Origin of the sequence: Agromyces sp. C10 (assembly GCF_023217995.1) — a bacterium.
GTDB lineage: Bacteria > Actinomycetota > Actinomycetes > Actinomycetales > Microbacteriaceae > Agromyces > Agromyces indicus.
Map to the genome: position 1 here is coordinate 112,591 of NZ_JALPSX010000006.1, position 111,999 is coordinate 224,589.

Sequence of the window (111,999 nt, forward strand, 5' to 3'; positions counted from 1 at the left end):
GAACGACCCCACGAGCACGCCCGCGACCGCGCCCGCGGTGCCGACCACGAGCCCCTCGCGGGCGATCGCGGCACGCTGCGACCGGGCCGAGGCCCCGACGAGCCGCAGCAGCGCGATGAGGCGGGTGCGCCCCGCGACCACGGTCGCCACCGTGTTCGACGTCACGACAGCGCCCACGTACACGGCGATGACGATGAACACCCAGGCGGTGATCGCGAGCATGAGCATGGCGGTACCGGATGACGCGGCCGTGTCGTCCGCGCGGATCGCGGCGCCGAGCAGCCCGGTGACCTGCAGCAGCATCGCCCCGAACGCCGACGCGAGGGTCGCGACGGTGAACGTGGGCCACTGGTCGGCGAGGTTCAGGCGGTTCACGCGGCCGCCTCCATGGCGAGCATGTACGTCGCGATCTCCTCGGGCGTCGAACGGGTCGCATCGCGCACGATGCGGCCGTCGGCGAGGTAGAGGATGCGGTCGGCGTGGCTGGCGGCCACCGGGTCGTGCGTGACCATCGCGATCGACTGGCCCGAGTCCCGGCTCGCCTCGGCGAGGATGGCGAGCACCTCGCGACCGGTCCGCGAGTCGAGGTTGCCGGTCGGCTCGTCGGCGAACACCAAGTCGGGCCGCGTCGCGAGGGCCCGCGCGATCGCGACGCGCTGCTGCTGCCCGCCCGAGAGCTCATGCGGCCGGTGGCGGAGCCGGGAGGCGAGCCCGAGCCGGTCGAGGAGCCCGTCGATCACGGCGCGCTCGTCACGTGACGGCGCCCGTCCGTCCAGTTCGAAGGGCAGCAGCACGTTGCCCTCCACGTCGAGCGTCGGCACCAGGTTGAAGGACTGGAAGACGAAGCCCACGCGGCGACGGCGGAGGACCGTGAGCGCGGCATCCGGAAGCTCGGTGATGTCGGTGTCGCCGAGCCAGGCGCGACCCGACGTCGGCGAGTCGAGGCCGGCCATGATGTGCATCAGGGTGGACTTGCCGGAGCCCGACGGGCCCATGACGGCGGTGAACTCGCCGCGGCGGAGGCCGAGCGACACGTCGTCGAGCGCGGTGACGGCGCCCGAACCGGAGCCGTATCGCTTGCCGAGTCCGGCGACGCGGGCGACGAGTCCGAGGTCTGAGGGTTGGATCTGCATGCCTCCGACGCTATGGACGGGACCGGGGCGCACGCGTCCGCCGATCGGCTCGCCCGCGTCATCCGCTCGGGTGACCTTCGGGGCCGGGACGTCAGTCGACCGGCAGGTCGTGCTCGTACGCGAACACGACGAGCTGCACGCGGTCGCGGAGGCCGAGCTTGCCGAGCACTCGGCTCAGGTGCGTCTTCACGGTCGTCTCGCCGAGGTACTCGGATGCCGCGATCTCAGCGTTCGAGAGCCCCTTGGCCGCGAGGCGGAAGATGTCGCGCTCGCGCGCCGTCAGCTCCGACCACGCCGCCGGTGCGGGCCGTCGCCCGCTCCCCCGCGACGCGCTCGCGATGAGCTCCCGGGTCGCGTTCGCGGCGATCACCGCGTTGCCGCGGTGCACCGTTCGGATAGACGCGAGCAGGAACTCCGGCTCGGCGTCCTTCAGCACGAATCCGCTCGCCCCGGCACGAATGGCGCGCGCCGCGTTCTCGTCGAGGTCGAACGTCGTGAGCACGAGGATGCGAGGCGGCACGCGGCCGTCGCGCTCAGCCTCGGCGAGGATGCGCTCGGTGGCCGCGATCCCGTCGAGCTGCGGCATCCGCACGTCCATGAGCATGACGTCGGGACGGCTGCGCTCCGCGAGGGCGATCGCCGCCCGGCCGTCGGCGGCGTCGCCCGCGAAGACCAGGTCGGGCTGCGACTCGACGAGCATGCGGATGCCGGCGCGGAACAGCGCCTGGTCGTCGACGAGGGCGACGCGGATGGCGCTCACGACGCGGCCTGCGCGGGGATGCGGGCCGTGATGCGGAACCGACCGTCCTCGAGGGACTCGGCGGCGAACGTGCCGCCCGCGAGCTCCGCCCGCTCGCGCATGCCCGGGATGCCGTGCCTCGGGCCCGGACCGGGCTCGTCACCGGTGCCGGGGTGCGCGGCATCCGTCACCGCGTTCTCGACCTGCACGGCCACGCCCTCCGGGCTCCAGTCGAGGGCGAGGTCGACCGGCTGCGCGGTGTCGCCGTGCCGGAGCGCGTTCGTGAGCCCCTCCTGCACGATGCGGTACACCGCGATCTGGTGCCCCGCGCCGAGCGGCACGCGCTCGCCGCGTTCGGTGCGACGCACGTCGAGCCCCGCCCCGCGCACCTGCTCGAGGAGGTCGTCGAGGTCGTCGAGCGCCGGCTGCGGCGACTCGCCCTCGCGATGCCGGAGCTCGCCGAGCAGCAGCCGCACATCGCCCAGCGCGCCCCGCGCGACCCCCGAGATCGTCTCCAGCGCATCCACCGCGGCCTCGGGACGGGTGCGGGCCGCGAACCGCGCGCCGTCGGCCTGCGCGATCACCACCGCGAGCGAATGCGCCACGACGTCGTGCATGTCGCGGGCGATGCGCGTGCGCTCCTGCTCGACCACGTAGCGGTACTCGGCGTGCTCCCGCTCGCGCCGGTCGAGCTCTGCCCGGCGGCGCTGCTCGCGGGAGTCGCGGACCGTGCGCGCGAGGAGGCCGATCGTCCAGGCCAGGACCAGCCCCGTGATCGCGGCACCGAAGAGCAGCGCGGACCACGTGATGCGGCCGATCGCGTCGGTGGTCGGCGCGATGCCCACCCCGTTGACCAGCGGCATCACCACCGAGAGGTACGCCGACGCGATGACCGCCCCCGCGCCGGCCGAGCCGAGACCCCACCAACGCACCGCCTTCGAGCCGTGCGCCGCGGTCGAGTAGACCACGACGAACACCGCGGCATCCGCCGGCTGAAGCTCGCGCAGCATGAGCATCTGCGCGCACGCCGCGACCCACGCCACCACGAGCGATGCGCCCGGCGCCGCCCGCCGGATCGCGAGCGCCGCCGAGAACAGGACGACGACCACCACGTCGGGCCACCCGCCAACGAACGCGTAGAGCACGCACACCGCGAAGAACAGGGCGGCGAGGATGCCGTCGACGATGAGCGTGGCGTGGTTCGTCGAGTTGCTCACCGATCCACGGTACGCCCTGGCCGGGCGCCGCCCGGCGCGCGAGCCGCGGAATCATCCCTCCGGCGGACCCCTGCCCCGACAATGGAGACGGAGGCACGATGCACGCACGACGGATCACGATCGGGATGCTCGCGGCATCCGCCCTGCTCGTCTCGCTCGCGGGCTGCGCCACGAGCGGCGGCGGCGCCTCGCCCGGCACCGAGGACCCGTGGCTGCCGACCGCGCTTCCGGAGATGGTCACCGAGGTGCACGCCGTCGGCACGGTGCTCCAGGTCGACGAGGACGCGCCCCAGTTGTGCCTCGGCGCGATCGCCGAGTCGTACCCGCCGCAGTGCGGCGGTCCCGAGGTCGTCGGGTGGGACTGGGACATCGTCGAGGGCGAGGAGACCGCCTCGGGCGTGACCTGGGGCGCCTACGCGGTCTGGGGCGACTGGGACGGCGAGACGTTCACGGTCACGCGCGAGCCGATCCTCGCCGCGCTGTACGACCCGCCCGCCGATCGGGATGCGCCGGATCCGTGGGATCCCGCCCTCCCGGCGGGCCCGCTGCCGGAGGACGAGGCGCTCGCGCTGCAGTCCGAGCTCGAGGGCGAGGTGCCCGGCCTCCTCGCGTCGGTCCCGCTCAACGGACGCCTCGTGGTCGAGGTTCGATTCGACGACGGCACGCTCCAACGCGCGTTCGACGATCGGTACGGCGAGGACGCCGTCGCGGTCGTCGCGCAATTGCGCCCGGCCGACTGAGCGAGACCGGGTGGCCGCCCTCCCGCAGGGCCGCCCCGCCGGTCAGCGTCAGGACTGGAATGCGGGCACGAATTCGAGGATGCCCGGGTAGCTGACGTAGTACAGGATGCCGTCGCGCCAGACGAAGCCGCGAGCCGGGTAGCTCTCATCCGGGGAATCGGGACCGTCGACGAAGCCCTCGATCCCGAACGAGTCGTCCTGACGGTAGCCGGTCGCCTCGAGGTCGGCGCGGGTGGCGTCCCAGGTGGCCTCGTCCATGGCGAGCTGCCCGACGACGACGAACACGTCGCCGCCGCCGGCCCACTGGCAGACCACGCCGTCGGCAACGAAGTCGGCCAGCAACGGGTAGTCCCAGCTCTGGTACTGGTACTCGAACGGCTTCAGGTTGTCCTCGGCGAGGTCCGCGTTCCCGGCCTCGTCGAGCACCGTGCCGCAATCGGCGAGGCGGGTCGAGGGCTCGGCGCTCGGGTCCGGCGTCGGAGTCGCCTCCGTCGTCGTCTCCGTCGTCGTCGGCGCGGCAGCCGACTCCATGGTGACGGGCTCGGATGTGGCGGTGCAGCCGGTCAGCGCGAGAAGCAGGACGACGGTGCCGATGCCGGTGGAGACCGACCGGTGTAGGGAAGCCATGGGGCGAGCCTAGTGAGCGCGCACCCCCCGGGGGTCAGGGACGCCCCGGATGCGCGGAAGCGCATCGGCGGTCGTCGCCGACGCGTCGGGACGGGTCCGGTCAGAACCCGAGCCGGCCGAGCTGCTTGGGGTCGCGCTGCCAGTCCTTGGCGACCTTCACGTGCAGCGCCAAATACACCTTGCGTCCGAGCAACGCCTCGATCTGCGCGCGAGCGCGTTCGCCGACCTCGCGGAGGCGCGACCCGCCCTTGCCGATGATGATGCCCTTCTGGCTGTCGCGCTCGACGTAGAGGTTCGCGTAGATCTCGAGGAGATCCTTGTCGTCGCGTTCGATCATGTCGTCGACCACCACGGCGATCGAGTGCGGCAGCTCGTCGGACACGCCCTCGAGCGCGGCCTCGCGGACGAACTCGGCGATCCGCTCGCCGGTCTCCTCATCGGTGGTCGTCTCCGCCGGGTAGAGCGGATGCTCCGACTCGGGCATGAGGTGCAGCAGCTCGTCGACCAGGACGTCGAGCTGCTCGCCCTTCGGCGCCGAGACCGGGATGATCGCGTCCCACTCGCGAAGCTTCGACACCGCGAGCAGCTGTTCGGCGACCTTGGCCTTGCCCGCGGCATCCGTCTTGGTGACGATCGCGACCTTCTTCGCGCGCGGGTACTGGTCGAGCTGTTCGTTGATGTACCGGTCGCCGGGCCCGATCGCCTCGTTCGCCGGCACGCAGAACCCGATGACGTCGACGTCGCCGAGGGTCGTCTGCACGAGCGCGTTGAGGCGCTCGCCGAGGAGCGTGCGCGGGCGGTGCAGGCCCGGCGTGTCGACGACGATGAGCTGGCCGTGGTCGCGGTGCACGATGCCGCGGATGGCGCGACGCGTGGTCTGCGGCTTGGAGCTCGTGATGGCGACCTTCTCGCCGACGAGCGCGTTGGTGAGCGTCGACTTGCCGACGTTGGGCCGCCCCACGAACGACACGAATCCGGCGCGGTAGTCGGTCATGGGCGGTCTCCCTCGGTCGGTGCGACGTCGTCGCCGAAGGCGGCGCGGACGTCGATCAGTGCCTGGTCGGCCTCGACCAGGATCGTGGCGATGCGCTTGCGGCGCCCCTCGGTGCGCTCGGCCTCGAGCACCAGGCCGCTCACCGAGGCGCGGTCGCCGGGCTGCGGCAACCGGCCGAGCTCCTTCGCCAGGAGCCCGCCGGCCGTGTCGACGTCCTCATCCTCGAGGTCGAGCCCGAACAGGTCGCCGAGCTCGTCGACCGGCAGGCGCGCGGTGACCCGGAACCGGCCGTCCATGAGCTCCTCGACCTGCGCGTTGTCGCGGTCGTACTCGTCGGAGATCTCGCCCACGAGCTCCTCGATGAGGTCCTCCATGGTGACGAGCCCGGCGATGCCGCCGTACTCGTCGACCACGATCGCCAGGTGGTTGGACTCGAGCTGCATCTGCCGGAGGAGGGCGTCGGCGCGCATCGAGTCGGGGACGAAGTTCGCCGGCCGGGTCAGATCGTCGACGGTCAACGTCTCGGCGTCGATCGGGCGTTCGAACCCGAGCCGGGCGAGGTCACGCAGGTACAGCACGCCCACCACGTCGTCGGCCTCGCGGTCGACGACGGGGATGCGCGAGTAGCCGGCCTTCAGGAACAGGGCCATGGCCTGGGGCAGGTGCGCCGAGCGGTCGATCGTCACCATGTCCGTGCGCGGAACCATCACCTCGCGCACGAGCGAGTCGCCGAACGCGAAGATCGAGTGGATGAGCTCGCGATCGCCCTGCTCGAGCACCTCGAGCTCCGTCGCCTCGTCGACCATGCTGAGCAGCTGCTCCTCGCTCGCGACGCCCGCGAACCGCACCCGGCCGGGCGTGACCCGGTTGCCGAGGGCGACGAGCGCGTCGGCCAGCGGCCCGAGCAGCACCCGGACGAACCGGATGAGCGGCGCCGACAGGCGCAGCACGGCGGACGCGTGCGCCCGCCCGACGCTGCGCGGGCTGGCGCCGACGAGCACGAACGACACGGCGGTCATGATGAGCGCCGAGACCAGCAGGACGAGCCAGACGTCGTCGAGGAACGACGCGAAGGCGAGCGTCACGAGCACCGCCGCCGTCGTCTCGGCGAGGATGCGCATGAAGTTCACGGCGTTGACGTGCGCGCCAGCGTCGTCCGCGATCGCCCGGAGGGACCGCTCGGCGCGCGCGCCGACCGACATCTCCACGAGGTCGGCGCGCGAGCTCACGCTGATCGCCGAATCGACCGCGGCCATGAGTCCGCCGAAGGCGACGAGCACGAGCGCCGCGGCGAGGAAGAGCCAGGGCAGCATCATGGTCAGCGGCGGCGCTCCTGCATGGCGAAGCCGACGAGCAGGTCGCGCTGCAACCCGAACATCTCCCGCTCCTCGGCGGGTTCGGCGTGGTCGAAGCCGAGCAGGTGGAGGATGCCGTGCGCGGTGAGCAACTGCAGCTCGTCGAGGAGCGAGTGCCCCGCGGCGCGAGCCTGGGCCTCGGCCACCTGCGGGCAGAGCACCACGTCGCCGAGCAGGCCGGGCGGCGCCGGCTGGTCCTCGGTGCCGGGTCGCAGCTCGTCCATGGGGAAGCTCAGGACGTCGGTCGGCCCCGGCTCGTCCATCCACTGCACGTGCAGCTGCTCCATCGCGCCCTCGTCGACGAGGACGATCGCGAGCTCGGCGTCGGGGTGGACGTGCAGGGCATCGAGCGCATACACCGCGAGGCGCTGCAGCGCCGCCTCGTCGACCTCGACGGCCGACTCGTTGTTGACCTCGATGCTCACGTGCTCCTCTTCCTCGGCAGGTGGTCGCGCGGACCGGCGGCACCGCGGCGCTCCGCACCGCGACGCTCGGCCCGGTTGGCGAACTCGCGCGCCTGCTCGCGCTCGAACCGCTGCGCCTGCGCGCGCTGGTCGAACTCGGTGTAGGCGTCGATGATGCGGCCGACCAGCGTGTGGCGGACGACGTCGTCGCTCGTCAGCCGCGCGAAGTGGATGTCGTCGACGCCGTCGAGGATGCGGGTGACCAGCCGGAGACCGGACGAGCCGCCCGGCAGGTCGACCTGCGTGATGTCGCCGGTGACGACCATGCGCGAGCCGAACCCGAGTCGCGTGAGGAACATCTTCATCTGCTCGGGCGTCGTGTTCTGCGCCTCGTCGAGGACGACGAACGAGTCGTTCAGCGTGCGGCCGCGCATGTACGCGAGCGGTGCGACCTCGACGGTGCCCGAGGCGAGCAGCTTCGGCACCATCTCGGGATCCATCATCTCGTTCAGCGCGTCGTACAGCGGCCGGAGGTAGGGATCGATCTTGTCGGTCAGCGTGCCCGGCAGGAAGCCGAGCCGCTCCCCCGCCTCCACCGCGGGACGCGTCAGGATGATGCGGTTCACCTCCTTGCGCTGGAGGGCCTGCACGGCCTTCGCCATCGCGAGGTAGGTCTTGCCGGTACCGGCGGGTCCGATGCCGAAGACGATCGTGTTCTCGTCGATCGCGTCGACGTACGCGCGCTGGCCCTCGGTCTTCGGGCGGATCGAGCGGCCACGAGCCGACACGATCACCTGGCCGAGCGCCTCGGAGGGCCGGGAGTTCGGGTCGGCGTCGAGCATTCGGGCGGAGCTCCTCACTTCGATGGGCGTCGGGTCCTCGCCGCCACGGACGAGTTCGAGGAGTTCCTCGATGAGACGGCGCACGCGCCGCCGCTGGTCGTCGTCGCCACGGATGGCGATCTCGTTGCCGCGAACGTGGACGTCGACGCCGGGGTACTCGCGTTCGATGCTCGTGAGCAGCCGGTCCTGCGGTCCGAGCAGGCGCACCATCGCGATGCCGTCGACGTGGATGCGGTCCTCGTCGGATGCCGCCGCCGGGGCGGCGGGCCGGATCTCGCCCTGGTCGTCAGCGCCCGCCAAGCGATCCCTCCTCGAGCCCGCCGCCGAGGACGTGGGCGTGGACGTGGAACACCGTCTGGCCCGCAGCCGGGCCGGTGTTGAAGACCAGTCGGAACTGGCCGTCGGCCAACTCGTCGGCGATGCCGCGAGCGACCGAGACGAGCTCGGCGAGCAGTTCGGGGTCGGCGGCCGCGAGTTCGACGACGTCGCGGTACTCGGCCGTGCGCGGCGTCACGACGACGTGCACCGGCGCCTGCGGCGAGATGTCGTGGAACGCGATGATGCGCTCGGTCTCGGCGACCATGCGCGCCGGGATCTCGCCGGCGGCGATGCGCTCGAACACCGTGGGCTCAGCCGTTCCGCTCATCCCCCCATCGTAGCGACGGATGGCTCACCACCGCCCGAGCGCGACCGACAGCACCGCGATCGCCGCGGGCCCGGCCGTCGAGGTGCGCAGGACCGAGTCGCCGAGCCGCACCGGTTCCGCGCCGGCGTCGACGAGCCGCGCGATCTCGGCGGGGTCCATGCCGCCCTCCGGTCCGACCACGAGCGCCAGGTCGCGACCGTCGTGACGGATGCCGGACAGCGGGGTCTCGGCGCCGGGCACGAGCAGCAGCATCCGCTCGCCCTGCAGCCGAGCCGGGAGCTCGCGCGTGGCGGCGACCGGCTCCACCACGGGGATGCGCGAGCGGATCGACTGCTTCACCGCCTCACGCACGATGGCGGCCCAGCGTGCGCGGCCCTTCTCGGCCTTCGGCCCCTCCCAGCGCGACACCGACCTCGTCGCCGTCCACGGCACGACCCGGTCGAGGCCGAGCTCGGTCGCCGCCTGCACCGCGAGCTCGTCGCGGTCGCCCTTCGCGAGCGCCTGCACGAGCGTCAGCCGCGGCGACGGCTCGGGGTCCTCGCGCACCTCGTCGACGACGAGCTCGAGCCGGCGCGACTCCGTCGCGGCGACCTCGCCCGTCACGATGCGTCCTCGACCGTCGCCGATCGAGACGCGCTCGCCCACCCGGACCCGCGCCACCGTCACCGCGTGGCGCGCCTCGTCGCCGTCGAGGACGACCGACGCACCCGGCGCGACCCCGGTCAGGTCGAGCGTCTCGTCGAGGTAGAGGCTGCTCATCGCGGCATCCGCCCCGCCGTCAGCCGAGGAACCGGTCGCGCAGCCGCGCGAACAGCCCCTGCTGGAAGTGACCGAGCTGCGGCGGCTGCGCCTTGCGGTGCTTGGCCAGCTGCTGCACGAGCTCGCGCTCCTTGTGGCTCAGCTTCGTCGGCGTCACGACGTGGACGGCGACCTTGAGGTCGCCGCGGCCGCCGCCGCGCAGGTGCGTGATGCCCCGGTCGCGCACCGTCAGGATCTCGCCCGACTGCACGCCCGCCTTCAGCTCGAGGTCGACGTCGCCGTCGAGCGCCTCCACCTTCGCGGTCGTTCCGAGGATGGCATCGGTCATCTGCACCTCGAGCGTGCACAGCAGGTCGTCGCCGTTGCGGCTGAACACCTCGTGGTTGCGCACCTTGATCTCGAGGTAGAGATCGCCGTTCGGCCCGCCGGCGGGGCCCGCCTCGCCCGAGCCGGGCATCTGCAGGCGCACGCCCGTGTCGACACCGGCCGGCACGTCGACGGGAACGGTGCGGCGAGCCCGGACGCGACCCTGACCCTGGCAGGTGGGGCACGGCGTGGCGATGATCGTGCCGTAGCCGCGGCACGAACCGCACGGGCTCGAGGTCATCACGTTGCCGAGGAGCGAACGCACCGCGCGCTGGATGTGCCCGGTGCCGCCGCAGATGTCGCAGGTGACCGGAGCCGTGCCGGGCTGGCAGCACGAGCCGTGGCACGTCTCGCAGGTGACCGCGGTGTCGACGTCGATCTCGCGGTGGGTGCCGAAGATCACGTCGTCGAGGCCCACCTCGAGCCGGATGAGCGCATCCTGGCCGCGCTCGCGGCGCGAGCGCGGGCCGCGCGTGGACTGCCCCGCCCCGAAGAACGTCTCGAAGATGTCGCCGAACCCGCCGAAGCCGGCCCCGTTGAAGCCGCCCTGGCCGCCGCCCAGGTCGTACTGCTGCCGCTGCCTCGGGTCGGAGAGCACGTCGTAGGCGTGCGTGACCTGCTTGAAGCGCTCGGATGCCTCGGTGCCCGGGTTGACGTCGGGGTGCAGCTCGCGGGCGAGCCGCCGGTAGGCCTTCTTGATCTCGTCGGGGGTGGCGTCGCGCGAGACGCCGAGGACCTCGTAATGGTCGGCCACGGAGGGCGTGTCCTTTCGGTTGCCGGTGACGGATGCCGCGCGGGGGCGGTCCGAACGGGGATCAGCTCTCGCCGAGGGTCCGGGAGAGGTAGCGAGCCACGGCGCGCACGGCGGCCATGCTCTGGGAGTAGTCCATGCGGGTGGGACCCACCACGCCGAGCCGCGACACGTCGCGCCCCGGCACGGCGAACGAGCTCGTGACCACCGAGGTCTCGCCGAGTCCGTACGGGGCGTTCTCGCGGCCGATGCGCACGGCGATGCCGTCGTCGGAGTGCATCTCGCCGAACAGCCGCAGGATCACGACCTGCTCCTCGATCGCCTCGATGACGCCGAGGATGTTGCCGGCGAAGTCCTGCTCGGTGCGCACGAGGTTCGCCGCGCCGGCGACGACCAGTCGGTCGCTGCGCGTCACGTTCGCCTGGTCGGCGAGCGTCGCGGCGAGCGTGCGGAGCACCTCGGCGTGGGCGCGGTCGGCCTGCTCGGTCTCGGCCGAGAGCGCGATCGCCGCCTCGGTCATGGTGAGCCCGGCGGCGACCTCGTTGAGCCGGTCGCGCAGTCGGTGCAGCGTCTCCTCGTCGACCGGGTGGTCGAGTTCGGCCAGCCGCTGCTCGACCTGGCCGGAGTCGGAGATGAGGATGCACAGCACCCGCGTCGGCGCCAGCGAGACGAGCTCGACGTGACGCACGCGCGCCCGTGCGAAGCTCGGGTACTGCACCACGGCGAGCTGCCGCGTGAGCTGCGCGACGAGCCGGACCGTGCGGGAGAGCAGCTCGTCGAGGTCGTTCGACTCGCCGAGGAACGTCTCGATCGCCTGCCGTTGCGCGGTCGAGAGCGGGCGGATGTCGGCGAGCTGGTCGACGAACACCCGGTAGCCCTTGTCGGTCGGGATGCGACCGGACGACGTGTGCGGCGCCGCGATCAGCTCCTCCTCCTCGAGGAGGGCCATGTCGTTGCGGATGGTCGCGGCCGAGACGCCGAAGTGATGGCGCTCGACGATCGTCTTCGAGCCGACCGGCTCGCGCGAGGCCACGTAGTCCTGGACGATGGCACGGAGGACGGCGAGACTGCGCTCGGAGACCATGGACCCTCGCTTCCCTCGACCGGTCGGGCGCATCGTGCGCTTAGCACTCGGTTCAGCTGACTGCTAATCATATCGCGTCATCCGGGGATGGCGCCGTTGCCGGCCCGCGTGCTGCCGCAGTAGCGTGTGCATCGCCGTCACCGGCGCGCGCCCGCTCGGCGCGGCCGGCGGGCATCCCCCGTCAAACCCGAAAGGCACCCCGCATGACCGATCCCAACACCCCGCAGCCGGCCGCCGCCGCGCCGCTCTCGCACGAGCAGGACGTCCAGTGGGCGTCGTTCGCCCACCTCGGCGGCATCCTCGGCATCCTGCCGTCGCTCATCATCTGGCTGGTCTTCAAGGACCGCGGCTCGTTCACGAACACCGAGGCGAAGGAGGCGCTGAACTTCCAGATCACGCTCACGATCGCCACGGTCGCCCTGTGGATCGTCGTGACCGTGCTCACGATCGTCACCTTCGGCATCGGGGCCGTCCTCGGCTTCCTCACCTACGTGCCGTGGATCCTCGGCGTCGTCTTCTCGATCATCGCCTTCCTGCAGGTGAAGGACGGTCGGCACTACCGTTACCCGTTCGCCCTGCGCCTCATCAAGTAGGCCCCGCACCGCCCCTCACGACGCGCCGGTCCGAGACCTCTCGACCGGCGCGTCGCCGTGTGCCAGCATGAAGAAACGCCTCGCGACACGGCGTGCGACCGACCAAGGAGCCAGCATCATGTCCGACGCACCACCTCCCACCCCGCCCACTCCGCCCAGCACGCCGCCGCCCGGCGGCAGCACGCCCCCGCCTCCTCCCGGAGGCAGCACGCCTCCCCCGCCGCCCGGCGGTCCGACCCCGCCGCCCGCGGGCGGCCCGGGCTACGGCGCCGCGACACAGGAGATGAGCCCGCCCGACCAGCGTCTCTGGGCCACGCTGATCCACATCGGCGGCATCCTCTTCGGGTTCCTGCCGCCGCTCATCGGCTACCTGGTGCTGAAGGACCGCGGCGCATTCATCCGCGCGCACTCGGCCACCGCGCTGAACTTCCAGATCACGCTGCTCATCGCGTACGTCGTCGGCTGGGTCCTCGCGTTCGTGCTGATCGGCTTCCTGATCCTGTTCGCCGCGTGGGTCGCCGCGATCGTGTTCGGCATCATCGCCGCCATGAAGGCGAACCAGGGCCAGCCCTACGTCTACCCGATCGCGATCAAGTTCGTGAGCTAGGTCTCGAGACGCGCTTCGCGCACCTCGATCACCGGAGACAGCAGGCGCCGCACGACGGCGTCGGCCAGCAGACGCCCTCGCCGGGTGAGCGTGAGCCGCCCGGCGAGGGCGTCCTTCGCGTCCACGAGTCCGTCGGCGATGAGCGCGGCGACCTCGCGGCGACCGCCGGCACCCAGCGATGCGAGCTCGAGCCCGTCGCGGATCCGGGTGCCGAGCAGCACGCGCTCGGTCTCACGCGCCGCCGCGTCGAGCGTCTCGCGCCCCACCGCCGGCGACACGCCCGCCGCCAGGCGCTCGGCGTACGCCGCCGGATGCTTCGCATTCCACCACCGGACGCCGCCGACGTGGCTGTGGGCGCCGGGGCCGACGCCCCACCAGTCGTCGCCGCGCCAGTACCCGAGGTTGTGGCGGGAGCGGTGCGCGGCATCCGTCGCCCAGTTCGACACCTCGTACCACTCGTACCCGGCCGCGGCGAACCGCTCGTCGGCCAGCTCGTACATGTCGGCGGTGAGGTCGTCATCGATCGCCGGCAGCTCGCCGCGACGCAGCTGCCGGGCGAGCTTCGTGCCGTCCTCGACGATGAGCGCGTAGGCGCTGACGTGGTCGGGTCGCTCGGCGAGCACCGACTCGACGCTCGTGCGCCAGTCGTCGAGCGACTCCCCCGGCGTGCCGTAGATGAGGTCGAGGCTCACGTCGAGCCCGGCGTCGCGCGCCCAGCCGACGACGAGCGGTACGCGAGCGGGGTCGTGCGTGCGGTCGAGCGCGGCGAGCACGTGCGGCACGGCGGACTGCATGCCGAATGAGACGCGGGTGAACCCGCCCTCGGCGAGGCGCTGCAGGTCCTGCGGTCCCACCGAGTCCGGATTGGCCTCGGTGGTCACCTCGGCGCCGCTCGCGAGGCCGAACTCGTCGCGGATGCCGCGCAACATGCGCACCAGATCGGTCGCAGGCAGCATCGTGGGCGTGCCGCCGCCGAAGAACACCGTCTGGGCGGGTCGGTCCGGTGCACCGGATGCCGCGAGCACGCGACCCGCGAGCCGGATCTCGTCGACGGCCTGGTCGGCGTACTGCGCCTGGCTGACGCCGCGCAGCTCCCCCGCCGTGTACGTGTTGAAGTCGCAGTAGCCGCAGCGCACCCGGCAGAACGGCACGTGGACGTACACGCCGAACGCGCGCGTCGCGGCATCCGTCACCGCCGTCGCGGGTAGCAGGCCGTCAGCGGGAGCGGGATCGGCGATCGGGAGCGGACCGGCCACGTCAGGTGTACGCGGGGTGCAGTGCGCGGAGCTCGGCGCGGGTGAGCTCACGCCGGCGACGACGCACGAGGGGCGCGAGCAGGCAGTGGATGCCGCCCCTGGGCTCGAGCGCCGAGCGGATGGTGAGCCACACGCTGTCGTCGTCGCGGTGCTCGAGGACGAACGCCTCCTCGCCGTGCTCGGGCGACTCTCCGGTGGTGCCGTAGGCGAAGCCGATGCGGCCCGGCTCGTCGACCACGTAGACCACGAGCACCGGCACCACGCGGGTGCGGAACCGCTCCCGGCGACGGAGCACCGCGGTCATGCCCGCCGACACGAACGGCGTGCCGTCGGCGGCGAAGCGCTGCTCGGCCCGCGCGGTCGGCTGCTCCGCCAGGGGCGAGCCGTCGGCGTCGTACGCGATGCCCGTGTACTGCGCGCCCGTGCCCGGGGCGACCTCGGCCACCTCGAACCCGGCGCCCTTCTGGACGCCCCAGGTCATGAGCTCCTCGGCGGCGCGGTCGAAGCGCTCGCGGCCGGAACCGAGCTTCACCGAGTCCTCGGCCGGGCGGAACCCGGCGGGCGGGTACCGCAGCAGGTCGGGATCGAGCGTGGCGCCGATCGCGCCGTAGGTCACCGACTGGTCGGTGAACGTGCTGCGTCGAGTCATCCGTCGATTCTACGAAACCGCGCCTGAGCGCTACTTCTTCGCGTCCTTCTTCTCGGTCTCGCCCGAGAGCGCGGCGATGAACGCCTCCTGGGGAACCTCGACGCGGCCGACCATCTTCATGCGCTTCTTGCCCTCCTTCTGCTTCTCGAGGAGCTTGCGCTTGCGGGTGATGTCACCGCCGTAGCACTTGGCGAGCACGTCCTTGCGGATGGCGCGGATCGACTCGCGCGCGATGATGCGGGCGCCGATCGCCGCCTGGATCGGCACCTCGAACTGCTGCCGCGGGATCAGCTCGCGCAGGCGACCGGTCATGAGCACGCCGTACGCGTACGCCTTGTCGCGGTGCACGATCGCGCTGAACGCGTCGACCTGCTCGCCCTGGAGCAGGATGTCGACCTTCACGAGGTCGGCCGCCTGGTCGCCTGCGGGCTCGTAGTCGAGCGACGCGTAGCCGGCGGTCTTCGACTTGAGGTTGTCGAAGAAGTCGAAGACGATCTCGCCGAGCGGCATGTTGTAGCGGATCTCGACCCGGTCCTCGCCGAGGTACTCCATGCCGAGCAGCGTGCCGCGACGCGACTGGCAGAGCTCCATGATCGTGCCGACGTAGTCCTTCGGCGCGAGGATCGCAGCCTTCACGATGGGCTCCCGCACCTCGGCGATCTTGCCGCCCGTCGGGAACTCGCTCGGGTTGGTGACCGTGACGGTCTTCTTGTCCTCGGTCGTGACCTCGTAGACCACGGACGGCGCGGTCGCGATGATGTCGAGGTCGAACTCGCGACGCAGCCGCTCGGTGACGATCTCGAGGTGCAGCAGCCCGAGGAACCCGCAGCGGAAGCCGAAGCCGAGCGCCACCGACGTCTCGGGCTCGTAGACGAGCGCGGCATCCGACAGCTTGAGCTTGTCGAGCGCCTCGCGGAGCTCGGGGTAGTCGCTGCCGTCGATCGGGTACAGGCCCGAGAAGACCATGGGCAGCGGCTCGGTGTAGCCCGCGAGCGGTTCGGCGGCCGGCTTCGACGCGGTCGTGACGGTGTCGCCGACCTTCGACTGCCGCACGTCCTTCACGCCCGTGATGAGGTAGCCCACCTCGCCGACGCCGAGGCCCTTGGTGGGCGTCGGCTCGGGCGCGCTCACGCCGATCTCGAGGATCTCGTGCGTCGCCCTGGTCGACATCATCTGGATGCGCTCGCGCGGGTTCAGCTTGCCGTCGACCATGCGGACGTAGGTGACGACGCCGCGGTAGCTGTCGTAGACGGAGTCGAAGATCATCGCCCGCGCCGGGGCATCCGCGTCGCCCACCGGGGCGGGGATGCGCTCGACGACGCGGTCGAGCAGGTCCTCGACGCCCATGCCGGTCTTGCCGGACACGCGGAGCACGTCGTCGGGCGAGCCGCCGATGAGGTCGGCGAGCTCGCGCGCGTACTTCTCGGGCTCGGCGGCCGGGAGGTCGATCTTGTTCAGGACCGGGATGATCTCGAGGTCGTTCTCGAGCGCGAGGTACAGGTTCGCGAGCGTCTGCGCCTCGATGCCCTGCGCCGCGTCGACGAGCAGGATCGCGCCCTCGCACGCCGCGAGCGAACGCGAGACCTCGTAGCTGAAGTCGACGTGCCCGGGCGTGTCGATCATGTTCAGCGCGTACGCGGTGCCCGACAGCTCCCATGGCATGCGCACGGCCTGGCTCTTGATGGTGATGCCGCGCTCGCGCTCGATGTCCATGCGGTCGAGGTACTGCGCACGCATGTCGCGGTCGGCGACCACGCCCGTGATCTGCAGCATGCGGTCGGCCAGCGTCGACTTGCCGTGGTCGATGTGCGCGATGATGCAGAAGTTGCGGATCAGCGCGGGATCGGTGGCGGCGGGCACCGGGGGGTCAGCGGCTCTCGGAGACATCCCGACGATTCTCCCATGCGGGCGATCCCACTTTCGACGGATGCCGCTCCGGGGCCCCGGGACTACGCTGAATCGCACCATGACCGTGCTCGATGCCCCACTCGTCGGACGGGTGCAGCCGTCGGCGCTCCGTCCCGTGTTCACGTCGCTCCGCGTGGGCCTGCACGTCCTCGTGGTCGGCCTCACGCTCTTCGTCGTCGCCCGTGCAGTGATCACCGGCGGCGAGCAGCGGGTGGCGATCGCCATCCTCTCGATCGCCTTCATCGGCACCTACGCCGTCGGCGTCGTCACCGCCCACCAGGTCGTCACGCCGTGGATGCGCGCGGCCTGGCTCGTCATGCTGCTGGGGCTGTGGCTCGGGCTGGGTGCGCTCACCCCGGACGCCGCGTTCCTGGCGTTCCCGCTCTTCTTCCTCGAACTCCACGTGCTGCCCGCGCGCTACGCGGTGCCGCTCGTCGCCGTGACCTTCCTGCTCAGCGTGTGGAGCACGACCTCCCACCTCGGATTCGAGGTGGGCAGCATCCTCGGGCCGTTCATCTCCGCGGGCGTCGCCGTGATCATCGGACTCGGGTACCGGGCCATGGCGGTGGAGTCGCGCGAGCGCCAGTCGCTCATCCTCGACCTGCTCGCCACGCGCGAGGAGCTCGCCGCGGCCAGCCGCGAGGCGGGCACGCTCGCCGAACGCGAGCGGATCGCGCGCGAGATCCACGACACGGTGGCCCAGGGCCTCTCCTCGATCCAGATGCTGCTGCACGCCGCCGAGCGCGACGTGCACGACAGCGCCGTGCGCGACAAGCTCCGGCTCGCCCGCGAGACCGCCGCCGACAACCTGCAGGAGACGCGGCGCTTCATCCGGGAGCTCACGCCGCCCGCCCTCGACGAGCAGACGCTGCCGGCAGCGCTCCGCCGGCTCGCCGAGGCCACCAACGAGCAGGCAGCCCAGTCGGGGTCGCGCACCCGGGTCTCGTTCTCGCTGAGCGGCCACCCGGTGGCCCTCCCCATGTCGATCGAGGCGACCCTGCTGCGCATCGCCCAGGGCTCGCTCTCCAACGTCGTCAAGCACGCGGATGCCGCCAGGGCCGAGCTCACGCTCAGCTACCTCGGCGACGAGGTCGCGCTCGACGTCGTCGACAACGGCATCGGCTTCGACCCGGCCGGACTGGAACCCGAGGGCTCCGCCGGCGCCTCGTTCGGGCTGCGCGCCATCCGGCAGCGGGCCGAGGCGCTCGGCGGCTCGGCCGACGTCGAGTCCTCTCCCGGCGGCGGCACGGCGCTGTCGGTGCGCATCCCGGCGGTGACGGCATGATCCGGCTCGTCCTGAGCGACGACCATCCCGTCGTCCGAGCGGGCATGCGCGCGCTGCTCGAGGCCGAACCCGACCTGCACGTCGTCGCCGAGGCGTCCACGGCCGAGGAGGCGGTCTCGCTCGCGACGACGCCGGGCGTCGACCTCGTGCTCATGGACCTGCAGTTCCCCGGGCGGCTGCAGGGCGTCGACGCCACCCGGCGGATCCGCGCCACTCCCGGCGCACCCCGTGTGCTCGTGCTCACGAACTACGACACCGACGCCGACATCCTCGGCGCGATCGAAGCCGGCGCGAGCGGCTACCTGCTGAAGGACGCCCCGCCCGGCGAGCTCGTCGCCGCCATCCGTGCCGCCGCCGCCGGCGAGTCGGCGCTCGCGCCGGCGGTGGCCTCGCGGCTCGACGCGTCGCAGCGCAGCGCCGACCAGCGGCTCACCGTACGGGAGGCGGAGGTGCTCGCGCTGGTCGCGGCGGGCAGCACGAACCGCGAGATCGGCCAGGCGCTCTTCCTCAGCGAGGCGACCGTGAAGTCGCACCTCGTGCACATCTTCACCAAGCTCGGCGTGGGTTCGCGCACCGCCGCCGTCGCGAAGGCGCGCGAACTCGGCGCGATCCGGGCGGGCTGACGGATGCCGCGCGCCCGCGTCGTCCTTGTCCACGGCATCCGCACGTCGGCGACGATGTGGCGCGGGCAGGTCGCGCGCCTCGCGCGCCACGACATCGAGGTGGTCCCCGTCGACCTGCCGGGCCACGGCGCGCGGCTCGACCAGGCGTTCACGCTGGACGACGCGATGCGCGCGATCGACGAGGCGCTCGCCGACGCCGACCCGCGGTCGCCGCGCCTGCTCGTGGGGCTGAGCCTCGGCGGCTATCTCGCGATCGAGTACGCGGCGCGGCATCCGCACCGGCTCGACGGGCTCGTGGCCGCGTCCTGCGGCACCCGGCCCCGCGGTGCCGGGTTGCGGGGGTACCTGGCGCTGGCCGCCGTGATCCGGCGGCTGCCCGACCGCGGCCGATGGCTGAACGACACCATGGCGCGGCTGTTCCTGCCGCCGGCCGCGGTCGAGGACGTCGTCGCGGGCGGTGTGGCCCTCGACGTCATGCAGCCGGCGATCGGGGCGGTCGCCGAGCTCGACATCGAGGCGTCGATCGCTGCCGTCGAGGTGCCGATCTGGTTCGTGAACGGGAGGTACGACCACTTCCGGATCGAGGAGCGACGCTTGCTTCGCGCCGCCCGCGATGGACGCCTGATCCACGTCGAGGGGGCGACGCACCTCGTGAGCCTCGTGCGACCGGCGGAGTTCACCGCGACGATCCTCGGCATCGTGGCGGAGCTCGAGCTGCGCGCCGCTCGGCGGGACACATCGCACGCGACCTCCTGACGGCCGCGCGCTTTGGCGTCGTGCCGGGCGAACTGGTATCGTTGCCTGTTGGCTTGCGTGTGGGTCCCACCCCGCACGATGCGCCGCGACGGCCCCTCTACCGATTGCGGCAACTCCGGTACCCGCAGAACACACGAAAGACGAACCACGTGGCAAACATCAAGTCGCAGATCAAGCGCATCCGCACCAACCTGAAGGCGCAGGAGCGCAACAAGGCTGTGAAGAGCGAGCTCAAGACCGTCATCACCGCGACCCGCAAGGCCATCGCCGAGGGCGACAAGGAGAAGGCCACCGCGGCCCTCCGCGTCGCGACCCGCAAGCTCGACAAGGCCGTGAGCAAGGGCGTCATCCACAAGAACCAGGCCGCGAACCGCAAGTCGGCCATCGCGAAGCAGGTCGCCGCGCTCTGAGCGACCGCCGCACTCGACCGAAGGGCCCCCACCGGAGACGGTGCGGGGCCCTTCGGCGTTCCAGGGCGCGACGGGCCTCACCAGGGCGTGTGCGTGTACCCGTGACGGGCGTCGTCAGGCGAGAGCGCGCCCGCGGGCGCTGATCACGCCGACGAGACGCTCCAGCGCGAACACCGGGTCGCGCTCGGCACCCTTCACGGCGGCATCCGCAGCGGCGAGGGCCTCGATGGCCGCGCCCAGGCCCTCGTCATCCCAGCCCTGGAGGTCGCGGCGCGCCCGGTCGATCTGCCACGGCGCGAGCCCCAGCGAGGAGGCCGCCGCGCCGCGCGCGCCGGCGACCTTGGCCATCGTGCGGATCTTCATGGCGAACGCGGCGACGATCGGGACCGGGTCGGCGCCCGAGTCGAGCGCGTGCCGCAGGGCGATGATCGCGTCGCCGTGACGCCCCGCGATGGCCGAGTCCGCGACCGTGAACGCGGTGGTCTCGACGCGGCCGCCGTAGTACTTGGCGACCGTGGCCTCGTCGACGTCGCCGGGCACATCGGCGATGAGCTGCCGGCAGGCCGCGGCGAGCTCCCCGAGGTCGTCGCTGAACGCCGCGACGAGCGCGCGCAAGGCGGCCGGTGCGATCCTGCGGCCCGCGAGCTTGAACTCGGCCGCCGCGAAGTCCTGCTTGTCGGCGTCGCGCTTGAGCTCGGCGCAGACGATCTCGATGCCGCCGCCGGTGCCGGCTCGGATGGCGTCGAGGAGCTTCTTGCCCCGGGTGCCGCTGCGGTGCCGCAGCACGACGACGGTGCCCTCGGCGGGCGCCTCGAGGTACTCGAGCGCGTCGACGAGGAAGTCGTCGGTCGAGCGCTCGACTGCGGCCACGCGGATCAGCCGGGGCTCGCCGAAGAGCGAGGGGCTGGCGAGCGTGAGCAGTTCGCCGCGTCGATAGCCGTCGGCTTCGAGGTCGCTGACCTCGAGCGCCGGGTCCTCGTCGCGGAGGGCGTCGCGCAGCATCGCCACGGCCCGTTCGGCGAGTACATCCTCTCCGCCCGAGACCAGGACCACCGGCGACGGTCGAACGGCGCTCCAGGCGAGTTGCGGAATCGCCGCCTTGGACCTCGCCGTGCCTCCGCGTGCCGCCACGTGCGCTCCCTCCGATGTGCCGCACCAGTCTACGGATCACCACCGACCTGATCCGCACGCTCGGTCCACACGGCGAACCTGCCCTCGATCGCCACGAGCGCCGCGGTGCCCGACCGATCGCTTCGGATCACGTGGGTCCCGGCCTCGTCGAGCAGGTCCAGGAGCGAATCGGTCGGGTGCCCGTACCCGTTGTCGGCGCCGACGCCGACGAGGCCGACCGGGGCCCGCAGTTGGCGGTAGAGCTCGCTGCTCTGGTCGGCGCTGCCGTGGTGGGCGACCTTCACGAGGTCGGCCGAGCCGATCGGATGGTCGCGGCGCAGCCGCTCCTGCGCCGTCTCTCCGAGGTCGCCGAGGAAGACGGCCCGGTACCGCGCTGTGCGCAGGTCGATCACCACGCTCGCATCGTTGCCGGGCTCGGTGCGCGGCGGAGGCCACAGCACCCGCCAGTGGGCCCGCCCGAGTGCACCGGAGGCGCCCGCGCCGACCTCGACCGCCTCCGCCCCGCCGCGGACGAGCGGCTCGAGCGCCCGGCTCGACCTGGCCCCGTCGAGCGGGCCGTGCAGGACGACGTCGACCCGACCGGCGATCGCCTCGACGCCGCCCGCGTGATCCGCATCCCAGTGCGTGATGACCGCCAGGTCGAGGCGGTCGATGCCGGTCAGGTCGAGGCAGCGGGCGAGCGCCGCCGGTTCCGCACCGGCATCGACCAGCATGACCGCATCGCGATCGCGGACGAGCACGGCATCGCCCTGGCCGACGTCGCACTGCACCAGTTCCCAGTCAGCGGGGAGCACCGCTCGCGCGACCGCGGGCCGACCGCCCGCCGCTCCGAGCGGGAGCGCGACCGACACGATCAGGATCACTGCGGCCACCGTCCGCACCCGGGTACCGGCACGGATGGCCACGACCACCCCGGCCGCCACCCCGACCGCGCACAGCGCTGCGCCCGGCGCATCGGGCAACCACGGCAGGGAGGTGACCGGGAGCCGATCGACGCCATGCGCGAGCAGCGCGATCCACGTCGCAGGCAGCCACGCGACCTGCAGCGCCGCGAAGCCGACGGAGGGCAGGACGGGGAGGATGAGGCATCCGACGAGCCCGGCGACCGTCGCGACGGGAGCTGCGGGCGCGGCGAGGAGGTTCGCGGGCACGCCGTAGACCGGCATGGACGGTTCGAGCAGGATCAGCACCGGCTGGCACGCCAGCTGCGCGGCGAGCGGAATCGCGATCATCACGGCGACCGGCCGCGGCATCCAGCGCGACAGTCGCGCACCGAGCGGTCCGGAGAGCAGGATGAGTCCTCCGGTGGCGCACACGGACAGAGCGAAGCCGAAGTCGCGGGCGTACCAGGGGTCGATCGCCAAGAGGACCACCGCGGCCACGGCGAGGGCCGACGCTCCTCCGCCGGACCGGCCCACGCCCAGCGCGACCAGCACGACGACCGCCATGACCGCGGCGCGCACGACGCTGGACTCGGGCGTCACGAGCAGGACGAACCCCGCGAGCGCGGCCAACGCGATCCCGATCCGCAGCGGACGCGGCGCGCCCGCCCGCCCGGCCGCCCAGAACACCGCCGCGGTGACGATCGCGCAGTTCGCTCCCGAGACGGCCGTGAGGTGGGTCAGCGAGGCGACGGTCATGGCCTCCCGGAGCTCGTCGGAGACGGCCGACGTGTCGCCGATGGCGAGCCCCGGCACGAGGGCACCGCCGTCGCCGCCCAGTCGATCGGCGGCGTCCGCGAGGCCCGCCCGGAGCGGATGGGTCCACCCGACGAGGAACGGCGCCCCGCCCGACTCGAGGAGCTCGCCGCGCAACCGGAAGGCCTCGCGGTCCGCGGCGGGCAGGGCGGTCGCCCGGACCCGGACGAGGTGCGTCGTGCCGAAGCCCGGCACGGACGGGGACCCCGACACCACCGCTTCGACGCGAACGGGCCGGTGCGACCGCCCGTCCACCGCGGTCACCGTCGCGGGTGCCCGCCAACTGCTCGAGCCCTCCTCCCATGGCGCCGGAACGGACGGGCGAGCCGCCGACTCCAGGCGCATCTCGACCTCGACCCAGGTGCGCGACGCCGCAGCCTCGGCCAGCGTGCCCGTCTCGCGCCCAGCCAGCGCGATGCCGGCGGAGGTCGCGGCGACCCCCGCGCACGCGGCCGCGAGGGCGATATGGGTCGACCATCGATGCGCGAGACGGCGCACCCGCGCGCGCTGCCCCGGCCACTCCCCCGACCGACCCGATGTCTCCGGCCGCCAGAACCGGCGTCGTCGCTCGGCGATGATCGCCTCGGCGAGCACGAGCCCGGCGAGGAGCCAGCACAGGACCGGCAGGCACCACGCCGGGATCCCTTCGTCCGGCACCCCCGTCGCCAGCCAAGCGGCCGCCCACGCGGCGATCGCGGCGGGCAGGAGGCGCAGGTCGTGGCGGCGCACTCAGAGCGTCACGAGGTCGGCGAGACCGGAGTAGACCGCATCGCCGATGCCGGCGACGTCGAGGAGTTGCGAGACATCCGTGAACGGGCCGTTCGCCTCGCGCCAGTCGATGATGCGCTGGGCGAGCGCGGGACCGATGCGGGGAAGCGTGTCGAGAGCGGCGACGTCGGCCTGGTTGAGGCTCACCCGCCCATCCCCGGCCGCCGCGCCACCGGATGCCGCGGCGGCGGGTTCGGCCCCGAGGACCGGTACCACGAGCTGCTCGCCGTCGACGAGCGCGCGGGCGAGGTTGACCCCGCCCGGGTCGGCGTCCGGCGCCAGTCCGCCCGCTGCCCCCACGGCGTCGACGACGCGCGCACCCGGCGCGAGCTCGACGATGCCCGGCCGGGCGACCGCGCCGAGGACGTGCACGAGGAGCGTGGGCGTCGCGGCCGCCGGGTTCGCCGTGCCCGAGGCGGCGGGATCCACCGCGCCGACGCCGTCGATCGTCACGCCCGGCGCGCCGACCTCGCCCTGCATGCCGCCGCCGCCGGAGGCGAACGCGGCGAACGCCGAGACGGCGACGGAGGCGACGAAGACCACGACCGCCGCGCCGACCGCGATGCGTCGCCGGGGCCCGACGCGTGCTGCGTCGAGCGCGGTCAGCGGGTCGACGTCGGCGCTCGACTCGACCGGGTCGGATTCGATGGGCTCACGCACGGGCATGCGGGCACGCTAGCCGCGCCGCCACGACCGTCGGCAGCGAACCCGCGTCACGTACGACGAACCGGAGCCGGCCCCGCCTGTGGAGGCCGGGTCGGGCTAACGGCGCGTGGCGATGTTCACGAGCTTCGGCGCGCGCACGATCACGTTCGCGATCTCGCGCCCGGCCACCGATCGGGTCACCGCGTCCGACGCGCGGGCGAGGGACTCGAGCTCGTCGGCGCCGATCTTCGGCGACACCTCGATGCGGTCGCGCACCTTCCCGTCGACCTGCACGATCGCCGTCACGGACTCCTCGACGAGCAGGGCCGGGTCGGCCTTCCGCCACACCACGTTCGCCACGGTCGGCTCGTAGCCCAGGCGCTGCCACATGTCCTCGGCCGTGTACGGGGCGAACAGGTCGAGGATCATCGCGGTCACCTCGGCGGCCTCGCGCACCGCGGCATCCGCCGGGCCGGCCCCCGAATCGATCGCCTTGCGCGTGGCGTTCACGAGCTCCATGAGTCGCGCGACGATCACGTTGAACTTGAACGACTCGGCCAGGCCGGGCGCGTCCGCCAGCAGGCGATGCGTGATGCGGCGCAGCGCCGGGTCGCCCGTCTTCCACTCGACATCCGGGCTCGAGGCGACCTCGCCCGAGATGCGCCAGGCGCGCGCGAGGAACTTCGCGGCACCGACCGGCGACACGTCCGCCCAGTCGATGTCATCCTCGGGCGGGCCCGCGAACGCCATGGTCACGCGCAGCGCATCGGCGCCGTGGGCGGACAGCTCGGAGGCGAACTCGACCAGGTTGCCCTTCGACTTCGACATCTTGTGGCCGTCCATGATCACCATGCCCTGGTTGAGCAGCGACGTGAACGGCTCGGTGAACCCGAGGTAGCCGAGGTCGAACAGCACCTTGGTGAAGAACCGTGCGTAGAGCAGGTGCAGGATCGCGTGCTCGACACCGCCGACGTACTGGTCGACCGGCATCCACTTCTCGGCCTCGGCGGGGTCGAAGGCGCGGTCGTCGTCGTTCGGGTTCAGGTACCGCAGGAAGTACCACGAGCTGTCGACGAAGGTGTCCATCGTGTCGGAGTCGCGCCGGGCCTCGCCGCCGCAGTTCGGGCAGGTGACGCTCGCCCACTCCTCGGCCGCGCCGAGCGGGCTCGAGCCCTTCGGCCGCAGGTCGAGCCCCGCGGCATCCGGCAGCCGGACCGGCAGGTCGGACTCGGGCACGGGCACCTCGCCGCACTGCTCGCAGTGGATGATCGGGATGGGCGTGCCCCAGTACCGCTGCCGGGAGATCAGCCAGTCGCGCAGGCGGTAGTTCTTCGCCGCGCGCCCGAGGCCGCGCTCCTCGAGGATCTCGATGGCACGTCGGATCGCGTTGGACTTGCTGAGCCCGTTCAGCGGGCCCGAGTTCATCAGGCGGCCCTCACCCGTGAGCGCGACGCCCGTCGAGGCGGGGTCGAGCTCGGGCAGGTCCTCGAGGGGCAGCGGCACGCCCTGGTCGTCGACGGGGATGACGGGGATCACGCCGGTCACGGGCGCGTTGGTGTCGACGACCACCCGCACGGGCAGCTCGAAGGCGCGCGCGAAGTCGAGGTCGCGCTGGTCGTGCGCGGGCACCGCCATGATCGCGCCGTGGCCGTAGTCGGCCAGCACGTAGTCGGCCGCCCAGATCGGCAGGCGCTCGCCCGTCAGCGGGTTGGTCGCGTACCGGTCGAGGAACACGCCCGTCTTCGGGCGGTCGGTGGCGAGCCGGTCGATGTCGCTCTCGGCGCGCACCGACTCGAGGTACTGCTCGAACCGCGCGCGCACGTCGTCGGAGGCGCCCTCGACGAGCTCGGCCGCGAGTGCCGAGTCGGGCGCGACGACCATGAAGGTGGCGCCGTAGAGGGTGTCGGGGCGCGTCGTGAACACCGTCACCGGCTCGTCGCGGCCCTCGATGGGGAAGTCGACGTCGGCACCCGACGACCGGCCGATCCAGTTGCGCTGCATCGTGATGACCTTGCCGGGCCACTTGCCCTCGAGCTGGTTCAGGTCGTCGAGCAGGCGGTCGGCGTAGTCGGTGACGCGGAAGTACCACTGCGTGAGCGCCTTCTTCGTCACCACGCTGCCGCAGCGCTCGCAGTGGCCGTCGACGACCTGCTCGTTCGCGAGCACCGTCTGGTCGTTCGGGCACCAGTTGACCTGGCCCGCCTTGCGATAGGCGATGCCCTTCTCGTACAGCTTGAGGAACAGCCACTGGTTCCACTTGTAGTACTCGGGGTCGCTCGTGTGGAGCTCGCGCGACCAGTCGAATGACGGCGCGTACTGCTTGAACGAGCGCTTCTGCTGCTCGATGTTCGCGTAGGTCCACGCCTTGGGGTCGGCGCCGCGCTTGATCGCCGCGTTCTCGGCGGGCAGGCCGAACGAGTCCCATCCGATCGGGTGCAGCACGTCGAAGCCCTGGTGGCGCCAGTAGCGTGCCGCGGCGTCGCCGAACCCGAAGGCCTCGGCGTGGCCCATGTGCAGGTCGCCCGAGGGGTACGGGAACATGTCGAGGATGTACTTGCGCGGGCGGGTGTCGCCCGGCTGCGCGGCACGGAACGGCTGGAGTTCCTCCCACACCGGGCTCCACTTCGCCTGGATGGCGGCGAAGTCGTACGTGCCGGCGTCGGCGGTCTCGGGGGTGTCCTGCTCGTGTGCCACGTGACTCTCAATCGTGCTGCGCGGGGAGGGTGCGGGCGCTCGGCCCGGGACGGGCGCGCGAGCGCGGCGCCCGAGGGACAAGCCTACTCAATGGGCGGACCGGGGCGCCTGCGAGCGGGCGGGGTCCTCGCCGCCGAGGACGGCGATGAGCGCGCGCGCCTTGAGTCGCGTCTCCTCGACCTCCTCCTCCGGGTCCGACAGCGCCGTGATGCCGCCGCCAGTGCCGATCGACGCGCCCCGGGCAGTCAGCACGATCGACCGGATGACCATCGCCAGGTCGGCGGTGCCGTCGACCCCGAGGCATCCGAAGGCCCCCGAGTAGATGCCGCGCGGCCCGCCTTCGAGCTCGTGCAGGATCCGCATCGCGCTCTCCTTCGGCGCCCCGGTCATCGATCCGGCGGGGAACGCCGAGCGCACGGCGTCAAGTGCGGTGAGCGGATGCCGCAGGCGCGCCGTCACGGTCGAGACCAGCTGGTGCACGTGCGGGTACTCCTCGACCTCGAGCAGGCTCGGCACCGCGACCGTGCCGAGTTCGGCGATGCGACCGAGGTCGTTGCGCATGAGATCGACGATCATGAGGTTCTCGGCGCGCTCCTTCTCGCTCGCGCTGAGCTCGGCGCGCAGGGCCCGATCGGTCGCCGCGTCGGCCGACCGCGGGCGTGTGCCCTTCATGGGCTTGGTGGCGACGGTGCCGTCGCGTTCCACGAGGAGGAACTGCTCGGGCGAGGCGCTGAGCAACGCGACGTCGCCGAACCGGAGGAAGCCCCCGTGGTGGCTCGGGCTGCCGCGTCGCAGGCGCAGGTACGCGTCGACCGGATCGGGCCGCACGTCGAGCTCGACCCGGTTGGTGAGGCACAGCTGGTACGCGTCGCCGCGCACGATGGCCTCGCGGCACGCGTCGATCATCCGACGGTACTCCTCGGCGCCGTGCCGCCATCGGGTCGGTGCGGATGGCGCGGGCGTGGTCGCCGCCTGCGTCCGGTCCGGCGCGCCCGCCGGGAGGGCGGCGAGCGTCGCCCGCGTCGCCTCGACCCACCCCTCGACGGACGCCGCGTCCTCACCCTCGAGCCATTCGAGCCGCACGCGCCGGTCCGCGTGCTCGAACACGATCACCCGATCGGCGAGGAAGAACGCCGCGGCCGGCACCTCGGTCGCGGACGCGGGAACCCCGAGGGTGCGAGCGCCGAACTCGTAGCCGAACCATCCGTGCCAGCCCACCGCGGCACGTGCCGACGCGCCGAGGTCGTCGATCGGGTCGACGTCGCCGATGCCGGCCGCGAGCGCGGCGTAGACGTCATCGGGCCGGTCGGCGTCGCCGGCGATCACGACCGGGGTGTCGCGGTCGGCGATCGCGATCACGCTGCGACCGTCGCGGGCACCGTCCCCGCCGTCGAGCCAGGCCGCGATCGGCGCCGTCGCCGCGAGTGCGACGAAGACGGCCTCGGGGTCGCGCCACTCGGGCAGCGTCAGGCTCCGGATGCGTCGTGGCACCCTCCGAGCGTACTGCCGGTGCCGCAGCGGTCCGCGCGCTGGCGGGGTGCGCTCGCCGGGTGCGAGCAGGACGGCGCGTCAGCCCGCACCGAGCCGCACCGTACGGTCGACGAGCCCGTCGGGTGCTCCGGTGTGGGAGATGAGGATCACCGAGCGGCCATCCGCGGCGGCCCCGAGCAGGTCCGCCAGGAGGGCGTCCGCGCGATCCGCGTCGACGCTGGCGGTCGGCTCGTCGAGGATCAGCACCGGGAAGTCGGCGAGCATGGCCCGGGCGAGCGCGATCCGCTGCGCCTGGCCTCCCGAGACCAGCGCGCCCCGCTCCCCAACGCGGGCATCGAGTCCGCCGCGCTCGGCGACCCACGACCCGAGCCCGACCCGATCCAGTGCCTCGAGCAGCTCGGCATCGGTGGCGGTGTCCCGGGCGAAGATGAGGTTCTGGCGGAGGTCCTCGTCGAACAGCCACGGCCGCTGCTCGACGAGGCCCACGACGCGGCGGACGTCCCGCGGATCGAGGTCGCGAGCCTCCACGTCGTCGAGGCGGTACGACCCCTCGTACTCGAGGAACCGGACGAGCACGTGGGCCAGCGTGGTCTTGCCGGAGCCCGACGGCCCCTCCACGAGCACCCGGTCGCCCGGGGCGACGTCGAGGTCGAGCGGCGCCAGGTCGCGTGAGCCGGCATGCCCGGCGCCGCTCGCCCGCGGCCAGCTCGCACTGGCGCCCCTGAGCCGAAGGCCGGGTGTCCGGCGCCGATGCGACGATTTCGGCTCGGGTGCCGGGCCGGACCGCGGCTGCGGCAGCTCCGCCGGGACACCCGCCGGGACGGCGCCGGCCACCCGTTCCGCACTCGCCCGCACGGTGCGGACGGCGCCGATCGCCACGGGGATCGCCGCCGCGACCTCGGCGATCGCGAGCGGGACCAGGCACAGCACGGCGAACGTGGGACCACTGATCCGGCCGTCGGCGAGCAGCGGGGCGGCGGCTCCGAGGCTCGCCGCCGCTGCGACCCCGCCGACCGCGCTCATCGCGGCCGCAGCCAGGCCCTGCGCGGCCGCGCGCGTCCGGGTCGCCCGCTGCAGCTCGGCGCCGATCCGCCGGATGCGTGCCCGGCTCGGCGCCGCCGCGTCGAAGGCCACGAGGACGTCGAGGGCCTGGACGTGTTCGACGATCGCGGCCTGCAGCCGTCCGCGGAGCGGGGCGAGCCGCGCGTCCGCGCGCGCGGCGAGCACCTGCTGGGCCGTCACCGCGACGGCGATGCCGACGCCGAGGCAGGACAGGACGGCGAACGCCGAGCCGGGGGCGAGCCAGGCCAGTCCGGCGATGGCCGCGGCCAGGACGATGGCGGCGCTGACGAGCGGCTGCACGATCCGCAACGAGACGTTCTGGAGTTCGTCGACGTCGCCGACGAATCGCGCGAGGAGGTCGCCGCGGCGGCTCGTAGCGAGCCCGTCGGGTGCGACGGGAAGCATGCGCTCGAACACCCCCGTCCGGATCTCCGCGAGCTGGCGGAAGGCGGCGTCGTGACCGGCGAGGCGTTCGAGGTAGCGGAACACCGCGCGGCCGAGCGCGAAGGCGCGGACGCCCACGACGCCGAGCGACAGGTAGAGGATGGGCGGCTGCTCGGCGGCGCGCGCGATCAACCAGGCGCTCGAGGCGAGCAGCGCGACGCTCGAAAGGCCCGCGAGCACCCCGAGGAGGATCGACGGCACGAGCCGCCCGGCCGGCGGGACGGCACGGCGGAGCACGTCTCGGGTCGATTCACGCATGCGCGACCTCCCGGATGGCGACGACGCGGTCGGCGTGGGCCGCGAGCGTCTCGCGGTGGGTCACGACGAGGACGGTCCGTCCCTCGGCGGTGAGTTCGCGGAGCCCTGCGGCGAGCGCCGCCTCGCGATCGGCGTCGAGCGCCGACGACGGCTCGTCGAGGACGAGCAGGGAGGCGTCGGTCGCGAGCAGGCGGTGGATGGCGCGTGCGACGGCGACGCGCTGTGCCTGTCCGCCGGAGAGGCCGGTGCCGCCGGGTCCGAGCACGGTGCCGGCGGGCACCTCGGCTGCGGCGAGGGCGAGTGCCCGGTCGGCGACGGCGGCGGGGGCGTGCTCGGCGCCGAGGCGTACGTTCTCGGCCACCGTGCCCTCGAGCAGGTGTGCGCTCTGCGCGGCCCACGCGAGTCGCGCCCGCGTGCCCGGACCGAGCGCGACGCCGTCGAGGGTGGCCGTGCCCTCGTAGGGGGCGAAGCCGAGCAGCGCGGCGACGAGCGACGACTTCCCCGACCCGCTCGCCCCCATGACGGCGACGATCTCGCCGGGGGCGGCGTCGAGGTCGATCCCGTCGACCGCGGTGCGCCCGCCGCGGGTGACGCGCACGCCGCGCAGGTGCAGGCCCGCGGCATCCGTCGTCGCTTCGCGGTGGGGCGCGGGCTGGTCGGGGCGACGCTCCGCCGGGTCCGTCTCGAGGAGGTCGAGGGCGCTGCGAGAGGCTTCGAGGCCGGCGGTGGAGGCGTGGAACGCCGCGCCGACGTTGCGGATGGGCAGGAAGACCTCGGGCGCGAGCACGAGCACGAACAGCCCGGGCGCGAAGGACATGTCGCCTGCGACGAGTCGCAGTCCGATGGAGACGGCGACGAGCGCGACGGACAGGCTCGCCGCGAGTTCGAGCGTGAACCCGGAGAGGAACGTGACCCGCAGCACCTTCATGGTGCTCGAGCGGTACTGGTCGGTGACGGTGCGGATGCGCTCCACCTGGCGCTCGGCGCGGCCGTACAGCATCAGCGTCGCGAGTCCCCCGACGACTTCGAGGAACCCCTTGGAGAGCGACTGGAGGCGCTGCCACTGCCGGCGCTGCACGACCTCGGTCGCCATGCCGATGAGCGCCATGAAGACGGGGATGAGCGGCAGGACGATCACGAGGATGAGCCCGGACACCCAGTCCGCCGACCATGCCGCGGCGACGAGGATCGGGGTGGCGACCGCGGTGAGCACCAGTTGCGGCAGGTAGCGCCCGAAGTACTCGTCGAGGGCGTCGAGGCCGGGGCCGAGCAGCGTGGCCGCGTCCGCCGTGGACGTGGGCCGCGCGTCGCCGGGCCGGGCCTCGAGGGCGGCGAGCAGGTCGTCGCGCAGCTCGGCCTTGACCCGCATCGCCCCGGCCGAGCCGAGCCACTCCCAGAGCCAGCCGGCGAGCGCGCGAACGGATGCCGCGGCGACGAGCACCACGATCACCGGTTCGATCCCCCACGGCACGTCGCCCTCGATGAGGCCCACGACGAGCGACGCGAGTGCCCAGGCGAACGCGATCGTCGAGCCGGCCTGGAGCAGCGCGAGCGCGCCGCCGCCGATGAGGAAGCCGCGCGCCGCGCGGGAGCGCCGGATGAGTCGTGGGTCGAGGGGGCGCACGTCAGTGGGCGGCGGCGTCGATCGTCTGCCGGGTCACGCGCTTGCGGAAGACCCAGTAGGTCCAGCCCTGGTACGCGAGGATCAGCGGCAGGAAGATCACGGCGGTCCAGCTCATGACGGTGAGCGTGTACGGCGTGCTGGAGGCGTTGGCGATGGTGAGGCTGTTGGCCGGGTCGTTCGATGCGGGCATCACCTCGGGGAAGAGCGCCGCGAACAGTCCGAAGACCGCCGCGCCGATCGTGACGGCCATCAGGGTGAACGCGGTGCGCTCGGCGCCGCGTCCGTTGGCGAGCCAGGCGCCGACGAGGGCGACCGCGGCGACCGCGGCCAGCGCCCAGAACCAGGCGCTGCCGTTCGCGAGGCCGGTCCAGACGAGGAAGGTGGCGGCCACCGCGATGGTGATGGCGCCGGCCTTCGCCGCGAGGCGGCGGGCGCGCTCGCGGATCTCGCCGTCGGTCTTCAGCGCCGCGAACACGACGCCGTGGGTGAAGAAGAGCAGGAGCGTGGTGAGCCCGCCGAGCAGGGCGTAGGGGTTGAGCAGGTCGAACAGCGTGCCCGTGTAGTTGTGGTTCGCATCGAGCGGGACGCCCTGGACGATGTTGGCGAAGGCGACGCCCCAGAGCAGCGCCGGGACCGCCGAGCCGATGATGATCATCGAGTCGAATCGGCGCTTCCAGGCGAGCTCGGGTCGCTGGTGCCGGTACTCGAAGGACACGCCGCGCGCGATGAGCGCGAGCAGGATGAGCAGCAGCGCGAGGTAGAACCCCGAGAACAGCGTGGCGTACCACTCGGGGAACGCGGCGAAGAGCGCGGCGCCGGCCACGATCACCCAGGTCTCGTTGAGGTCCCACACCGGGCCGATGGTGTTGATGAGCACGCGGCGGTCGGTGTCGTCCTTCGCGAGGAACGGCAGCGACATGCCGACGCCGAAGTCGAATCCGTCGAGCACGAAGTAGCCGACGAAGAGGAAGGCGACGATCCAGAACCAGAGCGTTGCGAGATCCATGTCCGTCTCCTCCTAGTAGACCGTGGCGGCGTGTTCGACCTCGCCCGTCTCCGGGTCCGGCGCGGCGATCTCGGGCGGTCCCGTGCGGATCGCCTTGAGGATCAGCTTCACCTCGACGACCGCGAGGGCGCCGTAGATGAGCGTGAAGGCCACGAGCGAGATCAGGACTTCGAGGCCGGTGACGTTCGGCGACACCGCCGATTCGGTGGGCAGGAGGCTGAACACGATCCAGGGCTGGCGGCCCATCTCGGTGAAGACCCAGCCGACGATCATCGCCATGAGCGAGAGCGGGAAGCTCCAGATCGCGACGGTCCAGACCCAGCGCTGGCGCGGCATCCGACCCTTGCGGGTGAGCCAGAGGCCGGCGACCGCGACGAGGATGTGGAGCATGCCGAGGCCGATCATCCACCGGAACGACCAGTACGTCACCCAGATGATGGGCGCGTAGTCGCCGGGACCGTAGAGGTCGGTGTACAGGGCCTGCAGGTCGTTGATGCCTTCCACGCAGCCGTCGAGGGTGTGCGTCGAGAGCAGGGCGAGCAGGTAGGGCACGCGGATGGAGAACAGCTCGGTGGAGCCGTCGGGCGTGCCGAGGGTGAAGAGCGAGAACGAGGCGTCCGCACCGCAGACGGTGTCGTACGTGGCCTCGGCCGCGGCCATCTTCATGGGCTGCGTGGCGACCATCGCGAGGCTCAGCTGGTCGCCGAAGAACGTGGTGAGCGCGCCGGCTCCGACCATGGTCCAGAGGCCGAACTTCAGGGCGGGGCGCATGGTGTCGAGGTGCTGGTTGCGCGCGAGGTGCCAGGCGGCGGCGCTGATCACGAGGCCGGCCGAGACCATGAAGGATGCCGCGATCGTGTGCGGGAACGCGGCGACGGCCACCGGGTTCGTCAGCAGCGCCCAGATGTCGACGAGTTCGGCGCGCCCGCGCTCGGCGTTCATCTGGTAGCCGACGGGGTTCTGCATGAAGGCGTTGGCCGCGATGATGAAGTAGGCCGACAGGATGGTGCCGATCGCGACGACCCAGATGGTCGCGAGGTGCAGCTTCTGCGGGAGCCGGTTCCAGCCGAAGATCCAGAGGCCGATGAAGGTGGCCTCGAGGAAGAACGCGAGCAGGCCCTCGAGGGCGAGCGGGGCGCCGAAGACGTCGCCGACGAACCGGGAGTACTCCGACCAGTTCATCCCGAACTGGAACTCCTGCACGATGCCGGTCACGACGCCCATCGCGAAGTTGATGAGGAAGATCGTGCCGAAGAACCGCGTGATCCGCAGGTACTCGATCCTGCCCGTGCGCACCCACGCGGTCTGGAAGACGGCTGCGGTGGTCGCGAGTCCGATGGTGAGGGGGACGAAGAGGAAGTGGTAGACCGTCGTGAGTCCGAACTGCCACCTGGCGAGCAGGAGCGGATCGAGGAGCTCGTTCACTGCGGGGGCCCCTTTCGTGGGAGTGACGGCGCGTTCTTCTACACAGCGTAGAGCACTTTTCTACGATGTGTAGAACCTTTGGGCCCTTGCGCGGTATCCTCGATGTATGGCAGGACTCGGCGACCTCGAGCGCTCGGTGATGGAGCAGCTCTGGAAGAGCGACGGACCGCTCACGGCGAACGAGGTGCGCGAGCACCTCGCCGACCCGTCCGACCCGTCGCGCACCCCGGCCACGACCACCGTCCTCACCGTGCTCTCCCGCCTCGAGCGCAAGGGCTTCGTCACCCGCGCCCGCGAGACGCGCCCGCACCGCTACCGCGCGCTGCTCTCCCGGGCCGAGCACACCGCCGAACTCATGCACGAGGTGCTCTCGTCCTCCTCCGACCGCGACGCGGCGCTGGCCCGCTTCGTCGGCACGGTCAGCGACGGCGAGGCGCGCACGCTGCGCCGCCTCCTCGACGAGCTCGTGCGTCGCTGACGTGGTCGCCGCCGCCGTCCTGCTCGGCGTCGTCGCGCTCGCGCTCGCCTGGCCGGTCCCCGTCGCCCTCGCCCGGGCATCCTGGCCGGCGCGCTCCCCCGCCACGGCACTGGCGCTCTGGCAGGGCATCGCACTCGGAGGCGGCCTCGCCATGATCGGCTCGCTGCTCGTCTTCGGCGCGTCGCCGGGCGGATCGATCGTCGGCGCGGCCCGCGATTTGCTGCCCGCCTTCACCGCCGGCCCGATCCCCGACGGCTACGGCGTGATCCACCTCGCGGCGCTCACCCTCGCCGTCGGGCTCACCGTCCACCTCGCCCTGAACCTCCTCTCGACCGCCATCCGCGCCGAACGGGCCCGTCGGCGGCAGCACCGGCTCGTCGACCTCCTCGCCGAGCCCGCCGCCGACCCGGCCGGTCCGCGCGTGCTCTCCCATCCCGTGCCCGTCGCCTACTGCGTCCCCGGCATCCGCACCGCCACCGTCATCACCCAGGGGCTCGTCGAGCTGCTCGACGCCGACGAGCTGCGCGCCGTCGTCTCGCATGAACGCGCGCACCTCGACCAGTTCCACCACCTCGTCCTGCTCGCGTTCCGGGCCTGGCACGGCGCGCTCCCCTGGTTCCCCATCGCCAACCGCGCCGAACGGGCCGTCGCACTGCTCACCGAACTGCTCGCCGACGACCGCGCCCGTCGCGAGACCGGCCCCGAGCCGCTCCGGCGGGCGCTCGTCCTCGTCGGAAGTGCCGGCGAGCCCGGGGCGTACGCCGACGCCGGCGGCGTGAATCCGGACGCCGGCATGCTCGAGCAGCGCCTCGAGCGGCTCGAACCGGGGCGGCATCCGCTCGGCCCCGTCGCCCGCACGGCCAGCGGGATCGCCGCGGCCCTCATCGTCGCGACGCCCGTCGTGGTGCTCGCCGCCGTGACGCTCTGACGGCTCACAGCCGCCACGGCGACCCACGCCCTAGGCTCGGAGCGTGAACGAGCTGCTCGACGGCATCCTCGGCACCGTCGAAGGTGTCGATCCCGTGCTGCGGACCGTCCTGGCCGGCATCGGCATCATGCTCGAGACCTCCGTGCTGATCGGCCTGGTCGTCCCGGGCGACAGCATCGTCATCGTCGCCTCCACCGCGGTCGACGGTCCCGTCGAGTACCTCGCGCTCGCCCTCACGGTCATCATCGGCGCGCTGGTCGGCGAGAGCATCGGCTTCGCGCTCGGGCGATGGTTCGGACCGCGCATCGAACGATCGCGCGTCGGTCGCCGGATCGGCGAGCACAACTGGCACCGCGCGCGTCGCTACCTCGCGCGTCGCGGCGGGCCGGCCGTCTTCATCTCTCGGTTCCTGCCCGTGCTGCACTCCCTCGTGCCGCTGACCGTCGGCATGAGCGACATGTCCTACCGGCGCTTCATCGCCTGGACCACCCCGGCGTGCATCATCTGGTCGTTCGCGTACGTGAGCGTCGGCAGCGCCGCCGCGGGCGGCTACCGCAGCCTCAGCGACGACCTCCACTGGGCCGGCTACCTGTTCGTCGGGGCGATCGTCCTGTTCCTGGTGCTCGTGTGGGCGGCGAAGAAGGTCCTGATGCGGCTCGAGGCGCGGCACATGGCGGATGACGCGGTGCACGACGCCGGCGCCGCGGTGGCCCCGCACGGCATCGCGCCCGAGGTCGAGCCCGCCGGGGAACCGGCCGTCGCACGCGACGAAGGGCCGGCCGCCGAGGCGACCGACCCTTCCGAGCGACGTCGAGAGCCCTAGAAGAGGGCCTTCTCGGCGAGCCAGTCGCTCGCGATCTGGTCGGCCGACTGCTGCTCGTTCACGCTGAGCGCGTTCAGCGCCACGAGGTCCTCGGGAGTGAGGGCCGCGCTGACCGTGTCGATGACCTCGGCCATCTCGTCGGTCACCTTCTCGCTCACGACGGGGACGACGTTCGACGACAGGAACAGCCCTTCCGGGTCCTCGAGCGTCACGAGGTCGTTCGCGGCGATGTTCGGGTCGGCGCTGTAGATGTTCACCATCTGCACCTGGTCGTCGACGAGCGCCTTCAGGGTCAGCGGGCCGCCGCTGTCCTCGATGGGCGTGAACGCCACGTCGACGCCGTAGACGGACTTCAGGCCCTCCGGCCCGTACGGGCGCGTCTCGAGCTCGGAGTTGCCGCCGAGCGTGATCGGGGTCGAGACGTCCTTCAGGTCGGCGAGGCTGGTGACCCCGTTCTCCTCGGAGAACGTGCGGGTGACGTTGTAGGAGTCCTGGTCGGTCGCCGGCGACTGCTCGAGCACGCGCAGCCCCTCGGGAAGCGAACCCTCGAGCTCGGCGTAGACGTCGTCGCTCGTGGTGGCCGTCGTGTCGGGCACGTAGTACTGGAGGAGGTTGCCGGTGTACTCGGGGAAGACGTCGATCGCGCCGTCCTCGATCTCGGGGATGTAGACCTCGCGCTGGCCGATCCGGAACTGCCGGTCGACCGTGAAGCCGTTCTCCTCGAGCGCCTGGGCGTACAGCTCGGCGATGATCTCGTTCGAGTAGTAGTCCTGCGAGCCGACGACGATCGTCTCCGAGCCGCCGTCGCCCCCCTCGCCGCCCGATCCGCTGTCGAGCGGATCGCCGGATGCACACCCTGCCAGGGCCACTGTCGCCCCGACCGCGACCGCCGCCAGGGCGACGAGCCGGCCTTTTCCTGCTGTGGTCATTGCTGGTTCCCTTCGGTGATGGGTTGCCCCACGGCCGCTCGGGACCGGGCTGGTCCCGAACGGAGCTCTCTGGCGCGGGTGGCGCGCACGCCGGCGGGCACCACGAGCCGCTGCGCGAGTGCGAACAGCCCGTCGACGACCAGCGCCAGCAGGATCACGAGGATGGATCCGCCGAGCATCTCGGCGTAGTCGCGGGTCTTCAGCCCGCTGAAGATGAAGCGGCCGAGCCCCTCGTCGGCGATGTACGCCGCGAGCGTGGCCGTCGCGATGATCTGCAGGGTGGCCGAGCGGATGCCGCCGACGACGATCGGCAGCCCCAGGGGCAGCTCCACCTTGCCGACGATCTGCAGCTCCCGCATGCCCATGGCCCGGGCCGCGTCGATCGTGCGCCGGTCGACCGACTCGAAGCCGGCGTACGCGCCGGCCAGCAGCGGCGGGATCGCGAGGATCACGAGCGCGATGACGGGCGCCTGCAGGCCGATCCCGAGCCAGGTGCCGAACAGCGTCAGCACGCCGAGCGTCGGCAGCGCGCGGAGCCCGCCGGAGAGCATGACGGCCGGTTCGCGGCCGCGACCGGTGTGTCCGACCCACGCGCCCACGGGCAGGGCGATGATCGCGGCGATGACGAGCACGACCGCGGACACCCCTAGGTGCTCGCCGAGGCGCTGCGGGATGCTGCCGGCGCCACTCCAGTTGGCGGGGTCGGCGAGCCAGGCGAAGGCGTCGGCGAAGAGGTTCACGAGCCCTCCGCTCCGACGGCGACCTCGACCGGCGCCGCACGGCGGAGCCGCGACGTGCGCGTCCACGGCATGAGCAGGCGGCCGAGGAGGACGGCGATCCAGTCGAGCAGCAGGGCGAGCAGGATCGTCGCGACGATGCCGGTGATGATCTCGACCTGGATGCCGCGCTGGAACCCGTCGGTGAAGAGGCTGCCGAGGCTCTGCACGCCGATCACCGCGCCGACCGTGGCGAGGCTCACGGTGCTCACGATCACCACGCGGAGCCCGGAGAGCAGCACGGGCCCGGCGAGCGGGAGCTCGACGCCCCAGAACCGCCCCGCCGCCGAATAGCCGATGGCGGTGGCCGACTGGCGGATGTCGCGCTCGACCGCGTCGAACGCGTCGGTCGCGGTGCGCACGAGCACGGCGATGCCGTACAGCGTGAGGGCGATCACGAGGTTCACGGGCGAGCGGAGGCTCAGCCCGGTGGCGGCGGGCAGCGCGATGAACAGCGCGAGCGAGGGGATGGCGTACAGCAGCCCGACGATCGAGAGCAGGATGCCGCGCGACCACCGGTGCCGGTGGGCGATCCATCCGAGCGGGACCGACAGCACGAAGCTCAGTATGATCGCCGGCACCGACAATGCCAGGTGCACCACGACGAGTTCGCCGACGCGGTCGAGGTTGGACCAGAGCCAGTTCACGAGGTGAGGACCCCGGCCGGGCGTCCGTCGGCGTCGACGACGATCCTCCGCCCGTCGACCTCGCGCACGTGGAGGGCCCGCTTGCCGCGATCGGCGCCCACGAAGTCCGCCACGAACGAGTCGGCGGGGTTCGCCAGGATCTCGGCCGGTGAGGCGGCCTGGGAGATGCGCCCGCCCTGCTGCATGATCACGACCTGGTCGCCGAGGAGGAACGCCTCGTCGATGTCGTGGGTGACGAATACGACCGTCTTGCCGAGCTCGCCCTGCAGTCGCAGCAGCTCCTGTTGCAGCTCGGCGCGCACGATCGGGTCGACCGCACCGAAGGGCTCGTCCATCAACAGGATGTTCGGGTCGACGGCCAGCCCGCGGGCGACGCCCACGCGCTGCTGCTGTCCGCCCGAGAGCTGCGACGGGTACTTGTCGGCGAGGGACCGGTCGAGGCCGACCGTGTCGAGCAGTTCGAGGGCGCGCGCGTGCGCGGCGCGCTTCGACTCGCCGCGCAGCAGCGGCACGGTCGCGACGTTGTCGATCACCTTGCGGTGCGGCAGCAGGCCGGAGTTCTGCATCACGTATCCGATGCCCCGCCGGAGCTTCACCGGATCGACCGTCGCGACATCCGTGCCGTCGATGAGGACCTGGCCGCCGGTCGGGTCGACCATGCGGTTGATCATCCGGAGCAGGGTCGTCTTGCCCGAGCCGGACGAGCCGACGAGCACCGTCGTCTCATGCGGCGGGATGACGATGTCGACGTCGCTGACGGCCACGGTGCCGTCTGGGAACTGCTTCGTGACACCGCGGAACTCGATCATGCTGCCTCCCCCGTGCGGGGCGCCGGTCGGCGCATCCTCAAGCCAAACACCTCGCGGCGGTCGGTGGCAACGGCGGCAGGCCGGTTCGGGCGGCTCTCGGGAGGTTCTCAGGCCGCGGTCGTCGCCGCGATCCGGTCGGCGAGGTGCTCGTCGAGGTACACGCGCACCACGCGCCGCGCCTCGTCGAGGTACCGGACGTCGCCGGCCGCGTCGCGCGCGAAGGCGCGGTGGATGAGCGCCTCGCCGATCTCGACGGCGATGCCGAGGCGGAACCGGGTCTCGGCGTCGTTGCGGATGCCGAAGTCGTGCTCGAGGAGGAGCGCGAGGCGGTGGGCGATCTCCGCCTCGCCGTCGCGCTCGGACAGCTCACGAGGCGCCGCGTGGATGACCGTGAACCCGGGCTCGTCGCGGTACAGCTCGGCGCACACCGCGAGGGCGGCGTCGATGACGTTCCACCAGTCGGCGAGCTCGGCCTGCTCGAGTGCCTCGGCGAGGCGCTCGCGGTACCGGCGCACGCTGCGCTCCCGGAGCGCGTGCAGGACGGCGACGCGGTCGGGGAAGTACCGGTAGACCGTGCCGATCGACGCGCCGGCCCGCTCGGCGACCATCTGGGTCGTCAGGCGTTCGAAGCCGAGCTCGTCCACGATCTCGGCCGCGGCGTCGAGCAGCGCGTCGAGCCGCTGGGTGCTGCGGCGCTGCGTCGGCTCGGTGCGGACCGAGCGCCTCCGGCCGTGATCGGTCCCGAGGATCAGGTCGATGTTGGGCACGGGACCTCCTCACTTGCCGGACCACTCTACCCGCGACGCGCGACCTCGCGGACGCGGGCGGCGTCGCGCCGGGTTTGACCCATGGTCGGGACCGCATGAAAGACTGAGTGGATGCCGGTGAGTTCCCCTGTCCCGGCCGGTTCCCGGCAACGACCGGTCCGGCACGGTGCCGCGCGCCTCGAAGACTGGATCCACGACGTCCGCGAGCGCTGGGCGCGGCGCCGGGGCCACGTCCCGACCGTGGTTCCGTACACGGGCTACGGCTCGACGCAGTGGGTGCGGGTGTTCTGCCGCGTGCTCCTCGCGAAGCCGGCGTCGGCCGAGGGCACGTCCAAGCGCCGCCGGCGCCGCCGCGAGCAGGGCATCCGCGGCTGGCGCAGCTTCACGAGCGTCCCCGTGGGCGACGTGCGCGTGACGATCGAGGTCGGGGGCGAGCGCATCGAGGTGCTCGCCGACCGCGGCGGCGTGGTCGACACGCGAATTCCGGCCAACCTCGAACCGGGCTGGAACCGCGCCGTGCTGCAGGTCGAGGGATCCGAGCCGGTCGAGGCGCCGATCTGGGTGGTCGCACCCGACGTCCACTTCGGCATCGTGTCCGACATCGACGACACCGTCATGGTCACGGCGCTCCCCCGCCCGTTCGTGGCGTTCTGGAACACCTTCGTGCTCGACGAGCACGCCCGCAGCCCCACTCCGGGCATGGCCGTGCTGTACGAGCGGCTCGTGCGCCAGCATCCGGGTTCCCCGGTCGTCTACCTCTCGACCGGCGCCTGGAACGTCGCCCCGACGCTCACCCGGTTCCTCTCGCGCAACCTCTACCCCGCCGGCCCCATCCTGCTGACCGATTGGGGACCGACGCACGACCGCTGGTTCCGCAGCGGCCGCGAGCACAAGTCCGACAACCTGCGGCGGCTCGCCGAGGAGTTCCCCGACATCCGGTGGCTGCTCATCGGCGACGACGGCCAGCACGACGAGGAGCTCTACGCGTCCTTCGCGGCCGAGCACCCCGAGCGGGTCGCCGCCGTCGCGATCCGCGAGCTCTCGGTCGGCGAGGCGGTGCTCGCGGGCGGTCGCAGCAAGGCCGAGCAGCACGGCGCCGACGTCCCCTGGGTGTCCGCCAGCGACGGTGCGACCCTGGCCGACCGGCTCGCCGACATCGGCATGCTCTGAGCGGCATGCACCGCGCAGCGGCGGCTCGTCGCGATGGCGCCGGCGTCGACCTCGGCGGTCAGGCGACGGATGCCGCGACGCTCCGCTCGCGCCGCAGGCGTTCGAGTCCCCGGTTGACCTGGCGCGCCCAGAGCGGGCCGCGGTAGACGAAGCCCGTGTAGCCCTGGACGAGCGTGGCTCCGGCGTCCAGTCGTTCCTGCACGTCCTCGGCGGTCTCCACGCCACCCACCGACACCACGCAGAGCGACGCCGGCACGTGCTCCCGGATGAGGCGCAGCACCGCGAGCGACCGGGTCGCGAGCGGCGCGCCGGAGAGCCCGCCCGCGCCGATCGCCTCGACCTCCGCGGGCGGCGTCAGGAGCCCGGCCCGGGAGATGGTCGTGTTGGTCGCGATGATCCCGTCCAGTCCCAGCCGGACGACGAGCTCGCAGATGCGCACCACTTCGGCGTCGTCGAGGTCGGGCGCGATCTTCACGAGCAACGGCGTGCGCCCGGCGGCCTCGCGGACCGCCTCGAGCAGCGGCGCGAGAGCGTCGAGTTCCTGCAGGCCCCGCAGTCCCGGCGTGTTCGGCGAGCTGACGTTGACGACGAGGTAGTCGGCGTGCGGGGCCAGCACCTTCGTGCTCCGCACGTAGTCCTCGGTCGCCCGCTCGACGGGCGTGACCCGGCTCTTGCCGATGTTGACGCCGAGCACCGGTCGATGGGGGCGACGGGACAGCCGCGAGATGCGGCCCGCCGCGGCATCCGCACCGCCGTTGTTGAAGCCCATGCGGTTCACCAGCGCGCGGTCGGCGACGAGCCGGAACAGGCGCGGGCGCTCGTTGCCCGGCTGCGCGATCGCGGTGAGGGTGCCGACCTCGACGTGGCCGAAGCCCAGGTGACCGAGGCCGACGACCGCGAGCGCATCCTTGTCGAAGCCCGCGGCGACGCCGAACGGCGACGGGAACCGCAGCCCCAGCGCCTCGACCGCGAGCTCGGGCGCGGGCGCCGTGCCGCGTTCGACCAGGCGGCCGATGCCGAGGAGCGGCAGCCGGCGGATGACGCCGAAGGCGAGGTGGTGGGCGCGCTCCGGGTCCATGCGCGTGAAGACCTGGGAGAAGAGAAGTCGATACATGCCGTGGGACAGGCTACTCGACCGGACGCGCGGGCAGGCGCCCGTGCTCCTCGCGCAGCTGGCCGATGGCCGACTCGAAGTCCTCGAGCGACTCGAACGCCTGGTAGACGCTCGCGAACCGGAGGTAGGCCACCTCGTCGAGGTCGCGGAGCGGCGGCAGGATCGCCAGGCCGATGTCGTTCGCCTCGATCTGCGACGCGCCCGTGGAGCGGATCGTCTCCTCGACCTTCTGCGCGAGGACGGCGAGGTCGGAATCGGTGACCGGCCGCCCCTGGCACGCCTTCTTCACGCCGAGCACGACCTTCTCGCGGCTGAACGGCTCGATGACGCCGGAGCGCTTGATCACCGCGAGGCTCGCCGTCTCGGTCGTCGAGAACCGACGGCCGCACTCCGGGCACTGGCGGCGGCGACGGATCGAGAGCCCGTCATCGCTCGTGCGGGAGTCGATGACGCGCGAGTCCGGGTGGCGGCAGAACGGGCAGTGCATGGTGCTCCCAGCGTAGCGGCGCGGTCAGGGTCGGTCGCCGAAGCGGGCCGTCACGGCCTCGCCGTGCGCGGGCAGGTCCTCCTCGGCGGACAGCGCGGCGATGACCGGCGCGACCTCGCGGAGCGCGGCCTCGTCGTACCGCACCACCTGCTGCGGCCGGAGGAAGGTCGCGGCCGACAGGCCCGCGGCGGAGCGCGCCTGCCCGCCGGTCGGCAGCACGTGGTTCGATCCGGCCGCGTAGTCGCCGAGGCTCACCGGCGAGTACGGGCCGATGAAGATGGCGCCGGCGTTCTCGATCCGGGCGAGCGTCGCATCGGCGTCGCGCACCTGGATCTCGAGGTGCTCGGCCCCGAACGCGTTCGCGAAGTCGGCGGCCTGCACGAGGTCGTCGACGAGCACGACGGCCGACTGCGGGCCCTCGAGGGCCGTGCGGACCCGGTCGGCGTGGCGGGTCGCCGCGACCCGGGCAGCGAGCCGGTCGAGCACCCGCTCGGCGAACGCCGGCGAGTCGGTCACCAGCACGGCCGCGGCGAGCTCGTCGTGCTCGGCCTGGCTCACGAGGTCGGATGCCACGAGGTCGGCGTCGGCGGTGTCATCCGCGATGACGAGGATGTCGGTGGGTCCCGCCTCGGAATCGATGCCGGTGACGCCCTGCACGAGCCGCTTCGCCGCCGCGACGAAGACGTTGCCCGGCCCGGTGACCCGCTGGACCGGGTCCAGGCCGATTCCCGGGACGCCGTAGGCGAAGGCGCCGATCGCTCCCGCGCCGCCCATCGCGTAGACCTCGTCGATGCCGAGCAGGGCCGCGACGCCCGCGATGGTCGGGTGGATGCGGCCGCCGTGGGCCGCCTGCGCGGGCGAGGCGAGCGCGATGGACCGGACGCTGGCCACCTGCGCGGGCACGACGTTCATCACCACGGACGACGGGTACACGGCCTTGCCGCCGGGCACGTAGAGTCCGACGCGCGCCACCGGCTGCCACCGCTGCTCGACCACGGCACCGGGTCCGAGGACCGTCGTCGCGGGAGCGGGCACCTGCGCCGCGCTGGCTGCGCGCACGCGCTCGGTGGTCGACTCGACGGCGCGCCGCACCTCGTCGGTCAGCGCATCGCGCGCCGCCCGGAGCTCGTCGGCGCTCACCCGCACGGCGGCCGGGCGGACGCGGTCGAACCGCTCGGCCTGGTCGAGCAGCGCGGCCTCGCCGCGGGAGCGGACGTCGTCGATGAGCTCCCTGGCCGGGTCGAGCGCCGCCGCGACATCCGTCGCGGCACGCGGGACGAGGTCGAGCAGTTCGCTCATCGAGGGACGGGAGTCGCGGAGATCGATCGTGCGCAGCATGGCCCGCCCAGCCTACCGATCGCGACCGGGCGCCCGCTGGGCACCCGTCACGTGAGGCAGTTCGGACCGAGCAGGCTCTTCAGCTCGCCGTAGAAGTCGGCGCTCACGGCGACGGGGTAGGGCAACTCGAACACGCGTGCGGTGCGCCCCTTGGTGAGCTTCAGCCGCACCTCGGTGTCGCCTCGATGGCGGATGAGGACATCGCCGAGCGCCGTGATCGTGTCGGTCGTCGCCCGGACGTCGGGCAGGGAGATGACGACCGGCCCGTTCTCGTCGCCCTGTCCCACCTCGGGCTCGAACACGCTGTACGCGTGCAGGTTCATCCCGTCGTCGCGCAGGCTCACGCGGCCGCGCACGACGACGATCGAGTCGCCCTTCAGCGCCGGAGCGAACTCCTGGTACGCCTTGCCCATGAACATCACGGTGATCTCGCCGGAGAAGTCCTCCACCTGGATCATCCCGTACTGGTTTCCGGACTGCCGCGCGACGCGGTGCTGCACGCTGGTCACCAGGCCCGCGATCGTCGCGACGTCGCCGTCCTGCGTGCCATCCGAGCTCATCAGATCGGTGATGGTGGTCGACGCGTGCTTCGCGAGCGTCGCCTCGAGGCCCGCGAGCGGATGGTCGGAGACGTAGAGGCCGAGCATCTCGCGCTCGAACGCGAGCTTGTCGCGCTTGGACCATTCGGGCCGGTCGGGCACGGGCGAGGGCGCCGCCTCCTTCTCGTGGTCCTCGAACAGGCTGTCGAAGTCGAAGCCGACGTCGCCGTTCTCCTCCGCGCGCTTCTCCTTCACCGCCGCCTCGACGGCGCCCTCGTGGATCTCCACGAGCGCCCGGCGGGTGTGCCCGAGCGAGTCGAACGCGCCGGCCTTGATCAGCGACTCGACCGTGCGCTTGTTGGCGACCTGCGTCGGCACCTTCTTCAGGAAGTCGTGGAACGACTCGAACCGGCCCTTCGCGTCGCGCGCCGCACGGATCGCGTCGACCACGTTGAAGCCGACGTTGCGCACGGCGCCGAGCCCGAAGCGGATGTCGTCGCCGACGGCGGCGAAGAACCCGATGGACTCGTTCACGTCGGGCGGCAGGACCTTGATGCCCATGCGGCGGCACTCGTTGAGGTACAGCGCGAGCTTGTCGCGGGCGTCGCCGACGCTCGTGAGCAGCGCCGCCATGTACTCGGCCGGATAGTGCGCCTTGAGGTACGCGGTCCAGTAGCTGAGCACGCCGTACGCGGCGGAGTGCGCTTTGTTGAACGCGTAGTCGGAGAAGGGCAGCAGGATGTCCCAGAGCGTCTTGATCGCGGCATCCGAGTAGCCGTTGGCCTTCATGCCGCCGGAGAAGCCCTCGTACTGCTTGTCGAGCTCGGACTTCTTCTTCTTGCCCATCGCGCGGCGCAGGATGTCGGCCTGGCCGAGGCTGAACCCGGCGACCCGCTGCGCGATCGCCATGACCTGCTCCTGGTAGATGATCAGGCCGTAGCTGGTGTCGAGGATCTCGCGCAGGGGCTCCTCGAGTTCGGGATGGATCGGCGTGATCGGCTGCAGGCCGTTCTTGCGGAGCGCGTAGTTGATGTGCGAGTTCGCGCCCATCGGGCCCGGACGGTAGAGCGCGATGACGGCCGAGATGTCCTCGAAGTTGTCGGGCTTCATCTGGCGGAGCAGCGAGCGCATGGGGCCGCCGTCGAGCTGGAACACGCCGAGCGTGTCGCCGCGCGAGAGCAGCTGGTACGCCTCGGCGTCGTCGAGGGCCAGGTCTTCGAGCACCGGCCGGAAGCCGCGGTTCGCCTCGATGTTGTCGAGCGCGTCGTCGATGATCGTGAGGTTCCTGAGCCCCAGGAAGTCCATCTTGATGAGGCCGAGCGACTCGCACGCGGGATAGTCGAACTGCGTGACGATCTGGCCGTCCTGCTCCCGCTTCATGATCGGGATGATGTCGATGAGCGGCTCGCTCGACATGATGACGCCCGCGGCGTGCACGCCCCACTGCCGCTTGAGGTTCTCGAGCCCGAGCGCCGTCTCGAAGACCGTCTTCGCCTCCGCGTCGGTCTCGATGAGGGCGCGGATGTCGCCCGCCTCCTTGTAGCGCGGGTGGTCCTTGTCGAGGATGCCGGACAGCGGGATGTCCTTGCCCATCACCGCGGGAGGCATCGCCTTGGTGAGCTTCTCGCCCATGCCGAAGGGGAATCCGAGCACGCGCGAGGAGTCCTTGAGCGCCTGCTTCGCCTTGATGGTGCCGTACGTGACGATCTGCGCCACGCGCTCGTCGCCGTACTTCTCGGTCACGTACTTGATGACCTCACCGCGACGACGCTCGTCGAAGTCGACGTCGAAGTCGGGCATCGAGACGCGGTCGGGGTTGAGGAACCGCTCGAAGATCAGACCGTGCTGCAACGGGTCGAGGTCGGTGATGCGCATCGCGTACGCGGCCATGGATCCGGCGCCGGAGCCGCGGCCGGGACCGACCCGGATGCCGTTGTTCTTCGACCAGTTGATGAAGTCGGCGACGACGAGGAAGTAGCCGGGGAAGCCCATCTGGCTGATGACCTCGACCTCGTAGGCCGCCTGCTTGCGCACGTCGTCCGGGATGCCGCCCGGGTAGCGCTCGTGGAGGCCGCGCTCGACCTCCTTCACGAACCAGCTCTGCTCGCTCTCGCCCTCGGGCACCGGGAAGCGCGGCATGTAGTTCGCGCTCGTGTTGAACTGGACGTCGCAGCGCTCGGCGATGAGCAGCGTGTTGTCGCAGGCCTCGGGGTGGTCGCGGAAGAGGTGCCGCATCTCGGCGGCCGACTTCAGGTAGAACTCGTCGGCGTCGAACTTGAACCGGTTCGGGTCGTCGAGGGTCGAGCCGGACTGGACGCAGAGCAGCGCCGCGTGGCTCTTCGCGTCGTGGGCGTGCGTGTAGTGCAGGTCGTTCGTGGCCACGAGCGGGAGGTCGAGCTGCTTCGCGAGGCGGAGCAGGTCGTCCATGATCCGCTTCTCGATGCCGAGGCCGTGGTCCATGATCTCGGCGAAGAAGTTCTGCTTGCCGAAGATGTCGCGGAACTCGGCGGCGGCCTTCACGGCCTCGTCGTACTGGCCGAGGCGCAGGCGGGTCTGCACCTCGCCCGACGGGCAGCCGGTGGTCGCGATGAGCCCGGCCGAGTACGTCTGCAGCAGCTCGCGGTCCATGCGCGGCTTGAAGTAGTAGCCCTCGATCGACGCGAGGCTCGAGAGCCGGAACAGGTTGTGCATGCCCTCGGTGGTCTCGGAGAGCAGCGTCATGTGCGTGTACGCGCCCGACCCCGACACGTCGTCACCGCCGCCGTTCCCCCAGCGCACGCGGGTCTTGTCGCTGCGGTGGGTGCCCGGCGTGAGGTACGCCTCGGTGCCGATGATGGGCTTCACCCCGGCGTCGGTCGCCTGCTTCCAGAAGTCGAACGCGCCGAACACGTTGCCGTGGTCGGTCATCGCCACGGCCGGCATGCCCTCGGCGGCGGCGGCCTTCATCAACTCGCCGACCCGGGCCGCACCGTCGAGCATCGAGTACTCGGAGTGCACGTGCAGGTGGACGAAGGAATCGGCGGCCACAGGGCTCCTCATCGGGTGGTGCTTCGGGGGTGCTCACAGTGTATTGCGAGCCGCCGACGTGCGGGTCGCTGACGCGCGGCGTCGCTCGCTCAGTCGCCGCGGAGGACGTCGAGGGCGTGCTGCAGGTCGGCCGGGTAGTCGGACTCGTAGGTCGTCCACTCCCCCGTGCCCGGATGGACGAACGAGAGCTCCTTCGCGTGCAGCCACTGCCGCTCGAGACCGAGCCGGGCGCTCAGCGTCGGGTCGGCGCCGTACATCGCGTCACCCGCGCACGGATGCCGCTGCGCCGCCATGTGCACGCGGATCTGGTGCGTGCGCCCGGTCTCGAGGTGCACCTCGAGCAGCGACGCGTAGGGGAACGCCTCGATCGTCTCGTAGTGCGTGACCGCGTGCTTGCCGTCCGTCGTCACGGCGAACTTCCACTCGGACCGCGGGTGGCGCCCGACCGGCGCGTCGATCGTCCCCGCCAGCGGATCGGGGTGGCCCTGCACCACCGTGTGGTAGACCTTGTCGACCTCGCGGTCGTGGAACTGCCGCTTCAGTTCGCGGTAGGCGCGCTCGGACTTCGCCACGACCATGAGGCCGCTCGTGCCCTGGTCCAGGCGGTGGACGACGCCCTGCCGCTCCGCCGCTCCCGACGTGGAGATCCGGTAGCCGGCCGCGGCGAGGGCGCCCACGACCGTGGGGCCCTCCCACCCGAGCGACGGGTGGGCCGCGACGCCCGCGGGCTTGTCCACCACGACGAGGTCGTCGTCGTCGTGGACGATGCCGAGGTCGGGGACCGGGATCGCCTCGACCTCGAGCGCGCGCGGAGGCGCCCAGCTCACCTCGAGCCAGGAGCCGGCGCGCAGCCGGTCGGCCTTGTCGACGACCGACCCATCGAGCAGGACGCCGCCGGCCGAGGCGACCTCCGCCGCCTGCGTGCGCGAGAACCCGAGGAGCTTCGCGAGCCCCGCGTCGACCCGCGACCCGTCGAGCCCGTCGGGGACGGGGAGGGACCGGTGCTCCATGTCAGGGCTCGCGCGCCAGCTCGACGCCGGCCGTGCCTCCGCGCGCGTCGCGTTCGCCGCGGCCCGGCTCCTCCGCCTCGGCGCCCGTGCGGTCGCGCGCGGGCCGGCTTCCGTCGAGCCCGACGCCGCGGATCGTGAGGATCATGAACAGTACCATGCTCGACACGATCGCGATGTCCGCCACGTTGTAGATCGCGGGGATGAGCCACGGCGTCGAGATGAAGTCGATCACGTGGCCGACGCCGAAGCCCGGCTCACGGAACAGGCGATCGGTGAGGTTGCCCAGCACGCCGCCGAGCAGCAGCCCGAACACCAGGGCCCAGGCGATCGAGCGGATGCGACGTGCGAACCAGACGATGAACGTGATCACGCCGGCGGCGAGGATCGTGAAGATCCACGTCATGCCGCTGGCGATCGAGAACGCCGCGCCCGGGTTGCGGACGAACTGCCACTGGAGGACGTTCCCGAGCACGGGCACGACCTCGCCCTCGGCGAGGCTCGTGACCACGAACTGCTTGCTCACCTGGTCGACGCCGTAGATGGTGACGGCGACGCCGACCAGGATGAGCAGTGCGGTGATGCCGACCCTGGCCGGGCGCTCAGCCCGCAAAGCCCTGGAACGTCGGCGACGGCTGCTCGTTGCTCACGCCCTGGGCGCCGACGGGCGCCGAGAACCCGGATCCGCCGGAGACCTGCACCGGCTGCGCCGTGTCGAGCTCGCGGAGCTGGCCCTCGATGTAGCTCTTCAGCTTCTGGCGGTACTCGCGCTCGAACACGCGGAGCTCGTCGACGCGCTTCTCCAGCGCCATCCGCTCCTGGTCGAGGATGCCCATCTGCGCACGCTGCTTGGCCTCGGCCTCGGCGACGATGCGCGCGGCGGTCGCGTGGCCCTCGGCGATCAGCGCGTCGCGCTTCTCGACGCCCTCGCGCACGTGCTCCTCGTGCAGGCGACGGGCGAGCTGCAGCAGGTTGGTCGTGCTGGTCTGCTCGTCGATCTCCGACTGGGGCGTCGCGGTGTGCGTCGGCACGGCGACGGTCGGCGGCGTGGCGGCGGGCTCCGCATAGACCGGGGCGGGCGCGGCCGGTGCGGGCGCCGGGGTCGGTGCGGCCTGGCCGCCCTCGGAGGAACGAGCCTCGGCCGCGGCGAGCCGCTGCCGGAGTTCCTCGTTCTCCTGGTTCAGCCGGCGCAACTCGACGACCACCTCGTCGAGGAAGTCATCGACCTCGTCCTGGTCGTAGCCCTCCCGGAACTTCGTCGCCTGGAAGCGCTTGTTGACCACATCTTCCGGAGTTAGCGCCATGGCTTCCCATCCCTCGAATCTTTCGAACTGTCGATCACGTTCAGCTAACGGTAGCAAAGAGACCCGAGCGGAGGCAGTGCAGCGACACGCCGCCGGACCGCTCCCCGCATCCGCTCAGGACGCCGCCGCGAGCGACGACACGACGGTCATCGCGATGATGACCACGAGCATCGCGACGCTCCAGCCGAGGTCGAGCGCGACCTGCCCGAGGCGGATCGGCGGGATCAGGCGGCGGAAGAACTTCACGAGCGGGTCGGTGATGGTGTACACGGCCTCGACGAGCACCAGCATGACGCCGCGGGGACGCCACGAGCGGTTGAAGGTGCGGACGAGGTCGAGCACGAACCGCGCCCACATCGCGAAGAAGTAGATGAGGAGGAGGGTGTAGACCAGATTCCAGACGACGGCGAGGGCACTCACGTCGGGAGTCTACGCGTGCGCGAAGAACGATGCGTCCACGTCGCCCTCGGCCTCGCCCGCCTCACCCGACACGACCACGTGCGCCGGAGAGAGGAGGAACACCTTGCTGGTGACCCGCTCGATCTTGCCGTAGAGGCCCTGCGAGAGGCCGCTGGCGAAGTCGATGAGTCGGCGCGCGTCGGCGTCGGACATCTGCGACAGGTTGATGATGACCGGCACGCCGTCCCGGAAGGACTCGGCGATCATCTGTGCGTCGCGGTACTGGCGCGGGTGCACCGTGAGGATCTCGTTCATATCCGCCTGCGGGGGTGTGGGTTGGACGTGCGTCTTCCGGAGCGGCGTCACCGCGGCGCCGCCCTTGGGGGCGGCCGGCGCGGGCGCGGCGTGCACGACGGGCGCGGGCGCCGGCTGCGCGGTCTCGGGCTCGAGCTCCTCATCGGCGAGTCCGAGGTAGACCATGGTCTTCTTGAGCGGGTTCGACATCGCTGCCTCCGTCAGTGGTTCCGTGGTTCGAGGCTATCCGCCGGTCGGCCGATTGCCCGTGATTGCCGTGCCGATCCGAAGGTGTGTCGCACCCTCCAAGATGGCGTCGCGATAGTCGTGCGACATCCCCATGGACAACGACGTGGCTTCGGGCGCGAGCCGCCGCACCCGCTCGGACATCGTCCGGACGTTCGCGAACGCGGGCCGCGCCGGCTCGCCGAGGGGAGCCACCGCCATGAGGCCGCGGAGCTCGAGACCGGGCGTCTCGAGGACCTTCTCGACGAGGGTCTCCAGCGCGTCGGGCGCCACGCCCCCGCGGCCCGGGTCGTCGGTGAGGTTGACCTGCACGAAGCAGTCGACGGATGCCTCCTCCGAGCGGAGCGCGTCGACGAGCGATTCGCGGTCCACCGAGTGGATCGCAGACGCGTAGGCGCGCACCTGCCTGGCCTTCTTGCTCTGCAACTGCCCGACGAAGTGCCATCGGAGCCCGAGGTCGCCGAGTTCGGCGGCCTTCGCCTGCGCCTCCTGGTGACGGTTCTCACCGACGTCGCGCACGCCGAGGGCAGCCAGCTCGCGGATCAGCGAGACCGGCTGGAACTTCGTCACGACGATCGTGGTGATCCCGTCCGGATCGCGCCCGGCGACGCGGGCGGCGTCCTCGATGCCGGCGCGCACCGAGTGCAGCCGGTCCGCCAGGGCGCTCATGACCGCTCCCCCGGCATCGTCCCGCCGGCCCCGGGCCGGCCCCTCACTTCAGGAAGTCGGGGATGTCGAGGTCGTCGGAGTCGTCGGCGAACGCCGGGTCGGAGACGATCTGGTCAGCCGTGGTGCTCGTCGCCTCGCCCCAGTTCGCCGTCTCGACGAGCTCCTCGATGTCGATCTCCGCGAGCGGCTCGCCCGCGTCGGAGCCCGCGAGGACCGCGCCGACGCCCGCACCGACCGCGGCCGGGACGGCCGCCGGCTTCTTCACCTCGACCGGCTTGGGCATGGGGTCGCCGCCGTCGAACCCGGCGGCGATCACCGTCACGCGGACCTCGTCGCCGAGGGTGTCGTCGATCACCGCGCCGAAGATGATGTTCGCCTCCGGGTGCACGGCCTCCTGGACGAGTCGCGCGGCGTCGTTGATCTCGAAGATGCCGAGGTTCGAGCCGCCCTGGATCGACAGCAGCACGCCGTGGGCCCCGTCGATCGACGCCTCGAGCAGCGGGCTGGCGACGGCGAGCTCGGCCGCCTTGATCGCCCGATCGGCGCCCCTCGAGGAGCCGATGCCCATGAGGGCCGAGCCCGCCCCCTGCATCACCGACTTCACGTCGGCGAAGTCGAGGTTGATGAGGCCGGGCGTGGTGATGAGGTCGGTGATGCCCTGCACACCGGCGAGGAGCACCTGGTCGGCCGTGGCGAACGCCTCGAGCATCGAGATGCCCCGGTCGCTGATCTCGAGGAGCCGGTCGTTCGGCACGACGATGAGGGTGTCGACCTCTTCCTTCAGGCGCGCGACGCCCTGCTCGGCCTGGGTCTGGCGACGCTTGCCCTCGAAGCTGAACGGCTTCGTCACGACACCGATGGTGAGTGCGCCGATCGACTTCGCGATGCGCGCCACGACGGGGGCGCCGCCGGTGCCCGTGCCGCCGCCCTCGCCCGCGGTGACGAACACCATGTCGGCGCCCGCGAGCGCCTCCTCGATCTCCTCGGCGTGGTCCTCGGCGGCGCGGCGCCCGACCTCCGGGTCGGCACCCGCCCCGAGACCGCGGGTGAGGTCGCGGCCGACGTCGAGCTTGACGTCGGCATCGCTCATGAGCAGCGCCTGGGCGTCGGTGTTGATCGCGATGAACTCGACGCCACGCAGTCCGAGTTCGATCATGCGGTTGACGGCGTTGACGCCGCCACCGCCGATGCCGACGACCTTGATGACGGCGAGGTAGTTCTGGTTAGTCGACATGTCCGGCCCTCCGTGCGAACTCTGAACTTTCAACCTCCAGTCGAAGGTTAAAGTTTTGCCGAGTATGCAATTCCTGATCTCGACGGTAGCGTCGGCGACCCACCGGGCCGCGAGGCACTCCCGCGTGTCGCGATCCGTTGTCCGTTCTCGCCGGACGGATCAGTACACGACCGCGCTGAGCGGCGCCGACACGTCGTAGCCGCCGACGTCCTCCGGCGGAGCGGCCGCCATGAGGCGCGCCAGGACCGTCGCCTTGAGCGACGACTCGTCCGCGCTCCCCCACACGACCACCGCGCCCTCGGCCAGTTCCAACCGAACATCGTCGGGCGTGTCCGCCGTCACCTGCGCGACCTGCGCGCGCAGCTCCGCCGGGAGGCTGCGGAGCACCGCACCGGCCGCCCGGTAGGCGTCGCCGTCCAGCCCGCCCTCCGCGTTCACGAGCGGCAGTCCCTCGGGCGCCGCCTCGACGCGTTCGATCACCACGCCCGCGGCATCCGCCGTGACGAGCCCGGAGGCGGTCTCGACCACGCCGACCGGCGTGCGCTCGACGATACGCACGACCAGGGTGCCGGGTGGCACCGTCTCGGTCGAATAGGTCTCGATCAGCGGGAACTCCGACAGCGCTCCGCGCACCTCGTCGGTCGTGATGAGCGGCAGCGGCGTGCCGAGGCGATCGTCGAACGCCGCACGGATGTCGGCGGCCGGCACGCGCGAGGCGCCCTCGACGCGGATCTCGCGCAGCGCCATGAGCGGGGAGTACGCCACGCCGACCGCGAGCAGGGCGAGCGCCGCGACCGCCGCGAGCCCCGCGAGCCAGGTCATCCGCCGCAGCCGACCGCGACGCGTGAACCGGCGCACCTCCTGCCGCTCATACCTCCGACGGCGCCGTTCGGCCGCAGCCAGGGCGCGCCTCGCGGCCCGCACGTCGCGCATCGCCGTGCCGGTCGGCGACGCCGCGGCCGCGGCATCCGTCGAGGGCACGGTCTCGGCGCGCGCCGATTCCCGGGACTCGGACTGCGCGCGCATCGGGACGGCTGCAGCCGCGCGCTCATCCATGTCGAGGCGGATCGGCTCGGTGAGCGCCTGGTCGCGCGACGGCGCGCCGCGGCGCGCCGAGCTTCGGGTCGGCGCCGCAGGATCCCGCCCGGGCGGTCGCGCCGGCGCCGCCGGCGGCTGGAATCCCTGCGGCCGCTTCATCGACCGATCCTCAGGCGCGCCGCTCGCGCTCGAGCGAGCCGAGGATCTGCGGCACGATGCGGTAGACGTCACCGCAGCCGAGGGTGATCACGAAGTCGCCGGGACGGGCGATCCGCGCGGTGTGGTCGGCCGCCTCCTGCCAGTCGGCGATGAACGCCACGTGCTCGGGCTGCTCGAACCGCTCGCTCACGAGCGCCCCGGTCACGCCCGGCTCCGGGTCCTCGCGGGCACCGTAGACGTCGAGCACGACCGTCTCGTCGGCGTACTGCTCGAGCACCTCCGCGAACTCCTTCGCGAACAGCCGCGTGCGGCTGTAGAGGTGCGGCTGGTGGACGGCGATGATGCGGCCGTCGCCGACGACCGTGCGCGCGGCGGACAGCGCGGCCGCCACCTCGGTCGGGTGGTGCGCGTAGTCGTCGAAGACGCTCACGCCCTCGACCGTGCCGTGGAGCTCGAACCGCCGGCCGGTGCCGGCGAACCGTGCGATGCCCTCGAGCGAGGCGGCGGGGTCGAAGCCCAGCCCCACGAGCACCGCGAACGCGCCGGCGGCGTTGATCGCGTTGTGGCGCCCGGGAACGCGCAGGCGAGCCCGGTACTCGGCGCCCTCGTACGAGACGGCGAACGCCACCGGGCCGTCGGTCTCGATCGAGTGCACGCGGACCGTGGCATCCGTCGCCTCGCCGAACGTGATCACGCGCTCGTGGGACAGGCGCCCGGCCACCCGCTGGGCACCCTCGTCGTCGGAGGAGATCACGACGAACTCGCGTGCCCGGTCGGCGAAGTCGACGAACGCCTGCTCGAAGGCCTCGAGCGAACCGTAGTGGTCGAGGTGGTCGGGGTCGACGTTCGTGATGAGCGCGACCGACGTATCGTAGAGCAGGAAGGAGCCGTCGGACTCGTCGGCCTCGACGACGAACAGCTCGCCCGATCCGGACGCCGAGCTCACGCCGAGTTCCTCGATGACGCCGCCGTTGACGAAGCTCGGGTCCTCGCCGAGCGCGAGCAGCCCCGTGATGATCATGCCGGTGGAGGTCGTCTTGCCGTGCGCGCCCGCGACCGAGACCAGGCGCTGGCCGGCGATCACCGACGCGAGCGCCTGCGAGCGGTGCAGCACCGGGATGCCGCGCTCGAGCGCCAGCTGGTACTCGGGATTGTCCTGCCAGAGCGCCCCGGTCACCACGACCGTGTCGACGACGGCCGGCAGGTTCTCGGCGGCGTGCCCGATGGCGACGGTCGCGCCGAGGTCGCGGAGGGCGGCGATGTTGTCGGAGTCCCGCACGTCGGAGCCCGTGACGCGGTGCCCGGCCCCGAGCACGAGGCGCGCGATGCCGCTCATGCCGGATCCGCCGATGCCGACGAAGTGGACGGCGCCGAGGTCGGCGGGGATGGGCGTGGAGAGGTCGGGCTTGATGGTCACGGTGTCGTGGTGCTTCCTCGATGGTGTGCGGCGGTCGACGTCAACGTTACGCGCCCGGCGAGGGCGGAGCGCCCGGAAGCGCCAGCGCGCCGTCGACGAGCGCCACCATGCGGTCGGTGCCGTCGAGGGCGCCGACGGATGCCGCCGCGCGGCCCATCTCCGACCGGCGCTCGCGATCGGCGAGCAGGGGCACGAGCTCCCGCTCGACCCACTCGGGCAGGAACGCCGCATCGTCGACGAGCAGCCCGCCACCGGCCCCGACGACGTCGGCCGCGTTGAACCGCTGTTCGCCGTTGCCCACCGGATACGGGACGTACACCGCCGGGATCCCCAGGGCGGAGAGCTCGCTCACCGTCGCGGCACCCGCCCGGGAGACCGCCACGTCGGCGATCGCCAGCGCGAGATCCATCCGGTCGGCGTACTCGACCATGCGGTAGCCGTCGATCCCCGGGTCGTCGACATCGGATGCCGCGCCGGTGACGTGGAGCACCTGCCAGCCCGCGCCGACGACGGACGACGCGCTGCCGACCATCGTGCGGTTGATCCGGCGGGCGCCGAGGGATCCGCCGGTGACGAGCAGGACCGGCCGGGCCGGATCGAGTCCGAAGAGCTCGGCCGCCTCGGCGCGACGCCCGACGCGGTCGAGCGTCTCGATCTCGCGACGCAGCGGCATCCCGACGAACTCCGCACGCGGCAGCGGCGTGCCGCGGAACGCCACGCCCACGCGTGCCGCGAAGCGCGCGCCGAGGCGGTTGGCGAGCCCCGGCTTGGCGTTCGCCTCGTGGATCGCCACGGGAACGCCGGCCCGCCGGGCGGCGAGGTAGGCGGGAGTGGCGACGTAGCCGCCGAAGCCCACGACCACGTCGACCCGGCGCTCGGCGATGACGTCGGCGACCGTGCGAACGGATCGACGGAAGCGACCCGGGAAGCGGAGCGCCGCGCCGTTCGGACGCCTCGGGAAGGGCACTTTCTCGATGGTGATCAGTTCGTAGCCCCGCGCGGGCACGAGCCGCGACTCGAGGCCCTCGGCGGTGCCGAGCACGAGCACGTCGGCCGCCGGGTCGCGCTCGCGGAGCCGATCGGCGACGGCGAGCAGGGGGTTCACGTGGCCGGCGGTGCCCCCGCCGGCGAGCAGGTACGTCGTCATCGAGCGCGGGCCGCCTTCTCGGCACGGGCCTCGCGGCGCTGCTCCGCGCGGACGGTCGCGCGCTCGGGAGCCTGCGGATCGCGCGCGACGGACAGGACGATGCCGATCGCGAAGAGGGTGGTGAGCAGTGCCGTGCCGCCGGCGGAGACGAGCGGCAGCGGGACACCGAGGACGGGGAAGACGCCGAGCACGACACCGATATTGACACAGGCCTGGCCGATGACCCAGACGAGCACCGCCGCCGCGACCGTCTTGGCGAACGGCGTCTCGGCTGCGCGGAGCACCCGCGCGAGCGCGAGGGCGAGCAGGACGAACAGGCCGAGCACCACGATCGCGCCGATGAGTCCGAGTTCCTCGCCGATGATCGCGAAGATGAAGTCGTTGTCGGCCGCGGGCAGCCACGACCACTTCGCGGCGGAGTTGCCGAGCCCGACGCCGAAGATCCCGCCGTTGGCGAGCGCGAAGGTGCCGTGCTGGATCTGCCAGCAGTCGGCGGTGTCGAACTGGGTGCAGTGCTCCTGGAGGAACGCGGTGATGCGCTTCATGCGGCTCTCGCTGGACACCGCGACGAGGCCGAAGGCCACCACGCCGAACAGCAGCGGGACGAGGAGCAGGCGCAGTCGGACGCCGATGAGGAAGAGGGTGCCGAGCAGCATCCCGGCCATCACCATGACCGTGCCGAGGTCGCCGCCGAGGAGCACGAGCCCGATGGCGCCGCCGCCGACCAGCAGGATGGGGAGGATGCCGTGCGTGAAGTCGCCGAGCTGGTCCTTCTTCTTCGTCACGATCAGGCCGAGCCAGATGACGAGCGCGACCTTGATGAGCTCGGAGGGCTGGAACTGGACGCCGCCGATGCGCAGCCAGTTGGTGTTGCCGCCGACCTCGACGCCGAGCGGCGTGGCGACGACGAGCAGCTGGAGGGCGCACGAGATGCCGAGCGCGATCCAGGCGATCCGCATCCAGAAGGTCTCGGGCATCCGCCCGGCGATGAGCATGACCGGTACGCCGATGAGGGCGTACGTCGCCTGCTGCAGGGCGCGGGACGTGAAGTCGCCGTCGTTCTCGAGGCCCGACTGGACGATCGAGGAGGACAGCACCATGACGAGCCCGAGCACCACGAGGAAGAGGACCGTGCCGAGCAGCAGGAAGTAGTCCTTCGACTCGGCGCGGAACGCCCCCAGCCGGATCCGGGCAGCGAGCCCCGAGCCGTCAGCGCCCTTCTGCGGGCGGGTCGTCCGAGTCGGGCTCGTCATTCGTCGTGCCTCCCAGCCGCTCTCGGACGGCGTCGTGGAATCGCCGCCCGCGGTCGGCGTAGTCCGTGAACTGGTCCATGGATGCCGCGGCCGGGGCGAGGAGCACGGTGTCCCCGTCCTCCGCGACCGAGGCCGCCAGGGCGACGGCGTCGGGCATCACGCTCTCAGTGTCGGTCGTCGCGACCTCGAAGAGGGGCACCTCGGGCGCGTGTCGGCGGAACGCCTCGACGAGCGCGGCGCGGTCGCGACCGATCACGATCGCCGCCCGAAGGCGCGCGGCGTGGCGCGCGACGAGCGCGTCGGCGTCGACGCCCTTGAGGAGGCCCCCGACGATCCAGACCACGCGGCCGAACGCGCGCAGCGAGGCTTCGGCCGCGTGCGGGTTGGTGGCCTTCGAGTCGTCGATCCAGCGGACGCCGCCTGCAATGGCGACCGTCTCGATCCGGTGCGCGTCGAGGCGGAACGAGGCGAGCGCATCGTGGATGACGCCCACCGGCACGCCGTACGAGCGAGCGAGCGCCGAGGCGGCGAGGATGTTCGCGACGATGTGCGGGACGGCGAGCCCCCGGGGCTCGAGCTCGTCGAGGGTGGTGATCTCGAGCGCGGCGGTCCGCCGCTCCTCGAGGAACGCCCGGTCGCACAGGATGCCGTCGACCACGCCGAAGTCGCTCGGGCCCGGGGTGTCGAGCCCGAAGCCGATCGCGCGGGCGCCCTCCTCGACCTCGGCGTCCTCGACCATGTGCATGGTCGCCTCGTCGGCGCGGTTGTACACGCACGCGACCTTGGCGTTCTGGTACACCTTGGCCTTCGCGTCCCGGTAGGCCTCCATGGAACCGTGCCAGTCGAGGTGATCGTCGGCGAGGTTCAGGCAGACGCTGGAGAACGGGTGCACCGCCCCCGGACCGCTCGTGGGCATCGCGTGGAGCTGGAAGCTCGAGAGCTCGACGACGAGGACGTCGTAGCCGAGCGGGTCGCGGACCGCGTCGAGCACGGGCACGCCGATGTTGCCGCACGGCGCGACCCGCACGCCGTGCGCTGCGATGAGCGTCGCCGCGAGCTGCACGGTGGTCGTCTTGCCGTTCGTGCCCGTGACGAGCATCCACTCGGCGGCCTTCACCTTGTCGCGCACGCGCCAGGCCAGCTCGATGTCGCCCCACACCGGCACGCCGGCATCCGCCGCCCACCGGAGCACGGGATGGTCGGGGCGGAAGCCGGGCGAGACCACCACGAGTTCGGGGGGCGTCTCGGCGAGGTCGGCGGGCACCTCGTCGAGCGGGTGCACGACGAGGCGGACGCCGATCACGTCGAGGATCCGGGCACGGTCGTCGTCGCGGTCGCGCGCGAACACCGTCACGTCGGCGCCGAGCTCGGCCAGGGTGTCGGCGACCGCGAAGCCCGTCACGCCGAGGCCGAGCACGGCGACGCGGAGCCCGCGCCAGTCGGCGTGCCAGCTGGTCAGTCCGTCGAGGCGCGTGGCGCCGGCCGTGGCATCCGTCAACTCTGCAGCCATTCGAAGTAGAACGCGCCCACGCCGGCGGCGACGAAGAGGCCGCCGATGATCCAGAAGCGCACGACGATCGTGACCTCGGCCCAGCCCTTGAGCTCGAAGTGGTGGTGGATCGGGCTCATCAGGAAGATGCGCTTGCCGCCGGACAGCTTGAAGTAGGCCCGCTGGACGATGACCGATCCGGCCTCGATCACGAAGAGGCCGCCGATCACGAGGAGCAGCAGTTCGGTCTGGCTCGTCACCGCGAGCGCCGCGAGCGCGCCGCCGAGTGCGAGCGAGCCGGTGTCGCCCATGTAGATGTGCGCCGGGTTGGTGTTCCACCAGAGGAAGCCGACGACCGCGCCGACGATCGCGGTCGCGACGATGGCGAGGTCGAGCGGATCGCGCACGTCGTAGCTGCGGTACAGGTCGCTCGGGTTCAGGTTCTCGCTGAAGCGGGACTGGTTGAACTGCCAGAACCCGATGATGATGAACGAGCCGATCGCGAGGATCGAGGCACCGGATGCGAGACCGTCGAGCCCGTCGGTGACGTTCACGCCGTTCGAGGCGGCGGCGGAGATCAGCACGATCCACGCGACGTACGCCACGATGCCGAACACCGTGCCGAAGACCATGAAGTCCAGCGGCAGGTCGCGGATGAACGAGATCTTCGTCGTCGCCGGCGTCGCGCCCTGCTCGTTCGGGAACTGCAGGGCCAGGAGCGCGAACGCGGCGGCCACGAGCGTCTGGCCGGCGATCTTCGCCCATCCGCCGAGCCCCAGGCTCTGCTTCTTGCGGGTCTTCAGGAAGTCGTCGATGAAGCCGACGATGCCGAGCCCGACCATCATGAACAGGACGAGCAGGCCCGACGCGGTCGGACCGTCGCCGATGATCAACGTGGCGCTGAAGTAGCCGAACAGCGTGCCGAGGATGAAGATGATGCCGCCCATGGTGGGCGTGCCGCGCTTCACGTGGTGGGTCTGGGGTCCGTCGTCGCGGATGAACTGCCCCCACCCGAGCCTCGTGAACAGCCGGATGAACAGCGGCGTCAGGAAGAGCGTGAAGGAGAGCGACAAGGCTCCGGCGGTCAGAAGTGCTCTCACGCGAACCATTCTCCCAGTCGGTCGCCGAGGTGACGGAGCCCCGCCGCGTTCGACGATTTCACCAGCACGGTGTCCCCCGGGCGGGCCATGGACGTCACGAGCTCGAACGCCTCGTCGGCGGTGTCGACGTACGCCGACTCGCCGTCCCACGATCCTTCGTTGATCGTGGAGATGTGCAGGCGCCGAGCCCCCTCGCCCACAACGACCAGCTGCGAGATCCCGAGCCGCACGGCGAGCAGGCCGATGCGGTCGTGCTCCTCCCCCGAGAACTCGCCCAGCTCGCTCATCTCGCCGAGCACGGCGATGCTGCGCGCACCCGGACGCTTCACCTGCGCGAGCGTCTTCAGCGCCGCCGCCATCGAGTCGGGGCTGGCGTTGTACGCGTCGTTGATGACCGTGATGTCGTCGCGGCCGCCCAGGACCTGCATGCGGCCCTCCTCGGCGAGCGTCACCTGCTCGAGGCCGGCGACGATCGTGTCGAGCGGCACGTCGAGCTGCAGCGCCGCGGCGACCGCCGCGAGCGCGTTCATCACGTGGTGCTCGCCGAGGACCGAGAAGTCCACCCGGGCCGACTCCCCGCCGGGCACCGTGACGGTGAACGAGGTGCCGCGGGCGTGGACCACGACGTCGGTGGCGCGCACGTCGGCCTCCTCGGCGAGCCCGAACCAGACGACGCGTGCGCGCGTGAGCTCCGCCATCGAGGCGACGCGCGGGTCATCGACGTTCAGCACCGCCACGTCGGTCGGGAGCAGGTCGGTGACCATCTCGGACTTCGCCTGCACCGTCTTCTCGATGCCGCCGAACTCGCCGGCGTGGGCGAGGCCGACCTTGAGCACGATGCCCACGTCGGGGCGGGCCATGCGCACGAGGTGCGCGATGTGCCCGATGCCCGAGGCGCCCATCTCCGCCACCAGGAACTCGGTGTCCTCGGTGAGCTCGAGCATGGTCGTCGGGGCGCCCACCTCGTTGTTGTAGCTCTTGCGGGCGGCCACGGTGGGGCCGACCTGCTCGAGGACGGTGCGCAGGAGGTTCTTCGTGGTCGTCTTGCCGTTCGATCCGGTCACCCCGACGATCCGCAGGCGGCCGAGGGCGCGAACCCGCCGGACGACCTCGGTCGCCAGCGCGCCCAGCGCCTCGACGGAGTCCGACACGACGATCTGCGGCACGGGGACCTCCAGCGGCCGCTCCACGATGAGGAGCGCCGCGCCCTGCTCGGCCGCGCCCGGCGCGAACCGGTGCCCGTCGTCGGCCTCGCCGCGCTTGGCGACGAAGACCCCGCCGGGCTCGACCTCGCGCGAATCGGTCGTGACGGCACCCGTTACCACCGACTCGGGCGTCGCCTCCGTGCCGCTCGCCTCGAACCGCCCGGACGTCGCCTCGGCGATCTCGGCCATGGTCAGCGCGATCATTCGAGCCACCCCGCTTCCTGCAGTGCCAGCCGGGCGTCGTCCCGGGCCGAATACGGATGCTTCACCCCGGCCACCTCGTGGTAGTCCTCGTGGCCCGGGCCGGCGTAGAGCACCGCGTCCCCCTCGCCGACGAGCGTCAGCGCACGTCGGAAGGCGGCCCGCGGGTCGCCGATCTCGTGGATCTCCCGCTCGGGCACCGCCGCGAGGGCCCCCGCGATCAGGGCCGCGCGGATCGCGGCCGGGTCCTCGGAGCGGGGGTGGAAGTCGGTGATGACGAGCGCGTCGGCGCCGCGAGCCGCGATCGCGCCCATGTCGGCGCGCTTGGTCGTGTCGCGGTCGCCGTCGGCGCCGAAGACCATGACGACGCGTCCGTCGGTCGTGCTGCGGATGGCCTCGAGCGCCTGCTCGAACGCATCGGGCGTGTGGCCGTAGTCGATGTACACGACCGGTCCGCGCTCGCCCGAGACGCGCTCCGCGCGACCCGGGATGTACGCGTCGATGCCGCGCTCCGCGATCGCCCCGGCGATGAGGTCGAGATCGTGCCCCGCTTCGACGAGCATCACGACGGCGAGCGCCGCGTTGGCGGCCATGAAGCGGCCGATGAGCGGCACGTGCGTCTCGAGCGCGCGGCCGTCGGGGCCCTCGAGCCGGAACGACGTGCGCGTCGGCGCCTGCTCGAGGAGCGACATCCGCCAGTCGGCATCGACGCCCGGCTCGGTCGCGAGGGTCGTGACGGGGATCCGGGTGTCGGCCACCAGGCGGCGTCCCCACTCCGAATCGACCGTGACGACGCCGCGGCGAGCACGCTCGGGCGTGAAGAGCTCGCGCTTGGCCTCGAAGTACTCGTCCATCGACGCGTAGTCGTCGAGGTGGTCGTGCGACAGGTTCGTGAAGCCCGCGATGTCGAACACGAGGCCGTCGACCCGGTGCCGGGTGAGGGCCTGCGCCGACACCTCGATGCCGACCGCGCGCACGTCGACCTCGCGCATGCGCGCGAGCAGCGCGTGCAGCTCGCTCGCCTCGGGCGTCGTGAGCGAACTCGTGACCGCCTCATCGCCGATCCGGCGCTCCGCCGTCGAGGTGAGCCCAGCCGTGACGCCCATCTGGCGCAGGATCGCGTAGAGCAGGTAGACGACGCTCGTCTTGCCGTTCGTGCCCGTGACCGCGAGCAGGGTGGCGGGGTTCTCGTCCGTCCGGTGGATCCATGCCGCCACCTCGCCGAGCGCGGCGCGCGCGTCGGGCGTGACGAGGACCGGCAGTCCGGACTCCGCCGCGAGCTCGACGCCGGCGGCATCCGTCAGCACCGCCACCGCGCCGTTCGCCGCCGCCTGGCCGGCGTACCGCGCACCGTGCGCGTTGCGGCCCGGGACGCCGACGTAGAGGTCGCCGCCCTGGACCGCGCCCGACGCGATGGCCACGCCGGTCACGTCGAGGTCGTCGATCCCGCCGCGCACCTCGAATCCGAACGCCTCCGCGAGGCCGCGGAGCGAACGAGGATTCGGGTGCTGCGGCCGGAGTGCCGTCGGAGGCGTTCCGGTCACGAACCCAACTTTCTCACCAGTTTGCTGGCAGTTCAGGCGCCGGAGCGCCGGATGGAACCGTCCGATACTTCTTCAGCACCTGGCTCATCACCTGTTGGAAGACGGGAGCAGCTGCGGCGGACGAATTCATCTTAACCGGGTTCTTGATGCTCACCGAAACGACGAACTCGGGGTCGTCGGCCGGGGCGAAGCCGGCGACCGACACCAGGTACCCCGCCTCGTAGCCGTCGCCGTCGGAGAACTGCGCGGTACCGGTCTTCGCGGCCACCCGGTATCCGGGGATCTCCCACAGGTCCGAGACCCATGCGTCCTCGTACACGCGCTCGAGCATGTCGGTGGTCTCCTGCGCGGCGGCCTCGGAGATGACCCGCCGGCCCTCGGTGGCCGGCTCCCCCTCGAGCGTGCCGTCCGGCATGCGGCATCCGTCGACCAGCGTCACCGGCTTGCGGACGCCGCCGTTCGCGATCGCCTGGTAGGCGCTCGCGATCTGCACGGCCGTCGTCGTGAGGCCCTGGCCGAACATGGTCGCGTAGCGCGTCTGCGAGTCCGGCCAGCCGCCGTCGTAGTTCAGGTCGCCGGCCGCCTCGCTCGCGAAGCCCACCTCGGTCGGCGAGCCCAGGCCGAAGGCCCGCATGTAGTCGTACCGCTCGGCGTCGGTCAGCCGCTCGCCGAACATCGACATGCCCGTGTTCGACGACACGATGAGCATGCCCGTCATGGTCCAGCGCTCGGGGTCGTGGCCGAAGGAGTCCGTGATGTCGGCGCCGTCGGGTTCGTATCGGTACGGCGCGGTGACGCGGCTCGTCGGCGTCGCCTCCCCCGCGTCGATGACGGATGCCGAGGTCAGCGACTTGAACGTCGATCCGGGTTCGAACGGCGCGGTGAACGCCCGCGAACCGCGGTCCTGCGAGTCGACGGACGTCGGCGAGTTCGGGTCGACGGTCGGCACGTCCGCCACGGCGAGGAGCCGACCGGTCTTCGCCTCCATCACGGTGACGGTGGCCCAGTCGGCCTGCACCGCCGCGACCTGCTCGGCCGCGACGCGCTGCACGAAGTACTGCAGGTCGGCGTCGATCGTCAGCTGCAGGTCGCCGCCGTCGTGCGACTCCTCGATCACCTGCTCGGAGCCGGGGATGGTCACCCAGTCGGTGAGGCTGCGCAGCGACCGCATGGTGCCGTTCTCGGCCGCGAGGCACTGGTCCTCCGACAGCTCGAGTCCCGCCACGGGTTCGCCGTCGGCGTTCGTGAAGCCGAGCAGGTTGCCCGCCACGGCCCCGTTGGGGTAGCGGCGCCCGGGCTGGATGTAGGGCTCCACCCACGGGATCCCGAGGGCCTTGACCGCTTCGTAGGTCGCCGTGTCGACGTGCCGCGCGGCGTACTCGAAGTCGTCGTCGGGGTCGGCGGCGAGGGCGGTGTCGATCTGCGTGCGGAGCTCCTCGCCCGTCCGACCGATGACCTCGCCGAGCTCGGCGAGGACCTGATCGAGCGGCACCTCGACCGTCCGGGTGCTCGACGGGTCGTCGGGGTCCGGCTCCTCGCGGGTCACCCGGCCGAGCATGGCCTGCTTGGGCGACAGCGCGATGTCGTAGCGCACGACGGTCTCGGCGAGGACCGCGCCCGTGGCATCGAGGATCTCGCCGCGCTCCCCGTAGATCGTCTGGTCACGGGACCGGACGTCCTGCGAGGCCTCGTTGAGTTCGGCGGCGCGCACGACCTGGATGTCGACGAGTCGGAGCACGAACCACCCGACCAGCAGGAGCAGGACCACGCCGGCGGCGAGGATCCGCCGCATGGGATGCCGGCTCACTCGGTTCATCGTCGGGTTTCGCTCCTCGTGTGGTGTGGTCGGCTCGGTCGGGCGATCAGTGCGTCGCCGGGGTCGGCAGCCCCCCGGTCAGCGCGGGCGGTGCGGCGGGGGTGCCCGCCGCCGGAGCGTCGGGCCGACCCCCCTGGCCCTCCTTCGCAGTCTTCCCCTCCGCCTGCTCCGTCACGGGCGGCACGCCGTCGATCAGGGCATTCGGCACGAGGGGCGCAGCGGATGCCGCGGCGCCACCGGCGGGCGTCGGCTCCCCGAGCACGGCTCCGTCGGACAGTCGCAGGTACACCGGCTCGGCATTCGGGACCATGCCGAGCGCCTCGGCGTTCATGGCGAGGAACTGCGGCGAGCCCATGCGGTCGAGGTCGTCGGAGAGCTTCGCCTCCTCGCGACGCAGCTCCGCCTGCCGCAGGAGCTGCTCGTCCATCTCGTACGCGCCCTGGGTCATCGCGATCGACAGGAGCAGTTGCACGATCGCGATCGCCCCGATCGAGGCGAGCGCGACCACGGCATAGGCGAGCCGCGGACGACCGCGGGTGCCTGCGGGCGCCTCGGGTACCGGCCTGAGCCGCGGACCGCGCTCGGTGGCGGGCCGTCGGACGGGTCGTGTCTGGGCCGGCAGTGCGCTCACGACGGCCTCCTCACTCGCTCTGCGGCACGGAGCCGCACCGGCTTGGCACGCGGGTTCTCCGCCTGCTCGGACTCGCTCGCCAGCTCCGCGCCCCTTACGAGGAGGCGGAACTGCGGACGATGCTCGGGGAGCTCCATGGGCAGCCCTGCGGGGGCTGTGGAGCTCGATGCCGCGGCGAGGGCCCGCTTCACGAGGCGGTCCTCCAGCGACTGGTACGAGAGCACGACGATGCGCCCTCCGGTCGAGACGAGGTCGAGGGCCGCGGGGATCGCCGCCTCCAGCGCGACGAGCTCCTCGTTCACCTCGATGCGCAGGGCTTGGAACACGCGCTTGGCGGGGTGCCCGGCGCGTTGCACCGCGGCCGGCGTCGCATCCGTGAGGACCTCGACCAGCCGACCGGAGCGCGTGATGGGCTCGGCCTCGCGCGCCCGGACGATGGCCCGGGCGTATCGGGCCGCGAGCTTCTCCTCGCCGTACTCCTGGAAGATCCGGCGGAGCTGGTCCTCGTCGTACTCGGCGATCACGTCGGCGGCCGTGCGGCCCCGGGTCGAGTCCATGCGCATGTCGAGCGGGGCGTCCTTCGCGTAGGCGAAGCCGCGCTCGGCCCGGTCGAGCTGCATCGAGGAGACGCCGAGGTCGAACAGGATGCCCTGGACCTCGTCGAAGCCCTCGCCCCGCACCGCGCCGGCGATGCCGTCGTACACCGTGTGGACGAAGCGCATGCGGTCGCCGAATCGGGCGAGCCGCTCCCGCGCGATGGCGAGAGCCTCGGTGTCGCGGTCGAGTCCGATCACGACGGCACCCGGGAAGCGCTCGAGGACGGCGAGGCTGTGCCCGCCCATGCCGAGCGTGGCGTCGACGAAGACGGCGCCCTCGCGCTCGAGCGCCGGCGCCAGCAGGTCGAGCGTGCGCTCCAGCATGACCGGCGTGTGGATGCGATCGATGTCCATGTGCTCTCCCTCCTTCCGGGCCTCGGGGCCCGATCCCCATCCGTTCGTCCTGCTGCGGGGAAGTGCAGCAGGCTCGCACGGCTGGGAGTCGGGACCCGAGGACTCAGAAGAGTCCGGGAATCACCTCCTCCGCCGTCTCCGCGAAGGCCGCCTCCTGCTCGGCGAGGTACGTCTGCCACGCCGCCGCATCCCAGATCTCCACCCGGCTGCCTGCGCCGATGACCGTGAGGTCGCGGCCGAGGCCCGCATACGCGCGAAGCGTCGCGGGGATGGTCACCCGATGCTGCTTGTCGGGGGTCTCCGCGGATGCCCCCGAGAGGAAGACGCGCATGTAGTCGCGCGCCTGCTTGCTCGTCACCGGGGCCTGGCGGATCTTGTCGCTCATGCTCTCGAATTCCCGCGCGCTGAACACGTAGATGCAGCGCTCCTGACCTCGTGTGAGCACGAGGCCGTTCGACAGCTCCTCCCGGAACTTCGCCGGAAGAATGACGCGACCCTTCTCATCGAGCTTGGGCTCGTAGCTTCCGAGGAACATCGCGTCACCCCCACTCCTCCGGCCAGGAACCAGGCGTGACCCCACTTTACTCCACTGTCCTCCACCACTCAATGACATTGCCGCGTTTCGGCGCGTCGTACCTCAGTGGAAGCCCGGATTCTCAGGCTTCTCGAAGGGTGGAGGGAAGTGGATGGCTCGGGAAGACGTGTGGCGCCCGGGGAGCACGAAAAACGGGCCGATCAGATGATCGGCCCGTCAGGCGGAGTGGTTCAGTCGGGGTGGAGCGTCAGTCGCGGCCCTCCTGGCGGCGATCCCATCGTTCGTTGAGGCGGTCCATGAAACCGCCACGAGCGGGCGCGCTCGGCCGCGCGGCGCCCGTCTGCGTCGGGCCGGCGAACGGCGACGCGGCGGTCGCCGTGCGCTTGGACGGCGTGATGGCCACGAGGACCCCGACGAACATGAGCGCGAAGCCGAGGACGCCGACGATGAGCAGCTGGGAGGCGACCCCGCCGATGAGGGCACCGGCTCCGGCCACGGCGAGCAGCACGCCGATCACGATCGCCCGGTAATTGGGACGACCACGGCCCGAACCTCCGACGGTCGCGACGAAGTCGGCGTCGTTCTTGTAGAGGTTCCGCTCCATCTCTTCGAGAAGGCGCTGCTCTTGCTCCGAAAGCGGCATCTCATTCCCCTCGTGTTCGGAACCGACGCTTCGTAGCGTCCATTCTAGTCTCCCGCGCCGTCGCTAGGCTAGGACGATGGTCCCGGCTCCCCGACTCGTCGAACTGGTCAACGAACGCCTCGAGGAGTTCCTCGCCGATCGCGCTTCCATTCTCCGCTCCATCGCGGTCGACCTCGACCCGCTGTCCGGATTCTCGGAGCGCTTTCTCAGCGGCGGCAAGCGCTTCCGCGCACGGTTCTGCCATCTCGGCTGGGAGGCGGTCCGCGGACGCGGCGACGGGAGCGCCGACGCGGGCGACGAGGCGGGCCTGGCCGCCGTCGTGTCGGCCTCGGCCGCCCTCGAGGTGTTCCACGCCGCGGCGCTCGTGCACGACGACCTGATCGACCACTCCGACACGCGTCGGGGCGCGCCGTCGGCCCATCGCGTGTTCGAGGGCCAGCACCGCGATTCGGGCTGGTCGGGCGACTCTGCCGACTACGGGCGCGGCACCGCGATCCTCCTGGGCGACCTGCTCCTCGGCTGGAGCGACGAACTCCTCGACGAGGGGCTCGCCGGCCTCGGCTCGTTCGCAGCCGTGCGGGCGGCGCGGCTGGAGTTCAACCGGATGCGCACCGAGGTGACCGCCGGCCAGTACCTCGACATCCTCGAGGAGCGCGCCTGGCACGCGCGGGCCGAGACCGAGCAGCGCGCCCGGGCCGAGCGCGTGGTGGTCTACAAGTCGGCGAAGTACTCGATCGAGGCGCCCCTCGCGATCGGCGGAGCCATCGCCGGAGCATCGCGCGGCGACCTCGAGGCGCTGCGGGCGTTCGGGCTGCCGCTCGGGGTGGCGTTCCAGCTGCGCGACGACCTCCTCGGCGTCTACGGCGACCCCGGCGTCACCGGCAAGCCCGCGGGCGACGACCTCCGCGAGGGCAAGCGCACGGTCCTCGTGGCGATCGCGCGCGAGCGGATGGATCCGGCCGATCGACGCCGCCTCGACGACCTGCTGGGCGACCCCGACCTGACCGAGGCCCAGGTGGCCGACCTGCAGGGCGCCATCCGCGACGCCGGGGCGGTCGACGCCGTCGAGCGGTTGATCGACGAGAACACCGCGCAGGCTATGGCGGCGCTCGACGCCGCCGACCTCCAGCCGGATGCCGCGGCCGGACTGGCCGAACTCGCCGATGCGGTGACCCGGCGGGTCAGCTGACGACGAGCCGCGGACGAGGCGTCGGGGCTCAGGCGAGCGCCTGCGCCACCCGGCGGACCTCCGACTTCCGGCCCGCGCGCAGCGCCGCGATCGGCGTGGTGCCCAGGCTGTCCTCCTCGCCGAGCAGCCACTCGAGCGCCTCGGCGTCGCTGAAGCCGGCGTCGGCGAGGACGATCGCCGTGCCATGGAGCTCCGGCAGCGGCACGTCGTCGCGGAGGAAGTCGGCCGGCACCTTCAGCACGCCGTCGATCTTCGTCGCCAGGAGGTAGCGCTCGTCGATGAGGCGTCGGATCCGGCTCGGGGTCTGGCCGAGGCGCTCGACGAGTTCGGGGATGGTCAGCCAGTCGGTCTGGTCGGCATCGGTCACGCATCCAGCCTGCCACGACGGACCGGGCCGACGGAACCGCCCTCGCCGGGCCCGGGCGACGCGCGCGGATGAGTTTGACTCGCTCCGGGCCGCGTGAGACGGTGACGGCGTCCGCCTGGGAGCGGAGGGGGAACATGACGCAGCATCCGGGGGCCGCACCGACGGGTGACGACGCGCACGTGCCGGCGATCCGGCCGCGCACCGTCCGTCGCCTGCTGACCGTCCCCATCGCGCTCGCGAGCGCCGTCGCCGTGACGCTCGGCTTCGCGCACCCGGCGGAGGCGACCTCCCAGACGGTGAAGCGGTCGCCGAAGGCCAAGGCGCAGCGCTCCGCGCCCACCGCCGCGCCGCAGGTGCGCACTGCGACCGACGTGCCCGCCGAGGTCACCGTCGGCGACGGGGACACCGTCAGCGGGATCGCCGCGCGATACGGACTGTCGACCGCCGAGGTGCTCGCCAAGAACGGGCTGAGCTGGTCGAGCCTGATCTTCCCCGGCCAGCGCCTGGCGCTGCCCGCCGGCGGGCCGCAGCGGACCGCCGAGCGGCCCGACATCGCGCGACACGTGGTGGCGCCCGGCGACACCATCGGGCGGATCGCGGCCGAGCACGGCCTCGCGGTCGACGACGTGCTGCGGGCGAACGGGTTGAACCGCGCGAGCCTCATCTTCCCGGGGCAGTCGATCGTCCTCCCCCGTGCCGACGCTCCGGACGGCGGCTCGTCGGCCCCCGCGAGCACGACCGTCACGCACGAGGTCGTCGCCGGCGACACGCCCATCGGCATCGCCGTCAGCCACGGCATCACGCTCGCGCGGCTCCTCGAGCTCAACGACCTCGACCGCGACGCCGTGATCCACCCGGGCCAGCGACTCGTGGTCCGCCGGGCCGAGCCCGTCGAGGCCACGGCCGCCGCGTCGACGGACGTCCCCCTGGACCCCGACATGCGGGCGAACGCCCGGATCATCGTCGAGGTGGGACGGCGGCTCGGCGTGCCCGACCGCGGCATCGTCATCGCCCTCGCCGCGGCCGCCCAGGAGTCCGGCCTCAGGAACCTCCGCCACGGCGACCGCGACTCGATGGGCCTGTTCCAGCAGCGGCCCAGCCAGGGCTGGGGCACTCCCGAGGAGGTGCTGGACCCGGTCCGGGCCGCGCGCGCCTTCTACGGCGGACCGACCTCGCCGACGGCGGGGATCGCGCCCGGCCTGCTGGACATCGACGGCTGGTCCTCGATGCCCGTGACGGAGGCCGCGCAGGCGGTCCAGCGGAGCGCCCACCCGCACCACTACGCCAAATGGGAGGCGACGGCGCGGCGCTGGCTGGACGAGCTCGGCTGAGCCCTCGGCATCCGTCATCACGATGCCGTTGCGATCCTGAGGCTCCCCGGCGTTTGTTCGGCTCGCGGCATACGCGAATTCGTACACTCGTACGGTGACCACCGCGCCGCCCGCCGACCCGATGATCGGCCGTCTCGTCGACGGCCGGTATCAGGTGCGCTCGCGGATCGCCCGCGGGGGCATGGCGACGGTGTACCTCGCGACCGACCTCCGCCTCGAGCGCCGCGTCGCGATCAAGATCATGCACGGCCACCTGGCCGACGACAACACGTTCAAGACCCGGTTCGTGCAGGAGGCGCGGTCGGCCGCGCGGCTCGCGCATCCGAACGTCGTGAACGTCTTCGACCAGGGCCAGGACGCCGACATGGCCTACCTGGTCATGGAGTACCTGCCGGGCATCACCCTCCGCGACCTGCTGAAGGACTACACGCGGCTGACCCCCGAGCAGACCGTCGACATCCTCGATGCCGTGCTCTCGGGCCTCGCCGCCGCCCACAAGGCCGGCATCGTCCACCGCGACCTCAAGCCCGAGAACGTGCTGCTCGCCGACGACGGCCGCATCAAGCTCGGCGACTTCGGGCTCGCGCGCGCGGCGAGTGCCAACACGGCGACCGGCCAGGCCCTGCTCGGCACCATCGCCTACCTCTCCCCCGAGCTCGTGACGCGCGGCGTGGCCGATGCGCGCAGCGACATCTACGCGCTCGGCATCATGACCTACGAGATGCTCACGGGCGAGCAGCCCTACGTCGGCGAGGCGCCGATGCAGATCGCCTACCAGCACGCGAACGACTCCGTTCCGGCGCCGAGCACGCGCAATCCGTCGATCCCGCCCGAGCTCGACGAGCTCGTGCTCTGGGCGACCACCAGGGACCCCGACCAGCGGCCGGCCGACGCCCGGGCGATGCTCGAGCGCCTGCGCGAGATGGAACCGCACCTCCGCCCGTCGCAGCCCGCGGTGGCGGCCGGCGACACCATGGTCATCGCGGCCGGCGATCACCTGCCCACCGCCGAGACGCGCGTGCTCGGCGGCGGCGCGCTCGCGGTGGCCGAGACGGATGCCGCGGAGCCCGACGACGACGCGGCCGTCCTCACCCGCACGACCGACCGCCGGCGCCGCCGCGGCTACTGGCTGCTCGCGCTCGTGCTCGTGCTCGCCGGACTCGCCGGTGGAACCGGCTGGTACTTCGGGGCCGGACCGGGCTCGCTCGCCGTGGTGCCCGACACGGTCAACCTGATGCCCGACAGCGCCACCCAGGTGCTCCAGGAGGCGGGTTTCGAGGTCGAGCTCGCCGAGCGAAACGATCCCGTCGTGCCGCCTGGTCAGGTCTCGGGAACCGACCCGGAGGCCGGCGCCCAAGCGCGGCGCGGCTCGACCGTGCAGCTGTTCGTCTCGATCGGGCCGCAGTTCCTCGACGTCCCGGCGGTCATCGGACTGCCCGAGGCCGATGCCCGGGCGCAGCTCGGCGAGTTCTTCACCGTCGCCGACGAGGCTGCGCTCCAGTTCTCCGGCGAGGTCGAGGCCGGCCTCGTCATCGCGGTGCTCGACGCCGACGGTGCGGCGGTGCCGGCGACCTACCCGGAACGCGGTGCGCTCTCGCTCGTCGTGTCCGCCGGCCCCGTGCCGCCCGTCGAGGGGCTCGCCGTCGGCGACGCGCAGGCCAGGCTCGAGGGCGCGGGCCTCCGGGTCGAGTTCGCCGACCCGGCCTTCGACGACAACGTCCCCGTCGACGTGGTCATCACGGCGGACTGGCTCGACGACCCGATGAACCCGGGCGACACCGTGCGGCTCACGGTGTCGAAGGGGCCGGACCTCGTCGAGGTGCCGAACGTCGTGACCGGCCAGACGGTGGCGCAGGCGCGCACCCAGCTCGAGGAGCTGGGCTTCGCGGTCACGTCGAACGTCCCGCAGTTCCTCGAGGGCGCGGTCGTCGCCTCCGTGCAGAGCCCGGCCGCCGGCGAACGCGTGAAGCGCGGCACCGAGATCACGGTCAACTTCCAGCCCTGACGACCCACCGACGCGCTCCCACGGGCCCCGCAGCTCCGGACGCCGACGGGCGGCCGCGGCATCCGTGGGACACCGCGACCGCCCGTCGAAGGTCGTCGGAGGCGCGCGCCGATCAGCGCGCGGCGAGCTCCTCGGCCACGAGGAATGCCAGCTCGAGCGACTGCATGTGGTTCAGTCGCGGGTCGCACAGCGACTCGTAGCGGGTCGCGAGGGTCTCTTCATCGATGTGCTCGGAACCGCCGAGGCACTCGGTGACATCGTCGCCCGTGAGCTCGACGTGGATGCCGCCCGGGTGCGTGCCCGCCGCCCGGTGCGCCTCGAAGAAGCCCTTGACCTCGTCCACGACGTCGTCGAAGCGACGCGTCTTGTAGCCGGTCGGCGTGGTGATGCCGTTGCCGTGCATGGGGTCGGTGACCCAGAGCGGATTGGCATCGCTGCGCTTGATCGCCTCGAGCAGGGGCGGCAGCGCGTCGCGGATCTTCCCGGCGCCCATGCGCGTGATGAACGTGAGCCGGCCCGGCTCGCGGTGCGGGTCGAGCCTCTCGACGAGCTCCATCATGACCTCGGGCGTCGTCGTCGGTCCGAGCTTCACGCCGATCGGGTTGCGCACGCGGGACAGGAAGTCCACGTGCGCGCCGTCGAGTTCGCGGGTGCGCTCGCCGATCCAGATGAAGTGCGCCGAGGTGTTGTACGGCGTGCCGGTCCGGGAGTCGATCCGCGTCATGGGCCGCTCGTAGTCCATGAGCAGGCCCTCGTGGCCGGTGTAGAACTCGGTGCGCTTGAGCTCGTCGAAGTCGGCGCCGCACGCGTCCATGAACTTCACCGCGCGGTCGATCTCGCGCGCGAGCTTCTCGTAGCGGACGTTGGCCGGGTTGGCGGCGAAGCCCTGGTTCCACGCGTGGACCTGGCGGAGGTCGGCGAACCCGCCCTGGGTGAAGGCCCGGATGAGGTTCAGCGTGGACGCGGCCATGTGGTAGCCCTGCAGCAGCCGCGAGGGGTCGGCCGCCCGCGACTCGGGGGTGAAGTCGTAGCCGTTGACGATGTCGCCGCGGTACGCGGGCAGCGTGATGTCGCCGCGCGTCTCGGTGTCGCTCGAACGCGGCTTGGCGAACTGCCCGGCCATGCGGCCCATCTTCACGACCGGCATGGAGGCGCCGTAGGTGAGCACGACCGCCATCTGGAGCACGGTCTTGACGCGGTTCCGGATCTGGTCGGCCGTCGCACCCGCGAAGGTCTCCGCGCAGTCGCCGCCCTGGAGGAGGAACGCCTCGCCGCGCGACGCGGACGCGAGCCGATCGCGCAGCATGTCGACCTCGCCGGCGAAGACGAGCGGGGGCAGCGCCGCGAGTTCAGCGGATGCCGCGTGCGCCGCCTCCGGGTCGGGCCAAGCGGGCTGCTGCTTGATCGGCAGCGTGCGCCAATAGTCGAGGCCCGCGATCACGGAGGGATCTGCGTTCACGATGGGCTCGACGAGCTGTACCACTTTGGTGTCCTGGAGGGTTGGGCGCGCGGGGCGCGGGGAGGGAACGGAAACCGGCGCCGGGTCGCGACGCCGTCTCGCCAGCCTACCGCGACTGCGTGGCGCGTTGCTCCCGGACCGAACTCGCGTACACGTCCACGTACTCCTGGTCGCTCAGGGCGCGGAGGTCGTAGACGAGTTCGTCGGTCACGGAGCGCAACACGAAGCGGTCGCCCTCCATTCCCTCGAAGCGACTGAAGTCGAGCGCCTCGCCGAAGACGATGCCGACGCGGCGCACCTTGGGCACTCGGGTCCCGATCGGCATGACCTCCGCGGTGCCGATCATGGCGACGGGCACGACCGGGACGCCGGCCTCGAGCACCATGCGGGCGACGCCGGTGCGTCCGCGGTAAAGGCGGCCGTCGGGGCTGCGGGTGCCCTCGGGGTAGATCCCGAGGATCCGCCCCTCGCCCAGCACGCGGAGGCCGGTGTTGAGCGACGCCTCGGAGGCCTTCCCGCCGGAACGATCGATCGGCAGCTGGTTCGCCGCCTGGAAGAACAGTCGGGTCGCCCAGCCCTTCAGGCCCTTGCCGGTGAAGTACTCGCTCTTCGCGAGGAACACCACGGGGCGGTCGACCACGAGCGGGAGGAAGATCGAGTCGATGAACGAGAGGTGGTTCGAGGCGAGGATCACCGGACCCTGCTTCGGGACGTGCTCGAGGCCGACCACCCACGGGCGGAACACGGCGAGGAGGATCGGCCCGATCACGATGTGCTTCATGATCCAGTAGAACACCGGTCTCCTCCGTCCGTCGCTCCCGCCAGCACAGCCTATCCCCGGGTCAGGCGTGTTCCTCGACCCACAGGCGCGCGAGGTCGGCCGCGCCGACGACGCCGGCGTCGTTGACGAGTTCGGCGATGACGAAGTCCGGCTCCGGGTGGTACCCGCGAGCGGGCAGGTGCTCGAGGAACGCCTCGCGAACGGGCGCCAGCAGGAGCTCCCCCGCCACGGCGACGCCCCCGCCGAAGACGAAGCGCTGGGGGTCGAGCACCGCCGAGAGGCTCGCGGACGCCTCGCCCAGCCACCGGCCCAGCTGCCGGAGCGCTGCGAGGGCGCCCGGGTCCTGCTCGGCGATGAGCCCGCCCACGATGGCGCCGTCGAGCGCGCCGTGCTCGTCGCGAGCCCGCGCGAGCGCCTGGCCGATGCCGCCCGCGTCGGCGATCTCGTTGGCCATGCGCATCAGCGCGCGTCCCGACCCGTACTGCTCGAGGCATCCGTGCTGGCCGCAGCCGCAGGCGATGCCGCCCGGGACGACACGGAGGTGGCCGAGCTCGGCGCCCGCACCGAACCCGCCCCGGAAGAGCCGGTCGCCGGCGACGATCGCACCGCCGACGCCGGTGCCGATGGTGAGCATGACCATGTCGCTCACCATCCGACCGGCGCCGAAGCGGAACTCGGCCCATCCGGCCGCGTTCGCGTCGTTCTCGACGATCACGGTCGTGCCGACGCGGGCCTCGAGCTTCTCGCGGAAGGGCTCGTTGCGCCAGTCGATGTTCGGCGCGTAGTACACCGTCGACTGCGCCGCATCGATGAAGCCCGCCGCAGCCACGCCGACCGCGCCGATCGGCTCGCCCTCGGACAGGCTCCGGATCATGCCGACCACGGCATCCTCGAGCGCGACCGAGTCGCCGGCGGGCGTGGGGACGCGCTCACTGCGCACGATGGCGCCGAGTTCGTCGACGACTGCCCCGGCGATCTTGGTGCCGCCGATGTCGATGCCGATCGCGTGCACGTGCGACTGCCTTTCGGAGGGGGGCGGGGAAGCGGAACCGCAGCGGACGCACCGCGCAGCACCGACTAGAGTGTAGTCAACCCCAATGCCGAGGTTCGCGCGGCCCCGAAGCGTGTGCGACCTCCCGGTGCCGAAGGAGCTACCGTGACCGAATTCGCCACAGCACCGTTGGTCCCCGCGGACCCGGACGCGAACACCACCGACCTGCTCGTCGACCGCCTCAAGGCGACGCCCGACTCCGTGCTGTTCTCCCTGCCGACCGCCGACGGCGGTTGGTCCCCGGTCACGACCCGGGAGTTCCACGACCAGGTCGTCCGGCTGGCCAAGGGCCTCGTCGCCGCGGGCATCCAGCCCGGCGACAAGATCGGCCTCATGTGCAAGACGCGCTACGAGTGGACCCTCATCGACTTCGCGGTGTGGTTCGCCGGAGCCGTGCTCGTGCCGATCTACGAGACGAGCTCGCCGTCGCAGGTCAAGTGGAACCTCGGCGACTCCGGCTCGATCGCCGTGATCGTCGAGACGGCCGACCACTTCGCCCGCTTCGACGAGGTGCACCCCGACCTCCCGGCGATCCGCAACGTCTGGCAGATCGACCTCGGCGACCTCGACAAGCTGGCCACCGCAGGCGCCGACGTGCCCGACGACGAGATCGAGCGCCGGCGCAACCTCGCGGTCGGTTCGGACATCGCGACGCTCATCTACACGTCCGGCTCCACCGGCCGTCCGAAGGGCTGCGTCCTCACGCACTCGAACTTCGTCGAGCTGTCGCGCAACTCGGCGGTGGCGCTGAAGGAGGTCGTGCTCGACCCCAACGGCGCATCGACGCTGCTGTTCATCACCACGGCGCACGTCTTCGCCCGCTTCATCTCGGTCCTGTGCGTGCACGCGGGCGTCCGCGTGGGACACCAGCCCGACACCAAGCAGCTGCTCCCGTCGCTCGGCAGCTTCAAGCCGACCTTCCTCCTCGCGGTGCCCCGCGTGTTCGAGAAGGTCTACAACGTGTCCGAGCAGAAGGCGGAGGCCGGCGGCAAGGGCAAGATCTTCCACGCGGCCGCCGAGACCGCGGTCGCGTACTCGACCGCCCAGGAGTCCGGCGGCAAGATCCCCCTCGGGCTCAAGCTGAAGTTCCGGCTGTTCGACCGGCTCGTCTTCTCCAAGCTCCGCGCCGCGATGGGCGGCAACGTCAAGTACGCCGTCTCCGGCTCCGCTCCCCTCGGTCCGCGCCTCGGCCACTTCTACCACGCGCTCGGCATCACGATCCTCGAGGGCTACGGCCTCACCGAGACCACGGCGCCGGCCACGGTGAACCTCGTCACCAAGTCGAAGATCGGAACGGTCGGACCGGCCCTGCCCGGCGTGGCCGTCCGCGTCGCCGACGACGGCGAGATCGAGGTCAAGGGCATCAACGTGTTCAAGGAGTACTGGAAGAACCCGGAGGCGACGGCCGACGTGTTCGACGGCGACTGGTTCAAGACCGGCGACATCGGCACCTTCGACTCCGACGGGTTCCTGACCATCACGGGCCGCAAGAAGGAGATCATCGTCACGGCGGGCGGGAAGAACGTCGCCCCGGCGGCGCTCGAGGACCCGATCCGCGCCAACCCGCTGGTCGGTCAGGTGGTGGTGGTCGGCGACAAGAAGCCGTTCATCTCGGCGCTCGTCACCCTCGACCCCGAGATGCTCCCCGTGTGGCTGAACACCCACGGCGAGGATGCCGGCATGAGCCTCGACGAGGCGACCAAGCACCCGGCGGTCCTCGCCGAGGTGCAGCGGGCCATCGACGCCGCGAACGAGACGGTCTCGCGGGCGGAGTCGATCCGCAAGTTCGTCATCCTCCCGCTCGAGTTCACCGAGGCCAGCGGCCACCTCACGCCCAAGATGAGCATCAAGCGCAACGTGATCCTCGAGGACTTCAGCGCGCAGATCGAGGGCATGTACACCGGCGCCCCCGCCACCGAGGGGCACTCGATCGTGCAGTGATCCGTCGGTCGCTCCGACCGGACGACGGGCCCCGCGGCATCCGCGGGGCCCGTCGTCGTCTCGGTGCGCGGGTCAGAACCAGTCGGACTCGCGTACGGCGCGCATCGCCGCCCGGCGCTCGTCCTTCTCGAGCCGATCGAGGTAGAGCAGGCCGTCCAGGTGGTCGACCTCGTGCTGCAGCGCCTGCGCCATCAGGCCTTCGCCGGCGAGCTCGATCTCGTTGCCGTCCAGGTCGATGCCCTGCACCCGTGCGAACGGATGCCGCGGGGTCTTGTGCCACAGTCCGGGCACGGACAGGCAGCCCTCGTCGACGAGTTCGGGTTCGCCCGACACCTCGACGACGCGCGGATTGATGATGTACCCGACCTCGCCGTCGACGTTGTAGCTGAACACGCGCAGGTTCACGCCGATCTGCGGCGCGGCGACCCCCGCGCGCCCGGGCAGCCGGACGCTGTCGACGAGGTCGTCGACGAGGGCGCGCACGCGATCGTCGATCTGCTCGACGGGTGCTGAGACGGTCTTCAGGACGGGATCGCCGAACAGGCGAATGGGACGTTCCGGCAATGGTGCTCCGAGATCAGTGCCCGCGGTCGGCGGGCAGGCCTTCCACCACGAGGGCGGCGAGTTCGCGGGCCGCGTGCTGGGTCACCGGGCGCAGGTCGCGCCAGTGCACCACGGAGCCCGCCGCGAGCTGGGGATCGTACGGGATCCGCACGATCTCGCGCACGCGCGACTGGAAGTGGGCTTCGATCTCGTCGACCTTGACGAGATGCGTGCCCTGGGTGGCGAGGTTGATCGCGACGACCGCGTTCCTCACCAGTTCGTCGTAGCCGTTCGCCTCGAGCCACGTCAGGGTCTCGCTCGCGAGCCGGGCCTCGTCGACGCTGCCGCCCGACACCACGACGATGGCGTCCGCCCGCTCGAGGGTGGCGCGCATCACCGAGTGGACGATGCCCGTCCCGCAGTCGGTGAGCACGAGCGAGTAGTAGCGGGCGGCGAGGTCGGCGACGACCGAGTAGTCGTCGGCGTCGAACGCCTCGGCGAGGTTCGGGTCGGTGTCCGACGCGAGGATGTCGAGCCGGGTCTCGTCGCGGGACACGAACTGCGAGAACTCCGTGTAGCCCGTGATGGATGCCGCCCGTGCGACGACATCACGCACCGTCTCGCGGGTCTGGCGGTCGACGCGCTCCGCGAGCGTGCCGCGGTCCGGGTTCGCGTCGATGGCGATGATCCGATCGTCGCGCGCATCCGCCAGCGCCATGCCGAGGAGCGTCGTCACGGTGGTCTTCCCGACGCCGCCCTTGCGCGTGAGCACCGGGACGAATCGCGCACCGCCCTCGAAGCGGCGCTGGATCCGCTCGGTCATCGCACGGTGGGCGCGGACCTTCGCGGAGTCGCCGAGGTTCACGAGGTGGAACGTGGCGTCGTACAGGAACCGGTTGAACCCGCCCTGCGGCGCCGGCCGCATGGTCCTGGTCGCGTCGATCAGCCGATCGGCGGTGAGGGCGTCCGCGGACTCCGGCCCGCCGGCGGGCACGAGTTCCGTCGCGGCATCCGTGACGATGGCGACGTGGGCACCGGTGTCGGTGGCGACCCGCTCGCGGCGGAGCCTCGACGCGTCGGCCGCGAGGAGCGCGCCGTACGGCGACGCGTTCCGACCGCGCCCGCCCGGAGCGATCGCGGGATCGCGCAGCTCGATCGAAACGGTCCCGGCGGAGCCCGAGAGGTCCCCGGGGTCGACGGCGACGTCGTCGATGGCGACGGCGACCTCGTCATCGGGCATCCGCGGAGGCGGCGGGGGCGGGAGGTCGACCCGGACGTCGACGGGTTCGCCCGCCTCGCCCGCGGCGTCGGCGCCGGACCGCCGTCGACCGGCGGAACGCGAACCCGGCCGACGCTCGGCTGACCTGCTCTCGTCGGGTTCAGCCACCGATACCCCTCCTCGTCAGTGCGGAACGCTCACCAGTGCGGGACGCAGTCAGCCTACCGCCGGGCGGACGACGACCAGCAGATCACCCGCCTCGACCTGCTGGGTCTTCGGGATCGCGACCCGCTCGACCACGCCGGCGATGGGCGAGGTGATCGCCGCTTCCATCTTCATGGCCTCGATCGAGGCGACCGCCTGACCGGCGGCGACCTCGGCTCCGGCCTCGATCTGGAGCGTGACGACGCCCGAGAACGGCGCGGCGACGTGCCCCGGCTGCGACTGGTCGGCCTTCTCCGCGGCGCGCGCCTCGACCGTGATGCTGCGATCGCGGACGAACACCGGGCGCAGCTGCCCGTTCAGGATCGTCATGACGGTCCGCATGCCCTTGTCATCGGCCTCGCCGATGGCCTCGAGGCCGGCGTACAGACGGACGCCCTTCGCGATCTCGACCACGTGCTCCGCACCCGGTCGGAGGCCGTAGAGGTAGTCGGCCGTGTCGACGACCGAGAGGTCGCCGAACAGCTCGCGGATCTGCTCGAACTGACGGGTCGGCGCCGGGAAGAGGAGCGAGTTCAGGAGCTCCTGGCGCTCGCGCCCCGGCGACTCGAGACCCCGGCGCTGCGCGTGCGTCAGCTCCGTGACGCCGACGCGCACGTCCCGGCCGGCGAGCACCTTGCTGCGGAAGGGCTCCGGCCACCCGCCGGGCAGGTCGCCCAGCTCACCGGCCATGAAGCCGATGACCGAGTCGGGCACGTCGTACTTCTCGGGGTTCGCCTCGAAGTCGGCGGGGTCGGCCTTCACCGCAGCCAGGTGCAGGGCGAGGTCGCCGACGACCTTCGACGACGGCGTCACCTTCGGGACGCGGCCGAGGATCTTGTTCGCCGCGGCGTACATGTCCTCGATGAGCTCGAAGTCGTCGGCGAGGCCGAGGGCGATCGCCTGCTGCCGCAGGTTCGAGAGCTGGCCGCCGGGGATCTCGTGGTGGTAGACCCGACCCGTGGGCCCCGGGAGGCCCGACTCGAACGGGCGGTACAGGCGGCGCACGGCCTCCCAGTAGGGCTCGAGGTCCGAGACGGCCTCGAGCGAGATGCCCGTGTCGCGCTCGGTGTGGGCGAGCGCGGCGACGAGCGAGGACGCCGAGGGCTGGCTCGTGGTCCCGGCCATCGGGGCGCTCGCGACGTCGACCGCGTCGACACCGGCGCGGCTGGCGGCCAGGAGCGTGGCCAGCTGCCCGCCGGCGGTGTCGTGGGTGTGCAGGTGTACGGGCAGGTCGAACCGCTCGCGCAGCGCGGCGACGAGCTTCTCGGCCGCCGCCGGACGCAGGAGCCCCGCCATGTCCTTGATCGCGAGGATGTGCGCGCCGGCCGAGACGATGTCGTCGGCGAGGCGCAGGTAGTAGTCGAGCGTGTAGAGGTCCTCCGCCGGGTCGAGCAGGTCACCGGTGTAGCAGACCGCGACCTCGGCGACCGAGTTGCCCGTCGCGAGCACCGCGTCGATCGCCGGCCGCATCTGCGAGACGTCGTTCAGCGCGTCGAAGATGCGGAAGATGTCGACGCCGGTCGAGGCCGCCTCCTGCACGAAGGCGTCGGTCACCTCGGTCGGATACGGCGTGTAGCCCACCGTGTTGCGCCCGCGCAGGAGCATCTGGATGTTCAGGTTGGGCAGCGCCTCGCGGAGGGTGGCGAGCCGCTCCCACGGGTCCTCGCCGAGGAAGCGGAGCGCGACGTCGTACGTCGCGCCGCCCCACGCCTCGACCGAGAGCAGTTCGGGCGTCATCCGGGCGACGTACGGGGCGACCGCCGCGAGGTCGCGCGTGCGGACGCGCGTCGCGAGGAGCGACTGGTGGGCGTCGCGGAACGTCGTCTCGGTGACCGCCAACGGAGTCTGGGCCCGCAGCGCCGCCGCGAACCCGGCCGGTCCGAGCTCGAGGAGGCGCTGCCGCGAGCCGCTCGGCGCGGGTCGTCCGAGGTCGAGCTCGGGGAGCTTGTCGACCGGCGCGACCGTCGTCGGTGCGGGACCGTTCGGCTGGTTGACCGTGACATCCGCGAGCCAGTTGAGGATCTTGGTGCCGCGGTCCTTGGAGACCCGCCCGCGCATGAGCTGCGGGCGCTCGTCGATGAACGAGGTGCTGAGGTCGCCCGACATGAACTGCGCATCCTCCAGCACGGCCTGGAGGAACGGGATGTTGGTCGAGACGCCGCGGATGCGGAATTCGGCGAGGGCGCGCTTGGTGCGCGTGACCGCCTGCTGGTAGTCGCGGCCGCGGCAGATGAGCTTCGCGAGCATCGAGTCGAAGTGCGGGCTGATCTGCGCACCGGGGTTCACCGTGCCGCCGTCGAGGCGGATGCCGGCACCGCCCGGCGACCGATAGGTCGTGATCTTGCCCGTGTCCGGGCGGAAGTTCGCCGTCGGGTCCTCGGTGGTGATGCGGCACTGGATCGCCGCACCGCGCAGGTGGATGCGGTCCTGCGTCAGCCCGAGGTCGGCGAGCCGCTCCCCCGCGGCGATGCGCATCTGGGCGACGACGAGGTCGACGTCGGTGACCTCCTCGGTGACGGTGTGCTCGACCTGGATGCGCGGGTTCATCTCGATGAAGACGTGCTGGCCGGCGCGCTCGCCCGCCGTGTCGAGCAGGAACTCGACCGTGCCCGCGTTGACGTACCCGATGGACTTCGCGAACGCCACCGCGTCGCGGTAGAGGGACTGCCGGATCTCGTCCGTGAGGTTCGGCGCGGGCGCGATCTCGACCACCTTCTGGTGGCGGCGCTGCACCGAGCAGTCGCGCTCGAAGAGGTGCACGGTCTCGCCCGCGGCATCCGCCAGCACCTGCACCTCGATGTGGCGGGGCCGCAGCACGGCCTGCTCGAGGAACATCGTCGGGTCGCCGAACGCGCTGTCGGCCTCGCGCATGGCCTCCTCGAGCGCCCGGCGCAGGTCCTCGCGCTTGTCGACGCGACGCATGCCGCGTCCACCGCCGCCGGCGACGGCCTTGGCGAAGATCGGGAACCCGATCTCGTCGGCCTGCGCGAGCAGGGCGTCGACGTCGCGCGACGGCTCGGTCGACTTCAGGACCGGCACGCCCGCGGCGATCGCCTGCTCCTTCGCCGTGACCTTGTTGCCCGCCATCTCGAGCACTCGGGTGGGCGGACCGATGAAGGTGATGCCCGCGTCGGCCGCGGCCTGTGCGAGCTCGGGGTTCTCGGAGAGGAACCCGTAGCCGGGGTAGATCGCGTCGGCGCCCGACTCCTTGGCCACCCGGATGATCTCGGACACGTCGAGGTAGGCGCGCACCGGGTGCCCCGGTTCGCCGATCTGGTACGCCTCGTCCGCCTTCAGGCGGTGCAGCGAGTTGCGGTCCTCATACGGGAAGACGGCGACGGTCTTCGCACCGAGCTCGACGGCGGCTCGGAACGCCCGGATGGCGATCTCACCGCGATTGGCGACCAGGATCTTCTCGAACATGCAGGCCTTTCCGGGTGGGGGTTCTCCGCACAGCGAACATTTAGGTATCGCCGTGCGAGTAACGGTAACGTATTCGCTCGTGCACGTTCTCTCGGTCAGTTCCCTGAAGGGCGGCGTCGGAAAGACGACCGTCACGCTCGGGCTGGCCTCCGCGGCCTTCGCTCGCGGGGTGCGCACGCTGGTCGTCGACCTCGACCCGCAGTCCGACGTCTCGACCGGCATGGACATCCAGGTCGCCGGCCACCTGAACGTCGCCGACGTGCTCGCCTCCCCCAAGGAGAAGATCGTCCGTTCGGCGATCGCGCCGAGCGGCTGGGCCCGGTCCAACCCGCAGTCCACGATCGACGTCATGATCGGCAGCCCGTCGGCCATCAACTACGACGGGCCGCACCCGTCGATCCGCGACATCTGGAAGCTCGAGGAGGCGCTCGCGAACGTCGAGGCCGACTACGAGCTCGTCCTCATCGACTGCGCTCCGTCGCTGAACGCCCTGACGCGCACCGCGTGGGCGGCCAGCGACCGCGTCGCCGTCGTCACCGAGCCCGGGCTGTTCTCCGTCGCCGCGGCCGATCGGGCCCTGCGCGCGATCGAGGAGATCCGCCGCGGCCTCTCCCCCCGACTGCAGCCGCTCGGCATCATCGTCAACCGCGCCCGCGTGCAGTCGCTCGAGCACCAGTTCCGCATCAAGGAACTCCGTGACATGTTCGGTCCGCTCGTGCTCTCGCCGCAGCTGCCCGAGCGCACGTCGCTCCAGCAGGCGCAGGGTGCGGCGAAGCCGCTCCACATGTGGCCGGGCGAGAGCGCCGAGGAGATGTCGCACCACTTCGACCAGCTGCTCGAGCGCGTGCTCCGCACCGCCCGCATCGGCGAGTTCGGCGCCGCCCAGCCGCAGCGGCTCGAGATCGACTCGGCCTCGCGCTGACCGTCGGGTCGCCACCCGCGTCCGGCCGTGACGGCGGCCGTCGCGGTGCATTCGATGACGGATGGCGCCGCGGCGCGGCATCCGTCGGCTGATGACGCCGGGTTACGAAATCTTGCGCGCCGCGCGGCTGCGCCGAGCAGCGAGCTCGTCGACTTGGTCGGCCGACTGGGTGTCGAGTTCGACGAGCGTGGACTCGACCTCGCGCAGGACCTTGCCGACCGCGATGCCGAACACGCCCTGTCCGCGGTTGACGAGGTCGATGACCTCGTCGTCGGAGGTGCACAGGTAGACGCTCGCGCCATCGCTCATGAGCGTGGTCTGCGCCAGGTCGTCGATGCCGGCCTCACGCAGCTGGGTCACGGCGATGCGGATCTGCTGGAGCGAGATGCCCGTGTCGAGCAGGCGCTTCACGAGCTTCAGCACGAGGATGTCGCGGAAGCCGTAGAGCCGCTGGGAGCCGGAGCCCGCCGCGCCGCGGACCGTCGGCTCCACCAGCTGGGTCCTCGCCCAGTAGTCGAGCTGGCGGTAGCTGATGCCCGCGGCCCGAGCGGCGACCGCGCCGCGATACCCCGTGCCGTCGTCGTGCTCCGGCAGGCCGTCGGTGAAGAGCAGGCCGAGGTCGTAGCGTGCGCGTTCGCTCCGATCGAGCTCGGTCATCCCATCGCCCCTCACTGTCGTCGGCGCCGCAGCGGCGCGGATTCCACGCTACCCACGGCGGGCATCGGAGTCGAGGACATCGGGCCGAACGTCACGGCGTGTCGTGGTCAGTCCGACGAACGGCCGAGCGACTGCCGCAGGACGCTCGCGTGGACGGACGCCAGGTGGCCGGCCAGCTCGCCCGCGCGCTCGTCGTTGCGAGCCCGACCGGCCGCATCGCGGCGACGCTCCGGCGCGATCGCCCGATCGATCAGTGCGGCCTGGCGTTCCGCCGCCCCTCGGAGTCCGCGGAGGTGCCGCGGCTCGATGCCCACGCCGCCGAGGGCGACGAGCGAGCGGAGCAGCTGGAGCGCCTCCTCGCCGTAGACGTCGGCGGGACGGATGAGCGAGGACGCGATCGCCTCGTCGAGCAGCTTCGGCGTCGCGCCGGCCGCCTGCACGAGTTCGCTGCGCGTGAACCGGTTCGCCGTCGCGCGCACGGTGGCACCGCTGGTGGCTCCGGGGAGCGCGGGCGTCTCGCCCCGGTCGACCGCCTCGAGGTGAGCCCGGATGACCTTCAGCGGAAGGTAGTGGTCGCGTTGCATCGACAGCACGACGCCGAGTCGCTCGATGTCGTCGGGCGAGAACTTGCGGTAGCCCGCGGCCGTGCGCGCGGGCGTGACGAGCCCCTGCTCCTCGAGGAAGCGCAGCTTGGACGGCGTCAGTTCCGGAAACTCCGGCTGGAGTTTCGCGAGGACCTGACCGATGCCGAACAGCGGCGGGGCGTGGACCTGACGCCGCGTCGCGGCGCCCTCGGTCACCCGGTGCCCGCCGGCGAGAGGTCGCGACGCGACGCGTAGAAGGTGAGCCGGTACTTGCCGATCTGGACCTCGGCGCCGTCACTGAGCAGCGCGGTCTCGATGCGGACGCCGTCGAAGTAGGTGCCGTTCAACGAGTTCAGGTCGCGGACCTCGAACGCGGTGCGGTGCCGGACGAATTCCGCGTGCTTGCGCGAGACGGTCACGTCGTCGAGGAAGATGTCGGCATCGGGGTGCCGGCCGACCGTCGTGACGTCGGTGTCGAGCAGGAATCGCGCGCCCGCGTTCGGTCCGCGACGGACGATCAGCAGCGCGGAGCCGGACGGCAGGGCGTTGATCGCCTCCTGCTCGGCCGCGCTGATGTCAGCGTCGAGCGCGCTCAACTGCGCGGCGGCCTCACGGCTGAACCCCATCGTCGTGTCGTTCGCGCCGTTGAACTCGTGCGCCGAGGTCGCGGTCGAGGGCTCCCGCTCCTCACCGTTCGCACCGGCCTGAGTCATGTCGGAATCCGCCACCACTAACCTCCCTGCTCCAGCGTATCGGATGCGGCGGGCCCGGATGCACGCGGGATCCGCACCACGCGCACGGTCTCGATCGCGTAGATGATCCCCGCCCACCAGTAGAGGAACGCGCCCCAGAGCGTCACCGACCAGCCGAGGGGTTCGCTCACCGGCTGGGCGGCGGGGAACGCGAGCCCCAACATGATGACCGGGACGCCGAAGAAGAGCGCGAAGGTCGCGGCCTTCCCGAGCTGGTGCACGGGCAGCGGGCCGAAGCCGTGATTGGCGAGGACGACGCCCAGCACCAGGAGCATCACGTCGCGCGCGACGATGACCACGACGATCCACCACGGCACGAGGCCGTTGGCGGCGAGCCCCACGAGTGCGGCGAAGATGTACAGCCGGTCGGCCGCGGGATCGAGCAGCTGACCCAGGCGCGTCACCTGGTCGAACCGTCGCGCGAGGTAGCCGTCCAGGAGATCGGAGAGGCTCGCCACGACGAGGACGACGAGCGCGGCCACGTAGGCGCCACGGACCACGAGGACGAGGAAGACGGGGACCAGGAGCAGCCGCAGCATCGAGAGGACGTTCGGTATCGTCCAGACCTGCGCCCCCACGCTCTGCCCCGCCACGTGTCGATCCTATCGATCGACGCCCGGTCGGACGCGTGCCCGCAACGCCGGCCACGCCTCGGCGAATCGCGGATGCAGCGGCAGGGCGTCGACGTCGTCGATCGGGGTCCAGCTCAGCGCGATGCTCTCGGGGTCCGTCATCCGCGGTTCGAATCGCTCGACGGCGTCGGCGACCACGGTGGTGTACGACCAGAATCCGAGGTCGAGTACGCTCTCGAACCGGTGGACGACGAGCTCCGGGGGCAGCCCCGCCTCCTCGGTCGTCTCGCGCACCGCCGCGTCGAACGCCGACTCGCCGAGGTGCCGCGCACCGCCCGGGATCCCCCACGTGCCGCCGAAGTGGCTCCATTCCGCGCGGTGCTGCAGCAGGACCGCGCCGTGCGGGTCGACGAGCAGGAGTCCCGCGGCGCCGAAGCGCCCCCAGTAGCGGGAGCCGTCGGGCCCGTGCACCCATCCGTCGCCGCTCTCGCCCGTCATCCCTCCAGCATGCCCCACGAGGACGGACCTGCGGCGGGCGCGCCGGTCCAACTTTCGGTTGTTCCACCCCCATCCGTCTCGCTGCTAGCTTCGATCCCACGATCCGCACGGGTCAGCGCACATCGCCCGCAGCGAGGAGGAGGCACGATGCCGCAGACGACCAGAACCGTCGAAGACGAGGTGGTGCTCCTCGACGAGTCGGGCACGCCGATCGGTCGGGCGCCGAAGAGCGCCGTGCACGGCCCGGACACCGCGCTCCACCTCGCGTTCTCCTGCCATGTGGTCAACCCCATCGGCGAGGTGCTCATCACGCGTCGGGCGATCGGCAAGCAGACCTGGCCGGGCGTGTGGACGAACTCGTTCTGCGGCCACCCGAAGCCGGCCGAGCCGCTGCTCCACGCGGTCCACCGCCGCGCCGACTTCGAGCTCGGGCTCGAGATCGGGTCGGTGGAGCTGGCGCTGCCGCTGTTCCGGTATCGGGCGACGGATGCCAGCGGGATCGTCGAGAACGAGGTGTGCCCCGTGTACGTGGCCACGACCGACGGCGAGCCCGACCCGAACCCGCGCGAGGTCGCGGAGTACCGCTGGGTGGACCCGCGTTCGCTCGCCACCGCGGTCCAGGCGGCGCCGTGGGCGTTCAGCCCGTGGCTGGTCCTCCAGGCACGGGAGCTGGAGCTGTTCCGTGCCTGAACTGCTCGACTCCGCGATCGACGAGGAACTCCGCACCTTCTTCACGGAGGCGCGGATCCGAGCCGGCGCGTACGGCGCCCACTACGCGGCGCTGTGGGAGTCGATCGAGCAGCAGAGCTCGGGCGGCAAGCGGGTGCGCCCGCGCCTGGTGTGGTCGGCCTACCGCGGATTCGGTGGAGCCGACCGGGCGATGGCGACCCGCGTGGCCCTCGCCTTCGAGCTGCTGCACACCGCGTTCCTCATCCACGACGACCTCATCGATCGCGACACCGTGCGGCGCGGCGCGCCCAACGTCGCGGGACGCTTCGCGGCCCGCGCGCTCGAGCACGGTGCCGACGAGCGCGCGAGCGCGGTGTGGGCCGAGACCGCCGCGGTCCTCGCGGGCGACCTCGCGCTCAGCCGTGCGCATCGCGAGATCGCGATGCTGCCGATCCCGGCCGAGCGCCGCGAGGCGCTCCTCGACATCCTGGATCGCGCCGTGTTCATCTCGGCCGCCGGTGAGCTGGCCGACGTCACCGGTTCGCTGCGCGGGACCACGCCGGCACTCGAGGCCGTGCTCTCGACGCTCGAGCAGAAGACCGCGGTCTACTCGTTCGAGGCGCCGCTCGCGGCCGGCGCGGTGCTGGCCGGCGCGGGCCCCGACATCGTCTCGGCCCTCTGCCGCTTCGGCCGGCTCGTCGGCGTGGCCTTCCAGATCACCGACGACGTGCTGGGCGTGTTCGGCGACCCGGCGATCACGGGCAAGTCCGCCTCGGCCGACCTCCGCGAGGGCAAGCGCACGGCGCTCATCGCGCACGCGGCGACCACGGCCGCCTGGCCTCGGATCGCCGAGCGGCTGGGCGACCCCGCGCTCGACGAGGATGCCGCAGCGGAGCTGCGCGCCGAGCTGCTCGAGTGCGGCGCTCGCGAGGCCGCGACGGCCCTGGCCGAGGAGCACGTGACGCTCGCCCGGTACGAGCTGGACTCGGCCGAGCTGCCCGCCGAACTGCGCGTCGAGCTGCACGAGTTCGCCCAGCGCGCCATGGAGCGGGTGCGATGAGCCGTCGCTCGATGCTGGGGCTGCTCGACCGGTACACGGATGCCGCGGAGGCCGGTTCGGCGACCGTGATCGCCCGCTACTCGACCTCGTTCGGTGCCGCGGCCAAGCTCCTCGACGCCGAGACCCGTCGCCGCATCCGCTCGGTGTACGCCCTCGTGCGGGTCGCCGATGAGATCGTCGACGGCGCGGCGGCCGAGGCCGGGCTCAGCCCGGACGAGCTCCACGAGGTCCTCGACGGGCTCGAGGCCGACACCGAGCGCGCCATGCGACTCGGCTACTCGGCGAACCTCGTGGTCCACGCCTTCGCCAAGGTGGCGAGAGAGACCGGGTTCGGCGTCGAGCTCACGCGGCCGTTCTTCGCGTCGATGCGCCGCGACCTCGATCCGGCGCCGTTCACGAGCGAGGAGATCGGTCCGTACATCCACGGCTCCGCCGAGGTGGTCGGCCTCATGTGCCTGGCCGCCTTCCTCGTCGACGAGCCCGCGGACGAGGCCCGCCGTGCGCGGCTCGAGCGCGGCGCGATCCACCTCGGTGCGGCGTTCCAGAAGATCAACTTCCTCCGGGACCTTGCGGTCGACTGGCGGACCCTCGGCCGGAACTACTTCCCCGGCGTCGATCCCGAGGCCTTCACCGAAGAGGACAAGACCGCGATCCTCGACGACATCGACCGCGACCTGGAGATCGCGAGGAGCGCGCTGCCCGAGCTGCCTCGCCGGGCGCGATCGGCGGTCGCGACCGCGCACGGGCTCTTCGCGAGCCTCACCGCACGCTGCCGGACGACCCCGGCATCCGAGATCATGGCGACGCGGATCCGCGTGCCCGACGGCGAGAAGCTCGCCATCGCGGTCCGCTCCGCACTGGGCACGGGAGGGAATCGACGATGATCGGCGCATCCGAACGCATCGTGGTGATCGGCGGAGGCATCGCCGGGCTCGCCACATCCGCGCTGCTGGCCCGGGACGGGCACCGCGTGACCCTGCTGGAGGCGCGCGACGAGATCGGCGGGCGGGCCGGCCGCTGGGAGCGGCACGGGTTCCGGTTCGACACCGGCCCCTCGTGGTACCTCATGCCGGAGGTGTTCGATCACTTCTTCCGCCTCTTCGGCACGAGTGCCGAGCAGGAGCTCGACCTGGTCCGCCTCGATCCGGGCTATCGCGTGTACGCGGAGGGCTTCGCCGATCCGGTCGACATCCGCCCGACGCGGGAAGAGAACGTCGCCCTGTTCGAGTCGATCGAGCCGGGCGCCGGCCGTGCGCTCGAGCGCTACCTCGACTCGGCCGAGTCGGCGTACGACATCGCCCGCCGCCGATTCCTCTACACGAACTTCGACGACCCCCGCGAGCTGCTCACGGGCGAGGTCCTGCGCCAGTCGGGCCGTCTGGCGAGGCTGCTCGCGACGCCGCTCGACCGGTTCGCCGCGCAGGCCGTGCGCGATCGGCGTCTGCAGCAGGTGCTCGGCTATCCGGCCGTGTTCCTCGGCTCCTCCCCGGATGCCACGCCGGCGATGTACCACCTCATGAGCCACATGGACCTGCAGCAGGGAGTCTTCTACCCGCAGGGCGGCTTCGCCGAGCTCATCGACCGGATCGCGGCGGTCGCGACCGCGGCCGGAGTCGACATCGTGACCGGCGCGCGGGTGGAGTCCATCGAGCTGTCCGGCGACGCCAAGCCGGCGGTCGCGGGCGCCCGTTTCCGCGACGCGTCGGGCCGCAGCGTCGTCGCCCCGGCCCACCGAGTGGTCTCGGCGGCGGACCTGCACCACACGGAGACCGAGCTGCTGCCGCGGCAGGCGCAGACCTACCCCGAGACCTGGTGGCGTCGACGGACCTCGGGTCCTGGAGCGGTGCTCGCCCTGCTCGGCATCCGCGGACAGGTGCCCGGCCTGGAGCACCACACGCTCTTCTTCACCGAGGACTGGAAGCGCAATTTCGGGGCGATCTTCGGCTCCGACCCGCACGTGCCCGATCCCGCGTCGTTCTACGTGTGCATGCCGAGCGCGACCGATCCCACGGTGGCACCCGAGGGCGACACGAACCTGTTCATCCTCATCCCGGTGCCCGCCGACGTCGCGATCGGCAACGGCGGACTCGACGGCGCCGGCGACCGGCTGGTCGAGGAGACCGCCGACCGCGCCATCGCGCGGATCGCCGAGGCGACCGGCGTCCACGACCTCGCGGAGCGCATCGTCGTCCGCCGCACCATCGGTCCGGCCGACTTCGCCGACGACCTGAACTCCTGGCAGGGCGGTGCGCTCGGACCCGCGCACACCCTCCGGCAGAGCGCGTTCCTGCGCGGCACGAACCAGTCCCGGCGGGTCGACGGGCTCTACTACGCGGGCGGCTCCTCGGTCCCCGGCATCGGGTTGCCGATGTGCCTCATCAGTGCCGAGAACGTCGTGAAGCGCGTGCGCGGCGACCGATCGGCCGGCCCGATCCCGGAGCCGAAGTCGTCCGATGCCGTGGGGGCCGCCGGTCCGGGCGCATCCCTCGCATGACGGCGTTCGCGTACCTCGGCGGCCTGCTCCTCGTCATCGGCTGCATGGCGCTCATCGACGCGCGCTGGCGCCTGGTGTTCTGGCGTGCGCCGATCGCGGCAGCCGTCACGATCGGCGTCGGCCTGGCCTTCTTCCTGCTGTGGGATGCGGCGGGCATCGTGCTCGGCGTGTTCTTCCGGGGCGAGTCGCAGATCGTCACGGGCATCGAACTCGCGCCCGAGCTGCCGCTCGAGGAGCCGGTCTTCCTCTTCTTCCTGTGCTACCTGACCCTGGTGCTGGTGCTGGGGGTCGAGCGGATGCTGCGGACGAGGGCACTCGGCCACGCGGCATCCGTGCCGGGCGACCGCGCGACGGGATCGGCCGGATGACCTACGCGCTCATGAGCCTCCCGTTCGTCGCGGCAGCGGTCCTGGCCGCGTGGGCCTGGCGCCCCCGGGACGCGGCGGCCGCACGCCGCCGACGGATCGCCATGCTCGTGGCCGCGGTCGCGCTGTTCGTGCTCACCGCGGTGTTCGACTCCCTCATCATCGGCACCGGCATCGTCGCGTACGATGACGGACAACGCTCGGGCCTGACGATCGGGCTCGCACCGATCGAGGACTTCCTGTACCCGCTCGCGGGCGTGCTGCTGCTGCCGGCGGTGTGGGGGCTCGCGGTGCGCCGCTGGCCCGGCAGGTCGCCACGGGCGGTGGCCGAGACGGCGGGCGACGGCACGGACGACACGGAGGAACGCGCATGACGGGTCCCGAGGCGTCGCGCACGGCACGGCGGACGCGCCACGCGGTCGGCCAGGTGCTCCTCTCATCGCGGCCGATCAGCTGGGTCAACACGGCCTTCCCGTTCGCCGCCGCCTACCTCCTCACGACCGGCGAGGTCGATGCGCTGCTGGTGGTCGGCACGCTGTTCTTCCTCATCCCGTACAACCTCCTGATGTACGGCGTGAACGACGTCTTCGACTACGAATCCGACCTCCGCAACCCGCGCAAGGGCGGGGCCGAAGGAGCGCTGCTCGATCCCGGCCTGCATCGCGCCGTGGTGTGGGCGGGGGTCGTCACGGCCGCACCGCTCGTGGCGGCCATGCTGTGGCTGGCGGGCACGTCGCATCCGTCGTCGTGGGTGGTGCTCGCGATCAGCCTCTTCGCCGTCTTCGCCTACTCGGTGCCGGGCCTGCGGTTCAAGGAACGGCCCCTCCTGGACTCGGTCACGTCGAGCACCCACTTCGTGAGTCCCGCCGTGTACGGCCTCGCGGTCGCCGGTGCGGAGTTCACGTGGCCGCTGGTGGCGCTCCTCACGGCGTTCTTCCTCTGGGGCATCGCGAGCCACGCCTTCGGCGCCGTGCAGGACGTGATCCCGGATCGCGAGGCGGGCATCGCCTCGGTGGCGACGGCGTTCGGCGCGGCGGCCACCGTGCGGATGGCGCTGGCCTTCTGGACGGCGGCCGGGCTGCTCATGCTGGCGACGGAGTGGCCCGGGCCGCTCGCCGCGCTGCTGGTCCTGCCGTACCTGCGGGCGGCGTGGCCGTATCGTTCGGTGACGGATGCCGCATCCGGCGAGTCGAACCGCGGCTGGCGCCGGTTCATCCTCATCAACTACGCCGTCGGGTTCGCGGTGACGCTGCTCATGATCTGGTGGGCGCTCGTGCGCTGACCGCCTGCGGAAGGCTGGGACGATGGCAGAGCTCGAGTCGGCGCGCGTGGACGCGTGGCTGTGGGCCGTTCGCGTCTGCAAGACGCGCTCGGCCGCAACGGCCGCATGCCGCGCCGGCCACGTGCGCGTGAACGGCGATCGCGCCAAGGCGGCACTTCCCGTCCGCCCCGGCGACGAGGTCAGGGTCCGACTCCACGGCTTCGACCGCATCCTCATCGTGCGGCGGCCGATCGTGAAGCGCGTCTCCGCCGAGGTCGCCGCGACGGCCGTCGAGGATCGCACGCCGCCGCCCCCACCGCGCGAGGCGGTCCCGACCGTGCCGGTCCGCGACCGCGGGAGCGGCAGACCGACCAAGCGGGAGCGGCGCGACCTCGATCGGCTCCGCGGCCGCTGACGCCGTGAGGTCAGCCGTCGTGCTCGACGTGGGGCCACGCCGTCGCGGCCTCGGCGGGCAGCGTGCGGCTGCGTCGTAGCCTGAGACGGTGACGAAGGACTTCGCCCACGAACCGGACCTGCGGCGCTACGTCGTGCGCGTCGACGGCGTCATCGCGAGCGTGCTCGACTACCGCGAGCTCGGCGACGCCGTCGCGTTCGTCCGGACGTTCACCAACCCGCCCTACCGCGGCGCCGGACTCGCCGCCGAGCTCACGCGGTTCGCCGTCGACGACGTGGAGCAGGGCACGGGCCGGCGGATCGTGCCGAGCTGCTGGTACGTCGAGCAGTGGTTCGACCGGCATCCGGAGCGCCGGCACCTGCTCGACCCGCGGACGGCATGAGGCGGCCGCGCGAGGACTCCCCCGCGCGGCCGCCTCGGCTCGGTGCTGCGCCGATCAGTACCAGTTGACCGACTGCGAGTGGCCCCAGGCCGCGCACGGCGAGCCGTAGCTCGCGGCGATGTACTGCAGGCCCCACTTGATCTGGGTGGCCGCGTTGGTGCGCCAGTCCGCGCCGGCGGTGGCGAGCTTGTCGGCCGGCCACGCCTGGACGATGCCGTACGCGCCGCTCGAGGGGTTCACGGCCTGGTAGTTCCAGCCCGACTCCTTGGTCCAGAGCGAGTCGAGGCACTGGAATTGGTCCTCGCCCCACCCGTACTGCGAGGACATGATCTCGCGTGCCGACTGCTTCGCGCCCTCGGGGGTGTTGGCGCGCGCGAGCGCCGCCGCGGCGGCGGCCTGCTCGGCGGCCGCGCGGTCCTTCGCCTCCGCGGCCTTCATCGCCTCGGCGATGCGGACCTTGGTCTCGGCGGTGAGCTCGCGCACCTCGTCGAGCGGCAGGGTCTCGTAGTCGCCGAGGGAGGCGACGGACGCCTCGAGCCCACCGGCGTCGACCTTGCCCTCGACCTCGGCGAGCGTGTCCTCGGCGAGCGCGAGGGTGTCCTGGGCCTGGGCGTGGGTCTTCGCCTCGGCGATGCCGGCGTACGCGCCGAGCTGGAGGGCGTCGCGCGATGCGGCGTCGGTGATGGCCGCGGTGGCCTGGACGCGCTCCTGGGCGGCGAGCGCGGACTGCATCGTGAAGCCCGTGCCGGCGACGAGGCCGGCGGTGAGGACGGCGCCGCCGGCGATGAGCCGGCGTCGTCCGACCCGGCGGCGGCGGGCGGCCCGGCGGGTGGCGGCGGGGGTGGCGAACGGGGTGGTCTGCCGGGTGTCGGTGTGCTGGTTCTCGGTCTGCTGGATCTCGTTGCGCATAGTCTGGGGGGCGCTCGGATCACTCAGGTCGGGGGCCCTCCGAGCGGGGGCATGGGATCGCCCGGGCCGTCACGGTCCCGGGCGCACAAGTCCCCCACCCTTCCCTATGAATCTGGATGAAACCTCGGTTTCGGCTGGGCATCCCATGACCGGAGGCGCGCGCGCTTGGTGCCCGACTGGTGCGGCACACTGGTGTGATGCCTCCGCAGACCCCCGTCGACCGGCCCGCCGCGTCGTCGCCGTGCCCGTGCCGGAGCGGCGCCGCGTACGGCGAGTGCTGCGGGCCGTACCTCTCCGGCAGGGCCGCGGCTCCGACGGCCGTGCAGCTCATGCGATCGCGGTACACCGCGTTCGCCGTGGGCGACGCGGCGTACCTGCTCGCCACGTGGGATCCGTCGACGCGCCCTCGCACGCTCGAGCTCGACCCGCAGATCACGTGGCGATCGCTCGAGATCGTCCGCTCGGAGCGGGGCGGTCCCCTCGACCGCGACGGCCTGGTCGAGTTCGTGGCCCGCTACGTCGTCGACGGCGAGCGCGGCGCGCAGTCGGAGGTGAGCCGGTTCGTGCGCGAGGACCGGTGGCGGTACGTCGACGCGGTGGGGTGACCCGTCGCTGCGAACGGGCACCTGATCCATAGGGAACCCGAAGCTCGGCGCCCTACCGTGGCATCCGTGACCCCGCTCGACGGAACCCCGCGCACCCATCGCACCGGCCCCATGCTGACGCCCCGGGCGCAACGGTCGCTCGATGCGCTGGACGGTCGCACGCTCGACGAGATGCGAGCACTGCGGGACGAGACCGAGCGGTTCATGCAGCGGTACAAGTTCGGCATGGACGAGGTGATCACGAAGCTGTCGATCCTGCGGGAGGAGTTCAGCCAGGCGCACGCGTACAACCCCATCGAGCACATCTCGAGCCGGTTGAAGTCGGTCGACAGCGTGGTGGAGAAGATGCGCCGCAAGGGCGTGGAGCCGACGTTCGACGGGATCCGCGAGACGATCACCGACATCGCCGGCGTGCGCGTGACGTGCAGCTTCGTCTCGGATGCGTACCGGCTCGCGGAGCTGCTGACGGCGCAGGCGGACGTGCGCGTGCTCCAGGTGAAGGACTACATCGCGCAGCCGAAGGAGAACGGCTACCAGAGCCTGCACCTCATCGTCGAGGTGCCCGTGTTCCTCTCGACCGGTGAGCACGCCGTCGCCGTCGAGGTGCAGATCCGGACGATCGCGATGGACTTCTGGGCGAGCCTCGAGCACAAGATCTACTACAAGTACGACCGACGCGTGCCGGGGGACCTGCTCGAGCAGTTGACGGATGCCGCGCGGACGGCCGCCGAACTCGACGCGCGCATGGAGCGGCTGCATCGCTCGGTGCACGGGGTGCCGCACACGAGGACCGCGCCGACGCACGTGTGACCTGGGCCGCGGTGCGCCGCGGGCCGGCGGCGTCAGTCGTCGGCGTCGTCGCGGCGGGCGCGGCTCGGCTGGACCCGCGTGGGCTCCCCCGGCATCTTGGGGAAGTCGGGCGGGAACGGCAGCTCGGGCAGTCCGTCGTCGAGGTCGCGCTGCCACCACTCGAGGAGGGTGTCGATGCGCCCGGGGACCGCGTGCATCTCGGCCCACGGGTCGCCCCGCTCCGCCAGGCGGGCGGGGACGGTGCGGATGGTGTGCTCGGCCGGGTCCGTCGACTCGAGCTCGTCCCAGTCGAGCGGGCACGACACGGTCGCGTCGGGCAGCGGCCTCGGGCTGTAGGCGCCCGCCATCGTGCGGTCGCGGTTGGCCTGGTTGAAGTCGAGGAAGATGCGTTCGCCGCGCTCCTCCTTCCACCACGCGGTCGTGACCGCGTCGGGCATGCGGCGCTCGAGTTCGCGGGCGAGTGCGATGACGGCGTGGCGGACGTCGAGGAACTCGTGCTCGGGCTCGATGGGCGCGAAGACGTGGATGCCGCGGTTCCCGGAGGTCTTCACGTACCCGGTGAGTCCGACCTCGGAGAGGAGGTCGCGCATCGCGAGGGCCGCCGGCACCGCCTGGGCGAACCCCGTGCCGGGCTGGGGATCCAGGTCGACCCGCAGCTGGTCGGGCAGGTCGGTCGCCTCGGCACGCGACGCCCACGGGTGGAAGACGACGGTGTTCATCTGGGCGGCCCACACCGCTCCGGCCGGTTCATCGATCACGAGCTGCGGGTGGCGGCGCCCGCTGGGGTAGGCGACGGTGACGTCGCGCATCCACTCCGGAACGCCGCGGGGCGGGTTCTTGGAGAAGAAGCGTTCGCCGTCGACGCCCTCGGGGAAGCGTTCGAGCGAGACCGGCCGGCCGCCGTTCGCGGCGACGAAGGCCGCGCCGACGGCGACGAGGTACTCGGCCAGCTCGAGCTTCGTGATGCCCGGACCGGGCCACAGCACGCGCGAGGGACTGGAGATCCGCACGGCGCGCTCGCCGTCGGGTCCGGGGATGTGCAGGGTCACCGCGTCGCCGGCCATGGATCGACGCTACCCCTCGCCGCCGACGCGACGCCTCAGGCGCTCGCCGTGGCGTACCGCTTGGCGGCGCGCGCCCTCGCCTTGGCCGCCTCGACCTCGCGGTCCTTCGGCGGCGCCGAGGTGACGAGATGATCGAGGAGGTGCTGGGTGGCGTGCGCGATCGCGTCGACGGCCTCGTCGAACGCGGCCTGGTTCGCCTTCGACGGGCGGGTGGCTCCGCTGACCTTGCGGACGTACTGCAACGCGGCGGCCCGGACCTCGTCGTCGGTCGCCGCCGGCTCGAAGTTGTGGAGGGGGTGGATGTTCCTGCACATGCGGGGAGCCTAACCCCGCGCTCCCGGGGCGTCGAGGGGCGGCCGGCGTCGACGTCGGCGCGATCCGCCTGCCCGGGCACTACTCGCGCCGAGCCGACGCGTCAACAGGGTGGACGCCGGGCCCGTGGATGCCTAGCGTGTGCCTTGACCGCCGCGCCGAGCGGGACCACGGTCGCGACGAACGGAGTGAGCATGGCCGACATCCGATCCGATGAGCCGTTCGAGGGCGAGTACACCGACTCCGAGCTGCCCGCCGATGCGGTCCTCCCGAAGGACGCCGACGCCGGCGTGAACGACGGCGACTGGAACGCCGACGGAGACGCGGTGGTCGTGGACGACGCCGCCGCGGACGCCGTCGTCATCGAGGAGGAGGGCGAGTACACCGACTCGGACTTCGACGCCGACCGACGCCGCGACGGGATCGCCGGGCCCTGACCTCGACCCTCAGGAACGCCGCTGCCGGGCGTGCACGCCGGGATCGTGCACGCCCGGCAGTGCGTCGCGGGCCGCCGCCACCTCGGCCGCGGCATCCGCTGCGCGTCGTTCGGCGCGCTTGAGGCGTCGCAGTGCGGCCGACGTGGCCCCGTAGCGCGACGCCACGCGATCGGTCTCGTCGTCCACGCCGGTGACGATGTAGGCGCTCGCGAGGAGCACGACCTGGCTGGAGAGGTTCAGCCAGATGAGCAGCGCGATGATCGATCCGAACGAGGCGACCAGCGGGTTATTCGTGGCACCGCCGACGAAGAGGCCCGAGAGCACCTGCAGCACGGTCAGCCCGGCGCCGCCGATGAGCGCGCCGGCCCACAGCGTCCGGGCTCCCGGCCGCAGGCCGGACAGCACCCGGAACAGCCCGGCGATCACCACCGTGTCGATGACGAAGGTCACGAGGATCGTGAGCGTGCGCGAGCCGGTGTCGAGCAGGGCGTCGCCGACGGGCAGGCCGAGCCAGTCGAGCGCGACGCCGAGGGCGCCCGTGCCGACGACCGTGATCAACGCGGCGAACGCCAGCAGCACGCCGAACCCGATGGCGATGGCCAGGTTGCGCAGGATCGTCCAGAGGAAGAACCGCTCGGGCTCCGGGCGGCCCGTGAGCGCGCGGAGCGCCACGTCGAGGGAGGAGATCGCGCCGATCGCGGCGCCGAGCAGACCGAGCAGCGCGAGCGCACCGGTGATGCTCAGGGTGAGCGGCTGCACGATGTCGTCGGGGTCGATGACGCCGCCCTCCCCCACGAGTCCCGGGATGACGGTGCCGACCGTCTCGACGAGGGCCTCGATCGCGTCGCGGTTGCCCGCCAGCCAGATGCCGGCGACCGCGAACCCGAGGTACACGCCCGCGAACACCGAGAAGAGCGTGCGGTAGGTCACCGAGTCCGCCAGCGCCGGTCCGTGCGCCTCCTGGTAGCGCAGGAACGCGCGGACGGGCTTGGTGCTCATCGCCCACTCGACCATCCGGGTCAGTCGGGCGCGGATGCCGCCGCGGGCGGGCTCGAGGGCGGGTTCGGTGCGCTCGCTCATCCCGACAGGCTATCGACGGCTCCGGGATCCGGACGCCGACCCGTCGGGGCGGGCGGGGATCCGCCGGGGCGGACCGGGGTCACCGGCTGCGGCGACGACCGGCGCGCGCGGCACGTTCGGCGCGGCCCTCCGCACGGGCCTCGGCGGACATCTCGGAGGCGAGCTCCTTGGTCTCGTGCACGTCACCGGTGGCCGGCCGCCACCACCGGGTGCCGGGGTCGGCGTCGATGAGCACCGCGCGGGCGAGCAGGGTGAGCGGCACGGCCAGGATCGCCCCGACCGGGCCGAGCACGAGCGCCCAGAACAGCACCGACACGAACGTGATCGTCTCGCTCAGTCGGACGGCGCCGCCGACCACCTTCGGCTGGATGATCGATTGCACGACCGCGTTGACCAGGCCGTAGACGACGATGACGGCGACGGCCGTCGGCCAGCCCCCGGCGAGGAACCCGAACACGATCGGCGGGATGATCGCGATGAAGTAGCCGATGTTCGGGATGAAGCTGCAGATGAACGACAGGAGCCCCCAGAGCAGCGCCCCGGGGACCTGGAGGATGACGAGGGCCAGCCAGTTGACGAGCCCCTGGACGACGCCGAGCCCGGTCGTGACCACCATGTAGCGGCGCACGTTGCGGGTGAATCCGGCCAGTGCCTCCACGAGGTCGGGCCGTCGCGGCTCGAGCTGGCGCAGGATGGCCGGGCCGTAGGTCGCGTCCACCGCCATGAGGATCAGCAGGGTGAGGACGAAGACGAGCGAGAACACGACGCCGGTCACGCCGCCGAGCAGGCCCGTGGCGATCTCGATCGCCCGTGACGGCTCGAGTCCGGCGACGATGGTCTCGGCCTGCGCGGCGCCGAATCCGATCGACTCGAGCGCGTCGGCGACGGCCGCGACGCCCGCCTCGATCTGGTCCGCGTATTGCGGCAGCAGTGCGGTGAACTGGGCGAGCGCGACGAACAGCGCTGCGAAGAACCCGGTCAGGAGCGCGAACACCGCGACGATCGCACTGCCCGTCGCCAGGCCGCGGGGCACGCCCCGCCGCTCGAGGCGGCGGCGGATCGGGTGCACGCAGATGGTCAGGACGAGCGCGAGCACCACGGGCGCCACCACGCTCCGGGCCGCGGCGAGTCCGAACACGACCACGACGGCGGCGGCGAGGCCGAGCAGGATGACGGTGGCGCGCGGCAGCGGCGCCCGCGGCACCGAGGCAGCGGACGCGGCGTCCGGGACGAGCGGCTCCCCTCGTCGGTCGGCGGGATCCCCCCGCCGAGCCCACCGGTCCCGGAGCATGCGTCCCCCGATCATCACTGCCGGAGCGGCCGGCGACGCCGACCCCATGCGCGGACGCTAGCATCGCCCGGTGCGGACCGGCGGGACTTCGGTCCCCGTCGACCGGCGCGTCGGGGATCGGCGCGATCGCCGTGCGGAGGCCATCCGTCACGGGCGGCGGCGCGGGCGCAGAGACCCGCGCAGAGCAAACGAGCACCGCCCGCTCGCCGCGTCGGACGCGGACGAGCGGGCGGTGCTCGAACGGGGGCTCAGCCGGTGGCCGCCGACCTTCGAAGGTCCGGGCCGAACCGGGTGGCGGGGATCAGTACCAGCCGACCGACACCGAGTGCGACCAGGCGCCGCAGGGGGTGCCGTAGCGGCCGGAGATGTAGCCCAGGCCCCACTTGATCTGCGTGGCGGCACTGGTCTGCCAGTCGGCACCGGCCGTCGCCATCTTGTCGCCGGGGAGGGCCTGCGGGATGCCGTACGCGCCGCTGGAGGGGTTCGTGGCGTAGACGTTCCAGCCCGACTCCTTGTTCCAGAGGTCGACGAGGCAGCCGAACTGGTCGTCGCCCCAGCCGTACATGGACGACATGAGGTCGCGGGCGATCGCCTGCGCACCGCTCGGGTTCGCCGGGCCGGACGGGTAGGACGGCGTGCTCGGCTCCGCCTGCGCCTCGGCGGCGGCCTTCTCAGCCGCAGCCTTCTCAGCGGCGGCCTTCTCGGCCGCGGCCTTCTCGGCGGCGGCCTTGTCGAACGCGGCGATCTCGGCCTTGACCTGGTCGGCGTGCGCGGTGGCGACGTCGACGAGCTCGAACACGCGCTCCGGAGCGAGGTAGGTGTAGTGCTCGAGCGTCGCGACCGTGGACGCGAGCTCGGCAGCATCGGCCTTGCCCTCGGCGGCGGCGAGCGTGTCGCCGGCGACGGTGAGGGTGTCCTCCGCGTACTTCACGGCCTGGGCCTGGAGGATGCCGCCGTGGGCGTCGAGCTGCTCGATGCCGCGGTTGTGGGCCTCGGCGAGCGCCGCGGTCTCCGCGATGCGGGCGTGCTCGTCGGCGACGGCGCCCTGCAGGGCGAAGCCGGAACCGACGAGCGCGCCGACGGCCACGACCGCGCCGGAGGCGAGCAGCGTCCGGCGGTTGCGACGCGTGCGTCGGACGCGGGTTCGCGTCGTCGCGAGGTCTTCGGGAGTGGGGTGCTGGGGGGCGTTGGGGGAAGTCGTCTCGTTGCGCATAGATGTCACGTGTCGGCGCGCGCGTGCTGTGCCGGCGCGCCGAGGTTCCTGTCGTCTCGGTGCAGTGAAGGGGGGTCGCCGTGGCGAAGCGGCCAGTCTGCACGGACTTCCTCCACGAGTCGTGCCCGTTTCCTGTGAAAGTCGTCAAAGGTATCGACATTTCCTCATGGACACGTGGGATCCGGTTCATCTTCCGGCGTGCGAGAAGTCCGGGTATCCCTGCCACTCCCCCGGGCCGTGCGAGCGCACGAAGGCCGTGTGCACCCGTTCGCAGGCGCTGCGGAGCGTGGCCGACCAACCGAGCAGTCGGCCCTCGAACTCGGCCCGGTAGCGGATGTCGCCGTCGAGGCGGACGATGGTGACGCGACCGTACTCGCGGCCCATCGTGTCGACCAGGCGCCATCGGCCGGGTTCGGGCTCGTCGGCGGCGAGGATCGGATGCCAGGTGACCAGTGCTGCTCCCTCCAGAGCGCCCCGGCCGGCGTGCCTCCCATGGTACGCCGCCGCTCCGGCGACGTCAGCGCGAGGGGCGGACGATGGGGCGCCGCGGGCGGGTGCGCGGGCGCACGGCGCGGCGGTACCACCGATACCAGGGGAACTCGGCCGGCCAGTGGGACACGATCGAGTGCATGCCGCGCCGCAGTCGCAGCATCCGGTCGCCCGAGAGGGCTCGCATCGAGACGCCCATCGTGAGCCGGTGGTCGTAGCGGATGCGGCGCCGCGGGCCGAGGTGCACCGACAGGTCCATGTCGTCGTGCATGAGCGGGTCGTGGCGGTGCACCCGGTCGCGCACCTCCAGCCATGCGGATCGCCGAGCGGCGAAGTTCGAGCCGAAGAGCGGCACGTGTCCGAGGGCGGGCGTGACCGCGGCGAAGTAGCTGCCGAGGTAGGCCAGCGCGAGTGGACGGCGCCACCGGACGGGCCCGTCGATGAACGTCGCGGGACCCGTGATGGCGGTGAGCTCGGGGTCGTCGGCGAACGTCGAGGAGATGTGCGCGATCCAGCCGGGCGGCGGCACGGAGTCGGCGTCGAGCCGTGCGACGATCTCGCATCGCGCCTCATCGAACCCGCGGGCCGACGCGGCCGGGATCCCGGCCTCGGGCTCGGTGACGACCCGCGCCCCGGCTGCCCTGGCGACGTCGGCGGAGTCGTCGGTCGACCCGTTGTCCACGACGACGATCTCGTCCGGGCGGACCTGCTGATCGGCGAGTGCGGCGAGGCACCGCCGGAGCACGTCGGCATCGTCCTTGACGGGGATGACGACCGAGACGGTGGGCGCAGGGGCGGGCATGCCTCCATCGTGCCCGAGCTCCGGATGCCGCGGCAGGGGCTTGCCGAACGCCCCGCGGAGACGCTCAGCCGTGCGCCTCCGCGGCGCGCCGGGCGTGGCTGCGGGCGTGCTCGACGGCGGCGGCGAGGTCGTCGAAGAGGTGGTTGCGGTGCCGGAGGGAGGCGATCACGCCCACTCGGGTGGCGAGCTCGAGGTGGCGGCCCTGGATGCCCTTCACCAGCACGGTGACCCCGCGCCGCTCGAGCGCGTGGATGAGCTCGGTGATCACCTGGGCGCCCGTGGCGTCGAGCAGTTGGAGTTGCGACATCCGGATGATGACCACGTCGACGTCGCGCAGCGCGCCGACCCGCTGCAGCATCCGCTCGGCCGCGCCGAAGAACAGCGCACCCTCGAGGCGGAACAGCGCGATGCGCTCGTCGCCGGCCTCCGCGGGAGCCGGCAGCTCTTCGCGGTGCACGCCGCTCGATCGGGCGAGTGTGCGCAGGGCGAGGAACGCGGCGATGGCGATGCCCACGAGGACCGCGGTGATCAGGTCGACGCTCACGGTCACGATCGCGGTGCCGGCGAAGACCATCGCGTCGGCCCGCGTGGCTCCCATGACGGTGCGGACGGTCGCCAACGAGATCATGCGGGTGGCGGTGACCATGAGCACGCCCGCGAGCGCAGCGAGCGGGATGGCGGCGACGACGGCGGCGCCGATCGCGACGATCCCGGCGAGCAGCACGGCATGGAGGACCGCGGCGAGGCGCGTCCGCCCACCCGAGCGGACGTTCACCGCGGTGCGCGCGATCGCGCCCGTCGCGGGCATGCCGCCGAACAGCGCGGACGCGACCGAGGCGAGCCCCTGGCCGACGAGCTCGCGGTCGGCGTCGTACGGACCGGTGTCGGAGATGGTCGCCGCGACCCGCGCCGAGAGGAGCGACTCGATGGCGGCGAGCGCCGCGACGGTCGCGGCGGGCAGCAGCAGCGCGCCGAGCGTCTCGAGGTCGATGGCCGGCACCACCGGCGCGGGCAGCCCGGAGGGCAGTTCGCCGATCGTGGCGACGGGCGCGGCGGCGAGCGTGGTCATGACGGTCGCGACGACGATCGCGATGATCGAGCCGGGTACGAGCGGGTGGATGCGCGGGGCGGCGAGCATGACCGCGGCGACGACCGCGACGACGGCGAGGGCCCACGCGGCATCCGGCCATGACGTGCGCGTCACCGCGTCGACGGCGCCGACGATGGCGTTGACGCCCTCGGTCGCGGGCACGCCGAGCGCGGAGGGCACCTGCTGCAGGAAGATGATGACGGCGATGCCGAGGGTGAAGCCCTCGATGACCGGCCAGGGGATGAACGTGACGGCCCGGCCGAGCCGGAGGATGCCGGCGGCGAGCACCATGAGCCCGGCCAGCACGCCGACGATCGCGAGCGCGCCGAGTCCGTGCGCGGCGATGATGGGCGCGAGCACGACCACCATCGCTCCGGTCGGACCGGACACCTGCACGTTCGATCCGCCGAACACGGCCGCGACGACGCCCGCGACGATGGCGGTGACCAGGCCGCTCGCCGCCCCGGCGCCCGAACTCACGCCGAAGGCGAGGGCGAGCGGCAGCGCGACGATGCCGACCGTGATCCCCGCCACGAGGTCGCCCTTCCAGGTGCGACGCACGTCGCGGTAGTCGGTGGCGGCGGGCAGCAGCGAGCGGATGGCGCGTGCGGCGCGCTGCGCGGACGCGGGCGCGGGCGCGGCGGTCATGCGCCGGTCCGGGTCGCTGCGGCATCCGTCGTCGCGTCGGCCGTTTCGGGCGGAGCGAGGTCGGGCAGCGCGGACTGCTCGAGGAGCTGCCGTTCGGTGGTCTGCAGCACCTCGGCGAGCAGCGCCCGCGCGACGCGCAGCAGGTCGGCGACCTGCGGGTACGCGAGCCGATAGCGCACCTGGTTGCCGCGGCGCTCGGCGGTGACGAGCCCGTAGTTGCGGAGGACGGCGAGGTGCTGCGAGAGGTGCGAGGCCTCGAGTCCGGTCGCCTCGAGCAGGTCGGAGACGGGCGTCTCGCCGGCGGATGACGCGAGCACCTCGAGCACGCGCACCCGGAGCGGGTGCGCGAGGCCCTTGAAGAGGTTGGCCTTGACCTCGTACAGCGGGCGACTGGCGTCCGAGAACATGCACTCCCCTAATGGATTGACGGATTCATCAATCCATTATGCGCTCCTGCTCTCCCGTGTCGTCCGCAGGACCTTCGTCACGCCGCCCGGACGGCCCGGTCGACGGCGCGCTCAGCGCACCGGAGGGTGCAGCTCGATCCCCGCAGCGCGCGCCGGTTGGGCGTACGCCACCGCGAGATCGGCGACCGTCGCGTGCGCGTTGAGCCCGCTCGGGTTGGGCACCACCCAGAGCTCGGCGTCGGCGAGCCGTTCCTCCTGCCGCCCCGCCCTGGCCTTCGGCCGGCCGAAGCCCTGCCGATAGGCGGTGAGGCCGACGATCGCGACGACGAGCGGATGCCACGCGGCGACGTCGGCGGCGAGCCTCGCCGCCCCGGCGCGCAGCTCGGCGCGGTCGAGTTCGTCGGCCCGGGCGGTGGCCCGGTGCACGAGGTTGGAGATGCCGATGCCGGCGTCGAGGAACATCCGCCGGTCCTCCTCGGTGAATCCATCGGCGAAGCGCGGCATCCGCGGGATGATGCCCGCCGCGACGAGGGCGGGGTAGAACCGGTTGCCGGGGTGGGCGAAGTGGGTGCCGGTGGCGGCGGTCCAGAGGCCGGGGTTGATGCCGACGAACACGAGTCTGGGTCGCTCGGGCATGAGGTCGTCGACGCTCCGGCCCCGGAACGACTCGAGCTCGGCGCGCGTGAACCCCATCAGTGCCGGTCCCCGTCGTGCGACGCGGTCGCCGGGGCGTCGGCCGCCACCGGAGCGTCGATCGAGATGATGCCCGCGGATCGCAGCAGCTCGAGCAGGTCGGTGGTGAGCGGCATCCCCGGCAGGTCGCCGGACGGGACCCAGCGCGCATCGTCGGCGTCGTCGCCGTGGTCGAGCGTCCCGCCGAGGACGGCTGCGGCGAAGCCGTGGACCTCGTACTCGATGCCGGTCCCGGCGGGGACGCGGATCGTCCAGAGTTCCCGGCCCACCAGGACGCGCAGCCCGGTCTCCTCGAGCGCTTCGCGCGCCGCCGCCGCCTCGAGCGTCTCCCCCGGTTCGACGCGGCCGCCGGGCACGGACCACCGTCCGCGCTGCGGCTCGTGCGCCCGCCGGACGAGGAGCACGCGACCGTCGGCATCGGTGATGACCGCGCCGACCGCGAGCACCGTGTCCATGTCCTTCACCGTACGGCCTCGGGCGCCGTGCCGGGCGGCGCGGGAGGGACGACGAAGGCCCGGAACCTCGCGTGATCCGCGTGGTTCCGGGCCTCTCCGGTCGGGCTGACAGGATTTGAACCTGCGACCCCTTGACCCCCAGTCAAGTGCGCTACCAAGCTGCGCCACAGCCCGATGTCCTCCGCGTTCCCGCAGAAGACAACTCGACCATCATAGCGGCATCGGAGGGGGTGCTCGTGCACACGCGGACCGCCGCGGCATCCGGTCGGCGGTGGCCGCGGCCCGCTCAGATGTGCCGGCGCACGGCAGCCATGAACCCGCCCGGGTCGTCGACCCAGATGCGCACCTCGTCGACCGCCTGCCGGCCGCCCTTGGGCGCGGTGCCGGGCAGGGCGACGATCGTCGGCCGCTCGAGCTCGATGGTGATCACGGTCCGGTCCTGCATCCGGAGCGACAGGATGCGGGTGCCGTCCGCCTCGGTCACCCGCGGTGACTTGGGTTCGTCGGTGCGTCGGTCGAGCGCGACGGACGCGATGTCGTCCCAGGTCAGCGGCAGGTCGATCTCGAGGCCTTCGCGCACCCGGATCCCGTCGGGTCCGACGGTGTGCGGGCGCATCAGGTAGGCCGCGAGGAGGCCGATCATCCAGGTGAGCCCCCAGATACCGAGGATCAGGAAGGAGATGCGCACGACGGGCCACCGGTGCACGATCAGGTCGATGATCGGGATCTCGACCGCCGAGAGCACGATGAACACCATGAGGATCGTGAACACCGGGGCATGGTAGGCGAATCCGGTGGCTCCGGGCGCGACGGCGGGACGGCGGGCGACGAGTCGACCGATGCTCGCGTAGATGCGGAGCTCGAGCTTCAGCGCGCGCAGCGCGAAGACGCCGAACCGACGAGCGGCGGACGGCCGGGCGGCCCGCTGGACGTCGGCGCTCATGGAACCGGCTCGATCGACGGGGCCGCGGTGCGGCCGGCCCCCGAGGCGGCGACGAGTCCCCGGAGCCGTTCGGCGACCGCATCGATGCCGCGGAGGAACGCATCTCGGTCGGCCGCCGGCACGGCGTGGAGGAGGGTTGCCGACAGCTCCTGGTGGTCGCGCTGCATCTCGCGCATGAGTTCCTCGGCCGGCGGGGTGAGCGTCACGAGCGTCGCCCGGCGGTCGGTCGGGTGCGGCGAGCGTTCCACGTAGCCGGCCTGCTCGAGCGCGTCGACGAGGCCGGTGATGTTGCGGGCGCTCACCTCGAGGCGGGTCGCGAGGGCCTGCTGCGTCGAGGGTCCGGCATGCACGAGGTCCCAGAGGACGCGGGTGCGGGCCGTGGTCAGCGACGTGCCGGAGAACTCGCGGGCGAGATCGCGCTGGAAGAGTTCGCTGATCTCGAGCAGCCGGTCGAGCACGGTGGGGTCGGGGGTCATATCGTGATGTTACTTCATCATTACCCTCATTCACTACGGTAGGCGGATGTCGCCGCATGGCGATACGGTCACCCCATGGAGCGACCCGACCACGACCACGCGCCCCCGGCGACGAGCCTGCGCATCGTCCCCGCCGCCACGGTCCCCTTCGCCGACGTCGAGGCGGTGTTCGGCACGCGCGGGGACCCGGCCGGCTGCTGGTGCCAGTGGTACAAGGTGCGCGGTGCCGACTGGCGGGAGGCGACGCCGGCCGAGCTCCGCGAGCGGCTCGCCGCGCAACTGGCCGAGCCCGGGCCGGGTCCCGGCCTCCTGGCGTATGACGGTGCGACCCCCGTGGGTTGGTGCGCGGTCGAACCACGCCCGGCACTCGTCCGCCTGCAGTACAGCCCCGTCGGCTCCGCCACCACCGAACCGGACTTCGCGGACGCCGGGATCTGGTCGGTCTCCTGCTTCGTCATCCCGCGACGCTTCCGCCGGAAGGGCGTCGCGACCGCCCTCGCCGCTGCGGCTGTCGAGACCGCCCGCGAGCACGGCGCACGGATCGTCGAGGCCTACGCCGTCGACCCGGCCGAACGCCGCAAGCCGCCCGCCGCCGAGCTGTTCCCGGGCACCGTCTCGATGTTCGAGGCGGCGGGCTTCACCGAGGTCGCGAGGCCCAAGCCGCACCGGGTCGTGATGCAGCGGCGCCTCGCCGACTGAGCGGTCGGAGCCCGACCCGCTACCCGTGCTTCGCGTGCCACCTCCGTGCCGCATCGAGCAGGTCGTCGACCGCATCGGGCAGGCGCCCCAGATGGCGGTCGGCGCGAGCGTCGGCGTCGTCGGCGAGCCGCTGGAGCGCGTCGCCCGATCGACCCGCGTGCGCCTCATGCGCGGCCGCACGCCGAAGGTGCTCCGCGAAGAGCAGCTCGTCGCGGTGATCGCCGAGCACGTCGTGGATCTCGTCGCCCGCCTCGGCCAGCGCCACGGCCCGCTCGCCGAACAGCTCGACGGGCGGCTGCGTCACCGCCTCCGCGGCGTAGCGCAGCCGCCGAGCGGCCTTCCGCAGGTCGTGCAGGTCCTCGGCTCCCGCGTCATCCGGCAGCCGACGGGCCCGCTTCGCCGCGCGACGGGCCTCGCGGTCGAGCAGCCGGGCGAGCTCGCGGTGCGCGGGCCGCCCCGCCCGCTCGACGAGGGGCGGGTCGCGCAGCACGCGATCCAGTTCCTCCAGCCTGGCGACGGCCCGCGGCAACCGCTGCCGCTCGGCGAACCGCGCGTGCGCACGATCGTGGGCGGCGGTCTCCTCGTCGATCAGGATGCTGCGCATGCGGACCCGTTCGTCGGGAGTCGCGAAGCGCCCCGCCTCGTCGGCGTCCGCGAGCGCGGCCTCGGCCACCTGGACGCGCACCTCGAGGTCGCGCACGGTGCCGAGCTCGTGGCCGAGCTCGCGGAGCCGGCGCCGCAGCCCGGTCACCACGCCGGCGTCGAGCACCGGCCCGTAGGCGGCGAGCAGACTGCGCAGGCGACGCACGCTCGTGCGCATCTGGTGCAGCGCGTCCGGCTCGTCCGCGAGCGCGAGGGGCCGGTACTCCTCGAGGCGGTCACGCACGTCGACGAGCGCACGCAGCACGATCGTCCCCGCGTCCTCGTCGCGCTCCCCCATCCGCCCATGCTCGGGGTCAGCGCTCGTCCCGTCAACCGTCGGGCGGGGTCGTTCACTGCACGGGTTCGCAGATCACCACCGGGATCTCGCGACGGGTACGACGCTGGTAGTGCTCGTAGCCGGGATAGGCGGCGGTGATCCGCGGCCAGAGCTCCGCCTTCTCCGCGGGCGTCGCCGTGCGCGCCCGCATGGGCCGGCTCCCCTCACGGAAGTCGACGACCACGTCGGGATGGTCGACGAGGTTCAGGTACCAGGCCGGATGCCGGTCGTCTCCACCCCTCGACGCGACCAGGACCACCCGGTCCGGCTCGGCGATCGGCGCCGACAGGATCGTGGTCCGCGGCCGCCCCGTGCGGCGTCCGACCGTGTGGAGTTCGACGGTGACGAGTCGTCCGATGCGCCATCCGAGGCGGCCCCCGGTGACCCGGATGACCCAGCGGTGCACGCCTGCGAGCACCGCGAGCCCTCGGTCGCCGAGCACGCCGCCGGATGATGCCATGCCCTGAGCCTACGCAGGCGCGCCCCCTCGCGCCCGGACGGGCGGTCGCGGCAGGATGGACTGCGTGGACGGACTGCCGCGCACCGCACCCCCGCTGCCGGGACGCGTGGTCGTCGAGCAGCACTGGCGCGACCTGCTGTTCCTGCACTGGCGGGTGGAGCCGTCTCGCGTGCAGCGGTTCCTTCCGAAGGGCACGCGACCCGACATCGTCGACGGCGCCACCTGGGTCGGGCTCATCCCGTTCGTGCTCGCCGACACCCGGTTCCCGCCCCTGCCCCCGCTGCACCGCCTCGGCACGTTCGTCGAGGTGAACGTGCGGCTGTACGCGCGCGACGCGTCGGGTCGACACGGGGTCGTGTTCCGCACGCTCGAGGCCGGGCGCCTGCTGCCCGTGATCGCCGCGCGGGTCGGCTTCGGCCTGCCGTACCACTGGGCACGCGCCGGCGTCACGAGGCGAGCGGATGCCGCGGGCTTCGAGCTCGACTTCCGGAGCCGCCGTCACGGCCCCGGCGGGCCGGCCACCCGAATCCGTGCGCGCCTGGGCGAACCGCTCCCGGAGCACGCGCCCGATGCGGCGGTCGCCCATTTCCTCACCGACCGGTGGGGGTACCACGAGCGGCACCTCGGCCGCACGATGTGGGCGCGGAACACGCATGCGCCGTGGCCGCTCCAGCGTGCGGAACTCCTCCAGCTCGACGACGAACTCCTCGCAGCGAGCGGCTTCCCGGACCTGGCCGATCGACTGCCCGACTCGGTCCTGGCCTCGACGGGCGTGCGCACGGCGTTCAGCCGCCCGCGCGCGATCCGGACGCGCGCGTGGGCGCTCCCGGCGCTCGGAGCGCATCGCCCCGCGCCGGCCTGACCACGCGGGCGGACCCTCGGCGCTGCGGCATCCGCTCGCCGGCAGGCCGCTTAGCGCTGGCGCTTCTCGCGCACGCGCATGTTCGTGACGATGGGCGTGCCGACGAAGCCGTAGATCTCGCGCAGGCGGCGCTGGATGAACCGGCGGTACCCCGGGTCGAGGAAGCCGGTCGTGAACAGCACGAACGTCGGCGGGCGCGTGGAGGCCTGCGTGCCGAACAGGATGCGGGGCTGCTTGCCGCCGCGCACCGGGTGCGGGTGCTCCTGCGTGAGCTCGGTGAGGAACGCGTTGAACTTGCCCGTCGGGATGCGCGTGTCCCACGACTCGAGCGCCGTCTCGAGGGCGGGCACGAGCTTCTCGAGGTGGCGTCCCGTCTTCGCCGAGATGTTCACCCGCGGCGCCCACGCCACGTGGTGCAGATCCTGCTCGATCTCGCGCTCGAGGTACCGGCGGCGGTCGTCGTCGAGGAGGTCCCACTTGTTGTAGGCGAGCACGAGCGCACGGCCCGACTCGAGCACGAGGTCGATGATGCGCACGTCCTGCTCGGAGATCGGCTGCGAGACATCGAGCAGCACCACGGCGACCTCGGCCTTCTCGAGTGCCGCCTGCGTGCGCAGCGATGCGTAGAAGTCGGCGCCCTGCTGCAGGTGCACCCGGCGGCGGATGCCGGCGGTGTCGACGAAGCGCCAGACCTTGCCGCCGAGCTCGATCTGCTCGTCGACCGGGTCCCGCGTCGTGCCCGCGAGCTCGTTCACGACCACGCGCTCCTCGCGCGCGGCCTTGTTGAGCAGGCTCGACTTGCCGACGTTCGGCCGGCCGAGGATCGCCACGCGGCGGGGACCGCCGAACTCCTCCTTCGCCACGGCCGAGACCTGCGGGAGGACCGTGAAGACCTCCTCGAGCAGGTCGGCGACGCCGCGGCCGTGCAGGGCCGACACGGGGTACGGCTCGCCGAGGCCGAGGTTCCAGAGCGCGGCGGCCTCGGGCTCCTGCCGGGCGTCGTCGACCTTGTTGGCGACCAGGAACACG

At 72.1% G+C, this 111,999-nt stretch carries 113 protein-coding genes and 1 tRNA gene (2 of these 114 cut by a window edge); 30 read left to right on the top strand and 84 right to left on the bottom strand.

Going from position 1 to position 111,999, the window contains the following annotated elements; genetic code table 11:
- From M1L56_RS08490 to M1L56_RS08505, 4 genes are all read right to left on the bottom strand, one after another.
- Nucleotides 1–375, bottom strand: the 5' portion of a protein-coding gene (locus M1L56_RS08490; protein ID WP_248598888.1) for an ABC transporter permease. 1,026 nt of this gene lie to the left of the window's left edge; the window shows 375 of its 1,401 coding nt (coding positions 1–375); it begins with the start codon at nt 373–375; the stop codon falls past the left edge of the window.
- A complete protein-coding gene (locus M1L56_RS08495) occupies nt 372–1,133 on the bottom strand; it encodes an ABC transporter ATP-binding protein (RefSeq protein WP_248598889.1) in 762 nt (253 codons plus the stop codon). The genes M1L56_RS08490 and M1L56_RS08495 overlap by 4 nt, the downstream gene beginning before the upstream one ends.
- A 91-nt stretch (nt 1,134–1,224) precedes the next feature.
- Complete coding sequence (locus M1L56_RS08500; protein WP_308198837.1) at nt 1,225–1,893, bottom strand: response regulator transcription factor; 669 nt, start codon at nt 1,891–1,893, stop codon at nt 1,225–1,227.
- The gene (locus M1L56_RS08505) at nt 1,890–3,089 is read right to left on the bottom strand and encodes a histidine kinase (RefSeq protein WP_248598890.1); all 1,200 of its coding nucleotides are present in this window, start codon (nt 3,087–3,089) and stop codon (nt 1,890–1,892) included. The genes M1L56_RS08500 and M1L56_RS08505 overlap by 4 nt, the downstream gene beginning before the upstream one ends.
- 98 nt (nt 3,090–3,187) lie before the next feature.
- On the opposite strand from M1L56_RS08505, the gene M1L56_RS08510 reads away from it, so the two are divergent.
- Nucleotides 3,188–3,829: a hypothetical protein gene (locus M1L56_RS08510; RefSeq protein ID WP_248598891.1), complete on the top strand. Its 642-nt coding sequence runs from the start codon at nt 3,188–3,190 to the stop codon at nt 3,827–3,829.
- 48 nt (nt 3,830–3,877) lie between these two features.
- Here M1L56_RS08510 and M1L56_RS08515 read toward each other — a convergent pair whose 3' ends face one another.
- From M1L56_RS08515 to hrcA, 9 genes are all read right to left on the bottom strand, one after another.
- Nucleotides 3,878–4,456: a hypothetical protein gene (locus M1L56_RS08515; RefSeq protein WP_248598892.1), complete on the bottom strand. Its 579-nt coding sequence runs from the start codon at nt 4,454–4,456 to the stop codon at nt 3,878–3,880.
- Between the two features lie 100 nt (nt 4,457–4,556).
- On the bottom strand, nt 4,557–5,450 hold the full coding sequence (gene era / locus M1L56_RS08520) for a GTPase Era (protein WP_248598893.1): 894 nt from the start codon (nt 5,448–5,450) through the stop codon (nt 4,557–4,559).
- The gene (locus M1L56_RS08525) at nt 5,447–6,763 is read right to left on the bottom strand and encodes a hemolysin family protein (protein WP_248598971.1); all 1,317 of its coding nucleotides are present in this window, start codon (nt 6,761–6,763) and stop codon (nt 5,447–5,449) included. The genes era and M1L56_RS08525 overlap by 4 nt, the downstream gene beginning before the upstream one ends.
- Before the next feature lie 5 nt (nt 6,764–6,768).
- The gene (gene ybeY / locus M1L56_RS08530) at nt 6,769–7,230 is read right to left on the bottom strand and encodes an rRNA maturation RNase YbeY (RefSeq protein ID WP_067945418.1); all 462 of its coding nucleotides are present in this window, start codon (nt 7,228–7,230) and stop codon (nt 6,769–6,771) included.
- Complete coding sequence (locus tag M1L56_RS08535) at nt 7,227–8,351, bottom strand: PhoH family protein (protein WP_369798121.1); 1,125 nt, start codon at nt 8,349–8,351, stop codon at nt 7,227–7,229. The genes ybeY and M1L56_RS08535 overlap by 4 nt, the downstream gene beginning before the upstream one ends.
- Complete coding sequence (locus M1L56_RS08540) at nt 8,338–8,697, bottom strand: HIT domain-containing protein (RefSeq protein ID WP_067945416.1); 360 nt, start codon at nt 8,695–8,697, stop codon at nt 8,338–8,340. Before M1L56_RS08540 ends, M1L56_RS08535 begins: the two co-directional genes overlap by 14 nt.
- Before the next feature lie 24 nt (nt 8,698–8,721).
- Nucleotides 8,722–9,456: a 16S rRNA (uracil(1498)-N(3))-methyltransferase gene (locus M1L56_RS08545; RefSeq protein ID WP_248598894.1), complete on the bottom strand. Its 735-nt coding sequence runs from the start codon at nt 9,454–9,456 to the stop codon at nt 8,722–8,724.
- A gap of 19 nt (nt 9,457–9,475) precedes the next feature.
- A complete protein-coding gene (dnaJ, locus tag M1L56_RS08550) occupies nt 9,476–10,576 on the bottom strand; it encodes a molecular chaperone DnaJ (protein WP_248598895.1) in 1,101 nt (366 codons plus the stop codon).
- Nucleotides 10,577–10,637: 61 nt separating this feature from the next.
- Nucleotides 10,638–11,657, bottom strand: a complete 1,020-nt coding sequence (hrcA, locus tag M1L56_RS08555) for a heat-inducible transcriptional repressor HrcA (RefSeq protein ID WP_248598896.1) — start codon at nt 11,655–11,657, stop codon at nt 10,638–10,640.
- A gap of 203 nt (nt 11,658–11,860) precedes the next feature.
- On the opposite strand from hrcA, the gene M1L56_RS08560 reads away from it, so the two are divergent.
- Nucleotides 11,861–12,250 (top strand): DUF4870 domain-containing protein, encoded by a 390-nt coding sequence (locus M1L56_RS08560; protein WP_248598897.1) that lies wholly within the window; start codon nt 11,861–11,863, stop codon nt 12,248–12,250.
- A gap of 283 nt (nt 12,251–12,533) precedes the next feature.
- Nucleotides 12,534–12,857, top strand: coding sequence for a DUF4870 domain-containing protein (locus M1L56_RS08565; RefSeq protein WP_067945406.1), 324 nt, complete (start codon nt 12,534–12,536; stop codon nt 12,855–12,857).
- Here the strand turns inward: M1L56_RS08565 and hemW are convergent.
- Genes hemW through lepA form a run of 3 tightly spaced genes read right to left on the bottom strand, consistent with a single transcriptional unit; the run spans nt 12,854 to nt 16,649 of the window.
- Nucleotides 12,854–14,113 carry a radical SAM family heme chaperone HemW gene (gene hemW / locus M1L56_RS08570; protein WP_248598898.1) on the bottom strand — a complete coding sequence of 420 codons (1,260 nt, stop codon included), beginning with the start codon at nt 14,111–14,113 and terminating at the stop codon, nt 12,854–12,856. The two genes, M1L56_RS08565 and hemW, sit on opposite strands and share 4 nt — an antisense overlap.
- A gap of 1 nt (nt 14,114) precedes the next feature.
- A complete protein-coding gene (locus tag M1L56_RS08575; RefSeq protein ID WP_248598899.1) occupies nt 14,115–14,762 on the bottom strand; it encodes a DUF1990 family protein in 648 nt (215 codons plus the stop codon).
- A 30-nt stretch (nt 14,763–14,792) separates the two neighbouring features.
- On the bottom strand, nt 14,793–16,649 hold the full coding sequence (lepA, locus tag M1L56_RS08580) for a translation elongation factor 4 (RefSeq protein ID WP_067945400.1): 1,857 nt from the start codon (nt 16,647–16,649) through the stop codon (nt 14,793–14,795).
- 79 nt (nt 16,650–16,728) lie between these two features.
- On the opposite strand from lepA, the gene M1L56_RS08585 reads away from it, so the two are divergent.
- From M1L56_RS08585 to rpsT, 4 genes are all read left to right on the top strand, one after another.
- Nucleotides 16,729–17,955, top strand: coding sequence for a sensor histidine kinase (locus M1L56_RS08585; protein ID WP_082846896.1), 1,227 nt, complete (start codon nt 16,729–16,731; stop codon nt 17,953–17,955).
- Nucleotides 17,952–18,578 carry a response regulator transcription factor gene (locus M1L56_RS08590; protein ID WP_248598900.1) on the top strand — a complete coding sequence of 209 codons (627 nt, stop codon included), beginning with the start codon at nt 17,952–17,954 and terminating at the stop codon, nt 18,576–18,578. The genes M1L56_RS08585 and M1L56_RS08590 overlap by 4 nt, the downstream gene beginning before the upstream one ends.
- A 3-nt stretch (nt 18,579–18,581) precedes the next feature.
- Nucleotides 18,582–19,334 (top strand): alpha/beta fold hydrolase, encoded by a 753-nt coding sequence (locus M1L56_RS08595; RefSeq protein WP_248598901.1) that lies wholly within the window; start codon nt 18,582–18,584, stop codon nt 19,332–19,334.
- Between the two features lie 149 nt (nt 19,335–19,483).
- On the top strand, nt 19,484–19,744 hold the full coding sequence (rpsT, locus tag M1L56_RS08600) for a 30S ribosomal protein S20 (RefSeq protein ID WP_067945396.1): 261 nt from the start codon (nt 19,484–19,486) through the stop codon (nt 19,742–19,744).
- Between the two features lie 114 nt (nt 19,745–19,858).
- Here the strand turns inward: rpsT and holA are convergent, their stop codons facing one another.
- The 9 genes from holA to M1L56_RS08645 all read right to left on the bottom strand — a co-directional run bounded on the left by holA (nt 19,859) and on the right by M1L56_RS08645 (nt 33,989).
- Nucleotides 19,859–20,875: a DNA polymerase III subunit delta gene (holA, locus tag M1L56_RS08605; protein WP_248598902.1), complete on the bottom strand. Its 1,017-nt coding sequence runs from the start codon at nt 20,873–20,875 to the stop codon at nt 19,859–19,861.
- Nucleotides 20,876–20,904: 29 nt separating this feature from the next.
- A complete protein-coding gene (locus M1L56_RS08610) occupies nt 20,905–23,301 on the bottom strand; it encodes a ComEC/Rec2 family competence protein (RefSeq protein ID WP_248598903.1) in 2,397 nt (798 codons plus the stop codon).
- A complete protein-coding gene (locus tag M1L56_RS08615) occupies nt 23,302–24,006 on the bottom strand; it encodes a ComEA family DNA-binding protein (protein WP_248598904.1) in 705 nt (234 codons plus the stop codon).
- A gap of 96 nt (nt 24,007–24,102) precedes the next feature.
- Entirely contained in the window at nt 24,103–26,679 is a 2,577-nt protein-coding gene (gene leuS / locus M1L56_RS08620; RefSeq protein ID WP_248598905.1) for a leucine--tRNA ligase, read from the bottom strand.
- Between the two features lie 87 nt (nt 26,680–26,766).
- The gene (gene pabB / locus M1L56_RS08625) at nt 26,767–28,170 is read right to left on the bottom strand and encodes an aminodeoxychorismate synthase component I (RefSeq protein ID WP_248598906.1); all 1,404 of its coding nucleotides are present in this window, start codon (nt 28,168–28,170) and stop codon (nt 26,767–26,769) included.
- A 78-nt stretch (nt 28,171–28,248) separates the two neighbouring features.
- Nucleotides 28,249–29,934 (bottom strand): thiol reductant ABC exporter subunit CydC, encoded by a 1,686-nt coding sequence (cydC, locus tag M1L56_RS08630; protein WP_248598907.1) that lies wholly within the window; start codon nt 29,932–29,934, stop codon nt 28,249–28,251.
- Nucleotides 29,927–31,558 carry a thiol reductant ABC exporter subunit CydD gene (gene cydD / locus M1L56_RS08635; RefSeq protein WP_248598908.1) on the bottom strand — a complete coding sequence of 544 codons (1,632 nt, stop codon included), beginning with the start codon at nt 31,556–31,558 and terminating at the stop codon, nt 29,927–29,929. The genes cydC and cydD overlap by 8 nt, the downstream gene beginning before the upstream one ends.
- A 1-nt stretch (nt 31,559) precedes the next feature.
- Entirely contained in the window at nt 31,560–32,564 is a 1,005-nt protein-coding gene (gene cydB / locus M1L56_RS08640; RefSeq protein WP_248598909.1) for a cytochrome d ubiquinol oxidase subunit II, read from the bottom strand.
- Nucleotides 32,565–32,576: 12 nt separating this feature from the next.
- On the bottom strand, nt 32,577–33,989 hold the full coding sequence (locus M1L56_RS08645) for a cytochrome ubiquinol oxidase subunit I (protein WP_067945378.1): 1,413 nt from the start codon (nt 33,987–33,989) through the stop codon (nt 32,577–32,579).
- A gap of 106 nt (nt 33,990–34,095) precedes the next feature.
- On the opposite strand from M1L56_RS08645, the gene M1L56_RS08650 reads away from it, so the two are divergent.
- From M1L56_RS08650 to M1L56_RS08660, 3 genes are read left to right on the top strand one after another with little or no spacing between them, the layout of a single operon-like run.
- On the top strand, nt 34,096–34,467 hold the full coding sequence (locus tag M1L56_RS08650; protein ID WP_067945376.1) for a BlaI/MecI/CopY family transcriptional regulator: 372 nt from the start codon (nt 34,096–34,098) through the stop codon (nt 34,465–34,467).
- Nucleotide 34,468: 1 nt separating this feature from the next.
- Nucleotides 34,469–35,395, top strand: a complete 927-nt coding sequence (locus tag M1L56_RS08655; RefSeq protein ID WP_248598910.1) for a M56 family metallopeptidase — start codon at nt 34,469–34,471, stop codon at nt 35,393–35,395.
- 43 nt (nt 35,396–35,438) lie between these two features.
- A complete protein-coding gene (locus M1L56_RS08660) occupies nt 35,439–36,218 on the top strand; it encodes a DedA family protein (RefSeq protein WP_082846893.1) in 780 nt (259 codons plus the stop codon).
- On the opposite strand, the gene M1L56_RS08665 is transcribed toward M1L56_RS08660, so the two are convergent.
- The 5 genes from M1L56_RS08665 to M1L56_RS08685 form a co-directional block, all read right to left on the bottom strand.
- The gene (locus M1L56_RS08665; RefSeq protein WP_248598911.1) at nt 36,215–37,147 is read right to left on the bottom strand and encodes an ABC transporter substrate-binding protein; all 933 of its coding nucleotides are present in this window, start codon (nt 37,145–37,147) and stop codon (nt 36,215–36,217) included. The two genes, M1L56_RS08660 and M1L56_RS08665, sit on opposite strands and share 4 nt — an antisense overlap.
- Nucleotides 37,144–37,887 carry an ABC transporter permease gene (locus M1L56_RS08670; RefSeq protein WP_248598912.1) on the bottom strand — a complete coding sequence of 248 codons (744 nt, stop codon included), beginning with the start codon at nt 37,885–37,887 and terminating at the stop codon, nt 37,144–37,146. The genes M1L56_RS08665 and M1L56_RS08670 overlap by 4 nt, the downstream gene beginning before the upstream one ends.
- Complete coding sequence (locus M1L56_RS08675) at nt 37,884–38,570, bottom strand: ABC transporter permease (protein ID WP_067945369.1); 687 nt, start codon at nt 38,568–38,570, stop codon at nt 37,884–37,886. The genes M1L56_RS08670 and M1L56_RS08675 overlap by 4 nt, the downstream gene beginning before the upstream one ends.
- On the bottom strand, nt 38,567–39,379 hold the full coding sequence (locus M1L56_RS08680; RefSeq protein WP_067945367.1) for an ABC transporter ATP-binding protein: 813 nt from the start codon (nt 39,377–39,379) through the stop codon (nt 38,567–38,569). Before M1L56_RS08680 ends, M1L56_RS08675 begins: the two co-directional genes overlap by 4 nt.
- A 107-nt stretch (nt 39,380–39,486) precedes the next feature.
- Nucleotides 39,487–40,146, bottom strand: coding sequence for a TetR/AcrR family transcriptional regulator (locus M1L56_RS08685; protein ID WP_248598913.1), 660 nt, complete (start codon nt 40,144–40,146; stop codon nt 39,487–39,489).
- 111 nt (nt 40,147–40,257) lie between these two features.
- Between M1L56_RS08685 and M1L56_RS08690 the strand changes: the two genes are divergently transcribed.
- Nucleotides 40,258–41,316 (top strand): App1 family protein, encoded by a 1,059-nt coding sequence (locus M1L56_RS08690; RefSeq protein ID WP_374256317.1) that lies wholly within the window; start codon nt 40,258–40,260, stop codon nt 41,314–41,316.
- A 58-nt stretch (nt 41,317–41,374) separates the two neighbouring features.
- Here the strand turns inward: M1L56_RS08690 and M1L56_RS08695 are convergent, their stop codons facing one another.
- The 24 genes from M1L56_RS08695 to M1L56_RS08810 form a co-directional block, all read right to left on the bottom strand.
- Nucleotides 41,375–42,430: a quinone-dependent dihydroorotate dehydrogenase gene (locus tag M1L56_RS08695; RefSeq protein WP_067945362.1), complete on the bottom strand. Its 1,056-nt coding sequence runs from the start codon at nt 42,428–42,430 to the stop codon at nt 41,375–41,377.
- 13 nt (nt 42,431–42,443) lie between these two features.
- Nucleotides 42,444–42,917, bottom strand: coding sequence for a transcriptional regulator NrdR (nrdR, locus tag M1L56_RS08700; protein WP_067945360.1), 474 nt, complete (start codon nt 42,915–42,917; stop codon nt 42,444–42,446).
- A gap of 24 nt (nt 42,918–42,941) precedes the next feature.
- A complete protein-coding gene (gene hisD, locus M1L56_RS08705) occupies nt 42,942–44,255 on the bottom strand; it encodes a histidinol dehydrogenase (protein WP_248598915.1) in 1,314 nt (437 codons plus the stop codon).
- Nucleotides 44,256–44,302: 47 nt separating this feature from the next.
- The gene (gene dnaE, locus M1L56_RS08710; protein WP_374256320.1) at nt 44,303–47,833 is read right to left on the bottom strand and encodes a DNA polymerase III subunit alpha; all 3,531 of its coding nucleotides are present in this window, start codon (nt 47,831–47,833) and stop codon (nt 44,303–44,305) included.
- 77 nt (nt 47,834–47,910) lie between these two features.
- Nucleotides 47,911–48,831 (bottom strand): RluA family pseudouridine synthase, encoded by a 921-nt coding sequence (locus tag M1L56_RS08715; protein ID WP_248598916.1) that lies wholly within the window; start codon nt 48,829–48,831, stop codon nt 47,911–47,913.
- A 1-nt stretch (nt 48,832) separates the two neighbouring features.
- Nucleotides 48,833–49,441 (bottom strand): signal peptidase II, encoded by a 609-nt coding sequence (gene lspA, locus M1L56_RS08720; RefSeq protein WP_067945352.1) that lies wholly within the window; start codon nt 49,439–49,441, stop codon nt 48,833–48,835.
- A complete protein-coding gene (locus M1L56_RS08725) occupies nt 49,431–50,132 on the bottom strand; it encodes a DivIVA domain-containing protein (protein WP_248598917.1) in 702 nt (233 codons plus the stop codon). Before M1L56_RS08725 ends, lspA begins: the two co-directional genes overlap by 11 nt.
- A gap of 114 nt (nt 50,133–50,246) precedes the next feature.
- The gene (locus M1L56_RS08730) at nt 50,247–50,552 is read right to left on the bottom strand and encodes a YggT family protein (RefSeq protein WP_067945348.1); all 306 of its coding nucleotides are present in this window, start codon (nt 50,550–50,552) and stop codon (nt 50,247–50,249) included.
- 9 nt (nt 50,553–50,561) lie between these two features.
- The gene (locus M1L56_RS08735) at nt 50,562–51,035 is read right to left on the bottom strand and encodes a cell division protein SepF (protein WP_067945346.1); all 474 of its coding nucleotides are present in this window, start codon (nt 51,033–51,035) and stop codon (nt 50,562–50,564) included.
- 33 nt (nt 51,036–51,068) lie between these two features.
- Nucleotides 51,069–51,740 carry a YggS family pyridoxal phosphate-dependent enzyme gene (locus tag M1L56_RS08740; RefSeq protein ID WP_248598918.1) on the bottom strand — a complete coding sequence of 224 codons (672 nt, stop codon included), beginning with the start codon at nt 51,738–51,740 and terminating at the stop codon, nt 51,069–51,071.
- A 43-nt stretch (nt 51,741–51,783) separates the two neighbouring features.
- Nucleotides 51,784–52,974, bottom strand: a complete 1,191-nt coding sequence (ftsZ, locus tag M1L56_RS08745) for a cell division protein FtsZ (protein WP_067945344.1) — start codon at nt 52,972–52,974, stop codon at nt 51,784–51,786.
- Nucleotides 52,975–53,133: 159 nt separating this feature from the next.
- A complete protein-coding gene (locus M1L56_RS08750; RefSeq protein WP_248598919.1) occupies nt 53,134–54,171 on the bottom strand; it encodes an FtsQ-type POTRA domain-containing protein in 1,038 nt (345 codons plus the stop codon).
- Nucleotides 54,172–54,181: 10 nt separating this feature from the next.
- Complete coding sequence (gene murC / locus M1L56_RS08755) at nt 54,182–55,588, bottom strand: UDP-N-acetylmuramate--L-alanine ligase (protein ID WP_248598920.1); 1,407 nt, start codon at nt 55,586–55,588, stop codon at nt 54,182–54,184.
- Between the two features lie 46 nt (nt 55,589–55,634).
- Nucleotides 55,635–56,735: an undecaprenyldiphospho-muramoylpentapeptide beta-N-acetylglucosaminyltransferase gene (murG, locus tag M1L56_RS08760; protein WP_248598921.1), complete on the bottom strand. Its 1,101-nt coding sequence runs from the start codon at nt 56,733–56,735 to the stop codon at nt 55,635–55,637.
- On the bottom strand, nt 56,732–57,988 hold the full coding sequence (gene ftsW / locus M1L56_RS08765) for a putative lipid II flippase FtsW (RefSeq protein WP_248598922.1): 1,257 nt from the start codon (nt 57,986–57,988) through the stop codon (nt 56,732–56,734). Before ftsW ends, murG begins: the two co-directional genes overlap by 4 nt.
- Complete coding sequence (gene murD, locus M1L56_RS08770) at nt 57,945–59,498, bottom strand: UDP-N-acetylmuramoyl-L-alanine--D-glutamate ligase (RefSeq protein ID WP_248598923.1); 1,554 nt, start codon at nt 59,496–59,498, stop codon at nt 57,945–57,947. The genes ftsW and murD overlap by 44 nt, the downstream gene beginning before the upstream one ends.
- Nucleotides 59,483–60,577 (bottom strand): phospho-N-acetylmuramoyl-pentapeptide-transferase, encoded by a 1,095-nt coding sequence (mraY, locus tag M1L56_RS08775; RefSeq protein ID WP_248598924.1) that lies wholly within the window; start codon nt 60,575–60,577, stop codon nt 59,483–59,485. The genes murD and mraY overlap by 16 nt, the downstream gene beginning before the upstream one ends.
- On the bottom strand, nt 60,574–61,986 hold the full coding sequence (murF, locus tag M1L56_RS08780; RefSeq protein ID WP_248598973.1) for a UDP-N-acetylmuramoyl-tripeptide--D-alanyl-D-alanine ligase: 1,413 nt from the start codon (nt 61,984–61,986) through the stop codon (nt 60,574–60,576). The genes mraY and murF overlap by 4 nt, the downstream gene beginning before the upstream one ends.
- Complete coding sequence (locus M1L56_RS08785; RefSeq protein ID WP_248598925.1) at nt 61,983–63,527, bottom strand: UDP-N-acetylmuramoyl-L-alanyl-D-glutamate--2,6-diaminopimelate ligase; 1,545 nt, start codon at nt 63,525–63,527, stop codon at nt 61,983–61,985. The genes murF and M1L56_RS08785 overlap by 4 nt, the downstream gene beginning before the upstream one ends.
- A 13-nt stretch (nt 63,528–63,540) precedes the next feature.
- Complete coding sequence (locus M1L56_RS08790; RefSeq protein ID WP_248598926.1) at nt 63,541–65,334, bottom strand: penicillin-binding protein 2; 1,794 nt, start codon at nt 65,332–65,334, stop codon at nt 63,541–63,543.
- A 55-nt stretch (nt 65,335–65,389) separates the two neighbouring features.
- On the bottom strand, nt 65,390–65,974 hold the full coding sequence (locus tag M1L56_RS08795) for a hypothetical protein (RefSeq protein ID WP_082846891.1): 585 nt from the start codon (nt 65,972–65,974) through the stop codon (nt 65,390–65,392).
- Nucleotides 65,971–66,924 (bottom strand): 16S rRNA (cytosine(1402)-N(4))-methyltransferase RsmH, encoded by a 954-nt coding sequence (gene rsmH, locus M1L56_RS08800; RefSeq protein WP_248598927.1) that lies wholly within the window; start codon nt 66,922–66,924, stop codon nt 65,971–65,973. Before rsmH ends, M1L56_RS08795 begins: the two co-directional genes overlap by 4 nt.
- Nucleotides 66,925–67,027: 103 nt before the next feature.
- Nucleotides 67,028–67,459 carry a division/cell wall cluster transcriptional repressor MraZ gene (gene mraZ, locus M1L56_RS08805; protein WP_067945325.1) on the bottom strand — a complete coding sequence of 144 codons (432 nt, stop codon included), beginning with the start codon at nt 67,457–67,459 and terminating at the stop codon, nt 67,028–67,030.
- A gap of 247 nt (nt 67,460–67,706) precedes the next feature.
- Nucleotides 67,707–68,102: a DUF3040 domain-containing protein gene (locus M1L56_RS08810; protein WP_067945323.1), complete on the bottom strand. Its 396-nt coding sequence runs from the start codon at nt 68,100–68,102 to the stop codon at nt 67,707–67,709.
- 76 nt (nt 68,103–68,178) lie between these two features.
- Between M1L56_RS08810 and M1L56_RS08815 the strand changes: the two genes are divergently transcribed.
- Complete coding sequence (locus M1L56_RS08815) at nt 68,179–69,291, top strand: polyprenyl synthetase family protein (RefSeq protein WP_248598928.1); 1,113 nt, start codon at nt 68,179–68,181, stop codon at nt 69,289–69,291.
- Nucleotides 69,292–69,319: 28 nt separating this feature from the next.
- On the opposite strand, the gene M1L56_RS08820 is transcribed toward M1L56_RS08815, so the two are convergent.
- Nucleotides 69,320–69,658, bottom strand: a complete 339-nt coding sequence (locus tag M1L56_RS08820; protein WP_248598929.1) for an Rv2175c family DNA-binding protein — start codon at nt 69,656–69,658, stop codon at nt 69,320–69,322.
- Between the two features lie 134 nt (nt 69,659–69,792).
- Between M1L56_RS08820 and M1L56_RS08825 the strand changes: the two genes are divergently transcribed.
- Both M1L56_RS08825 and pknB read left to right on the top strand, forming a co-directional pair.
- Nucleotides 69,793–70,989: a LysM peptidoglycan-binding domain-containing protein gene (locus tag M1L56_RS08825; protein WP_248598930.1), complete on the top strand. Its 1,197-nt coding sequence runs from the start codon at nt 69,793–69,795 to the stop codon at nt 70,987–70,989.
- Nucleotides 70,990–71,110: 121 nt separating this feature from the next.
- On the top strand, nt 71,111–72,994 hold the full coding sequence (gene pknB / locus M1L56_RS08830) for a Stk1 family PASTA domain-containing Ser/Thr kinase (protein WP_248598974.1): 1,884 nt from the start codon (nt 71,111–71,113) through the stop codon (nt 72,992–72,994).
- Between the two features lie 112 nt (nt 72,995–73,106).
- Here the strand turns inward: pknB and M1L56_RS08835 are convergent, their stop codons facing one another.
- The 3 genes from M1L56_RS08835 to M1L56_RS08845 all read right to left on the bottom strand — a co-directional run bounded on the left by M1L56_RS08835 (nt 73,107) and on the right by M1L56_RS08845 (nt 76,246).
- Complete coding sequence (locus M1L56_RS08835; RefSeq protein WP_248598975.1) at nt 73,107–74,435, bottom strand: class II 3-deoxy-7-phosphoheptulonate synthase; 1,329 nt, start codon at nt 74,433–74,435, stop codon at nt 73,107–73,109.
- Nucleotides 74,436–74,559: 124 nt separating this feature from the next.
- Entirely contained in the window at nt 74,560–75,249 is a 690-nt protein-coding gene (locus M1L56_RS08840) for a 1-acyl-sn-glycerol-3-phosphate acyltransferase (RefSeq protein ID WP_067945313.1), read from the bottom strand.
- A 46-nt stretch (nt 75,250–75,295) separates the two neighbouring features.
- Nucleotides 75,296–76,246, bottom strand: coding sequence for an ROK family glucokinase (locus M1L56_RS08845; protein WP_248598931.1), 951 nt, complete (start codon nt 76,244–76,246; stop codon nt 75,296–75,298).
- Nucleotides 76,247–76,390: 144 nt separating this feature from the next.
- Between M1L56_RS08845 and M1L56_RS08850 the strand changes: the two genes are divergently transcribed.
- Nucleotides 76,391–78,226: a long-chain fatty acid--CoA ligase gene (locus tag M1L56_RS08850; RefSeq protein WP_067945309.1), complete on the top strand. Its 1,836-nt coding sequence runs from the start codon at nt 76,391–76,393 to the stop codon at nt 78,224–78,226.
- 72 nt (nt 78,227–78,298) lie between these two features.
- On the opposite strand, the gene def is transcribed toward M1L56_RS08850, so the two are convergent.
- From def to M1L56_RS08865, 3 genes are read right to left on the bottom strand one after another with little or no spacing between them, the layout of a single operon-like run.
- Entirely contained in the window at nt 78,299–78,790 is a 492-nt protein-coding gene (def, locus tag M1L56_RS08855; protein WP_067945307.1) for a peptide deformylase, read from the bottom strand.
- A gap of 13 nt (nt 78,791–78,803) precedes the next feature.
- Nucleotides 78,804–80,156, bottom strand: coding sequence for a MinD/ParA family protein (locus tag M1L56_RS08860; RefSeq protein WP_067945305.1), 1,353 nt, complete (start codon nt 80,154–80,156; stop codon nt 78,804–78,806).
- A 48-nt stretch (nt 80,157–80,204) separates the two neighbouring features.
- The gene (locus tag M1L56_RS08865) at nt 80,205–83,615 is read right to left on the bottom strand and encodes a pyruvate carboxylase (protein ID WP_248598932.1); all 3,411 of its coding nucleotides are present in this window, start codon (nt 83,613–83,615) and stop codon (nt 80,205–80,207) included.
- A 79-nt stretch (nt 83,616–83,694) separates the two neighbouring features.
- On the opposite strand from M1L56_RS08865, the gene M1L56_RS08870 reads away from it, so the two are divergent.
- The gene (locus M1L56_RS08870; RefSeq protein WP_248598933.1) at nt 83,695–84,537 is read left to right on the top strand and encodes a ParA family protein; all 843 of its coding nucleotides are present in this window, start codon (nt 83,695–83,697) and stop codon (nt 84,535–84,537) included.
- 102 nt (nt 84,538–84,639) lie between these two features.
- Here M1L56_RS08870 and M1L56_RS08875 read toward each other — a convergent pair whose 3' ends face one another.
- The 5 genes from M1L56_RS08875 to M1L56_RS08895 form a co-directional block, all read right to left on the bottom strand.
- Nucleotides 84,640–85,194: a MerR family transcriptional regulator gene (locus M1L56_RS08875; protein WP_248598934.1), complete on the bottom strand. Its 555-nt coding sequence runs from the start codon at nt 85,192–85,194 to the stop codon at nt 84,640–84,642.
- Between the two features lie 107 nt (nt 85,195–85,301).
- Nucleotides 85,302–85,994: a MerR family transcriptional regulator gene (locus M1L56_RS08880; RefSeq protein ID WP_067945297.1), complete on the bottom strand. Its 693-nt coding sequence runs from the start codon at nt 85,992–85,994 to the stop codon at nt 85,302–85,304.
- A complete protein-coding gene (locus M1L56_RS08885; RefSeq protein ID WP_067945295.1) occupies nt 85,991–86,491 on the bottom strand; it encodes an FHA domain-containing protein in 501 nt (166 codons plus the stop codon). The genes M1L56_RS08880 and M1L56_RS08885 overlap by 4 nt, the downstream gene beginning before the upstream one ends.
- 17 nt (nt 86,492–86,508) lie before the next feature.
- Nucleotides 86,509–87,123 carry a CDP-alcohol phosphatidyltransferase family protein gene (locus M1L56_RS08890; protein ID WP_082846890.1) on the bottom strand — a complete coding sequence of 205 codons (615 nt, stop codon included), beginning with the start codon at nt 87,121–87,123 and terminating at the stop codon, nt 86,509–86,511.
- A 9-nt stretch (nt 87,124–87,132) separates the two neighbouring features.
- A complete protein-coding gene (locus M1L56_RS08895) occupies nt 87,133–87,600 on the bottom strand; it encodes an NUDIX domain-containing protein (RefSeq protein WP_067945293.1) in 468 nt (155 codons plus the stop codon).
- A 147-nt stretch (nt 87,601–87,747) separates the two neighbouring features.
- Between M1L56_RS08895 and idi the strand changes: the two genes are divergently transcribed.
- From idi to M1L56_RS08940, 9 genes are all read left to right on the top strand, one after another.
- Nucleotides 87,748–88,290, top strand: coding sequence for an isopentenyl-diphosphate Delta-isomerase (idi, locus tag M1L56_RS08900; protein ID WP_067945291.1), 543 nt, complete (start codon nt 87,748–87,750; stop codon nt 88,288–88,290).
- Nucleotides 88,283–89,329: a polyprenyl synthetase family protein gene (locus M1L56_RS08905; protein ID WP_067945289.1), complete on the top strand. Its 1,047-nt coding sequence runs from the start codon at nt 88,283–88,285 to the stop codon at nt 89,327–89,329. The genes idi and M1L56_RS08905 overlap by 8 nt, the downstream gene beginning before the upstream one ends.
- A complete protein-coding gene (locus M1L56_RS08910) occupies nt 89,326–90,213 on the top strand; it encodes a squalene/phytoene synthase family protein (RefSeq protein ID WP_067945287.1) in 888 nt (295 codons plus the stop codon). Before M1L56_RS08905 ends, M1L56_RS08910 begins: the two co-directional genes overlap by 4 nt.
- The gene (gene crtI / locus M1L56_RS08915) at nt 90,210–91,823 is read left to right on the top strand and encodes a phytoene desaturase family protein (protein WP_248598935.1); all 1,614 of its coding nucleotides are present in this window, start codon (nt 90,210–90,212) and stop codon (nt 91,821–91,823) included. Before M1L56_RS08910 ends, crtI begins: the two co-directional genes overlap by 4 nt.
- The gene (locus M1L56_RS08920) at nt 91,820–92,191 is read left to right on the top strand and encodes a lycopene cyclase domain-containing protein (RefSeq protein WP_248598936.1); all 372 of its coding nucleotides are present in this window, start codon (nt 91,820–91,822) and stop codon (nt 92,189–92,191) included. The genes crtI and M1L56_RS08920 overlap by 4 nt, the downstream gene beginning before the upstream one ends.
- The gene (locus M1L56_RS08925; protein ID WP_248598937.1) at nt 92,188–92,562 is read left to right on the top strand and encodes a lycopene cyclase domain-containing protein; all 375 of its coding nucleotides are present in this window, start codon (nt 92,188–92,190) and stop codon (nt 92,560–92,562) included. The genes M1L56_RS08920 and M1L56_RS08925 overlap by 4 nt, the downstream gene beginning before the upstream one ends.
- Nucleotides 92,559–93,470 carry a prenyltransferase gene (locus M1L56_RS08930; RefSeq protein ID WP_248598938.1) on the top strand — a complete coding sequence of 304 codons (912 nt, stop codon included), beginning with the start codon at nt 92,559–92,561 and terminating at the stop codon, nt 93,468–93,470. Before M1L56_RS08925 ends, M1L56_RS08930 begins: the two co-directional genes overlap by 4 nt.
- Before the next feature lie 22 nt (nt 93,471–93,492).
- Nucleotides 93,493–93,864, top strand: coding sequence for an RNA-binding S4 domain-containing protein (locus tag M1L56_RS08935; RefSeq protein WP_248598939.1), 372 nt, complete (start codon nt 93,493–93,495; stop codon nt 93,862–93,864).
- A gap of 88 nt (nt 93,865–93,952) precedes the next feature.
- The gene (locus M1L56_RS08940) at nt 93,953–94,246 is read left to right on the top strand and encodes a GNAT family N-acetyltransferase (protein ID WP_067945277.1); all 294 of its coding nucleotides are present in this window, start codon (nt 93,953–93,955) and stop codon (nt 94,244–94,246) included.
- Nucleotides 94,247–94,300: 54 nt separating this feature from the next.
- Here M1L56_RS08940 and M1L56_RS08945 read toward each other — a convergent pair whose 3' ends face one another.
- The gene (locus M1L56_RS08945; RefSeq protein ID WP_248598940.1) at nt 94,301–95,155 is read right to left on the bottom strand and encodes a hypothetical protein; all 855 of its coding nucleotides are present in this window, start codon (nt 95,153–95,155) and stop codon (nt 94,301–94,303) included.
- A 197-nt stretch (nt 95,156–95,352) separates the two neighbouring features.
- Here M1L56_RS08945 and M1L56_RS08950 point away from each other — a divergent pair, with 197 nt between their 5' ends.
- Both M1L56_RS08950 and M1L56_RS08955 read left to right on the top strand, forming a co-directional pair.
- A complete protein-coding gene (locus tag M1L56_RS08950) occupies nt 95,353–95,760 on the top strand; it encodes a YchJ family protein (protein ID WP_248598941.1) in 408 nt (135 codons plus the stop codon).
- Nucleotides 95,761–95,931: 171 nt separating this feature from the next.
- Entirely contained in the window at nt 95,932–96,570 is a 639-nt protein-coding gene (locus tag M1L56_RS08955; protein ID WP_369798123.1) for a GTP pyrophosphokinase family protein, read from the top strand.
- A 32-nt stretch (nt 96,571–96,602) separates the two neighbouring features.
- Here the strand turns inward: M1L56_RS08955 and ligD are convergent, their stop codons facing one another.
- Complete coding sequence (gene ligD / locus M1L56_RS08960) at nt 96,603–97,634, bottom strand: non-homologous end-joining DNA ligase (protein ID WP_248598942.1); 1,032 nt, start codon at nt 97,632–97,634, stop codon at nt 96,603–96,605.
- 35 nt (nt 97,635–97,669) lie between these two features.
- Nucleotides 97,670–97,948, bottom strand: a complete 279-nt coding sequence (locus tag M1L56_RS08965; protein WP_067945269.1) for a DUF2277 domain-containing protein — start codon at nt 97,946–97,948, stop codon at nt 97,670–97,672.
- Between the two features lie 192 nt (nt 97,949–98,140).
- Between M1L56_RS08965 and M1L56_RS08970 the strand changes: the two genes are divergently transcribed.
- Nucleotides 98,141–98,383, top strand: coding sequence for a hypothetical protein (locus tag M1L56_RS08970; protein WP_067945267.1), 243 nt, complete (start codon nt 98,141–98,143; stop codon nt 98,381–98,383).
- A 9-nt stretch (nt 98,384–98,392) separates the two neighbouring features.
- Here M1L56_RS08970 and M1L56_RS08975 read toward each other — a convergent pair whose 3' ends face one another.
- From M1L56_RS08975 to M1L56_RS09030, 12 genes are all read right to left on the bottom strand, one after another.
- Nucleotides 98,393–99,463: a YihY/virulence factor BrkB family protein gene (locus tag M1L56_RS08975; RefSeq protein WP_248598943.1), complete on the bottom strand. Its 1,071-nt coding sequence runs from the start codon at nt 99,461–99,463 to the stop codon at nt 98,393–98,395.
- Nucleotides 99,464–99,542: 79 nt separating this feature from the next.
- Entirely contained in the window at nt 99,543–100,667 is a 1,125-nt protein-coding gene (locus tag M1L56_RS08980; RefSeq protein ID WP_248598944.1) for an AI-2E family transporter, read from the bottom strand.
- A 388-nt stretch (nt 100,668–101,055) separates the two neighbouring features.
- Complete coding sequence (locus tag M1L56_RS08985; RefSeq protein WP_248598945.1) at nt 101,056–101,967, bottom strand: hypothetical protein; 912 nt, start codon at nt 101,965–101,967, stop codon at nt 101,056–101,058.
- Between the two features lie 186 nt (nt 101,968–102,153).
- Complete coding sequence (locus tag M1L56_RS08990) at nt 102,154–102,351, bottom strand: hypothetical protein (protein WP_082846887.1); 198 nt, start codon at nt 102,349–102,351, stop codon at nt 102,154–102,156.
- Between the two features lie 133 nt (nt 102,352–102,484).
- Complete coding sequence (locus M1L56_RS08995) at nt 102,485–103,258, bottom strand: glycosyltransferase family A protein (RefSeq protein ID WP_248598946.1); 774 nt, start codon at nt 103,256–103,258, stop codon at nt 102,485–102,487.
- 64 nt (nt 103,259–103,322) lie between these two features.
- Nucleotides 103,323–104,996 carry a SulP family inorganic anion transporter gene (locus tag M1L56_RS09000; protein ID WP_248598947.1) on the bottom strand — a complete coding sequence of 558 codons (1,674 nt, stop codon included), beginning with the start codon at nt 104,994–104,996 and terminating at the stop codon, nt 103,323–103,325.
- A complete protein-coding gene (locus M1L56_RS09005) occupies nt 104,993–105,403 on the bottom strand; it encodes a helix-turn-helix transcriptional regulator (RefSeq protein ID WP_248598948.1) in 411 nt (136 codons plus the stop codon). The genes M1L56_RS09000 and M1L56_RS09005 overlap by 4 nt, the downstream gene beginning before the upstream one ends.
- A 111-nt stretch (nt 105,404–105,514) precedes the next feature.
- Nucleotides 105,515–106,096: a mismatch-specific DNA-glycosylase gene (locus M1L56_RS09010; protein WP_248598949.1), complete on the bottom strand. Its 582-nt coding sequence runs from the start codon at nt 106,094–106,096 to the stop codon at nt 105,515–105,517.
- Nucleotides 106,096–106,551 (bottom strand): NUDIX domain-containing protein, encoded by a 456-nt coding sequence (locus M1L56_RS09015; RefSeq protein WP_248598950.1) that lies wholly within the window; start codon nt 106,549–106,551, stop codon nt 106,096–106,098. The genes M1L56_RS09010 and M1L56_RS09015 overlap by 1 nt, the downstream gene beginning before the upstream one ends.
- A 100-nt stretch (nt 106,552–106,651) precedes the next feature.
- Nucleotides 106,652–106,725, bottom strand: a tRNA-Pro gene (locus tag M1L56_RS09020).
- A 112-nt stretch (nt 106,726–106,837) separates the two neighbouring features.
- The gene (locus tag M1L56_RS09025) at nt 106,838–107,494 is read right to left on the bottom strand and encodes a hypothetical protein (RefSeq protein ID WP_248598951.1); all 657 of its coding nucleotides are present in this window, start codon (nt 107,492–107,494) and stop codon (nt 106,838–106,840) included.
- Nucleotides 107,491–107,970 (bottom strand): MarR family winged helix-turn-helix transcriptional regulator, encoded by a 480-nt coding sequence (locus tag M1L56_RS09030; RefSeq protein WP_248598952.1) that lies wholly within the window; start codon nt 107,968–107,970, stop codon nt 107,491–107,493. Before M1L56_RS09030 ends, M1L56_RS09025 begins: the two co-directional genes overlap by 4 nt.
- Nucleotides 107,971–108,045: 75 nt before the next feature.
- Here M1L56_RS09030 and M1L56_RS09035 point away from each other — a divergent pair, with 75 nt between their 5' ends.
- Nucleotides 108,046–108,669: a GNAT family N-acetyltransferase gene (locus tag M1L56_RS09035; RefSeq protein ID WP_248598953.1), complete on the top strand. Its 624-nt coding sequence runs from the start codon at nt 108,046–108,048 to the stop codon at nt 108,667–108,669.
- 19 nt (nt 108,670–108,688) lie between these two features.
- On the opposite strand, the gene M1L56_RS09040 is transcribed toward M1L56_RS09035, so the two are convergent.
- Together M1L56_RS09040 and M1L56_RS09045 are read right to left on the bottom strand one after the other, a co-directional pair.
- Nucleotides 108,689–109,609 carry a CHAD domain-containing protein gene (locus M1L56_RS09040; protein WP_248598954.1) on the bottom strand — a complete coding sequence of 307 codons (921 nt, stop codon included), beginning with the start codon at nt 109,607–109,609 and terminating at the stop codon, nt 108,689–108,691.
- A gap of 52 nt (nt 109,610–109,661) precedes the next feature.
- Nucleotides 109,662–110,108, bottom strand: coding sequence for a nitroreductase/quinone reductase family protein (locus M1L56_RS09045; protein WP_067945247.1), 447 nt, complete (start codon nt 110,106–110,108; stop codon nt 109,662–109,664).
- A 55-nt stretch (nt 110,109–110,163) separates the two neighbouring features.
- On the opposite strand from M1L56_RS09045, the gene M1L56_RS09050 reads away from it, so the two are divergent.
- Nucleotides 110,164–110,970: a YqjF family protein gene (locus M1L56_RS09050; RefSeq protein ID WP_248598955.1), complete on the top strand. Its 807-nt coding sequence runs from the start codon at nt 110,164–110,166 to the stop codon at nt 110,968–110,970.
- A 50-nt stretch (nt 110,971–111,020) separates the two neighbouring features.
- Here M1L56_RS09050 and der read toward each other — a convergent pair whose 3' ends face one another.
- Nucleotides 111,021–111,999, bottom strand: the 3' portion of a protein-coding gene (gene der / locus M1L56_RS09055; protein WP_067945243.1) for a ribosome biogenesis GTPase Der. Its footprint extends 530 nt past the window's final position; 979 of the gene's 1,509 nt are visible here — the last part of the coding sequence; its start codon lies beyond the right edge, outside the window; it ends in the stop codon at nt 111,021–111,023.

What these genes read in the sequence shown, in the direction of transcription:
- M1L56_RS08495 (WP_248598889.1), bottom strand. Translation starts at nt 1,133, where the DNA reads ATGCAGATCCAACCCTCAGACCTCGGACTCGTCGCCCGCGTCGCCGGA.
- M1L56_RS08510 (WP_248598891.1), top strand. Translation starts at nt 3,188, where the DNA reads ATGCACGCACGACGGATCACGATCGGGATGCTCGCGGCATCCGCCCTG.
- M1L56_RS08515 (WP_248598892.1), bottom strand. Translation starts at nt 4,456, where the DNA reads ATGGCTTCCCTACACCGGTCGGTCTCCACCGGCATCGGCACCGTCGTC.
- era (WP_248598893.1), bottom strand. Translation starts at nt 5,450, where the DNA reads ATGACCGACTACCGCGCCGGATTCGTGTCGTTCGTGGGGCGGCCCAAC.
- M1L56_RS08525 (WP_248598971.1), bottom strand. Translation starts at nt 6,763, where the DNA reads ATGCTGCCCTGGCTCTTCCTCGCCGCGGCGCTCGTGCTCGTCGCCTTC.
- M1L56_RS08540 (WP_067945416.1), bottom strand. Translation starts at nt 8,697, where the DNA reads ATGAGCGGAACGGCTGAGCCCACGGTGTTCGAGCGCATCGCCGCCGGC.
- M1L56_RS08545 (WP_248598894.1), bottom strand. Translation starts at nt 9,456, where the DNA reads ATGAGCAGCCTCTACCTCGACGAGACGCTCGACCTGACCGGGGTCGCG.
- hrcA (WP_248598896.1), bottom strand. Translation starts at nt 11,657, where the DNA reads ATGGTCTCCGAGCGCAGTCTCGCCGTCCTCCGTGCCATCGTCCAGGAC.
- M1L56_RS08560 (WP_248598897.1), top strand. Translation starts at nt 11,861, where the DNA reads ATGACCGATCCCAACACCCCGCAGCCGGCCGCCGCCGCGCCGCTCTCG.
- M1L56_RS08565 (WP_067945406.1), top strand. Translation starts at nt 12,534, where the DNA reads ATGAGCCCGCCCGACCAGCGTCTCTGGGCCACGCTGATCCACATCGGC.
- M1L56_RS08575 (WP_248598899.1), bottom strand. Translation starts at nt 14,762, where the DNA reads ATGACTCGACGCAGCACGTTCACCGACCAGTCGGTGACCTACGGCGCG.
- lepA (WP_067945400.1), bottom strand. Translation starts at nt 16,649, where the DNA reads ATGTCTCCGAGAGCCGCTGACCCCCCGGTGCCCGCCGCCACCGATCCC.
- M1L56_RS08585 (WP_082846896.1), top strand. Translation starts at nt 16,729, where the DNA reads ATGACCGTGCTCGATGCCCCACTCGTCGGACGGGTGCAGCCGTCGGCG.
- M1L56_RS08590 (WP_248598900.1), top strand. Translation starts at nt 17,952, where the DNA reads ATGATCCGGCTCGTCCTGAGCGACGACCATCCCGTCGTCCGAGCGGGC.
- M1L56_RS08595 (WP_248598901.1), top strand. Translation starts at nt 18,582, where the DNA reads ATGCCGCGCGCCCGCGTCGTCCTTGTCCACGGCATCCGCACGTCGGCG.
- M1L56_RS08615 (WP_248598904.1), bottom strand. Translation starts at nt 24,006, where the DNA reads ATGCCCGTGCGTGAGCCCATCGAATCCGACCCGGTCGAGTCGAGCGCC.
- cydC (WP_248598907.1), bottom strand. Translation starts at nt 29,934, where the DNA reads ATGCGTGAATCGACCCGAGACGTGCTCCGCCGTGCCGTCCCGCCGGCC.
- cydB (WP_248598909.1), bottom strand. Translation starts at nt 32,564, where the DNA reads ATGGATCTCGCAACGCTCTGGTTCTGGATCGTCGCCTTCCTCTTCGTC.
- M1L56_RS08650 (WP_067945376.1), top strand. Translation starts at nt 34,096, where the DNA reads ATGGCAGGACTCGGCGACCTCGAGCGCTCGGTGATGGAGCAGCTCTGG.
- M1L56_RS08665 (WP_248598911.1), bottom strand. Translation starts at nt 37,147, where the DNA reads ATGACCACAGCAGGAAAAGGCCGGCTCGTCGCCCTGGCGGCGGTCGCG.
- M1L56_RS08680 (WP_067945367.1), bottom strand. Translation starts at nt 39,379, where the DNA reads ATGATCGAGTTCCGCGGTGTCACGAAGCAGTTCCCAGACGGCACCGTG.
- M1L56_RS08690 (WP_374256317.1), top strand. Translation starts at nt 40,258, where the DNA reads ATGCCGGTGAGTTCCCCTGTCCCGGCCGGTTCCCGGCAACGACCGGTC.
- M1L56_RS08695 (WP_067945362.1), bottom strand. Translation starts at nt 42,430, where the DNA reads ATGTATCGACTTCTCTTCTCCCAGGTCTTCACGCGCATGGACCCGGAG.
- nrdR (WP_067945360.1), bottom strand. Translation starts at nt 42,917, where the DNA reads ATGCACTGCCCGTTCTGCCGCCACCCGGACTCGCGCGTCATCGACTCC.
- hisD (WP_248598915.1), bottom strand. Translation starts at nt 44,255, where the DNA reads ATGCTGCGCACGATCGATCTCCGCGACTCCCGTCCCTCGATGAGCGAA.
- dnaE (WP_374256320.1), bottom strand. Translation starts at nt 47,833, where the DNA reads ATGAGGAGCCCTGTGGCCGCCGATTCCTTCGTCCACCTGCACGTGCAC.
- M1L56_RS08715 (WP_248598916.1), bottom strand. Translation starts at nt 48,831, where the DNA reads ATGGAGCACCGGTCCCTCCCCGTCCCCGACGGGCTCGACGGGTCGCGG.
- M1L56_RS08725 (WP_248598917.1), bottom strand. Translation starts at nt 50,132, where the DNA reads ATGGCGCTAACTCCGGAAGATGTGGTCAACAAGCGCTTCCAGGCGACG.
- M1L56_RS08735 (WP_067945346.1), bottom strand. Translation starts at nt 51,035, where the DNA reads ATGTCGAACCCGCTCAAGAAGACCATGGTCTACCTCGGACTCGCCGAT.
- M1L56_RS08740 (WP_248598918.1), bottom strand. Translation starts at nt 51,740, where the DNA reads ATGAGCGCCCTGGCGGACCGGCTGCACTCGGTGCGCGCCGGCATCGAG.
- ftsZ (WP_067945344.1), bottom strand. Translation starts at nt 52,974, where the DNA reads ATGTCGACTAACCAGAACTACCTCGCCGTCATCAAGGTCGTCGGCATC.
- M1L56_RS08750 (WP_248598919.1), bottom strand. Translation starts at nt 54,171, where the DNA reads ATGAAGCGGCCGCAGGGATTCCAGCCGCCGGCGGCGCCGGCGCGACCG.
- murG (WP_248598921.1), bottom strand. Translation starts at nt 56,735, where the DNA reads ATGACGACGTACCTGCTCGCCGGCGGGGGCACCGCCGGCCACGTGAAC.
- ftsW (WP_248598922.1), bottom strand. Translation starts at nt 57,988, where the DNA reads ATGACGAGCCCGACTCGGACGACCCGCCCGCAGAAGGGCGCTGACGGC.
- murD (WP_248598923.1), bottom strand. Translation starts at nt 59,498, where the DNA reads ATGGCTGCAGAGTTGACGGATGCCACGGCCGGCGCCACGCGCCTCGAC.
- murF (WP_248598973.1), bottom strand. Translation starts at nt 61,986, where the DNA reads ATGATCGCGCTGACCATGGCCGAGATCGCCGAGGCGACGTCCGGGCGG.
- rsmH (WP_248598927.1), bottom strand. Translation starts at nt 66,924, where the DNA reads ATGGACATCGATCGCATCCACACGCCGGTCATGCTGGAGCGCACGCTC.
- mraZ (WP_067945325.1), bottom strand. Translation starts at nt 67,459, where the DNA reads ATGTTCCTCGGAAGCTACGAGCCCAAGCTCGATGAGAAGGGTCGCGTC.
- M1L56_RS08810 (WP_067945323.1), bottom strand. Translation starts at nt 68,102, where the DNA reads ATGCCGCTTTCGGAGCAAGAGCAGCGCCTTCTCGAAGAGATGGAGCGG.
- M1L56_RS08815 (WP_248598928.1), top strand. Translation starts at nt 68,179, where the DNA reads ATGGTCCCGGCTCCCCGACTCGTCGAACTGGTCAACGAACGCCTCGAG.
- M1L56_RS08825 (WP_248598930.1), top strand. Translation starts at nt 69,793, where the DNA reads ATGACGCAGCATCCGGGGGCCGCACCGACGGGTGACGACGCGCACGTG.
- pknB (WP_248598974.1), top strand. Translation starts at nt 71,111, where the DNA reads ATGATCGGCCGTCTCGTCGACGGCCGGTATCAGGTGCGCTCGCGGATC.
- M1L56_RS08865 (WP_248598932.1), bottom strand. Translation starts at nt 83,615, where the DNA reads ATGTTCGAGAAGATCCTGGTCGCCAATCGCGGTGAGATCGCCATCCGG.
- M1L56_RS08875 (WP_248598934.1), bottom strand. Translation starts at nt 85,194, where the DNA reads ATGACCGAGCTCGATCGGAGCGAACGCGCACGCTACGACCTCGGCCTG.
- M1L56_RS08885 (WP_067945295.1), bottom strand. Translation starts at nt 86,491, where the DNA reads ATGACTCAGGCCGGTGCGAACGGTGAGGAGCGGGAGCCCTCGACCGCG.
- M1L56_RS08895 (WP_067945293.1), bottom strand. Translation starts at nt 87,600, where the DNA reads ATGACGGGCGAGAGCGGCGACGGATGGGTGCACGGGCCCGACGGCTCC.
- idi (WP_067945291.1), top strand. Translation starts at nt 87,748, where the DNA reads ATGCCGCAGACGACCAGAACCGTCGAAGACGAGGTGGTGCTCCTCGAC.
- M1L56_RS08910 (WP_067945287.1), top strand. Translation starts at nt 89,326, where the DNA reads ATGAGCCGTCGCTCGATGCTGGGGCTGCTCGACCGGTACACGGATGCC.
- crtI (WP_248598935.1), top strand. Translation starts at nt 90,210, where the DNA reads ATGATCGGCGCATCCGAACGCATCGTGGTGATCGGCGGAGGCATCGCC.
- M1L56_RS08920 (WP_248598936.1), top strand. Translation starts at nt 91,820, where the DNA reads ATGACGGCGTTCGCGTACCTCGGCGGCCTGCTCCTCGTCATCGGCTGC.
- M1L56_RS08925 (WP_248598937.1), top strand. Translation starts at nt 92,188, where the DNA reads ATGACCTACGCGCTCATGAGCCTCCCGTTCGTCGCGGCAGCGGTCCTG.
- M1L56_RS08930 (WP_248598938.1), top strand. Translation starts at nt 92,559, where the DNA reads ATGACGGGTCCCGAGGCGTCGCGCACGGCACGGCGGACGCGCCACGCG.
- M1L56_RS08935 (WP_248598939.1), top strand. Translation starts at nt 93,493, where the DNA reads ATGGCAGAGCTCGAGTCGGCGCGCGTGGACGCGTGGCTGTGGGCCGTT.
- M1L56_RS08945 (WP_248598940.1), bottom strand. Translation starts at nt 95,155, where the DNA reads ATGCGCAACGAGATCCAGCAGACCGAGAACCAGCACACCGACACCCGG.
- M1L56_RS08950 (WP_248598941.1), top strand. Translation starts at nt 95,353, where the DNA reads ATGCCTCCGCAGACCCCCGTCGACCGGCCCGCCGCGTCGTCGCCGTGC.
- M1L56_RS08955 (WP_369798123.1), top strand. Translation starts at nt 95,932, where the DNA reads ATGCGAGCACTGCGGGACGAGACCGAGCGGTTCATGCAGCGGTACAAG.
- ligD (WP_248598942.1), bottom strand. Translation starts at nt 97,634, where the DNA reads ATGGCCGGCGACGCGGTGACCCTGCACATCCCCGGACCCGACGGCGAG.
- M1L56_RS08965 (WP_067945269.1), bottom strand. Translation starts at nt 97,948, where the DNA reads ATGTGCAGGAACATCCACCCCCTCCACAACTTCGAGCCGGCGGCGACC.
- M1L56_RS08970 (WP_067945267.1), top strand. Translation starts at nt 98,141, where the DNA reads ATGGCCGACATCCGATCCGATGAGCCGTTCGAGGGCGAGTACACCGAC.
- M1L56_RS08975 (WP_248598943.1), bottom strand. Translation starts at nt 99,463, where the DNA reads ATGAGCGAGCGCACCGAACCCGCCCTCGAGCCCGCCCGCGGCGGCATC.
- M1L56_RS08985 (WP_248598945.1), bottom strand. Translation starts at nt 101,967, where the DNA reads ATGCGCAACGAGACGACTTCCCCCAACGCCCCCCAGCACCCCACTCCC.
- M1L56_RS08990 (WP_082846887.1), bottom strand. Translation starts at nt 102,351, where the DNA reads ATGGGCCGCGAGTACGGTCGCGTCACCATCGTCCGCCTCGACGGCGAC.
- M1L56_RS08995 (WP_248598946.1), bottom strand. Translation starts at nt 103,258, where the DNA reads ATGCCCGCCCCTGCGCCCACCGTCTCGGTCGTCATCCCCGTCAAGGAC.
- M1L56_RS09000 (WP_248598947.1), bottom strand. Translation starts at nt 104,996, where the DNA reads ATGACCGCCGCGCCCGCGCCCGCGTCCGCGCAGCGCGCCGCACGCGCC.
- M1L56_RS09005 (WP_248598948.1), bottom strand. Translation starts at nt 105,403, where the DNA reads ATGTTCTCGGACGCCAGTCGCCCGCTGTACGAGGTCAAGGCCAACCTC.
- M1L56_RS09010 (WP_248598949.1), bottom strand. Translation starts at nt 106,096, where the DNA reads ATGGGGTTCACGCGCGCCGAGCTCGAGTCGTTCCGGGGCCGGAGCGTC.
- M1L56_RS09015 (WP_248598950.1), bottom strand. Translation starts at nt 106,551, where the DNA reads ATGGACACGGTGCTCGCGGTCGGCGCGGTCATCACCGATGCCGACGGT.
- M1L56_RS09025 (WP_248598951.1), bottom strand. Translation starts at nt 107,494, where the DNA reads ATGAGCGCCGACGTCCAGCGGGCCGCCCGGCCGTCCGCCGCTCGTCGG.
- M1L56_RS09030 (WP_248598952.1), bottom strand. Translation starts at nt 107,970, where the DNA reads ATGACCCCCGACCCCACCGTGCTCGACCGGCTGCTCGAGATCAGCGAA.
- M1L56_RS09035 (WP_248598953.1), top strand. Translation starts at nt 108,046, where the DNA reads ATGGAGCGACCCGACCACGACCACGCGCCCCCGGCGACGAGCCTGCGC.
- M1L56_RS09040 (WP_248598954.1), bottom strand. Translation starts at nt 109,609, where the DNA reads ATGGGGGAGCGCGACGAGGACGCGGGGACGATCGTGCTGCGTGCGCTC.
- M1L56_RS09045 (WP_067945247.1), bottom strand. Translation starts at nt 110,108, where the DNA reads ATGGCATCATCCGGCGGCGTGCTCGGCGACCGAGGGCTCGCGGTGCTC.
- M1L56_RS09050 (WP_248598955.1), top strand. Translation starts at nt 110,164, where the DNA reads ATGGACTGCGTGGACGGACTGCCGCGCACCGCACCCCCGCTGCCGGGA.